This is a genomic window from Bacillus methanolicus PB1, assembly GCF_000262755.1.
Taxonomy (GTDB): domain Bacteria; phylum Bacillota; class Bacilli; order Bacillales; family Cytobacillaceae; genus Bacillus_Z; species Bacillus_Z methanolicus.
Genome location: NZ_AFEU01000003.1, coordinates 922,045 through 1,037,387, shown reverse-complemented (window position 1 = coordinate 1,037,387; position 115,343 = coordinate 922,045). Strand labels below are relative to the sequence as shown.

Annotated in this window: 113 protein-coding genes, 1 other RNA gene, 2 pseudogenes and 2 other annotated features (2 of these 118 only partly in view); of the genes and pseudogenes, 104 read left to right on the top strand and 12 right to left on the bottom strand. The window is 39.5% G+C overall.

Annotated features, from left to right (window positions below):
* The 3 genes in view from PB1_RS14845 to PB1_RS14835 are tightly spaced (at most 14 nt apart) and all read right to left on the bottom strand, a layout consistent with a single transcriptional unit that may run on beyond the window.
* Positions 1–1,230, bottom strand: partial view of a hypothetical protein gene (locus tag PB1_RS14845; RefSeq protein ID WP_004438360.1) — the 5' portion only. 645 nt of this gene lie to the left of the window's left edge; only the first 1,230 of its 1,875 coding nucleotides appear in the window; its start codon is at positions 1,228–1,230; its stop codon lies beyond the left edge, outside the window.
* Between the two features lie 14 nt (positions 1,231–1,244).
* The gene (locus PB1_RS14840; protein ID WP_004438357.1) at positions 1,245–1,841 is read right to left on the bottom strand and encodes a hypothetical protein; all 597 of its coding nucleotides are present in this window, start codon (positions 1,839–1,841) and stop codon (positions 1,245–1,247) included.
* Positions 1,825–2,337 (bottom strand): type IV pilus modification PilV family protein, encoded by a 513-nt coding sequence (locus PB1_RS14835; protein ID WP_004438354.1) that lies wholly within the window; start codon positions 2,335–2,337, stop codon positions 1,825–1,827. The genes PB1_RS14840 and PB1_RS14835 overlap by 17 nt, the downstream gene beginning before the upstream one ends.
* Before the next feature lie 162 nt (positions 2,338–2,499).
* On the opposite strand from PB1_RS14835, the gene PB1_RS14830 reads away from it, so the two are divergent.
* From PB1_RS14830 to pheA, 28 genes are all read left to right on the top strand, one after another.
* Positions 2,500–3,231 (top strand): YrzE family protein, encoded by a 732-nt coding sequence (locus PB1_RS14830; protein WP_004438350.1) that lies wholly within the window; start codon positions 2,500–2,502, stop codon positions 3,229–3,231.
* Entirely contained in the window at positions 3,228–4,598 is a 1,371-nt protein-coding gene (locus tag PB1_RS14825) for a VanW family protein (RefSeq protein ID WP_004438348.1), read from the top strand. Before PB1_RS14830 ends, PB1_RS14825 begins: the two co-directional genes overlap by 4 nt.
* A 22-nt stretch (positions 4,599–4,620) precedes the next feature.
* The gene (locus PB1_RS14820; protein ID WP_004438345.1) at positions 4,621–6,282 is read left to right on the top strand and encodes a GspE/PulE family protein; all 1,662 of its coding nucleotides are present in this window, start codon (positions 4,621–4,623) and stop codon (positions 6,280–6,282) included.
* Between the two features lie 12 nt (positions 6,283–6,294).
* The gene (locus PB1_RS14815) at positions 6,295–7,335 is read left to right on the top strand and encodes a type IV pilus twitching motility protein PilT (RefSeq protein ID WP_004438342.1); all 1,041 of its coding nucleotides are present in this window, start codon (positions 6,295–6,297) and stop codon (positions 7,333–7,335) included.
* Between the two features lies 1 nt (position 7,336).
* Entirely contained in the window at positions 7,337–8,542 is a 1,206-nt protein-coding gene (locus tag PB1_RS14810) for a type II secretion system F family protein (protein ID WP_004438339.1), read from the top strand.
* Positions 8,543–8,653: 111 nt separating this feature from the next.
* The gene (locus PB1_RS14805) at positions 8,654–9,064 is read left to right on the top strand and encodes a type II secretion system protein (RefSeq protein WP_004438337.1); all 411 of its coding nucleotides are present in this window, start codon (positions 8,654–8,656) and stop codon (positions 9,062–9,064) included.
* 2 nt (positions 9,065–9,066) lie between these two features.
* The gene (locus PB1_RS14800) at positions 9,067–9,819 is read left to right on the top strand and encodes a prepilin peptidase (RefSeq protein ID WP_004438334.1); all 753 of its coding nucleotides are present in this window, start codon (positions 9,067–9,069) and stop codon (positions 9,817–9,819) included.
* A 12-nt stretch (positions 9,820–9,831) separates the two neighbouring features.
* Positions 9,832–10,821 (top strand): type IV pilus biogenesis protein PilM, encoded by a 990-nt coding sequence (gene pilM / locus PB1_RS14795; protein ID WP_004438331.1) that lies wholly within the window; start codon positions 9,832–9,834, stop codon positions 10,819–10,821.
* Positions 10,822–10,823: 2 nt separating this feature from the next.
* A complete protein-coding gene (locus tag PB1_RS14790) occupies positions 10,824–11,498 on the top strand; it encodes a hypothetical protein (RefSeq protein WP_004438329.1) in 675 nt (224 codons plus the stop codon).
* Positions 11,495–12,280 (top strand): hypothetical protein, encoded by a 786-nt coding sequence (locus PB1_RS14785; protein ID WP_004438327.1) that lies wholly within the window; start codon positions 11,495–11,497, stop codon positions 12,278–12,280. Before PB1_RS14790 ends, PB1_RS14785 begins: the two co-directional genes overlap by 4 nt.
* An 87-nt stretch (positions 12,281–12,367) precedes the next feature.
* Positions 12,368–13,411 carry a hypothetical protein gene (locus tag PB1_RS14780; protein WP_004438324.1) on the top strand — a complete coding sequence of 348 codons (1,044 nt, stop codon included), beginning with the start codon at positions 12,368–12,370 and terminating at the stop codon, positions 13,409–13,411.
* Positions 13,412–13,683: 272 nt separating this feature from the next.
* On the top strand, positions 13,684–14,256 hold the full coding sequence (locus tag PB1_RS14775) for a Maf family protein (protein WP_004438322.1): 573 nt from the start codon (positions 13,684–13,686) through the stop codon (positions 14,254–14,256).
* Between the two features lie 81 nt (positions 14,257–14,337).
* On the top strand, positions 14,338–15,009 hold the full coding sequence (gene radC / locus PB1_RS14770; RefSeq protein WP_174269869.1) for a RadC family protein: 672 nt from the start codon (positions 14,338–14,340) through the stop codon (positions 15,007–15,009).
* A 156-nt stretch (positions 15,010–15,165) separates the two neighbouring features.
* Complete coding sequence (locus tag PB1_RS14765) at positions 15,166–16,188, top strand: rod shape-determining protein (protein ID WP_004438317.1); 1,023 nt, start codon at positions 15,166–15,168, stop codon at positions 16,186–16,188.
* Positions 16,189–16,212: 24 nt separating this feature from the next.
* Positions 16,213–17,097: a rod shape-determining protein MreC gene (gene mreC, locus PB1_RS14760; protein WP_004438315.1), complete on the top strand. Its 885-nt coding sequence runs from the start codon at positions 16,213–16,215 to the stop codon at positions 17,095–17,097.
* Positions 17,094–17,609: a rod shape-determining protein MreD gene (gene mreD, locus PB1_RS14755; protein WP_004438312.1), complete on the top strand. Its 516-nt coding sequence runs from the start codon at positions 17,094–17,096 to the stop codon at positions 17,607–17,609. The genes mreC and mreD overlap by 4 nt, the downstream gene beginning before the upstream one ends.
* Positions 17,610–18,043: 434 nt before the next feature.
* Positions 18,044–18,724, top strand: coding sequence for a septum site-determining protein MinC (gene minC, locus PB1_RS14750; RefSeq protein WP_004438309.1), 681 nt, complete (start codon positions 18,044–18,046; stop codon positions 18,722–18,724).
* Position 18,725: 1 nt separating this feature from the next.
* Positions 18,726–19,532 carry a septum site-determining protein MinD gene (minD, locus tag PB1_RS14745; protein WP_004438307.1) on the top strand — a complete coding sequence of 269 codons (807 nt, stop codon included), beginning with the start codon at positions 18,726–18,728 and terminating at the stop codon, positions 19,530–19,532.
* 215 nt (positions 19,533–19,747) lie between these two features.
* Positions 19,748–20,521: a M23 family metallopeptidase gene (locus tag PB1_RS14740; protein ID WP_004438303.1), complete on the top strand. Its 774-nt coding sequence runs from the start codon at positions 19,748–19,750 to the stop codon at positions 20,519–20,521.
* A complete protein-coding gene (locus tag PB1_RS14735; RefSeq protein WP_004438299.1) occupies positions 20,514–21,386 on the top strand; it encodes a M50 family metallopeptidase in 873 nt (290 codons plus the stop codon). The genes PB1_RS14740 and PB1_RS14735 overlap by 8 nt, the downstream gene beginning before the upstream one ends.
* A gap of 41 nt (positions 21,387–21,427) precedes the next feature.
* Positions 21,428–22,924 (top strand): Rne/Rng family ribonuclease, encoded by a 1,497-nt coding sequence (locus PB1_RS14730; protein ID WP_004438296.1) that lies wholly within the window; start codon positions 21,428–21,430, stop codon positions 22,922–22,924.
* Positions 22,925–23,032: 108 nt separating this feature from the next.
* Positions 23,033–23,111: a sequence feature (ribosomal protein L21 leader region), on the top strand.
* 13 nt (positions 23,112–23,124) lie between these two features.
* Positions 23,125–23,433, top strand: coding sequence for a 50S ribosomal protein L21 (rplU, locus tag PB1_RS14725; protein ID WP_004438294.1), 309 nt, complete (start codon positions 23,125–23,127; stop codon positions 23,431–23,433).
* Positions 23,434–23,445: 12 nt separating this feature from the next.
* The gene (locus tag PB1_RS14720; protein WP_004438292.1) at positions 23,446–23,775 is read left to right on the top strand and encodes a ribosomal-processing cysteine protease Prp; all 330 of its coding nucleotides are present in this window, start codon (positions 23,446–23,448) and stop codon (positions 23,773–23,775) included.
* A 13-nt stretch (positions 23,776–23,788) separates the two neighbouring features.
* Positions 23,789–24,079: a 50S ribosomal protein L27 gene (gene rpmA / locus PB1_RS14715; protein ID WP_004438290.1), complete on the top strand. Its 291-nt coding sequence runs from the start codon at positions 23,789–23,791 to the stop codon at positions 24,077–24,079.
* 259 nt (positions 24,080–24,338) lie between these two features.
* Positions 24,339–24,875, top strand: a complete 537-nt coding sequence (locus tag PB1_RS14710) for a sporulation initiation phosphotransferase B (RefSeq protein ID WP_004438288.1) — start codon at positions 24,339–24,341, stop codon at positions 24,873–24,875.
* A 59-nt stretch (positions 24,876–24,934) separates the two neighbouring features.
* On the top strand, positions 24,935–26,224 hold the full coding sequence (obgE, locus tag PB1_RS14705) for a GTPase ObgE (protein WP_004438286.1): 1,290 nt from the start codon (positions 24,935–24,937) through the stop codon (positions 26,222–26,224).
* 25 nt (positions 26,225–26,249) lie between these two features.
* Entirely contained in the window at positions 26,250–26,705 is a 456-nt protein-coding gene (locus tag PB1_RS14700) for an ACT domain-containing protein (RefSeq protein ID WP_004438284.1), read from the top strand.
* A gap of 182 nt (positions 26,706–26,887) precedes the next feature.
* Entirely contained in the window at positions 26,888–27,760 is an 873-nt protein-coding gene (gene pheA, locus PB1_RS14695; protein ID WP_004438283.1) for a prephenate dehydratase, read from the top strand.
* A gap of 45 nt (positions 27,761–27,805) precedes the next feature.
* Here pheA and PB1_RS14690 read toward each other — a convergent pair whose 3' ends face one another.
* A complete protein-coding gene (locus tag PB1_RS14690; protein WP_004438281.1) occupies positions 27,806–28,945 on the bottom strand; it encodes an IscS subfamily cysteine desulfurase in 1,140 nt (379 codons plus the stop codon).
* 108 nt (positions 28,946–29,053) lie between these two features.
* Here PB1_RS14690 and nadB point away from each other — a divergent pair, with 108 nt between their 5' ends.
* From nadB to PB1_RS14610, 16 genes are all read left to right on the top strand, one after another.
* Complete coding sequence (nadB, locus tag PB1_RS14685) at positions 29,054–30,643, top strand: L-aspartate oxidase (protein ID WP_004438278.1); 1,590 nt, start codon at positions 29,054–29,056, stop codon at positions 30,641–30,643.
* Positions 30,612–31,448, top strand: coding sequence for a carboxylating nicotinate-nucleotide diphosphorylase (gene nadC, locus PB1_RS14680; protein WP_004438275.1), 837 nt, complete (start codon positions 30,612–30,614; stop codon positions 31,446–31,448). Before nadB ends, nadC begins: the two co-directional genes overlap by 32 nt.
* Before the next feature lie 12 nt (positions 31,449–31,460).
* On the top strand, positions 31,461–32,567 hold the full coding sequence (gene nadA / locus PB1_RS14675) for a quinolinate synthase NadA (RefSeq protein ID WP_004438274.1): 1,107 nt from the start codon (positions 31,461–31,463) through the stop codon (positions 32,565–32,567).
* A 202-nt stretch (positions 32,568–32,769) separates the two neighbouring features.
* A complete protein-coding gene (gene safA, locus PB1_RS14670; RefSeq protein WP_004438273.1) occupies positions 32,770–34,539 on the top strand; it encodes a SafA/ExsA family spore coat assembly protein in 1,770 nt (589 codons plus the stop codon).
* On the top strand, positions 34,514–35,503 hold the full coding sequence (locus PB1_RS14665; RefSeq protein ID WP_034645418.1) for a phosphotransferase: 990 nt from the start codon (positions 34,514–34,516) through the stop codon (positions 35,501–35,503). The genes safA and PB1_RS14665 overlap by 26 nt, the downstream gene beginning before the upstream one ends.
* Positions 35,504–35,617: 114 nt before the next feature.
* Positions 35,618–36,385 carry a YhcN/YlaJ family sporulation lipoprotein gene (locus PB1_RS14660; RefSeq protein WP_004438271.1) on the top strand — a complete coding sequence of 256 codons (768 nt, stop codon included), beginning with the start codon at positions 35,618–35,620 and terminating at the stop codon, positions 36,383–36,385.
* Positions 36,386–36,538: 153 nt separating this feature from the next.
* Positions 36,539–37,267 (top strand): YebC/PmpR family DNA-binding transcriptional regulator, encoded by a 729-nt coding sequence (locus tag PB1_RS14655; protein WP_004438269.1) that lies wholly within the window; start codon positions 36,539–36,541, stop codon positions 37,265–37,267.
* 195 nt (positions 37,268–37,462) lie between these two features.
* Complete coding sequence (locus tag PB1_RS14650) at positions 37,463–38,023, top strand: intercompartmental signaling factor BofC (protein WP_004438265.1); 561 nt, start codon at positions 37,463–37,465, stop codon at positions 38,021–38,023.
* 200 nt (positions 38,024–38,223) lie between these two features.
* Complete coding sequence (gene ruvA / locus PB1_RS14645; protein WP_004438257.1) at positions 38,224–38,832, top strand: Holliday junction branch migration protein RuvA; 609 nt, start codon at positions 38,224–38,226, stop codon at positions 38,830–38,832.
* A 67-nt stretch (positions 38,833–38,899) separates the two neighbouring features.
* Positions 38,900–39,913, top strand: coding sequence for a Holliday junction branch migration DNA helicase RuvB (ruvB, locus tag PB1_RS14640; RefSeq protein WP_004438244.1), 1,014 nt, complete (start codon positions 38,900–38,902; stop codon positions 39,911–39,913).
* Complete coding sequence (locus tag PB1_RS14635; protein WP_004438240.1) at positions 39,897–40,103, top strand: DUF2905 domain-containing protein; 207 nt, start codon at positions 39,897–39,899, stop codon at positions 40,101–40,103. Before ruvB ends, PB1_RS14635 begins: the two co-directional genes overlap by 17 nt.
* A 39-nt stretch (positions 40,104–40,142) precedes the next feature.
* Complete coding sequence (gene queA, locus PB1_RS14630; protein ID WP_004438238.1) at positions 40,143–41,171, top strand: tRNA preQ1(34) S-adenosylmethionine ribosyltransferase-isomerase QueA; 1,029 nt, start codon at positions 40,143–40,145, stop codon at positions 41,169–41,171.
* A gap of 40 nt (positions 41,172–41,211) precedes the next feature.
* Complete coding sequence (gene tgt, locus PB1_RS14625) at positions 41,212–42,351, top strand: tRNA guanosine(34) transglycosylase Tgt (RefSeq protein ID WP_004438235.1); 1,140 nt, start codon at positions 41,212–41,214, stop codon at positions 42,349–42,351.
* A gap of 26 nt (positions 42,352–42,377) precedes the next feature.
* Positions 42,378–42,659, top strand: coding sequence for a preprotein translocase subunit YajC (gene yajC, locus PB1_RS14620; RefSeq protein WP_004438232.1), 282 nt, complete (start codon positions 42,378–42,380; stop codon positions 42,657–42,659).
* A 359-nt stretch (positions 42,660–43,018) separates the two neighbouring features.
* Entirely contained in the window at positions 43,019–44,260 is a 1,242-nt protein-coding gene (locus PB1_RS14615; protein ID WP_004438229.1) for an MFS transporter, read from the top strand.
* Positions 44,241–44,897 (top strand): TetR/AcrR family transcriptional regulator, encoded by a 657-nt coding sequence (locus tag PB1_RS14610; RefSeq protein WP_004438227.1) that lies wholly within the window; start codon positions 44,241–44,243, stop codon positions 44,895–44,897. Before PB1_RS14615 ends, PB1_RS14610 begins: the two co-directional genes overlap by 20 nt.
* A gap of 103 nt (positions 44,898–45,000) precedes the next feature.
* Here PB1_RS14610 and PB1_RS17205 read toward each other — a convergent pair whose 3' ends face one another.
* A complete protein-coding gene (locus PB1_RS17205; RefSeq protein WP_238533136.1) occupies positions 45,001–45,333 on the bottom strand; it encodes a TIGR04086 family membrane protein in 333 nt (110 codons plus the stop codon).
* 250 nt (positions 45,334–45,583) lie between these two features.
* Here PB1_RS17205 and PB1_RS14600 point away from each other — a divergent pair, with 250 nt between their 5' ends.
* Positions 45,584–46,231 (top strand): DUF421 domain-containing protein, encoded by a 648-nt coding sequence (locus tag PB1_RS14600; protein WP_004438225.1) that lies wholly within the window; start codon positions 45,584–45,586, stop codon positions 46,229–46,231.
* 73 nt (positions 46,232–46,304) lie between these two features.
* Here PB1_RS14600 and spoVB read toward each other — a convergent pair whose 3' ends face one another.
* Complete coding sequence (spoVB, locus tag PB1_RS14595; protein WP_004438224.1) at positions 46,305–47,867, bottom strand: stage V sporulation protein B; 1,563 nt, start codon at positions 47,865–47,867, stop codon at positions 46,305–46,307.
* A gap of 122 nt (positions 47,868–47,989) precedes the next feature.
* Between spoVB and PB1_RS18635 the strand changes: the two are divergent.
* From PB1_RS18635 to dtd, 7 genes and pseudogenes are all read left to right on the top strand, one after another.
* Positions 47,990–48,285, top strand: a pseudogene (locus PB1_RS18635) (post-transcriptional regulator).
* Positions 48,286–48,485: 200 nt separating this feature from the next.
* Positions 48,486–50,753, top strand: a complete 2,268-nt coding sequence (gene secDF / locus PB1_RS14585; protein WP_004438218.1) for a protein translocase subunit SecDF — start codon at positions 48,486–48,488, stop codon at positions 50,751–50,753.
* Between the two features lie 176 nt (positions 50,754–50,929).
* On the top strand, positions 50,930–51,826 hold the full coding sequence (locus PB1_RS14580; RefSeq protein WP_004438216.1) for a cation diffusion facilitator family transporter: 897 nt from the start codon (positions 50,930–50,932) through the stop codon (positions 51,824–51,826).
* 263 nt (positions 51,827–52,089) lie between these two features.
* The gene (gene recJ, locus PB1_RS14575) at positions 52,090–54,456 is read left to right on the top strand and encodes a single-stranded-DNA-specific exonuclease RecJ (protein ID WP_004438214.1); all 2,367 of its coding nucleotides are present in this window, start codon (positions 52,090–52,092) and stop codon (positions 54,454–54,456) included.
* Positions 54,447–54,959 carry an adenine phosphoribosyltransferase gene (locus PB1_RS14570; RefSeq protein ID WP_004438212.1) on the top strand — a complete coding sequence of 171 codons (513 nt, stop codon included), beginning with the start codon at positions 54,447–54,449 and terminating at the stop codon, positions 54,957–54,959. The genes recJ and PB1_RS14570 overlap by 10 nt, the downstream gene beginning before the upstream one ends.
* 246 nt (positions 54,960–55,205) lie before the next feature.
* Entirely contained in the window at positions 55,206–57,401 is a 2,196-nt protein-coding gene (locus PB1_RS14565; protein WP_004438210.1) for a RelA/SpoT family protein, read from the top strand.
* An 11-nt stretch (positions 57,402–57,412) separates the two neighbouring features.
* Complete coding sequence (gene dtd, locus PB1_RS14560) at positions 57,413–57,853, top strand: D-aminoacyl-tRNA deacylase (RefSeq protein ID WP_004438206.1); 441 nt, start codon at positions 57,413–57,415, stop codon at positions 57,851–57,853.
* Positions 57,854–57,992: 139 nt separating this feature from the next.
* On the opposite strand, the gene PB1_RS14555 is transcribed toward dtd, so the two are convergent.
* Positions 57,993–59,546, bottom strand: coding sequence for an N-acetylmuramoyl-L-alanine amidase family protein (locus PB1_RS14555; RefSeq protein ID WP_004438203.1), 1,554 nt, complete (start codon positions 59,544–59,546; stop codon positions 57,993–57,995).
* A gap of 168 nt (positions 59,547–59,714) precedes the next feature.
* Here PB1_RS14555 and PB1_RS17580 point away from each other — a divergent pair, with 168 nt between their 5' ends.
* From PB1_RS17580 to sigK, 31 genes are all read left to right on the top strand, one after another.
* A complete protein-coding gene (locus PB1_RS17580) occupies positions 59,715–59,918 on the top strand; it encodes a hypothetical protein (protein WP_155816441.1) in 204 nt (67 codons plus the stop codon).
* Between the two features lie 84 nt (positions 59,919–60,002).
* Positions 60,003–60,241, top strand: a binding site (T-box leader).
* A gap of 79 nt (positions 60,242–60,320) precedes the next feature.
* Positions 60,321–61,592 carry a histidine--tRNA ligase gene (gene hisS / locus PB1_RS14545; RefSeq protein ID WP_004438196.1) on the top strand — a complete coding sequence of 424 codons (1,272 nt, stop codon included), beginning with the start codon at positions 60,321–60,323 and terminating at the stop codon, positions 61,590–61,592.
* A 13-nt stretch (positions 61,593–61,605) separates the two neighbouring features.
* A complete protein-coding gene (aspS, locus tag PB1_RS14540) occupies positions 61,606–63,381 on the top strand; it encodes an aspartate--tRNA ligase (protein ID WP_004438184.1) in 1,776 nt (591 codons plus the stop codon).
* A gap of 63 nt (positions 63,382–63,444) precedes the next feature.
* Positions 63,445–63,633, top strand: a non-coding RNA gene (gene ssrS, locus PB1_RS17200) — 6S RNA.
* Positions 63,634–63,946: 313 nt separating this feature from the next.
* A complete protein-coding gene (locus tag PB1_RS14535) occupies positions 63,947–65,233 on the top strand; it encodes a replication-associated recombination protein A (RefSeq protein ID WP_004438177.1) in 1,287 nt (428 codons plus the stop codon).
* Between the two features lie 232 nt (positions 65,234–65,465).
* Positions 65,466–65,885, top strand: a complete 420-nt coding sequence (cymR, locus tag PB1_RS14525; RefSeq protein WP_004438171.1) for a cysteine metabolism transcriptional regulator CymR — start codon at positions 65,466–65,468, stop codon at positions 65,883–65,885.
* Positions 65,886–66,109: 224 nt separating this feature from the next.
* Entirely contained in the window at positions 66,110–67,255 is a 1,146-nt protein-coding gene (locus PB1_RS14520) for a cysteine desulfurase family protein (protein WP_004438159.1), read from the top strand.
* Positions 67,256–67,286: 31 nt separating this feature from the next.
* Positions 67,287–68,402, top strand: coding sequence for a tRNA 2-thiouridine(34) synthase MnmA (gene mnmA / locus PB1_RS14515; RefSeq protein WP_004438157.1), 1,116 nt, complete (start codon positions 67,287–67,289; stop codon positions 68,400–68,402).
* 111 nt (positions 68,403–68,513) lie between these two features.
* The gene (locus tag PB1_RS14510; RefSeq protein WP_004438155.1) at positions 68,514–69,179 is read left to right on the top strand and encodes a tetratricopeptide repeat protein; all 666 of its coding nucleotides are present in this window, start codon (positions 68,514–68,516) and stop codon (positions 69,177–69,179) included.
* 32 nt (positions 69,180–69,211) lie between these two features.
* Positions 69,212–71,626, top strand: coding sequence for an SF1B family DNA helicase RecD2 (gene recD2, locus PB1_RS14505; protein ID WP_004438154.1), 2,415 nt, complete (start codon positions 69,212–69,214; stop codon positions 71,624–71,626).
* 134 nt (positions 71,627–71,760) lie between these two features.
* A complete protein-coding gene (locus PB1_RS14500; RefSeq protein WP_004438152.1) occupies positions 71,761–72,234 on the top strand; it encodes a PRC-barrel domain-containing protein in 474 nt (157 codons plus the stop codon).
* 10 nt (positions 72,235–72,244) lie between these two features.
* Positions 72,245–72,436: a hypothetical protein gene (locus tag PB1_RS14495; RefSeq protein ID WP_004438149.1), complete on the top strand. Its 192-nt coding sequence runs from the start codon at positions 72,245–72,247 to the stop codon at positions 72,434–72,436.
* A 105-nt stretch (positions 72,437–72,541) separates the two neighbouring features.
* Positions 72,542–73,630: an AI-2E family transporter gene (locus PB1_RS14490; protein ID WP_004438147.1), complete on the top strand. Its 1,089-nt coding sequence runs from the start codon at positions 72,542–72,544 to the stop codon at positions 73,628–73,630.
* Positions 73,631–73,973: 343 nt separating this feature from the next.
* Positions 73,974–76,607, top strand: coding sequence for an alanine--tRNA ligase (gene alaS, locus PB1_RS14485; RefSeq protein ID WP_004438139.1), 2,634 nt, complete (start codon positions 73,974–73,976; stop codon positions 76,605–76,607).
* A gap of 92 nt (positions 76,608–76,699) precedes the next feature.
* Positions 76,700–76,966, top strand: a complete 267-nt coding sequence (locus PB1_RS14480) for an IreB family regulatory phosphoprotein (RefSeq protein ID WP_004438128.1) — start codon at positions 76,700–76,702, stop codon at positions 76,964–76,966.
* Between the two features lie 2 nt (positions 76,967–76,968).
* Positions 76,969–77,385, top strand: coding sequence for a Holliday junction resolvase RuvX (gene ruvX, locus PB1_RS14475; protein WP_004438127.1), 417 nt, complete (start codon positions 76,969–76,971; stop codon positions 77,383–77,385).
* Positions 77,386–77,397: 12 nt separating this feature from the next.
* Complete coding sequence (locus PB1_RS14470; RefSeq protein WP_004438126.1) at positions 77,398–77,688, top strand: DUF1292 domain-containing protein; 291 nt, start codon at positions 77,398–77,400, stop codon at positions 77,686–77,688.
* A 269-nt stretch (positions 77,689–77,957) separates the two neighbouring features.
* Entirely contained in the window at positions 77,958–79,091 is a 1,134-nt protein-coding gene (gene mltG / locus PB1_RS14465; protein ID WP_004438125.1) for an endolytic transglycosylase MltG, read from the top strand.
* 234 nt (positions 79,092–79,325) lie between these two features.
* The gene (locus PB1_RS14460) at positions 79,326–79,964 is read left to right on the top strand and encodes an O-methyltransferase (protein WP_004438124.1); all 639 of its coding nucleotides are present in this window, start codon (positions 79,326–79,328) and stop codon (positions 79,962–79,964) included.
* Positions 79,965–79,970: 6 nt separating this feature from the next.
* The gene (locus PB1_RS14455; RefSeq protein WP_004438123.1) at positions 79,971–80,900 is read left to right on the top strand and encodes a peptidase U32 family protein; all 930 of its coding nucleotides are present in this window, start codon (positions 79,971–79,973) and stop codon (positions 80,898–80,900) included.
* Between the two features lie 15 nt (positions 80,901–80,915).
* Positions 80,916–82,184, top strand: coding sequence for a peptidase U32 family protein (locus PB1_RS14450; RefSeq protein ID WP_004438122.1), 1,269 nt, complete (start codon positions 80,916–80,918; stop codon positions 82,182–82,184).
* 5 nt (positions 82,185–82,189) lie between these two features.
* Positions 82,190–82,825 carry a uridine kinase gene (gene udk / locus PB1_RS14445; protein ID WP_004438119.1) on the top strand — a complete coding sequence of 212 codons (636 nt, stop codon included), beginning with the start codon at positions 82,190–82,192 and terminating at the stop codon, positions 82,823–82,825.
* A 152-nt stretch (positions 82,826–82,977) separates the two neighbouring features.
* The gene (gene greA / locus PB1_RS14440) at positions 82,978–83,451 is read left to right on the top strand and encodes a transcription elongation factor GreA (RefSeq protein WP_274413123.1); all 474 of its coding nucleotides are present in this window, start codon (positions 82,978–82,980) and stop codon (positions 83,449–83,451) included.
* Between the two features lie 93 nt (positions 83,452–83,544).
* Positions 83,545–85,302, top strand: a complete 1,758-nt coding sequence (locus PB1_RS14435) for a peptidoglycan D,D-transpeptidase FtsI family protein (RefSeq protein WP_004438114.1) — start codon at positions 83,545–83,547, stop codon at positions 85,300–85,302.
* Between the two features lie 111 nt (positions 85,303–85,413).
* A complete protein-coding gene (locus PB1_RS14430) occupies positions 85,414–86,094 on the top strand; it encodes a DUF1510 family protein (RefSeq protein WP_004438111.1) in 681 nt (226 codons plus the stop codon).
* Between the two features lie 231 nt (positions 86,095–86,325).
* Positions 86,326–86,964 (top strand): class I SAM-dependent methyltransferase, encoded by a 639-nt coding sequence (locus PB1_RS14425; RefSeq protein WP_004438096.1) that lies wholly within the window; start codon positions 86,326–86,328, stop codon positions 86,962–86,964.
* 15 nt (positions 86,965–86,979) lie between these two features.
* Positions 86,980–87,684 carry a 5'-methylthioadenosine/S-adenosylhomocysteine nucleosidase gene (gene mtnN / locus PB1_RS14420; protein WP_004438094.1) on the top strand — a complete coding sequence of 235 codons (705 nt, stop codon included), beginning with the start codon at positions 86,980–86,982 and terminating at the stop codon, positions 87,682–87,684.
* Between the two features lie 15 nt (positions 87,685–87,699).
* Positions 87,700–88,623, top strand: coding sequence for a cysteine synthase A (cysK, locus tag PB1_RS14415; RefSeq protein WP_004438091.1), 924 nt, complete (start codon positions 87,700–87,702; stop codon positions 88,621–88,623).
* On the top strand, positions 88,624–89,760 hold the full coding sequence (locus tag PB1_RS14410) for a bifunctional cystathionine gamma-lyase/homocysteine desulfhydrase (protein WP_004438090.1): 1,137 nt from the start codon (positions 88,624–88,626) through the stop codon (positions 89,758–89,760).
* Positions 89,761–89,895: 135 nt separating this feature from the next.
* Positions 89,896–90,156, top strand: coding sequence for a YrhC family protein (locus PB1_RS14405; RefSeq protein ID WP_004438089.1), 261 nt, complete (start codon positions 89,896–89,898; stop codon positions 90,154–90,156).
* A 413-nt stretch (positions 90,157–90,569) separates the two neighbouring features.
* On the top strand, positions 90,570–91,289 hold the full coding sequence (sigK, locus tag PB1_RS14400; protein ID WP_004438088.1) for an RNA polymerase sporulation sigma factor SigK: 720 nt from the start codon (positions 90,570–90,572) through the stop codon (positions 91,287–91,289).
* A 48-nt stretch (positions 91,290–91,337) separates the two neighbouring features.
* On the opposite strand, the gene pssA is transcribed toward sigK, so the two are convergent.
* The gene (gene pssA, locus PB1_RS14395; protein ID WP_004438087.1) at positions 91,338–91,877 is read right to left on the bottom strand and encodes a CDP-diacylglycerol--serine O-phosphatidyltransferase; all 540 of its coding nucleotides are present in this window, start codon (positions 91,875–91,877) and stop codon (positions 91,338–91,340) included.
* Positions 91,878–92,001: 124 nt separating this feature from the next.
* On the opposite strand from pssA, the gene PB1_RS14390 reads away from it, so the two are divergent.
* A complete protein-coding gene (locus PB1_RS14390) occupies positions 92,002–92,793 on the top strand; it encodes a phosphatidylserine decarboxylase (RefSeq protein WP_004438086.1) in 792 nt (263 codons plus the stop codon).
* Positions 92,794–93,064: 271 nt separating this feature from the next.
* Here PB1_RS14390 and PB1_RS14385 read toward each other — a convergent pair whose 3' ends face one another.
* Positions 93,065–93,205 (bottom strand): sporulation histidine kinase inhibitor Sda, encoded by a 141-nt coding sequence (locus PB1_RS14385; RefSeq protein WP_004435887.1) that lies wholly within the window; start codon positions 93,203–93,205, stop codon positions 93,065–93,067.
* 433 nt (positions 93,206–93,638) lie between these two features.
* Here PB1_RS14385 and PB1_RS14380 point away from each other — a divergent pair, with 433 nt between their 5' ends.
* From PB1_RS14380 to PB1_RS14345, 8 genes are all read left to right on the top strand, one after another.
* Entirely contained in the window at positions 93,639–94,154 is a 516-nt protein-coding gene (locus PB1_RS14380; RefSeq protein WP_004438085.1) for a YqeG family HAD IIIA-type phosphatase, read from the top strand.
* Positions 94,155–94,157: 3 nt separating this feature from the next.
* Entirely contained in the window at positions 94,158–95,264 is a 1,107-nt protein-coding gene (gene yqeH, locus PB1_RS14375) for a ribosome biogenesis GTPase YqeH (RefSeq protein WP_004438084.1), read from the top strand.
* Positions 95,265–95,290: 26 nt separating this feature from the next.
* Positions 95,291–96,124: a shikimate dehydrogenase gene (gene aroE / locus PB1_RS14370; RefSeq protein WP_004438082.1), complete on the top strand. Its 834-nt coding sequence runs from the start codon at positions 95,291–95,293 to the stop codon at positions 96,122–96,124.
* A gap of 5 nt (positions 96,125–96,129) precedes the next feature.
* On the top strand, positions 96,130–96,420 hold the full coding sequence (yhbY, locus tag PB1_RS14365) for a ribosome assembly RNA-binding protein YhbY (protein WP_004438079.1): 291 nt from the start codon (positions 96,130–96,132) through the stop codon (positions 96,418–96,420).
* 102 nt (positions 96,421–96,522) lie between these two features.
* The gene (locus tag PB1_RS14360; protein WP_004438076.1) at positions 96,523–97,089 is read left to right on the top strand and encodes a nicotinate-nucleotide adenylyltransferase; all 567 of its coding nucleotides are present in this window, start codon (positions 96,523–96,525) and stop codon (positions 97,087–97,089) included.
* Complete coding sequence (yqeK, locus tag PB1_RS14355; RefSeq protein WP_004438075.1) at positions 97,079–97,645, top strand: bis(5'-nucleosyl)-tetraphosphatase (symmetrical) YqeK; 567 nt, start codon at positions 97,079–97,081, stop codon at positions 97,643–97,645. The genes PB1_RS14360 and yqeK overlap by 11 nt, the downstream gene beginning before the upstream one ends.
* Before the next feature lie 4 nt (positions 97,646–97,649).
* Positions 97,650–98,006 (top strand): ribosome silencing factor, encoded by a 357-nt coding sequence (gene rsfS, locus PB1_RS14350; protein ID WP_004438071.1) that lies wholly within the window; start codon positions 97,650–97,652, stop codon positions 98,004–98,006.
* Positions 98,003–98,752 carry a class I SAM-dependent DNA methyltransferase gene (locus PB1_RS14345; protein WP_004438068.1) on the top strand — a complete coding sequence of 250 codons (750 nt, stop codon included), beginning with the start codon at positions 98,003–98,005 and terminating at the stop codon, positions 98,750–98,752. The genes rsfS and PB1_RS14345 overlap by 4 nt, the downstream gene beginning before the upstream one ends.
* 189 nt (positions 98,753–98,941) lie before the next feature.
* Here PB1_RS14345 and comER read toward each other — a convergent pair whose 3' ends face one another.
* Positions 98,942–99,766, bottom strand: coding sequence for a late competence protein ComER (gene comER / locus PB1_RS14340; protein WP_004438066.1), 825 nt, complete (start codon positions 99,764–99,766; stop codon positions 98,942–98,944).
* Positions 99,767–99,853: 87 nt separating this feature from the next.
* Between comER and PB1_RS14335 the strand changes: the two genes are divergently transcribed.
* The 3 genes and pseudogenes from PB1_RS14335 to PB1_RS14325 all read left to right on the top strand — a co-directional run bounded on the left by PB1_RS14335 (position 99,854) and on the right by PB1_RS14325 (position 103,394).
* Positions 99,854–100,471, top strand: coding sequence for a helix-hairpin-helix domain-containing protein (locus PB1_RS14335; protein ID WP_004438063.1), 618 nt, complete (start codon positions 99,854–99,856; stop codon positions 100,469–100,471).
* Positions 100,472–100,617: 146 nt separating this feature from the next.
* Positions 100,618–101,076, top strand: a pseudogene (locus PB1_RS14330) (ComE operon protein 2); the annotation flags it as partial.
* A 5-nt stretch (positions 101,077–101,081) separates the two neighbouring features.
* Positions 101,082–103,394 carry a DNA internalization-related competence protein ComEC/Rec2 gene (locus PB1_RS14325; protein WP_004438058.1) on the top strand — a complete coding sequence of 771 codons (2,313 nt, stop codon included), beginning with the start codon at positions 101,082–101,084 and terminating at the stop codon, positions 103,392–103,394.
* Between the two features lie 260 nt (positions 103,395–103,654).
* Here PB1_RS14325 and PB1_RS17195 read toward each other — a convergent pair whose 3' ends face one another.
* Positions 103,655–103,789: a YqzM family protein gene (locus PB1_RS17195; protein WP_004438050.1), complete on the bottom strand. Its 135-nt coding sequence runs from the start codon at positions 103,787–103,789 to the stop codon at positions 103,655–103,657.
* 423 nt (positions 103,790–104,212) lie between these two features.
* Between PB1_RS17195 and holA the strand changes: the two genes are divergently transcribed.
* A complete protein-coding gene (holA, locus tag PB1_RS14315) occupies positions 104,213–105,238 on the top strand; it encodes a DNA polymerase III subunit delta (RefSeq protein WP_004438047.1) in 1,026 nt (341 codons plus the stop codon).
* A 46-nt stretch (positions 105,239–105,284) separates the two neighbouring features.
* On the opposite strand, the gene rpsT is transcribed toward holA, so the two are convergent.
* Positions 105,285–105,551: a 30S ribosomal protein S20 gene (rpsT, locus tag PB1_RS14310; protein ID WP_004438044.1), complete on the bottom strand. Its 267-nt coding sequence runs from the start codon at positions 105,549–105,551 to the stop codon at positions 105,285–105,287.
* 198 nt (positions 105,552–105,749) lie between these two features.
* On the opposite strand from rpsT, the gene gpr reads away from it, so the two are divergent.
* The 8 genes from gpr to dnaK all read left to right on the top strand — a co-directional run.
* Positions 105,750–106,874, top strand: a complete 1,125-nt coding sequence (gene gpr / locus PB1_RS14305; protein ID WP_004438041.1) for a GPR endopeptidase — start codon at positions 105,750–105,752, stop codon at positions 106,872–106,874.
* Between the two features lie 68 nt (positions 106,875–106,942).
* Positions 106,943–108,151 (top strand): stage II sporulation protein P, encoded by a 1,209-nt coding sequence (gene spoIIP, locus PB1_RS14300; RefSeq protein ID WP_004438037.1) that lies wholly within the window; start codon positions 106,943–106,945, stop codon positions 108,149–108,151.
* Positions 108,152–108,167: 16 nt separating this feature from the next.
* The gene (locus PB1_RS14295; protein ID WP_004438034.1) at positions 108,168–108,509 is read left to right on the top strand and encodes a YqxA family protein; all 342 of its coding nucleotides are present in this window, start codon (positions 108,168–108,170) and stop codon (positions 108,507–108,509) included.
* Between the two features lie 240 nt (positions 108,510–108,749).
* Entirely contained in the window at positions 108,750–110,585 is a 1,836-nt protein-coding gene (gene lepA, locus PB1_RS14290; protein WP_004438021.1) for a translation elongation factor 4, read from the top strand.
* 89 nt (positions 110,586–110,674) lie between these two features.
* Positions 110,675–111,814 (top strand): radical SAM family heme chaperone HemW, encoded by a 1,140-nt coding sequence (hemW, locus tag PB1_RS14285; protein WP_004438018.1) that lies wholly within the window; start codon positions 110,675–110,677, stop codon positions 111,812–111,814.
* Positions 111,815–111,900: 86 nt separating this feature from the next.
* Entirely contained in the window at positions 111,901–112,932 is a 1,032-nt protein-coding gene (gene hrcA / locus PB1_RS14280) for a heat-inducible transcriptional repressor HrcA (protein ID WP_004438017.1), read from the top strand.
* A 153-nt stretch (positions 112,933–113,085) separates the two neighbouring features.
* Positions 113,086–113,706, top strand: coding sequence for a nucleotide exchange factor GrpE (gene grpE, locus PB1_RS14275; protein ID WP_004438014.1), 621 nt, complete (start codon positions 113,086–113,088; stop codon positions 113,704–113,706).
* A gap of 35 nt (positions 113,707–113,741) precedes the next feature.
* Positions 113,742–115,343: the 5' portion of a molecular chaperone DnaK gene (gene dnaK, locus PB1_RS14270; RefSeq protein ID WP_004438012.1), read on the top strand. Its footprint extends 231 nt past the window's final position; only the first 1,602 of its 1,833 coding nucleotides appear in the window; it begins with the start codon at positions 113,742–113,744; its stop codon lies off the right edge, out of view.

The window sequence follows — 115,343 nt, the reverse complement described above, 5'->3', positions numbered from 1 at the left end:
CCTGTCATTTTTGTTGTCTGCGTTAGATTCAATGTTAATCGAATCAGCACATAAAATATTTTTCTGAAATTCTATTTTCCCGTCATGGTTGATGATGTGAAGCTTCCCTGAGACATATACATTTTCCAGAAGATTGATATCATTATAACTTAGCAAATATAAGTCTCCATTTACCCACACTTTTTTATCGATAAAAATGGGATTCTTTTTACTGTTGATAACGAGATCACCGTCAACCTTTATGTCCTTCGAGCTAGATTCTTCTTGGCTTTTGCTTTTTATTTCATTCTTCAACTGTTCTGAAAAACCAGTACCATCTCCAATTCTTTCAGTGGATAGTTCGCTATCTTCTAAAATTTTGTTCGTTTGAACATTCATCGTCTTATCAAAATCAATGTTTACAAATTGACTGTCATGCTTTAGATCCGGAACTTCGCCTTTATAAAAGTTTTCTTCTTTCATGAGCGGAAAAAGGTTGGATGTATTACTAAAAATGTCTCCATTGATCGAACTCATCGGTGTAGATTGTTCGGACCAATCACCGTCCCTTTCTTGGTATTTCGCATTTTCATTAATCGCCATTTGGTTTGCGTAAATATTTCCATAAATATTTGCTGATCCATTTAAGAATAAACCTTTATTTTTCTCCTCGGAATAAGAGCCTGCTGCATATTTTAAAAAGCTTGACAATGGGGAAAGGATGAACCTTTTTCTAAGAATCCGCGTAATTTTTCCTTCATATTCAAGCGGATTTTTTGTAACAAGCACAATTTCAAAAGCTCTTGTAATATCATTATTTGTATCTATTTCATAATGAATGGAGTTATGATCAACTTGCTCCAAACAACTGTTGGATGAATCAACGTACTTAGTAGGAGTGGAGTTGCTTATGTCGACAATCGTCAAACACTCAACCATCTCCTCGCCACTATATTGTTGTACTTTTTCATTAAATAAATTCCTTAATTGTGTCTCGTAATCGCTTATATTTGGCTTAAAGCTGTCATCTTCCCAATCCAAACTAATTGACCCCATTGAGGTTGCCAAATCAGCCGTCAACTTTTCGATTATTTTTACAGCATCATATGTTATATGGATATCACTTTCTCTCGTTTCAACTCTCTTTGCCCCGCCGATGGAAGAAGCGATAATGGCCAGGCCGAGGGTCGTAAAAACAAGGGAAACTAACAAAACCGTTATTAAACTGTTTCCGCGTTCATTTTTCAGCATGCTGTTTCCCCCTTTTAGAATCCGAATTCGCTCTCTAATTCTAGCGGTTTTTCCAATCTTTCATGTTGCAAAAAAAAGTCAAGGTAAATGATGCCGCTTTCACATTCATTCGTTTCGTTATCTTTATATTTATAGCAAGCAAACGAAATCTTGGAGTCTTTAAAGTCAGCAATTCCTTCTAAGGGTGTTCCGTCGATCGTGATTTGTGTTTTTTCTTGATTATTTTCATCTGTTAAAGCGATACGCAAAGTACGCTCTTCATCATATTTTTTTTCTTGATTAATATCGTAAAAGTGTCCGCTCTGGCCTTTTTCGATACCTTTGACATCTTGGATATCGGTATACGTTCCATCAATAAGTACGATACAATTTTTACTTTCATTTTCACCGCATCCCTTCACATAATCAAATGGGAAGGAATAAAAGGTATTCATCACCATCGTTGCGGCATAATCTGCTTCGTCCCGCAGCTGCCCCTCAATTTGAATTTTATTGTACAACTTGATTCCGGATGTAAAAACGCCATATATAACAGGGAGAACAATCATCGTGATCGCAAAGGTCGCGAGTAGCTCATATAAAGTAACCCCTTTTTCATCGAATATCTTCACTCTTCATTACCCCTTCAATTTCGATCTTGTTCTCCTTGTCATTAATGACCCATTGCACTTCAACTGTAATAGGCAGAAAAAAATCACGATTGTCTTTGTCTAAATCTGCACGAACTTTTACATCATATTTTATATCGTTCACAGTAATTGGCGAACACGATGAACCGGGAGCTTCTCCATTCCAAAATTTTTCGTAAGGATCATTCGGATCATCTTTATCCTCTGGATTATCGCAAATCATTAACGTTAGTTCTTCCTTCGGATCCTCTTCAAATTTTTGTCGGATTTCAATAAAACTCTCATTTTCGATATACATCATCGCATTTCTTGCCACATTGATGGCCGCTGTTTTCTTTTGATTCATATTCGTATAAGAATAAGCTTGTGTGAAAAATTTCATACAACCTATCATAATAATTCCTAATATCGTAAGGGATACCAAAATTTCGATTAATGTTAATCCTTTTGAATTATGAAGGAATTTTTTTAGATTCATTTTGCTCCCTTCTTTCAAAAAATCTTATAATATTATACAATACTTGTAGCCTTTAAACTTTGTCTTAAATGGTCGAAATAAGGAAAAACGCCAAAAAAACGTTGAAAATTTGCAAAAACTGCTCTATTAATTCTTTTATCCTATTATGGGAGGAGTGAAAGAATGATATCCTTTCTATTTCTCACGCTTTCACTCATTTTTTTAGTTCCTATACTTTATTTTATACCCACCGGCTTAACGAAAAAAGGAAAATTAATAGTCTTGACCGTTTCTTTTTTACTAGCTTCTTTCGGTTTGGTTGCGAATAGGTCTCTCGGTTTATGGAAAACAGGACTTATCCTTTTTATTCTAACCATTTGCATAACTTATATCTTAATTAAAAGAATGGAGTCTGCTCTATTTGAAGACGTTGAAAAGATCGCAGAGGGAGCTGATCAGCTGTTAGAACCTGTAAATGCGCATCAATCTCATTCTTATCCAGTACATATCCCGACTGAAAATGATGATTTGGATGTTTCGCAAACCGTTGAAATGGATGAAATCGAATTAAGTGATTCTCTTCAAAATGAAGTTTCCGAAAGCTTCGATGAGGACAATGTCACTTTAGCTCGAAATTCGGAATTACTCGAAGAAACAGTCCCTTCATTGGCTGAAGATATGGAGAATCTTTATTTGGACGATTCATTATTAACAGATCTTGTTCAAGAAGAGGCTGAAATTTCCGAGAAAACAGATAATGAATCAGAAGCGAGCAAGGAAATTGAAAATGAAGCGGATTACATGGCTGAACTGGAAAAGATCATCATGGAATCTGAAATTGTACATGAAGAACCAAGGGAGGATGATTTTCTTTCTCAATCAAACAAACTTGGTAAAGGAGGAGGCCCATCGTGAGGAAACCTCAGGCAGCAAAGCTCTTTCTCGTCCTAATTTTTTGTACTGCTTTTCTATTCAGTTTTTCTCATTTTGGAGCGGCGGCGTTCGATAAATTCGTATCAAATAAAGATGTTTATGAAAAAAATACGAGAATAAGCGAAATTGATATTTCAGGATTATCAAAAGCTGAAGCTTTGAATCTCGTTATGGAAAAACAAAAAGAATGGTCTGAAAACACAACTGTAACGTTTCATTATAAAGAAACGGCTACAAAAATGGATTTGGATTATTTTCTTTTTGACCTTAAGAAGTCGATCGATACGGTCGAAAACGGAAAGGCCAATCAGCTTGTTGTAAAAGTGGATGAAGAACGATTGCTGGCTTTTATAGAAGAATTCACGTTGCAAGAGATTCATACCGATACATTTGATTTCGATCGGTTCATACAGGATCTCGTTATTTTTGCCTCTATGCTTGAAGCAGGAGAGCATTCTATTAATATAGATGAATATTTATTGGCAGGTGAAGAAAAAGAGGTCATTTCTGAAACGACGATCAAAGCAGACGGAAATTTGGAGTATTTGCAGAAATGGACCGAGCAGTTCCCATCCATTGAGATCGTTCCACAGTCACAATTTTCTATTTTAAAAACGATCAAGGAAAGCAATGCGGAATCTTTTCCTTCTGAGGCATTAAGTATGATAGCCACTGCGATTTACAAAACGGTGCTTCCGACAAATTTCGCCATTACTGAACGCCATATAGGCAGAGAATTGCCGTCATATATAGATGCAGGGTATGAAGCAAAAATCAATCGAAATAAAAATATGGACCTAGTGTTTACGAACCCGAATAGCGAAAAGTATCTATTAGAATTTAAAATGATTAATGATCTTTTCTATGTATCTTTAAAAGGAACAACATTTGCCTATCAATACAAAGTTAAAACAGAAGACAAACAAACTTTTAAACCTAAGACAATTATTCAATACAGTGCACAGCTGCCTTTCGGCAAAATAATCACAATTGATAAAAGAAAAGAAGGTATCTTGGTGAAAGTTTTTCGGGAAACTGCGGATAAAAATGGGAATCGTTTAAAAAAAGAGCTGCTATCAGAAGATTTTTATCCGCCGGTTCCGATCGTAATCAGAAGAAGTTTAATTGAAAAAGATTCTTCGATAAATGAAAAAGAAAACAATTTCGCTGATGAAAAGAGTGGACAATCAACGGAGACTCCTGCCGCGTCCAATCCTGAAACTGCAGATAAGAAAAAGGAACCTTCTATTCCTGAAAATGGAAGCCGTGAAGAACCTTCTAATCAAACCGATCATGAAACAAAACAGGAAAGCGATTTATGGGGAAAACCGAACGAAATGGTCAAATAAGGAAATAAAGCAGGGATTGATAATGAAACAAACACGTAAAAGGCTTGGAGATCTTTTAGTTGATGCCGGCTTAATAACAGAGGAGCAGCTGCAAACGGCTTTAAAGGAAAAGAGTAAAGATCAAAAACTGGGGGATGCTTTGCTCCAACTGGGCTATATTACCGAACAGCAGTTGATTGAAGTTTTAGAGTTTCAGCTTGGAATTCCTCATGTGAGTTTATATCGTTATCCTTTTGACCCGAAACTTTTTCACATTGTTCCGAAGGATGTTGCAAAAAGAAATCTCATATTTCCTCTAAAGAAAGACGGAGATAAGCTGTATATTGCCATGGCAGACCCGATGGATTTTTACACGATAGATGACTTAAGGCTTTCAACCGGTTTTCAAATCGAACCGGCAATTGCCACGAAAGATGATATTCTTCGAGCGATTAACAAGTACTATGACATAAATGAGGGTTTCGAGGAGCTGTTGACGGATGCATCGGCGGGGCAGGAAGCGGAAGAAGAAAAAATAGCCGATCAAGATTCACCCGTTGTTCGTCTCGTTAATCAAATTTTATCGACCGCCGCAGAGATGAAAGCGAGCGATATCCACATTGACCCGCAGGAGACAAAGGTTGCCATTCGCTACAGAATTGATGGTGTGCTACGAACGGAGCGCGTTCTGCCAAAACATATGCAAAGCGTTTTGACAGCAAGAATTAAGATAATGGCGAAATTGGATATTACGGAGCAACGCATTCCCCAGGACGGGCGAATGAAGATCAATTTGGATTTTCATCCTGTTGATCTCCGGGTGTCGACGCTGCCCACCGTTTATGGCGAGAAAATCGTCATACGCTTGCTAGACCTTGGCAGCGCATTGAATGACATTCATAAACTCGGGTTTAATAAAGTGAACCTGGCCAGGTTTATAGGAATGATTGAAAAACCGAATGGAATTGTACTGATTACAGGGCCTACTGGTTCAGGAAAATCATCCACCCTTTACGCAGCCTTGAACCGATTAAACAGTGAAGAAGTAAATATTATCACTATTGAAGATCCGGTCGAATACCAGCTCGAAGGCATTAACCAAATCCAGGTAAATCCGAATGTTGGCATGACGTTTGCACAAGGGCTCCGGGCCATCTTGCGGCAGGATCCGAATGTCATTATGGTCGGGGAAATCCGCGATAAAGAAACGGTTGAAGTCGCCATTCGGGCGTCTTTAACAGGGCATCTCGTGCTTAGCACCCTTCACACAAATGATTCTTTAGGAACGATTACAAGGCTGTTGGATATGGGAGTTGAACCGTTCCTGGTTGCTTCATCCATAAGCGGCATCATAGCCCAGCGCCTCGTTCGGAAAGTGTGCCGTGATTGCGCTGAAACGCAGCTTCCGACTAAACGAGAGATTGAAATTTTCGGAAGACGCGGATTGAAGATTGAGAAAGTGGTGCGCGGCAGAGGGTGCGCATCTTGCAATATGACAGGCTATAAAGGAAGGATCGCCATTCATGAAGTACTTGTTGTTGATGATGACATGAGAAAAGTCATTATGAATGGAGAAGCTTTTTCGAAATTAAGAGAACTGGCGATAAAAAACAAAACGATCTTTTTAATCGATGACGGTCTCTTAAAAGTGAAGCAGGGCATCACGACGACAGAAGAAATTTTGCGTGTCGCCATCCCTGAATAGGAGGTGCAAGCCATGAAAAACAAAATGGATCATTTGCTTCGTGCCGGTTTTGAATTAAAAGCGTCCGATATTCATCTTACCGTCGGGGTTCCACCTGTCTTTCGAATTCATGGCGAATTGAAGCGATTTGGAAAGGACCCGCTTACCCCTGCCGATACCGAGGGAATGGCAAAAGCAATCATTCCGGAAAATTTGTGGGTGCAATTTAAGGAAAAAGGAGAGCTTGATTTTTCATACGGGATTCCTGGAGTTTCCCGTTTCCGTATCAATACGTATTTTCAAAGATCGTGCATTTCCATGGCCATTCGGATTGTTCCGACAAAAATTCCGTCACTACTGGAGCTGGATCTGCCGCCTGTCCTTTCTACCATCGCTGAAAAACCTCAAGGCCTCGTTCTCGTCACAGGGCCGACAGGGAGCGGCAAATCGACAACACTTGCCGCGATGATCAACTATATGAATCAAACCATGCGGAAGCATATCATTACTCTTGAAGATCCGATTGAATATTTGCATAAACATGGAACATGCATCATTGACCAGCGGGAAGTCGGGTTTGATACAAACAATTTTGCAAACGGATTAAGAGCAGCGCTAAGGCAGGATCCCGATGTCATTATGGTTGGAGAAATGCGAGATCTTGAAACGATTCACACTGCCATCACTGCAGCGGAAACAGGCCATCTCGTCTTCGGTACGCTTCATACATCAAGTGCACCGGCGACGATTAACAGAATTATCGACGTATTTCCTCCTTCCCAGCAAGCACAAATCAGAATACAACTTGCATCCGTTCTTGTGGCGATCATTTCGCAACGCTTGTTTCCAAAAGTCGATAAAAAAGGGAGAGTAGCAGCAACGGAAATATTAATTAACAATTCAGCAGTTTCAAACTTAATCAGAAATGAGAAGGTCCACCAAATCGTTAACATCATGCAAACATCGAGAGTCCAAGGAATGCATACGCTTGAAGCGAGCATAAAAGAGCTTATCGAGTCGGGCCGTGTGTCAGCGGATGCAACGATTCCTTATATACAGGAAAAGGTGAATTAACATGCCTCGTTTCAAATACAGCGGACGCGACCTAAAAGGGAAAAGAACCGGAATTGTCACTGCAGTTTCAAAAAGAGAAGCGATGCTGCAGCTAAAACAAAAAGGCATTCGCGTTCTTGAAATGAATGAAATTCCCGAAACGCTGTGGACGAAGGAGATTACGATCGGAAAACCGGTCAAGCTGCAAGATTTTGTCATTTATTTGCGGCAGTTTTCAACGCTGTTAAGGGCAGGAGTTTCTGTAGTTGAAGCGACAGCTATATTAGCGCAGCAGACAGAAAGCAAAGCGTTAAAGAAAGCGCTCATTGCGATTGAACAAGACTTGCGGGAAGGAAAGCCGTTGTCTGAGGCAGCTGGGAAGCATAAAAAGATTTTTTCGAGCATGTTTGTCAATATGGTAAAAGCGGGAGAAGCCGGAGGAAATATGGATGACACGCTTGAGCGATTAGCCGTTCATTTTGAGAAACAACATTTTACGAAACAAAAAATCGTTTCAGCGCTTGCATATCCGATTGCCGTCGGCCTGTTTTCCATAGCCATTGTTACTTTCTTGTTAGTAAAGGTTGTACCGACGTTCATTGATATGTTTAAAGATTTTGGCGGTGAACTTCCGGCAATTACGCAATTTGTGCTGAATTCCAGCAAATTTTTGCAAAAGTTTTGGTGGCTGTTTATTTTATTTTTTGCAGCCTGTTTGAGCGTAGTCGGCGTAATTAGAAATAATAGAAATACAAAGTATTATTTAGATTATTTTTTGCTCCGAATTCCGGTTTTCGGGAAGATGCTCCAAAAAGCCGCCCTGGCAAGAATGACAAGAACGCTCAGTTCGCTTTTTGCAAGTTCAGTGCCGATTCTTCAGGCACTTACTATTGTTGAAAGCATCGTCGAAAATGAAGTGATTGCAAGTGTGCTCCGCAGATCCCGTGATTCTCTTGAACAAGGAAAATCACTGACGGAACCAATGCGAAAACATTGGGCATTTCCTCCATTAGTATCGCAAATGATCGCGATCGGAGAAGAATCGGGATCACTTGATTCAATGCTAGCAAAAGTAGCTGACTTTTATGAACGGGAAGTAGAAAATTCCACCGACCGGATAAAGTCCCTGATCGAACCGATCATGATCGTCGTTCTTGCCGGCATAGTCGGCACCATTGTAACTTCGATAATGGTTCCAATGTTCAAGATTTTCCAACAAGTTCGCTGATATTTTTTACAAATTTTTAAAAAATTCACCTTTAAATACCTTTTAATTCTAGTATAATAAGGTCGAAAGAATCATTTTTAGTCCAAAATTACTATGGAAAGGGAGAGAGTTATGCTGCAAAAATTAAGAAAAAGACTTAAAAATCAGAAGGGGTTAACGTTGATTGAACTTTTGGCAGTAATCGTTATTTTAGGGATTATTTCTGCGATTGCCGTACCGAGTATTGGGGGATTGATTAATAAGAGCAAAAGTGATGCCACTGTAGCAGAGGGTATTCAAATCATTAACGCAGCAAAGCTATATGTTACAACCAATCCAAATGTAACTTCCATTTCTGCTAATGATCTTTCACAATATTTAGATAATGTGAAAGACAATGATTTTAGCGTAACTGTGGGAAAAAGCGGAAACAAACATACCTACACCTTAGTTGATCATGGTGCAGCGAGTATTGTACCAGATGCAGGAAATGATAATACAGTAACTGAAGCAGAACTTCAAACTTATACAAATGCCAATTAGATATGAATATTCTTTATATTATTACTTTCTTTTATGGGATTATCTTAGGCTCCTTCTTCAACGTCGTCGGCCTGCGGGTGCCATTAAAGCAATCCATTGTCAAGCCGCGCTCACATTGTCCGAGCTGCGGACATACGTTAGGGCCGCTTGAACTTATACCGGTTGTATCTTTTGTCATACAAGGGGGAAAATGCAGACGCTGCAAGGCGTCCATTTCTCCCTTATATCCATTCGTAGAACTGATGACGGGAGTGCTTTTTGTTTTCGCTCCGTTTGTCATCGGATGGAATGCCGAGCTCTTCATCGCTTGGACGCTCATCTCTCTTTTTGTTATCGTATTTGTGTCAGATTATAAATATATGATTATCCCAGACAAAGTCCTGCTTGTATTTGCAGTGATTTTTTTATTAGAGCGGATTTTTCTGCCGCTTTCCCCATGGTGGGATTCGATTGCGGGTGCAGCTGCCGGCTTTGGCCTGCTGCTATTTATAGCAGTCATCAGCAACGGCGGAATAGGCGGAGGAGACATTAAACTGTTTGCTGTCATCGGCTTAGCGCTTGGAACAAAGCTCGTCCTTCTTTCCTTCTTCTTCGCAACAGTGTTTGGTGCCGTTTTTGGCCTGGCGGGGCGCATAACGGGAAAGCTTGAAAAAGGAAACCCAATTCCTTTTGGGCCATTTATCGGTTTGGGGACTCTATGTGCATATTTCTGTGGCGAAACAATCGTTTACTGGTATTTAAAATCTTTCTTTTAGGGAGTTTTCATCATGGGAATGCATTTTCGGTTCGGGAATAAACGGACGATAAATTTAACAATGAAAGATTATGTGATTCGGTTTGCGGAGCTAAAACAAGCCTATCCGCCAGTTATTTCCCGCTGGGGCGAACGTTTTTTGCCGCCTGGTTTAATAAAAGATGGCAAAATAAAAGATTTCGAAATGATAGAGTCCATACTCGAAGAATGCGTAGAAGATTGGAAAATAGCAAAAAGGCCGATTCGTTTCCTCGTACCGGACCAATTTGTGGTTATCCGAAAGATTTCGATTCCTGCAGATATTCAAGATGATGAAATAAAAGGGTACTTATATATGGAACTAGGAACGAGCATTCATTTGCCATTTGATGAACCTGTATTTGATTACTTTCCGATCAGCAGTTCGGATCATGAGAAAAAAGAAATTCTTTTGTTTGCTGCCCCTGAAGAAATGGTAACGGAATATGCAAGTTTGTTTGAACAAGTAAAATTAAAACCTGCAGCAGCGGATATCTCATGTTTAGCCTTATACAGACTGTATTTTGAACAAGAAAAATACAGCGAGAATGAAAACTTAATGATGATGCATATTGATTTATTAACCGTTAATATAAGCATTTTTGAGGGCCATCTTCCGGTATTTATGAGGCATCTTCCACTGGAATTTGATGTCTCAAAATGGGATCATACAACTTCCACTGATCAAGAGAACAGCTATTCCGGCGATAGTCAGGAAGTGTTGAATCCGCTCGAAAACATTTATAAAGAAGCAGAAAGAGTCATGAATTTTTACCGTTATTCTCTTAATCAAGGAAACCGGCAAATTACAAAAATACTGATTGATGGGGACCATCCGTGGATAGAGGAAATCTATAAAGAAATCAAAGTACGTTTTGAAATTCCGACTGTCACAATTGAGAGCCGGACAATTGAGGCTGCACCGGAAGATCGAGCAGTTTCTCCTTTTCACTTGAATATCGGGTTAGGATTAAAAGAGGTGTAGACATGCTAGTTGAAATCAACCTCCTTCCCAAAAAAGAACCGAGAAACCTATCTTTATTATTTGCCATAGTAACGTTCTCAGGAATGATCCTTATTGGTGCAGCCTTTTTAATTTGGCAAATGAACGAAAAGAAAGAGGAACTTGCAAATGTAGAAAATCAAGTTCAATTAACGAATGAAATTTTGGAAGCCAAAAGAACGAAGCTCGCTGATTTCCAGTCGGCGAGCTCTGTACAAGAACTCGAAAAAGCCATAAAATGGGCAGAAAAACAGCCATATAACCTCGTTTATGTTTTACAAAAGCTTACGAAAATATTGCCAGAAAGAGGATTTTTAACTGAATTCAACCTTGAAAAGGACAGCATCATTAACCTAATCATACAATTTGATACGAAAAGTGAAGCGGCTTATTATTTGAACTCGCTTTTGAATTATAAATGGATCGATGAGGCGGTAATCACCAAGGAAAAAGCCGGCGACTGGGAAATTATCAATAACAAAACTCCTCTATCAGACGATCAACTAACAGATTTGGCCAAAAAAAATTTTTTTCCGCGGTATTACGCTGAATATGAAATCAGGTTAAATATCGCTGAACTGAAACAAGCGTATAAATCAGAAATGGAAAAATCAAAGGAAGGAAATAAAGGCGAAGAGGAAGGGGGAGACTCCCCTTGAACCTTCACATTACGAAAAAGCAAATATTGCTCGTAATCCTTGCTTTGTTTCTATTTATCAGTCTTTTTACAGGAAGTTACTATCTGCTATTGGTGCCGTTAAAACAAAAGATTGATCGAAAAGAAGCGGAACTGAAAATGATAAACCAGGAAACGGCGATCATTGAAAGCAAGTTAAACCAATCAAAAGACGAAAAAGTTTTAAGCACGATGGAGCTTCAAAAGAAAGTACCGGTTAAAAGGCTTTTGGATCAATTGCTGCTTGATATTGAGAAAGCGGAAATCGTTTCGGACACATATATTAGCGAAATGAAATTAAACGGTACAGAAGAAGACGAATCGATTGAAAGCACCGAGAATGATTCTGTAGAGGCTATAGAAAAAATTGCTGAAACAAATAAGAAAGAAACGGATGATGAAGCGTCCTCAAGCGAAGATGAAACTTTACCCAACGGAGTAAAGAAAACTTCGATAACCATAATTGGCGAAGCCGATACGTATTTCGAATTGGAAAAGTTCATTGATTCCCTTCAATCTTTGCAGCGAATAGTCAAAGTTGAGAGCTTAAGCTTTACTGCACCGGAAGAGATTTATAAGGTTGACCAGGAACGAAAACCGATCGAATTTGAAATCACGATCGCAGCTTATTATTATCCTAAACTCGAAGATTTGCAAAAAGAACTGCCACCTATCGATACGCCTGGAATTTCAAACAAGAAAAATCCATTCAGCGGATTTTCTGATATCCAGTCTAGCAAAAAATTTGACGAAAGCATTCGATAACAAGACGACAAAAGTCTTGTTATTTTTTTTTGCCGATATGTTAGGATGTTAAAAACTAGAATTGATGACAGGAAGGGAGGATGGAAAGTGGACAAGCGTGAAAAAGGACAGACGATTACGATCAAAATTAACGGTAAAGACCGTCCGTTTAAAGAAGCCCATTCAGAAGACGCTGATACAAAAAAAAAGACCGAATATAACAAGCGTTTGGATAAGGATGAATACGTAACAAGATATGAAACGGCAGCTGCTGAGGAATCTTTAGAGGAGAGTTTCGATTGGATTCTTCCTGAATTGACTGATGAACCGAAAGTGGCAGAAAAAAAAATTGCAGATGAGACAATAAAGAATAAGAACAAAGGATGGAGCGGAGCTGCAAATCGAAAAACATCGCAAGGAATTTTCACCTCTATCTTTTTTTCTGTGTTTCTTGCCATTTTATTAGGAGTCAGCTTTGGTCTTATTTTATTAAAGTCCGTTATCACTGATAATTCGGCAGAAGAAATTGAAGAACCTATTCCTGCAGCAGATGAAGTAAAGCCTGCAGCAGGAACTGCTTCGGCAAATGTGCCGCCTATTTCTGCTTTTATTGTCCAGGAAGGCGTTTATTCAACGAGTGAAGCAGCAGAAAAAGCGAAATCTGCTGTTGAACAAAAAGGAGCTCCGGCCCATATCGTGAATATGAACGAACAATTTTTTGTATATTTGAGTGTGGCAGACAGTATGGAAAATGCAAAGGAAATCGGGAGTGGATTGAAAAGCAACGGGATAAACGTTTTTGCAAAGCCGCTTGATTTTGGCGGAAAACAACTGAGTGGTCTACAAGAAACAGAGAGAAAGCTTCTTGAGTCAGCTCCCGCTCTCTATGAAATACTTGCAAGAGCCGCTTCAGAAGCGTCCTTGACCAATTCTATCTCCCGGGAAACTGCTGAAAGCCTCAATAAGCAGGGAGAAGTGATTTTTCAAATAGAAGAGGCCGCCCTCAAAAATAATAATTTAAAAAAACTTAGAGATCGTCTCGTTAATGCAATTGAGAGAGCAAATGCCATTCAAAAATCTACTGAACTAGAAAAGGTAAAAGAACTGCAAAATGAACTCCTTTCTTTTCTAGCTGCCTATCAAAGCTTATAAAAAACTTCAAACATTTTCCTCTCAGCTGTAATTCCGAAAAAAGATAATTTCTGCATATTTTCTGGGAAATAAGACAAAATATTAACGTCTGTTTGAATATTATTCGACAGACTTTTTTTGTGGAATCTCTTTTCGTTTTTAGGGTTGGGAGTTAAAAAACATGTTCGTTTTTTATGAAAATATCTTTTATAAATTGTTTGATAAGGAAAAGTTTGATACGATTATCTTGTATCTCCCGAATTGATGCGATTGTAAAGGTAAGGTGATTTTTTGTGCAGCGCCTCATTTTAGCCTCATCTTCTCCACGGCGAAAAGAACTTCTTGAAAATCTTCACTTAACTTTTGAAATCTCCAAAAGCGAAGTCGATGAAACCTTTGATCCCGGAATGAAACCGGAAGAGATTGTCATGGAATTGGCGTTTCGAAAGGCAAGCTTTGTTGCGGAAAAAAATCCTTCTTCATTTATTATTGGCTCCGATACGATTGTTGTTGTCGATGGAAAGGTGCTTGGAAAACCGCACACAAAGGAAGAAGCTTTCGGAATGCTGAAGCTATTGTCTGGCAGAACTCATTCTGTTTTTACAGGGGTGGCAATCGTCTCTCCTGAAAAAAACGCAACATTTTTTGAGAAAACAGATGTCACATTTTGGGAGCTGACCGATGAGGAAATCAAAGCTTATATCAGCACGGGGGAGCCGTTTGATAAGGCAGGAGCCTATGGAATTCAAGGCTTTGGAAGCATTCTCGTAAAACAAATCAGCGGAGATTATTTCAGTGTAGTCGGCCTGCCGGTGTCAAAAACGGTTCGAGAACTTCGGAAGGCAGGATATTCGTTGCCTTATTGAAAAACATTGCTGCAAAAATCAGCGCCTCAAAAGGTCCCTTTGACACATTAAGGGGGAATGAATTTGGATACACAATCTTTAATGATTCGGGATTTTCCAGAGGACGAACGGCCGAGGGAGCGCTTCATCCAAAGTGGACCGGAAAGTTTATCTAATCATGAAATATTGGCGATTTTATTAAGGACCGGTACGAAAGAGGAATCGGTGTTACAGTTAGCAAACCGGCTGCTAACTCATTTTGAGGGGTTAAGGCTCCTTAAAGATGCAACGCTGGAAGAAATCACGGCAATTAAAGGAATTGGAAAAGCGAAAGCGATTCAAGTTTTGGCAGCTGTTGAATTAGGACGGAGAATTGCAAATCTTAGTTATGATGATCGTTATGTGATCCGTTCGCCGGAAGACGGGGCAAAATATTTAATGAATGATTTGAGGTTTTTGTCACAAGAGCATTTCGTTTGCCTGTATTTAAACACAAAAAATCAGGTGCTTCATAGACAAACTATTTTTATTGGAAGTTTGAACGCATCCATTGTCCATCCGCGGGAAGTATTTAAAGAGGCGTTCCGCAGATCTGCGGCATCGATCATTTGCGCTCATAATCATCCTTCGGGAGACCCTACACCAAGCAGAGAGGATATTGAGGTCACAAAACGGCTTGCCGAGTGCGGGAAAATTATTGGAATTGACCTTCTCGATCATTTAGTGATCGGAGAAAATAAATATGTGAGTTTAAAAGAAAAAGGTTATTTATGACACTATGATTTTATTTGACGTTGCGATATAATATTATTTATGATTTTTGCTGGCTGCGGGCTGGCAAATCAACCATTATAACCAACAATTAAGAAAAACTTCATTATAAATCGCCAAATTTTATTTTGCAAAAGTATCAGAAAGGGAGATACAATTATGTTTGGAATTGGGACAAGAGATCTTGGAATTGATTTAGGCACAGCGAATACCCTTGTGTATATAAAAGGGAAAGGAATTGTTGTCAGAGAACCTTCCGTTGTTGCAATACAAACGGACACAAAGCAAATTGTTGCCGTCGGAAATGATGCGAAAAACATGATCGGAAGGACGCCGGGGAATGTCGTGGCTCTCCGGCCGATGAAGGACGGCGTAATTGCTGACTTTGAGACCACTGCGACGATGATGAAATATTATATTAAACAAGCACTGAAAAACAAGGGCTGGTTTGCGGGAAAACCATATGTCATGATTTGTGTTCCATCCGGAATTACTGCTGTTGAAGAACGTGCCGTTATCGATGCAACCCGCCAGGCCGGGGCGCGTGATGCTTTTACAATTGAAGAACCATTTGCGGCGGCAATTGGCGCCAATCTTCCTGTCTGGGAACCTACCGGAAGCATGGTTGTTGATATCGGCGGCGGAACGACAGAAGTGGCGATCATTTCTTTAGGAGGAATTGTTACAAGCCAATCTATCCGCGTTGCCGGTGATGAGATGGATGAAGCGATCATTAACTATATCCGTAAAAATTACAACCTAATGATTGGTGAGCGTACTGCAGAAACAATTAAAGTAGAAATCGGATCTGCCGGCGATCCGGTTGGCATTGAAAACATGGAAATCCGCGGCCGTGACTTGTTGACAGGGCTTCCAAAAACGATTGAAATTACTGCTGAAGAAATTGCAAATGCTTTGCATGATACGGTTTATGCAATTGTTGATGCTGTAAAAGTAACGCTGGAAAAAACACCGCCGGAATTAGCAGCGGATATTATGGACCGGGGAATTGTGCTGACAGGCGGAGGGGCTTTACTCAGCAATTTGGACAAGGTTATCAGCGAGGAAACGAAAATGCCTGTCTTAATTGCAGAAAATCCGCTCGATTGTGTGGCAATTGGAACAGGAAAGGCACTTGACCATATCGATTTATTTAAGAACAAAGCGAAGGAATCTCGCTAATGCAGAAAAACAGAGGTGTAAATCATGCCACAGTTCTTCCTGAATAAAAGACTGATTGTCTTACTTGTCAGCATCATTATTCTAGTGGCATTGATTGGGTTTTCTTTAAGGGATCGGAAACAACTCACCTGGCCGGAACAGCTAATCAAAGATACAACCGGCTGGGTTCAATCCCTTGTTTCAAGGCCAGCACAATCTATTGCCGGTTTTATTGAAAACTTGCAGGACTTGCAAAATACATATAATGAAAACAAAGAGTTAAAAGCACGTCTTGATGATTTGGCCCGTCTGGAGGCAGAAGTACATGAATTAAAGAAAGAAAATGAAGAGTTGAAGGATATACTTGATAAAAAAGACTCTTTACGGGATTATGATCCTGCCCAGGCAACTGTAATTGCAAGGAACCCTGATCGCTGGCATGAACTGTTAATTATTAATAAAGGTGAAACAGATGGAATTGAAGCCGATATGGCTGTTATAACTTCCCAGGGGCTGATCGGAAAAGTAAAAAGTGTAAGTAAGTTCACATCGACTGTTCAGCTGCTAAGTGCAATGGATCCTAAAAACCGCGTTTCAGCGGTTGTCCAGGGCGAAAAAAATTTTTACGGCTTTATTGTAGGGTATGACGAGAAGAAAAAATTATTATTGCTTAAAGAAATCCCTTATGATGCGAAAATTAAGAAAGGCCAAAATGTGATTACTTCCGGTTTGGGCGTCGTTTTTCCGAAATTGCTGCAAATCGGAAAAGTAGTGGATGTCGTTCCCGACCAATACGGCTTAACACAAACGGCCTATGTGAAACCGTCAGCTAATCTTTACGATATTAGCCATGTGATGGTTGTAAAAAGAAAGATGACGAAGCCGGATGTAAGTGATATTGATGATAATGAAGAGGAGGAGGAACTGTGAATCGCTTCCTTCTTCCTGTTATGTTGGCAGCATTTTTTGTAATTGAAAGTGTTTTTGTGCATCTATTGCCTGATGGAACTTTTACAAGTGACCGTATTTTAGTTCCACGTTTTTTAATCATTGCAATTTTTTTCTTAACGGTTTACGGAAATAAACAATACGGAATCATTTACGGATTTGTATTCGGGCTTTTATTTGATGTGTTTTATACGGAAATTCTGGGAATTTATTTGTTCCTTTTTCCGCTGATGGCTTACGCAGTGTCGAAAATAATGAAGGTTCTTCAAACGAATATTGTGATTGTAACAATTGTATCGATTATTGGAGTGGCCTTGCTTGAACTGGGAGTGTACGAGATGAATTTTTTAATTCATCGAACCGATATGAACTTTCCTCATTTTGTTTCATTAAGGTTTCTTCCTACTATTATTTTAAATCTCGCATTTTCGATTATTGCTGCATACCCTTTGAAAAGACAATTTGAAAAATTCGCGGAGCATCTGACAGAATGAGACGATCGGTTTTCGCAAGGTGCTTCAAAGGGCCTTCTTTTCTTATATGGAAAAGAGGAAAAAAGCAGTTTCTGTCGAATTCTTTTTTGTGGAAAAGGAGCGGAGCTGCGCTAACAAAAATAGAAATAACAAGCTGTTAGAGCAAGATACATGTTTAGCTTTGTAAATATTTTAAAGCCTGGCTTCGCTCACACCGCCTTATTATGTTGGGGTTATTTTTCAAAATGAATCCAATTTCGATGTTGTGGTTAGGAGTTTAAACTCATGTTAGTTTTTTGTGGAAAAAGGGTGGAGCTCCGCTAAAATGGCCTTTTTGGTTATTTCAGAAATCATGATTTTTGTTTTGTACAGAAGCGGACTCCGCATATCTTTTCTATGCTTGTCGGGCTAAGCGAGGCGATTTTTGTTTTCTATTTTGAGGTGAACATCCTGCTATGAAAAAATTACAAAATGTAATGATTAAAGGGACTAAGTCCGGTTTGACCCTCTACTTGGATGATACCTGTTCTTATGAAGATTTAAAGAAGGAACTGAATGAGAAGCTTTCTGTTGCATACCGAGTTAATGAGGACCGCCAGCTTATCTCGGTTAAAGTAAAAGTTGGGAATAGATATCTAACGGAAGAACAAAAAGCAGAAATAAAAGAGCTTATTCGCCATAAAAAAAATCTTGTTGTCGAAGAAATTGAAACAAATGTAATGACGATTGAAGAAGCTGAACGCTTAAAATCAGAAAGTGAAATTGTGACTATCGCAAAGATTATTCGCTCTGGACAAGTCCTCGATGTTCCTGGGGATCTTCTTTTGATTGGAGATGTGAACCCTGGCGGAACCGTAATGGCAGGAGGGAATATTTTTATCATGGGGGCCTTAAAAGGAATTGCCCATGCAGGCTATTTAGGGAACAAGCAGGCAATCATTGCGGCTTTCGTTATGAAACCTTCCCAGCTTCGAATAGGTGATTGCATCAACCGTGCACCCGATCAGTATCCGGAAGGGGAAACCCGGGAAATGGAATGTGCATACATAGATGAAAACAATCAAATTGTCGTTGATAGAATACAAGCATTAATGCATCTCAGACCAGAGTTAACAAGATTGGAAGGGGGACGCTAATATGGGAGAAGCAATAGTAGTGACATCGGGAAAAGGCGGAGTCGGAAAGACAACAACTACAGCAAACTTAGGGACGGCTTTGGCTCTTCAAGGGAAACGTGTATGTCTTATAGATACAGATATTGGCCTTCGCAACTTAGATGTGGTTATGGGGCTTGAAAACCGGATTATTTATGATCTTGTTGATGTTGTAGAGGGAAGATGCAAGATTCATCAGGCTCTTGTAAAAGATAAGCGTTTTGAAGATTTGCTATTTCTGCTCCCAGCTGCACAAACTAGTGATAAATCAGCCGTTGCTCCCGAACAGATGAAGAATTTAGTAATGGAACTGAAACAAGACTATGACTATATTATTATCGACTGCCCTGCCGGAATTGAACAAGGCTATAAAAATGCCGTAGCAGGTGCAGACAGAGCTATTGTTGTTACTACTCCTGAAGTGTCAGCCGTAAGGGATGCAGACCGAATTATCGGATTATTAGAAAAAGAAAAAAATATTGAACCGCCGAAATTAATTATTAACCGTATTCGTACACACATGATGAAAAATGGAGATATGCTGGATGTGGATGAAATTACAGCTCATCTGTCCATCGATTTAATCGGAATTGTTGCTGATGATGATGAAGTAATTAAAGCTTCCAATCATGGGGAGCCGATTGCCCTCAATCCAAACAGCAAAGCTTCTATTGCATATCGAAACATTGCCCGCCGGATTTTAGGTGAATCTGTTCCGCTGCAACAGTTAGAAGAAGAAAGCAAAAGCGTCTTCTCGAAGATCAAAAAATTTTTTGGTGTTCGTTCATAATCATTAAGGAAGAGGCTGACTCATAAGTGTCTGACCCCCTCCGAAAAAGACAATATATAGAATCGCTTTATTAGTGTTTGTCTATATGTTGTCTTGGAGGGGGCTGGCTCTTTGTTAATGAGTCAGCCTCTTTTCTTTTTCCCTTTTAACAGTCATTTTCTTAATGAACAACTCATACACTTGTACAAATTTTAAAAGTGATTGGTGGGGAGAGAATGGGATCTAGAGCTGACGATATTCGGAGAAGAATTGCAAAAAGAAAGAAAGAGAAGGAACGGGCAGCCCGGGATTTTCAAAACCGTTTTTTCTTGGCTGAAGATGAAGAAAAATACGGGTTTGAAAAGCTTTCCACTTTTGAGGGCGGACCGGGAGAAGGAGAACATCCTCTTTTTCGAAAAGAGATCGTCATGTTGAAAATTTTGTTATCGGCTTGTTTAGTTCTGATTATTGCAATTATTTTTCGCAATCCATCTGATATGTTAGAACCGGCACGCAATTTTGTGAAAAATTCTATGGAAGAAGATTTTCAATTTGCTGCTGTATCGGACTGGTATGAAAAACAATTTGGAAAACCACTTGCGCTGCTTCCTTTTACAGATGATAGGGAGAAAAGCCAATCGGAATCAAGCCAGGATTATGCACTCCCAGCTTCCGGGAAAATACTTGAAGATTTTAATGCGAACGGACAAAGGATTATGGTTGAAACCGGTAAGGGTGCGGTTGTAGAAGCAATGAATGAAGGATATGTTCGTTTTGCCGGTGAAAAAGAAGGATTTGGCAAAACAGTGATAATTAAGCATGGCGATGAAAGCGAGTCATGGTATGGCAACTTGGAAAACATCAATGTGATCTTATATCAGTACATTGAAAAAGGCATGCCAGTCGGAACGGTTTCTGAAGGGAAAGATGAGACAAAAGGGGCATTTTATTTTGCAATTAAAAAAGGGGATGATTTTATTGACCCTATTCAGGTGATCCGCTTTGAATAAAATCATTTCCATACTTTCACATATTCACATTCATCCGCTCTTGTGGGTTGTTATTGCAATTGCGGTTTTGACAGCGCGTTTTATTGAACTGTGCCTGTTCCTGTTGATTATTTTTATTCATGAAATGGGACATGCGGCAGCAGCTTCGTTGTTTTCATGGAGGATCAAGAAAATTTCTTTGCTGCCTTTTGGCGGTGTAGCAGAAGTTGAAGAACACGGAAATCGTCCATTAATGGAGGAAGCAGCCATAATTCTTGGAGGTCCTCTTCAACATGTTTGGATGATGGGCTTGGCTTTTCTTTTTTATGAACTTTCCTTGCTGCCGGATTATTGGTATGGTTTATTTATTCAATTTAATTTTATGATTTTGATTTTTAACTTTCTGCCGATTTGGCCGCTGGATGGAGGAAAACTCTTGTTTTTATTTTTTTCATTAAAACATTCGTTTCCGGATGCACACAAATTTACTTTACTCATTTCAATCGGCTCCATCGTTCTTTTGACTATTATTACTTTATTAACGGCCCCTTTGAATTTGAATGTTTGGATCGTTATCGCATTCTTGGCATATTCCGTTTATAATGAATGGAAGCAAATGCGGTTTGTCTTTATCCGATTTTTACTTGAAAGATATTACGGTAAGAATAGTGATATCCGCTCTTTAAAGCCCATTACCGTCACGGAAGATGAATTGGTCATCAAGATTTTGGAACGGTTTCACCGGGGATGCAAGCACCCGATTATTATTGAAAAGAACGGGAAGGAAAAGGGTACTCTTGACGAAAATGAACTGCTTCATGCCTATTTTTCTGAAAAAATGACCTCTGCGAAAGTCGGAGATTTGCTATACACTTATAAATGGTAGAATAAGATTCATGATCTGGATTAAAGCGAGGAAACATTTTGATGAAAATAATTGTCAACAGTCTAACGAGGGAGAAGCGGTTTGCTCTTCTTAACGGACAAACAATTGAAAAATTTTTTATCGAGCAGCCTAAAAGCCATTCAATTGTTGGAAATTTGTATCTTGGAGTTGTTTCAAAAATACTCCCTGGAATGAACGCGGCATTTGTAGATATTGGCGAAGAGAAGTCAGGGTATTTACATAGAGATAAATTGCCGGCGTTTGTAAAATCGGATGGACCGAAAGAGGTGCGGAACAGCCGATCTATTTCATCTTTAGTTCACCAAGGTGAAAAAATTCTCGTTCAGGTAGAGAAAGATGCTACCGGAACGAAAGGGCCCAGGCTTACCGGTATTATCGAGCTTAAAGGGGAACATATTATATATTTGCCAAATGGCCGGTATGTAGCAGTGTCAAAAAAAATTGCTGATGAGCGAAACAGGGAACGATGGAGAAGGTTCGGAAAACTACTTAAAACTGAATACGAAGGGCTGATTTTTAGAACCAGTTCAGAAAATCAATCAGAAGCAGCGCTTGCGAGTGAACTTGAGGAGCTTAGAAATATGTATAAGGAGCTTGAAAGGACTGCCTCCTCGAGGAAAAATCCTGGGCTGCTCTTTGAAAAAGATTTGTTTTATGAACAATTGATTTCGGAAATAAAAACGTATGGCAGAGGAGAAGTTATTGTTGATGATATTCGTCTAAAAAACAAAATCGAACGATATGTCAAAGCTGAAAAAATTAATATGAATGTAACATTATATAAAGGCAAGGAAAATATTTTCAGTGCCTGGGAAATCGAACACCAGATCGAAAAAGCATTAAAGCGCATTGTCTGGCTTGAAAATGGGGCCTACCTTATTTTTGATGAAGCGGAGGCACTTACGGTCATTGATGTAAATACCGGGAAATATTCAGGCAAAAATGACTTGCATGATACGGTTGTTTCCGTGAATTTAGCGGCTGCAGAAGAAGCTGCGCGCCAAATAAGGATTAGGGACATTGGTGGAATTATTTTAATTGATTTTATAGATATGCAGAAAGAGGAAGACCGTGAGCGGGTCCTTCAGAAAATACAATCCGAGTTAACAAAAGATGACAGAAGAACAAAAGTGATTGGATTTACTCCGCTAGGAATTTTGCAGCTGACAAGGAAGAAAACGAAGGTGGCCATTTCCGAGGCTTTGACCGTAAAATGCGCTGTTTGTGAAGGAACTGGCAGGGTATTAAGCCCTGAAACGATTGCTTTCCGGCTTGAACGGGAACTTTGGGAATACCGGCATTCTGATTATGACGGTGTGTTAATTGAAACAACTAGAGAGGTAGCTAATATTTTTACCGGGGAAAATTATATTCACCAAATCCGGCTTGAAGAACTGCTTGGATTGAAAATAAAATTTGAGATTAAAGACGATTCTCCGAAACCTTTTTATCATATCAGACGCTTTGAGAGGCTGACTCATAGAGGGCTTTCACCCTCCAACAATGACAATATATAGAATGGCTTTATTTGAGTTTGAAAAAGATGTTGTATTTGAAGGGTCTGACCTTCCTATTGACACTCTGCAAAAATCGTGATAGTATTTTCATGTTATGTTTGTAGCGCACCCGTGCTACAACCGCACAGAGCAGGTATTAAGATTTTGTTGCTGCAAAACACCTGTGATGGCGAGTCTTAGTCCATAAGGAGGTGCAATTCATGTATGCTATAATCGAAACTGGCGGTAAGCAGGTTAAAGTAGAAGAAGGCCAAACGATCTATATCGAAAAGCTTAACGCTCAAGAAGGCGACACAGTTACTTTTGACAAGGTCCTTTTCGTAGGCGGCGATAATGTAAAAGTAGGAAGCCCATTAGTAGAAGGCGCTACTGTTACAGGGAAAGTTGAAAAGCAAGGACGTCAAAAGAAAATCATTGTCTTCAAGTACAAGGCGAAGAAAAACCAGCGCAAAAAGCAAGGTCATCGTCAGCCTTACACAAAAGTTGTGATTGAAAAAATCAACGCATAAGGTTGTTTACCGATGATTAAGATTACGATTAATCGTACAGAATCCGGACAAATTAAATCATTTATAATGAGTGGACATGCCGGATTTGCCGGGTATGGCAATGATATTGTTTGTGCAGGTGCTTCTGCTGTATCTTTCGGCGCTGTTAATTCAGTGATTGCGTTAACAGGCATTGAACCTGTCATCGAACAAAGAGATTCCGGTTTTCTCCGATGTGAATTTCCATTGGATATCCCAAAAGAAGCACAAGAGAAAGTACAACTCCTTCTTGAAGGAATGGTCGTTTCATTGCAAACGATTGAAAGAGATTACGGAGAGCACATAAAAATTACCTACAAATAGGGAGGTGAAACAAATGCTAAGATTAGATCTTCAGTTTTTCGCTTCTAAAAAGGGAGTAGGTTCTACAAAGAACGGCCGCGATTCAATCGCGAAGCGCCTTGGTGCCAAACGTGCGGACGGTCAATTTGTAACCGGCGGTTCGATCCTATACCGTCAACGCGGTACGAAAATCTACCCGGGTGTGAACGTAGGCCGCGGCGGCGACGACACTCTTTACGCGAAAGTTGACGGAGTCGTTAAATTTGAGCGTTATGGCCGTGACCGCAAGAAAGTGAGTGTATATCCGGTTGCAAAAGAGGCTTAAACCAATAAAAGACAGGGCTGACTCATAAGGGTCTGATTCCCTCCAACAATAGCAATATATAGAAGGTTTTATCAGTGATAGTCTATATATTGTATTGGAGGGGTCTGACCCTTTGCTTTTGAGTCAGCCCCTTTCTTTTATCTTTCGGAGAGAACAATTTTCACATTTCTGTGTAATTTTGCTTACGCGTTCACACTTTTTTGATATACTATCAGCAAGCAGTCTTCTGTCGTTTAATTACTGTGTAGGAGTTTTTTTTATGAAAAAAGACTGGAATACTATCGAGGCGCTTCGGCATGTGCGGCATGATTGGTTAAATAAACTTCAATTAATAAAAGGAAACCTGGAGTTGAACAAAATTGACAGGGCCCTCGAAATCATTAATGAAATTGTCATTGAAGCACAGCATGAGGCAAAGCTGTCCAATCTTAAAATAACTGAATTTGCATCGCTCCTTCTTACATATAATTGGGAAAATCATGCCTTTCAACTTGAATATGAAGTGATGGATAATATGGAAATACCTGCAGGGAATGATCTATTTATTACGGAATGGACAAAATCGTTTTTTTCGTGTTTAAACGACTCAATTGAAACATTCCATAACAATTATCTTTCAGTTTCTATTGAAGCTTGTGAGAAAGGCACTTGTTTCTTTTTTGATTTTAGCGGGATAATAGCAGATAAAGAAAAAATTTCAGCATTTTTGGCTAAAAAATACCCATTTTTAAAAGTTGAGGTTCAGGAATTCTCTGACGAGGAACTTGCACTTGCTGTTTTTTTGCCTAATACATAGGGAATATAGTAATGAACGATTCTCATCTAAGGATAAGTCAACTTTATGGAGGAACAAAAATGTTTGTCGATCAAGTAAAAATATATGTAAAAGGCGGGGACGGCGGCAATGGAATGGTCGCTTTCCGCAGGGAAAAATATGTTCCAAAGGGAGGACCTGCAGGCGGAGACGGCGGGAAAGGAGCAGACGTCGTTTTTGAAGTTGATGAAGGTCTGAGGACGCTAATTGATTTCCGGTATCAGAGGCACTTTAAGGCTCCGCGCGGGGAGCACGGCATGTCTAAGAACCAGCATGGAAAAAATGCGAAGGATACGATTGTGAAGGTGCCGCCCGGAACAGTTGTTAAAGATGCAAAAACAGGGGAAGTCATTGCTGATTTAACAGAACATGGCCAAAAGGCAGTCATTGCCAAAGGGGGAAGAGGCGGACGCGGGAACACACGGTTTGCCACTCCGGCAAATCCTGCTCCTGAAATTTCCGAGAATGGTGAACCGGGACAAGAAAGGGAAGTAATTTTAGAATTAAAGCTCTTGGCAGATGTCGGTCTTGTCGGTTTTCCAAGTGTCGGTAAATCGACTCTCCTTTCCGTCGTTTCATCAGCAAAGCCCAAGATTGCAGAATACCATTTTACAACCATTGTACCGAACTTGGGTGTGGTTGAAACAGAGGATGGCAGAAGTTTTGTAATGGCGGATCTGCCGGGCTTAATTGAAGGGGCGCATTCAGGAGTTGGTCTCGGCCATCAATTTTTAAGGCATATTGAAAGAACAAGAGTAATTGTCCATGTACTTGATATGGCTGCGATGGAAGGGCGCGACCCATATGAAGACTATGTAACGATTAACAAGGAATTAAAGGAATATAATCTAAGATTGACGGAAAGGCCGCAAATTATTGTCGCTAATAAAATGGATATGCCCAATGCAGAGGAAAACCTTGAAGAATTCAAGAAAAAGTTAAAGGAACGTTATCCTATTTTCCCAATTTCTGCAATTGCCAAGCGGGGGTTGCAGGATCTATTGTTTGCGATTGCCGATAAACTTGAAGAAACTCCGGAATTTCCTCTTATGGAAAAAACAGAAAAGACCGGTGTGCACAGGGTAATGTATAAGCATGAAATAGAACAGGAAGTATTCAAGATTACCCGTGATCCGGACGGAAGCTTTGTTCTATCCGGCGAAAAGATTGAACGCCTTTTTAAGATGACTGATTTCTCAAGAGATGAATCTGTTCGCCGCTTTGCTCGCCAGCTCCGCAGCATGGGTGTAGATGATGCTCTGCGTGAAAGGGGAGCAAAAGACGGCGATACAGTTAAGCTGTTCGATTATGAGTTCGAGTTTATTGAATAGCTTTTATGATTAACGGGGTGGAGAAATGAGACATGATAAATTTAATAAAAAATTTTATTTAGTCCGTGAAGATGTTCTTCCAGAAGCGATGAAAAAGACCCTTGAAGCAAAGGAAATGATTGAAAGGGGAAAAGCCGAGTCTGTCTGGGAAGCCGTTAAGCGTGTTGATCTAAGCCGAAGTGCTTTTTATAAGTACAGAGATACGGTCTTTCCTTTCCATACAGTTGTTAAAGAGAAGTTGATCTCACTGTTTTTTCACCTCGAAGACCGCTCCGGGACGCTCTCGCAGCTGTTAAGTGTCGTCGCTTCGGCTGGATGCAACGTTCTTACGATCCATCAAACCATTCCATTACAGGGAAGAGCAAACGTAACTTTATCGCTGAATATAACGGAAATGGGAATTGAAATTGATGAGCTTTTAACACGTCTCCGCAGGCTTGAATTTGTAGATAAAGTTGAAGTGCTGGGTTCAGGTGCGTAGAACTGCCGCCTTATTCCCGGCTGTTTTTTGTTTTATTTGATCTCATTCATTCGATGAAAAAAATTTGAATTTTTACTTTATTAAAGTGATAAAGTGATGTATTGTTTAAAGATAAGGCGCTGCTTTAAAGCGTTAACGCGATGAGGGCCAGACCCTCAATTTAGTCTTGGGAGGAGATTTTGTTGAGAGTTGGTTTTTTGGGGCCGAGGGCAACATTCACGGAAATGGCTGTCAGGGAAATATTTCCGGGTGCAGAATCAATTCCATTTCAAACGATTCCGGAATGTATGGACGCAGTTGAAGAGGGGAAAACTGATATGTGCCTTGTCCCGCTTGAAAATGCCCTGGAAGGGTCCGTTAATATCACACTTGATTATTTAATACATGAAGTAGAGCTGCCCATTATTGGAGAAACAACTTTGCCGATTCGTCAGCATTTTATGGTACATAAGGAAAATCAGCACAGATGGAAAGAAATTGAATTGATATACAGCCACGCACATGCCATTGCCCAGTGCCATCGATTCTTGCATCAGCAATTTAGGGGAGTCCGCTGTGAAACGACAACTTCTACAGCTGCAGCTGCGAAATATGTCAAAGACCATCCCGAAATAAAGGCTGCCGCGATTGGAAATGCACTGTCGGCAAAAGAATATGGATTGATTATTGTAAAAGAAGATATTCACGATTTCGGGCACAACCATACACGTTTTGTGATTTTATCAAAAAGTAACAAAGATAAACCTGACATAAAACGTGTTCCCGACAGTTTTAAAACATCGATAATGGTCACTCTGCCAACAGACCAGGCAGGAACTTTGCATCAAGTTTTATCTGCATTCGCATGGAGAAAGCTGAATTTGTCAAAAATCGAATCCCGCCCGATGAAAACAGGGCTCGGTAATTATTTCTTTATTATTGATATTGAAATGAAAATGGATGATGTATTAATTCCTGGTGCGATTGCAGAACTCAAAGCTCTCGGCTGCAAAGTAAAAGTGCTGGGTAGCTACCCTTCTTTTCAACTGAAAAAAGCAGCAAAAGGATCCAGTTAGAGGATCCTTTTGATTTATACTTAGATAAAATTAAAAAGTCAGCTTTTAAACGCCTGCTTGACGGGCAATTTGGACAATGGTTAGGCCTAAAGACTCGACATCTTTCTCGGCTGTTTCTCTTCCAACTGAAATACGGATAAATTCCTTCGCTTCTTTATTATTGATTCCGAGTGCTTGCATGGTTTTCGAAGGAGACTGCAAGCCTATTTGGCATGCCGTTCCTGTTGATATAGCAAATCCCCGCCGGTTGCACTCAAGCATTACCCATTGGCCTTCTAACCCATGTAATCTCAACCCAATAATTGATGGAAGCTGCATATTCGGATCCTTCGCTTCATAAATAGTAATTCGGTCGCTAATCTCTTTTACGGAATGTTTAAATATATCTCTTAGTTTTAAAAATTTTTTCGTATATTCAGTTTGATTCGCATAAGATTTCTCGGCTGCAGCAACCATAGCCGCTATTCCAGGTACATTTACTGTTCCGGGCCTGAAACCCCTTTCATGTACAGCCGCCGGAAAAAAAGTTTTCCAAGATAAAAACGGATTGACATAAACGGCTCCAACCCCTTTTGGACCGTAAAACTTATGGCTCGATATAGAAAAGCTGTCCGCCCATTTTATTAATTTGTCTAAATTAATTTTTCCAAACGTTTGGACACAGTCACTGTGAAATAAAATTTCGTTTTGTTTACAAAGTAAGCCAATTTCCTCAATCGGCTGAATAGTTCCGATTTCCGGATTTGCATGTTGAATGGTGATAAGGAATGTATCCTCCCGTATCGCAGCCTGTAATTTTTCAAGGTCAATAATCCCATCACTGTTAAATGGAAGGTAGGAAATCTCATAGCCATCTTTTTCGAGATGCATTAATGAGCTATGAATTGAAGAATGCTCGGCTAGGCATGCTATAATATGCCGGCCTTTTTTTCTTGTTGCTGATGAAAGTGCATGGATGGCAAGGAAATTACTTTCCGATCCTCCGCTTGTAAAATAAATTCCTTCTTTTTCAACTTTTAGAAGTTGAGCTAACTTTATACGGCACTGATCGAGCAATGCAGCAGCATTGCTGCCAATATCATGGAGACTTTGTGTATTTCCAAAAAAATTTTGCGAAGCTTTTAAAAAAATTTGTGCAGCTTCTTCATCAAGCGGACAAGTAGCGGCGTAATCAAAATATTTCATGATTTTTCCCAACTTTCAAACTTTTTATTGTAAAAAATACTTGTCAATATATTAAATCTATGTAAATATAAGTGTCAAGACACCTGTAAAAAGGAAGGTGAAAACTAGATGAGTTTTTCAGATGTAATCATTATCGGAAGTGGCGTGGCAGCATTACAGCTGGCAAGGAACCTTCGATCTGAAATAAATGTTAGAATTATCACAAAGTCGCATGTAAGAAATGGAAATTCTTATCTTGCGCAAGGCGGTGTTGCGGCTGCTCTAGGTGAGAAAGACAGCCCATATCAACATTATGTTGATACCATAAAGGCAGGAAGGTATCATAACGATCAAGAAGCCGTTTTCAAGATGACTTCGGAAGCACCGAAATTAATTCAAAATCTTTATGCTTCGGGCTGTTCATTTGATAAAAACGAACGTGCTGAATTGCTTCTCGGCATGGAGGGAGCACACAGCGAAAAAAGAATTGTCCACGGGGGCGGTGATGCAACCGGGAGCAGAATTATAGATTTTTTGTTAAGCCAATTGAAAAAGAATGTGTCCATTACAGAAAATGTGTTTGTATATGACTTGCTAATAGATAAGCAGTCAAAACGGTGCATTGGAGTAAAAGGAAAAGACAAGCATGGAAACATTGAATATTTTTATGCCGATCGTGTAGTTATTGCTACCGGAGGATGCGGCCAACTGTACAGCTTTACATCAAATGCCGAAACAGTGACTGGAGACGGACTGGCGCTCGCCTATCGAGCCGGAGCAGAACTTGTTGATATGGAATTTGTTCAATTCCATCCTACGCTTTTGTTTAAAGATGGAAAAACGAGAGGTCTTATATCCGAAGCTGTCCGCGGAGAAGGCGCAAGGCTTGTAACAAAAGACGGCATCCCGTTTATGGATGATGTTCATCCATTAAAAGATCTTGCACCGCGCCATGTTGTTTCCCAAACCATTTATGATTATTTAAAAAAAGGGGAACAAATCTTTCTCGATATTCGAATGATCAGCCATTTTAGATCGCGGTTCCCTACGATAACATCCTTGTGTGAACGAAACGGAGTTTCTATTGAGGACGGTTTATTACCTGTAGCTCCAGGGAGTCATTTCTTAATGGGAGGGATAAAGTCAGATCTTTACGGGCGTACAAGTGTTAATGGCCTTTACGCAATCGGAGAGGCGGCATGCACTGGAATACATGGAGCCAATCGATTGGCAAGCAATTCTTTGCTTGAAGGGCTTGTATATGGAGAACGGCTTGCCCGACTTTTAAATAGCGACAAGTCTGCAAAAATAAACTCGCAACTTATTCCAAGAGAGTTTAAGTCGAATTTTGCACCGGGCTTGAATTTGCCTCAAATTCAAGAAATGCAAACCAGAATGATGGATAATGCAGGAATTGTAAGAACGAAAGAGACATTGTCCGAACAGAAGCGCTGGCTTGAATCTTTTGATGTTCACAATTGGTCTTATGCCAATTTAGACAAATTGCCGCCTGAAGAAATTATGAAAGTATTTATGCTAATTACATCCTGGCTGATTACCGATTCAGCATTAAAAAGGACTGAAAGCCGCGGCGGACACTTCCGCAGTGATTATCCATATGAGGATGATCTTACCTGGAAAGGCATACAAATCATTCAACGAAGAATATGGGAAGAGGACGAAAAAGATGAACCAATTAAAACTGCGGTTGCAACTTGAACAATTTTTCATTGAAGACATTGGTGACAGAGATGTAACGAGTGATCTTATTTTTGGAAACCGCCGAAACGGAGAGATTGTGTTCTTGGCAAAAGAAAACGGAATTTTTTGCGGGGAAGAGATAATCCGGACAGGTTTTTCTTTACTGGATCCCGCTTCCAAAGTGGTAATGTTCTCTAGTGACGGAGCTCTTATTGAGTCCGGACAGAGACTGGCAACCGTTTCGGGAAATATTTCCGCCCTTTTGAAAGGCGAGCGGGTTGTGTTAAATCTTATTCAAAGAATGAGCGGAATTGCAACGAAAACGAGAGAAGCCGTTACTATATTAAATAGCGACCATACAAAAATCTGCGATACTCGCAAAACAACTCCCGGTTTGCGGATGTTTGAAAAATATGCAGTCACATGCGGAGGCGGCTACAATCACCGTTTTGGCTTATATGATGCTGTCATGATTAAAGACAATCATATTGATTTTGCAGGTTCAATCACAAATGCAGTAGCATCTGTGAAAGAAAATCTCGGGCATATGGTGAAAATTGAAGTTGAGACAGAAACGAAAGAGCAAGTTATTGAAGCCGTTCAAGCAGGTGTTGATGTAATTATGTTTGATAATCGTCATCCGGATGAAATCAAGGAATGGAAAAAATTTGTGCCGGAACATATAGTAACGGAAGCATCTGGAGGAATAACGTTAGAAAACCTGGCTGTTTATCGCGACACTGGGGTCGATTATATTTCTCTCGGTTTTTTGACTCATACGATAAAATCGCTTGATATAAGTGTAAAAGTAAACGTTTTCTAAGGGGGATTAATGGTGAATATTTTAGATTTGGTTAAAACACAGGGGAATATGATTCCGGACCGATACCTAAACATGACTGTTTCGGAACTTGAAGAACGGGCGAAAGCAATTAAAAATAAATTGGGAAACAAATTGTTTATTCCCGGTCATCATTATCAAAAAGATGAAGTTATACAATTTGCAGATGCGACAGGAGATTCATTACAACTTGCACAAATTTCAGCTGAAAACAAAGACGCTGAATTCATCGTATTTTGCGGTGTTCATTTCATGGCTGAAACAGCGGATATTTTAACAGCAAAAAATCAAAAAGTATACTTGCCTGATATGCGGGCTGGGTGTTCCATGGCCGATATGGCAGACGTTTATCAGACGGAAAGAGCTTGGGCCAAATTAACCGAATTTTTCGGAGATACGATTCTCCCTTTAACTTACGTCAATTCTACCGCAGCTATTAAAGCATTTGTCGGGGAAAACGGAGGAGCAACAGTTACATCATCGAACGCTGAAAGAATGGTGAAGTGGGCATTCCAGCAAAAAGATAGAATTCTCTTTTTGCCGGATCAGCATTTGGGAAGAAATACAGCTTACAATTTAGGTATAAAATTAACTGAAATGGCAGTGTGGAATCCTATTACGGATTCCCTCGAATACGATGGGGAGTTAGAAAAAATTAAAGTAATTCTTTGGAAGGGACATTGTTCCGTTCATGAAAACTTTACCGTTCAAAATATTAAACAAGTCAGAGAACAGTATCCGGACATGAAGATTATCGTCCATCCAGAATGCCGCAGAGAAGTAGTTGAATTATCGGATGACGCCGGTTCCACGAATTATATTATAAAGACGATTGAACAGGCGGAAAAAGGTTCAGCCTGGGCAATCGGCACGGAACATAATCTTGTTAACCGGTTAATTCAGCAGCATCCTGACAAGCATATCATTTCTTTAAATCCATATATGTGCGCATGTTTGACAATGAATCGAATCGATCTGCCCCATCTCGTCTGGTGCTTAGAATCGATCGAAAAAGGTGAACAACACAACATTATCGAAGTTGAAGATACAGTTGCTTCCAAAGCAAAACTTGCTCTTGAACGGATGCTTGAGCTGTCCTAAGAAAAAGCGTTGACTCATAAGGGTCCGATTCCTCCATTGGAGGGGTCTGACCCTTTTATTGATATTTTAAGCTTTCATATAAAGTTTCACGGCCAAAAATCATATTTTGTTTCATAAGTGCATAAGTTTTTGTGTAGATTGTTAGCAATTTGCCCATTTTGACATACAATGTATGGACTTATGCCATAGGAGGGAAATCAGAGTGAAAATCCATATCGTTCAGAAAGGGGACACTCTTTGGAAAATCGCCAAGAAATACGGCGTAAATTTTGAAGAGCTGAAAAAGTTGAATTCACAGCTAAGCAACCCTGATATGATTATGCCCGGGATGAAAATAAAAATTCCAACAGGAGGCGGAACAATTAAAAAAGAAGCTCCGACGGCTGGAGGGAAAAAGGAAGCATATATCAAAATGGGTCCAAAGAAGGAAATGCCAATCACTGAGCATCCGTTTGCAAAAGAGAAGCCGAAGCCTTTGCCAGTTGAGGAAGCGCCCCAGGTAATGCCTGAAAAAGCACTAAAACCAGCTGCACCTAAAAAAGAATTACCAAAAGCCGAAAAGCCGAAACCTGTTTCACCGATACAGGAAAAGCCGAAACCAGAAAAGCAAATACCAGTTTCACCGATACAGGAAAAGCCGAAACCAGAAAAGCAAATGCCAGTTTCACCGATACAGGAAAAACCGAAACCAGAAAAGCAAATGCCAGTTTCACCGATACAGGAAATGCCAAAACCAGAAAAGCAAATACCCATTTCGCCAATACAAGAACTTCCAAAACTAGAAAAACCGAAAACACCTTATTCTCCAAAAATGCCTCAACCAGTTATCCCAGAAATGGACATTCAAAACTACTATATGCAAAATATGGCCGATATGTCTGTACCACAAATTCCACCTAAACTTGATAATTATTTTCCAGGGATGATAAAAGACGACACGGGTCCTTTAATAAAGGAAGAAGAGTTTCCTCTTTCTATGCCAACACAACAAGGAGGTTTTCAGCAGCCAATGTATCCATATCCCCCAAATTTTAATCCAGTTTTACCTGCATTGCCTGGAACAGGATATAATTATCCGGGAGGTTATCAGCCGCAAGAAGTGCCTTTCCCTTATGTGCAAGGGGCGTCAACTATGCCGATGAACCAAATGCCTTTTTATACATCACAAGCTGCCCAAATGCCTGATCAATATGGAGTGATGCCTGAATTTGAGAGCATGGATTTTGATGAATCATCTCCATTCATGCCTGAGATATCTTCTGAACAGGGAACTATGGACAGTCAGATGCCATTAATGCCTGAAGTTCAAGGAACGATGGAATATCCGGATATGGGAGCCCAAATGCCTCATCAAATGCCGGCACAGATGCCGGCACAGATGCCGGCTTATCATATGCCGTTTGGGCCATGTCCGCCTTTTGGCACCGCTGTTTCACCAGTAATGCCTGGTCCTGGATTTGGACATTGCCCTCCTCATGGACCGGTCCCATATTGTTATCCGCCAATGCCGCATGTTCTGGGAACAATGGATTACCAAATGCCAATGCCGCAAGTTCATGGAGCAATGGATTACCAAATGCCAATGCCGCAAGTTCATGGAGCAATGGATTACCAAATGCCAATGCCTCAAATTCATGGAGCAATGGATTATCAAATGCCGCTAATGCCACAGGTTCAGGAAGCAATGGAGTCTCCTGAAATGGATGCGCAAATGCCGCATCAAGCACCTGTTCAGGGGGTGAAAGGCACTTCTGATGACTGCGGCTGCGGAGGACCTGGATCACAGGGAGCTCCGTTTGGCTCTGTGTACGGACCTGCACCAGGAACAACACCAATCTATTCGCCGCATTATGCCCAGCCATATGTGTTTGCCCAGCCGCCATATATGAATTATGGTTACCCTGGCCAGATAGGCAGCGGTCCTTACGGCTTGCCGAGAACGGAAGATGAAAGCAGTGAATATGAAGGGTGAGGCAGGAGGAGACGATGTTTTTAAAAATCGTCTCCTCGCCTATTTGAAAAAACAAATCCCCTCTAAGATTAAAGAGTTCAGGCCTATCCGCAAAAATGTTTATTATGTAAAGACAAATGAAACAGAATTTATTTTAAAAGGCTATTCCAAGCTTAAGCGTTTGAAACTTCAGGAAGCTTTTACTGATTCTTTAAAAAAAGAAGGATTTTTAAATACCTACTCTTTTTATTCTTTTACGAAAGAAAAAACACTATTTTTTGAACAAAATTATTACGGATGCTTACAATATATTGAACCTCATCCAGAAGCTTTTTCTTTTCGAAGTCATAAAAACAGAAGTGATGGATTAAATCTGCTTCGTGATTACCACCGTGTAACATCGACGCTTATAAAACGTTATGAATCACTTCTCCCATCATTTGATCTTCTGGAAAAATGGAAAGAAAGAATGGCTTTATTTTCCGAGAATCTTTCGGTTGTTAAATATTTTGTTGCTGACAACATCTTGCATGAAATATTGGATTGGGCTAATTTTTCCTTATATCATCTTGAAAAAGAATATGATTATTTTTACTCATCCCCTCACGTAATTCTTCACGGTGATGTTGCCCATCATAATTTTATCCGAACAAAAAAAAATAAGCTGTATTTAATTGATTTTGATTTAATCAGTAAAGGCCCTGTAAGCACGGATATTTTGCAATATGCAAACAGAATTTTACCCTTTTTAAACTGGTCAATAAAGGAATTGATGGTTTATTCAGAAATGAAAAACTATGTAAAGGAAAAAGCGTTTCTTTATGCCTTGATGTTTCCGACAGACATTTTTCGCGAATGGAACCGATTAGTAAGAGAAAAGAGTTTAAACAATCATACTAAAGTTAGACAGGTCTATATTATGACAGTTGATCAGTTTTATATGCGACAGCATTTTATGAAACAACTTGAAAAAATGGCAAAATAAAGAGAAATTTGCGATTTAATTGGACTTAACTGTCAGAATGAAAAGCCTCAAACGCTCACACTATAAAATTGAGCATATTTATTGCTCACGATGTTAGCGAAGGGGGTTTTTCGCTTGAACAAAAAAATTTACATCGTTTCCTTTGCAGCCCTTTTAACAACAGGGTTAACAGGCTGCGGAAATGATGATGAAGCTGCTGTACAAAACAGGTATTCAAATCGTGGACAGGCAATGGGGTATTACTCAAATGAAAATCATGAACAGGGAAATGGCAACGTCAATATTTTAAACGACAATGATGGACCGATAACTGAGATGATGGATCATACCTTTGGTGCAGAGGGCCGGGAAGCCCGCAGGGAAAGAAATAAAATGCTTCAGGTAAAAGACGAAAATGGAAATCCGCAAAATCCTTCTGCCCCGCTGGCAAATTATGACCGTAATTTCTTCCAGCGAGACAATCGATTCAGCCGCAGTGATGCGAATTATCATGGGCATTTAGATGATAACACCCGTCAACCGAGCAGCTCTTACTATACTGCTTATGAAGGAGAGCTGGCCGATAAGATCGGTGATGTTACGGCATCTGTTCGTAACGTAGAAGATGTCCGTTCCGTTGCATATGGCAGCGATGTTCTAATTGCAGTCGATTTAACAGATTACAGCAAGGAAGAAGAAACAAAGCGAAACATTCGCGAGGCTGTGCAGCCTTATTTAAAAGGAAGATCCTGTACTGTAGTAACTGATGAAGGAACTTTCAGCCGTATTCGGAACATTGATAATGATCTTCGAGACGGCGGCCCGCGTGAATATATAGATATGGATATGAAAAACATGATGCGATCGTTGAAAAATCGTTTTCAAGATCGCAACAATGATTAAATGAGAAGAGCAGAGCTTTCTGGCTTTGCTCTTTTTTAAATGGAAAATTTTATGGCCTTTGTTTCTATAGAAATAGAAATGTGCAGCGTCTGTTATTCTTTTTGGAATTATGATATATTATATAAGGATTTTGTAGATGAGAGGGGATTTAGAATGGCAGGACATTCTAAGTGGAAAAACATTCAACGTCGGAAAAATTCGCAAGATGCAAAGCGCGGAAAGATTTTTATGAAGTATGCGAAAGATATATATGTTGCAGCTAAAAATGGCGGAGGCGATCCTGCTACTAATCCGAGTTTGCGCTTAGTTATTGATAAAGCGAAGGCTGTTAATATGCCGAATGAAAATATACAGCGTGCCATCAACAAAGCAATCGGAGTCGGAAGCTCGGCAAAATATGAGGAAATCATTTATGAGGGCTACGGTCCTGGCGGAGTGGCTGTAATGGTTCAATGTTTAACGGATAATAAGAACAGAACGGCATCAAATATTAGGCTTGCTTTTTCAAAAAATGGCGGAAACTTAGGGGAAAGCGGCAGCGTTTCATATATGTTCGATCGAAAAGGGTATTTGGTTATCGACCGTGAAGAGTTAGAAATCGATGAAGATGAAATGCTCCTGCAAGCAATTGAAGCCGGGGCTGAAGAAATGGAAACAAGCGAAGAAGCTTTCGAAATTTTTTCCGACCCTGAGCATTTCATGGAAGTGAAAGAAAATTTAGAAAAATTAGGCTTTACATTCGAGGAAGCTGAAATCACGATGATTCCCCAAACCTATACACAATTAAATGAAGAGATGGCAGCGAAAATGGAAAAATTGCTCGACATGCTCGAAAATGATGAAGATGTTCAGGACATCTTTCATAATTATGAAGAAGCTTAACAAATAAAAGCAGTGCACCACCCGGTGTACTGCTTTTAATATTTAATCTTATAGAAGGTCAGGCCCTCAATGCATTAACGCTTTAACGTGTTGCGGGCCAGGCCCCAGGAATAAACTTGAATAAAATGGTGAGACTATGGGTGTATAATTTGAAAAGCGGATGGGAATTCCGTATCTAAAACGAGGTGATCATTTATGAGAACCAAATGGGCAATGATCGTGTTCACTTTATTAGCGGTATTTGTTTCTGGTCTTTATATCCCGGAATATGGAGCACCTGTGGACGGATTAGCATCTGCTCAAGAAACAGAAAGAACTGATAATGGCATTATCGGCCCCGGCCCAGTCAAAATTACGGTCATTTTAGAAAGAAAATATTTAGACGGGGAAATAAGTGAAGAGAAAGTAATCGAAACGATCTGGTCAATGGAAGATTTTTTGTCAAAATACAAGGAATGGAAGCTGCTGGATATGACGGAAAATCAAGTTGTATTCCGGCAGAAAATTGATGATATTTCGCCGTTGTTAAAAGCAAACGGATATTTCGGCATAACAGATGATGGAATTTTATCAATATATAATGGAAAACCCGGTCGCTCAAAAATTATACAATCATTTTTTCATATTGATTTAGGGAAATTAGAGAGCGCAAAATGGGAGCAGCTTAAGAAAGGGATACCCATAAAAACTAAAGACAGGTATGAAGAAGTACTTGAATCTTTTAAAAACTACTCCAAAGAAGGAAATCAATCATAAAAAAAGAGGCTGACGATCAATGTCAGCCTCTTTCTTGCGATTTTGCTCTTATTGTTTTTTAATTCAACTTCATTTGAATCTTCTAAAAAAAAATCGATTTCTATTATATAGAAAAAATTAAAATGAGCAACTAAAATTTTTCGTATCAGTAAAAATTGTATGATACAATGAGGTACAGCAAAACAGGGGAGAGAAGGTCATTGTTTGAATTTATTAAAGGAACTGTTGAATTCGTTGGACCTGAGTATATTGTTATTGAAAATAACGGCATAGGCTATCAAATTGCTACTCCAAATCCATTTCTATATTCAAAAGAAAGCGGAAAAGAGGTTCGTGTCTTTACTTATCATTATGTCAGACAGGATATAATGGCTTTATACGGTTTCCGGTCAAGGGAAGAAAAAATACTTTTTACGAAACTTCTTAACGTTTCCGGAATAGGTCCGAAGGGAGCCCTTGCGATTCTTGCTTCAGGAGAGCCGGAACAGGTTGTCCAGGCAATTGAAAATGAAAATGAAGCTTTTCTAGTAAAATTCCCTGGGGTTGGTAAAAAGACTGCAAGACAAATGATCCTGGATTTAAAAGGGAAGCTGCATGATTTTGTGCCTGATTCCATTACAAATTTATTTGCATCTGATGATAAACAGCGGCCGCTAGGCTACTCTGCAGAATTTGAGGAAGCGGTGCTCGCTTTAAAAGCACTTGGGTATTCGGAAAAAGAAATTAATAAAATTTCTCCGGAATTAAAAAAGGAAAAGCTTTCAACAGATCAATACTTAAAAAAAGCTTTGCAAAAGCTCTTGAAATAAGTTTTTTAGCACGGATCATTTCAGCCGGATAAAACCAGTATGAAGTGAATTCAAAAGGGTGATACGGATGGAAGAAAGGATTATTTCTAGTGAAGCTGATGTTCATGATATGTCTTTTGAACTCAGTTTGCGGCCGCAAACGTTAAAACAGTATATTGGACAAGATAAAGTAAAAGCAAATCTTGAAGTTTTTATTGAAGCAGCCAAGCTTCGCCAGGAAACATTGGATCATGTACTCCTCTACGGCCCGCCGGGACTTGGAAAAACAACATTGGCAGCGATTATTGCCAACGAAATGGGAGTCAATTTAAGGACAACAGCAGGACCTGCGATCGAAAGGCCCGGCGATTTGGCAGCCATTTTAACCTCTCTTAATCCGGGCGATGTTCTTTTTATTGATGAAATTCACAGGCTGCCGAGATCAATCGAAGAAGTATTATATCCGGCAATGGAAGATTTTTGCCTTGATATTGTCATTGGAAAGGGGCCAAGCGCACGTTCCGTCCGCCTTGATCTTCCGCCGTTTACACTAGTCGGTGCTACTACGAGAGCAGGTTCTTTGTCGGCGCCTTTAAGAGACCGGTTTGGAGTTCTAAGCAGATTGGAATACTATACTGAAGAGCAATTAATAAATATTGTTACACGAACCGCAAGTTTGCTAGATACGAAAATTGATCATGAAGCTGCGAGAGAGATCGCCAAAAGATCAAGGGGAACACCAAGAATTTCAAACAGATTGTTAAGACGCGTAAGGGATTTTGCCCAAGTAATAGGGAACGGCTCCATTTATGCGGAGCTTGCCGAAAAAGCACTAGAATTAATGCAGGTAGACCGTCTTGGTCTTGACTACATCGATCATAAACTACTAAAAGGAATTATTGAAAAATTCAGGGGTGGACCGGTCGGCCTTGAAACGATTGCAGCAACAATCGGCGAAGAACCGCATACAATTGAGGATGTTTACGAACCTTATTTATTGCAGATTGGTTTTCTTCAAAGAACGCCGAGGGGAAGAATGGTTACTGAATTAGTTTATCGCCATTTTAATATGGAGGTGCCTACAAGTGACAGGTTTGCCTAAAATGCTTATGATGATCGGTGCGATCATTTTTATTGGCGGATTTTTAATGCAATTTATTTCCATTGGAAAACTTCCGGGAGATATTGTTATAAAAAAAGGGAATACAACCTTTTACTTTCCAATTGCAACGTCAATCTTATTAAGTGTAATACTATCTGCCATTTTTTACTTTATTGGACGTTTTCGGTAAATGCATATAAATTTTTCTGAAAGACACAAGGTGAAAACAATGAAAGTAGAATTATTTGACTTTGATCTGCCTGAGGAATTAATCGCACAGACGCCATTAAAAAATCGAACAGATAGCAGACTAATGGTATTAAATAAAGAAACAGGCGAGGTCAAACATAATTTTTTCAAAAATATTAAGGAATACTTGAAGGCAGGAGACTGTCTCGTATTAAATGATACACGAGTCCTTCCTGCAAGACTGTTTGGCGTGAAAACAGATACAGGTGCGAAAGTGGAAGTTCTGCTTTTGAAACAGCTTGATGGAGACCGCTGGGAAACGCTTGTCAAACCGGCTAAGCGCGTAAAAGATGGAACGCGCATCGAATTTGGCAATGGCGTTCTTTCGGCCGTTTGTGTCGGAATGACAGAGCATGGTGGTAGAATCTTTGATTTTCATTATGACGGGATTTTTTATGAAGTGCTCGAAAAGCTTGGAGAAATGCCGCTTCCGCCTTATATTAAAGAACAGCTTGAGGATAAGGACCGCTACCAAACGGTTTATGCCCGGGAAAAAGGATCGGCTGCTGCACCGACGGCAGGGCTCCATTTTACGGAAAAGCTGTTGGAAGAACTAAGGGAGATGGGTGTGCATATTGCTTTTATTACACTCCATGTAGGCCTCGGCACCTTTCGGCCGGTCAATGTTGAGAATGTCGATGAACATGAAATGCATTCAGAGTTCTATCAAATGTCTGAAGGAACAGCCGCTTTATTAAACGAAGTCCGGAAACAGGGCGGCAGAATTATCACAGTCGGAACAACCTCAACGAGAACGTTGGAAACGATTGCTTCGGCCCGCAATGGCAAATTTGCGGCTGAAAGCGGCTGGACAAATATTTTCATCTATCCCGGCTATGAGTTTAAAGCGATTGACGGTATGATCACTAATTTTCATTTGCCTAAATCAACCCTTATCATGCTTGTCTCAGCTCTCGCAGGCAGAGAGAATGTTCTTCGTGCCTATAACCTTGCCGTTCAGGCAAGGTACCGCTTTTTTAGCTTTGGAGACGCAATGTTAATACTATAATTGTAGGTTTTTAAGCTGTAAATTGGAAGGAGAACGGATTTTGACTGCAATAAGATTTGAACTGATCAAAACAGATAAACAAACGGGAGCACGGTTAGGGCGCGTCCATACGCCGCACGGCTCTTTCGATACACCCGCATTTATGCCGGTAGGAACGCTTGCTACGGTTAAAACGATGTCGCCTGAAGAACTGAAAGAAATGGGAGCGGGCATTATTTTAAGCAACACGTATCATCTATGGCTACGCCCCGGGCACGAAATTGTGAAAGAAGCCGGCGGATTGCACAAATTTATGAATTGGGATCGTGCAATTTTGACGGATTCCGGCGGGTTTCAAGTGTTCAGTTTAAGCGAGTTTCGAAAAATAGAAGAAGAAGGAGTTCACTTCCGCAACCATTTAAATGGAGATAAATTGTTTTTATCTCCTGAAAAAGCAACGGAAATTCAAAATGCTCTCGGTTCCGATATTATGATGGCATTTGATGAATGTCCTTCTTATCCGGCGAGCTTTGAGTATATGAAAGAGTCGGTTGAGCGGACTTCCCGCTGGGCGGAACGGTGCTTGAAGGCCCACAAACGTCCGAATGATCAAGGATTGTTCGGAATCGTTCAAGGAGGAGAATACGAGGAGTTAAGAAGGCTAAGTGCTCAAGATTTAGTTTCACTTGATTTTCCGGGTTATGCGATCGGAGGATTGTCGGTCGGGGAGCCGAAGGATGTGATGAACCGAGTTCTTGAATTTACGACTCCGCTTTTGCCTGCTAATAAACCGAGATATTTGATGGGTGTCGGTTCACCGGATTCACTGATTGACGGAGCGATTCGCGGAATAGATATGTTTGACTGTGTACTCCCGACCAGAATCGCCCGAAACGGCACATTAATGACAAGTGAAGGCCGTCTAGTAGTGAAGAACGCCAAGTATGCCCGTGATTTTGGACCGTTAGATCCAAATTGCGGCTGCTATACTTGCCGAAATTATACACGTGCGTATATTCGCCATTTGATCAAAAGTGATGAGACATTCGGTATCCGTCTTACAACTTACCATAATTTATATTTTCTGCTAAAATTAATGGAGCAAGTTAGACAAGCCATTCGTGAAGATCGGCTTGGAGACTTCAGAGAAGAGTTTTTTGAAAAATACGGTTTCAACAAACCGAATGCTAAAAACTTTTAGAATACTGGCTTGAAAGGAGAATAAAGATGGAAGCAATCGGTTCTTTAATCCCATTTTTGTTAATGTTCGTGATTTTCTACTTTTTACTCATCCGCCCGCAGCAAAAACGCCAAAAAGCGGTTCAGCAAATGCAAAACGATTTGAAAAAAGGTGATAAAATCGTGACAATTGGCGGCCTTCATGGAATTATCGATGCGCTTGACGAAGATACAATCGTTATCAAATGCGGAGATGGAAGCCGTCTGACATATGACCGTGCTGCAGTTCGTGAAGTAACACAGCCGGCCGGCGAAGGATCAGGAAAATAAAAGATGCAGCAGATCGAATTATTATCTAAAATCTAAAAAGTTTTAACAAATAAAGAGGCTGTCTCATAAGGTCTGACCCCATGTGCATTTATCAATATATAGCACATTTATGCAACAATATGTCCTATATATTGTGTTATGGGGTCTGACCCTTAGGGTTTTGAGACAGCCTCTTTTGTTGTTTGGACTTGAATGATCAATGGGTTACATCCAATGTAAATTGGTGGCTGAACATATGAAAAGAGAAAAAAAATACAGATAGTAAAACATGAATTCTTAACAAAAAACGGTTGAAAACGACACTAATGTCTTTTATAATAATGACAACGACGTCGTTATTTTTTAAAGAGGTGATATTCATGAATCAAAAAAAGCAAATATGGAAAAACAGTTCTTTCCTTTTTCTAATTACAGCTCAATTTGCTTCTGCACTTGGTGAAGGTATTGTAATATTAGCTTTACTTGCCTTATTCGGTTTTGAAAAAGATGCGACACCATTGGAAATGGCTATGGTCGTATTGGCAACAAGTGTTCCTACTGTAGTATTTGGCCCGATTTCCGGTTTGTTTGCCGATCGATTAGAAAGAAAGCATTTAATGATGTTGTCAGATATTGCACGTGCAGTCATTATGTTTACTATCGTATTTACTACTGCCACGTGGCAAATATATCTTCTGCTTGTACTAAAAGGTACCTTTGAAGCTATTTTTACTCCAGCAAAAAATGGAAAATTACGTGAAATTGTATCTGTTGAACAAATGGATCAAGCAGTTGGAATCAGCACCGTGATTGATTATGGCTGCCGAATTATTGGCCCGGCTGTGGGAGGAGTACTTGTTGCAGTATTTGGAACTATGTCTGCATTTTATATTAATGCAGGAGGATTTTTACTTTCTGCCTTGTTTTTATTAGGAGTACCAAAGCGGCAAGAAAAGTATCGCGAAGAAATTAAATCAGACAGTATTCCTATGCTGGTTCAGATGAAAGAAGGTTTTTCATTTATTAAGAGAACCTCCTTTTTGATGTATGGAACTTTTGTATTTAGTTTAGCGATGTTTGTCATAACTTTAGCTGATGCACAGCTCATTACATTGTTTCGCCTCATTCCAGGCGGAACGACGGAGTTATTTGGTGTAATTATGGGAGCAACTGGACTGGGGACTCTTGCTGTAGCAGGATGGCTAAGCAGCCGAAGCGGTGTTCCTGCGATCCCGGCCATGTCCATCGGTTCTATGGGCATAGGAATCGCATTTGGTTTGTTGGCCTGCTTTACACAAATTAACTTAGGATTGATATGGATTTGGTGTCCATTACTTGCCTTGTTGGGTGGAGGCATGGCTGGCGCAGTGATCGTACCATTTCAAGCAACTGCCCAGAAGAAAACACCGGAGAATTTAACCAGTCGGGTATTTGGTGTGATCAATAGTGTAAGTACATTTGCTACCATTGTCGGTCCTTTGAGTGGAGGCATTTTAGCTACTTTCTTTGGAATAATCCCCGTCTTTATCGTTTCTGGCGGTTTACTGCTTGTTGTTGGTTTGTTATTGTTAAGCAATAGAAAAATGGAAATGGAGGAGTCAGATGTCACCGAAAGTTTCTGAAGAACACCGTGAATATCGTCGTCGCAAAATTTTAGAAGCAGCTATTCGTGTCTTTAAAAGAAAAGGATTTGAAAAGACAACTATGCAAGATATCGTTGATGAATCAGGAATGAGCCGGGGAGGGGTCTATTTATACTTTTCCAATCGCGAAGATTTGTTTAAAGAATTAATCAATTTTTTTGATAAGCAACAAAAAGAATTAATCAATTTTTTTGATAAGCAACAAGTAGAAGAGATTGATCTTTTGTATCAAAATGTTTCATCAACTTGGGAAGGAGTTCTTCGGTTTTTGGAGGCTCAAGAACAAGAAATTAAGGAAGTAGATGAAAGCTTGACTCCGGTAATTCTTGAGTATTACATGATTGATTTGCGTGAAAAGACTAAAGATGCTTTTTTATCCAATCGCTATCAAAAAGCGGTGGAAATACTTGAGCTTTTGTTTCAAAAAGGAGTCGACGAAGAGGAATTTAAGCCGGTTATTCCTATTTCTCAAGTCGCCCGTTTTGTAGTGGCCTTTTTAGATGGATTAATTATGGAAGCAATTTATTTAGGTACAGAAGAAGTAAAAATACAGCAACAAATGAATACATTACGTCAAACGCTTAAAAAATTGTTAGGAGTAGAACAGACCGAATGATTATGTTCTCTATTGTACTATTAAAAAGAGGATATATGTTCTTATATTGAACATAATATCCTCTAACCATTTTAGTATAGTTATGTTTATCGCCTGCTTCTTTTTAGGAATTTCTTGATTTTGACGACAAATTTACCCCAAGAATTCCCCCCATCATCGCCACAAGCACATAACAGACATGATAAATGAGCTGTTTCCATGTAAACAGACTGTCAAAGCCAAGAAATTGGAACAAGAAAACGATTATTGAATATAAAAGACCCGTTAAGCCTCCAAGCAGCCACCCTTTTTGCTTTCCTTTCCCCCCTGAAATAAAACCGCCGATAAACAGTGAAATAAAGGAAATGATTGTCACGATCATTTCGATTCCGGATTCTTGGGCAGAAGTGAACCGCAAAATAAGTGAAAAGATAAAGCTGCTTATTATTGCGAACAAGAATATTCCTATAAGCCCGTACAAAACAGCTGTACCGAAATTTTTTGTCTCTATTTTTCACCCTCTCCTTTTTCATGCCGAATGGCAAAATGCCAAGCCGCTATATGTAAACAGCTTGTTTCTAGTACATGCATATTCAAGAAAAACAAAATTAGAATAAAAACTCTTTCTTATTTGGCAAAACATGCACATTATATTTTATGACTTTACAGCAAAAATAAATTTGAATGTCTTGAAGGGAGAGACTGATATGGAAGAATACATTCTTATCATCTTTCGAACTTTATTCCTTTATGGATTGATTTTAGTTATATTTCGGCTGATGGGAAAAAGGGAAATTGGTGAATTGAGCATATTAGATCTCGTAGTAAATATAATGGTTGCGGAGCTGGCTGTCGTGGCGATTGAAAATACGGAAGATCCTCTTATTCATACTGTTTTGCCGATGGGGTTGTTAATGATCGTCCAATTTGTTCTGGCGCTGCTCTCATTAAAAAGCAAAAAATTTCGGGATATCGTTGATGGCAGGCCGACAGTTATTATTAACAGAGGTAAAATAGACGAAGAAGCAATGAGAAAACAGCGGTATAACTTTGATGATTTGATGCTCCAATTAAGAGAGAAACAGATTAAAAATATTGCCGATGTCGAATTTGCTATATTAGAGCCGTCAGGAAACCTTTCAGTGTTTGAAAGAAAAGATGATAATAAAGTGAATATTACGATGCCGCTAATTATTGACGGGGCCATCCAAGAAGAAAACCTTAGAAAAATTAATAAAACGAATTTATGGCTTCGGCAGGAATTGCGTAATATGGGATATAAGGATATAAAAGAGATCTCATTTTGCAGCTTTCAGGACGGACAGTTTTTTATTGATCTTAAAGATCGGCAATAAAATTATCTCGATTATTTTTTGCAAAAACACCCAAGAAAGCACGCAGAACGATTCAAGCGTGCGTGCTTTCTGTTTATCTGAATGAAAGTTTCGAAAGGGGTTTTCCTATCCATGGGATTCGTTTTATTTCATCGCTTTTTAATAATCCAAACAACAAAAGAAGAATAAAGTAAATTACTGTCATTCCGGTTGCTGATGCCATTATTTTTGCAAAAAGCGGCGATTCGGGCAAACTGTTTTTCATCAGCCAAAAGCCGCTCCAGCCCGTAACTCCCATGACAATAAATATTTTAACATAGTCGCGAATAAAAAATGTAAATGAAATCGTTTTTAAAACGGTTGCAAAGTGAAGCATTGTGACAAGGACGAATCCGACAACGATTCCTAAAGCGGCACCGTAAATCCCGAATCCCGGCTGGCTTGCAAGAAGAAAAATGATTCCAATTTTAACTGCATTACCTATTAAGCTGTTAATCAAAGCCGCTCTTGCAAGGTCGAGGGCTTGCAGCACTGCTTGCAAAGGCCCTTGGTAGTAGTAGAACAGAAAGAAAGGAGCCAACAGTTTAATAAACGGAGCACCGGTTGTTGAACCGTACATAATTTGCATGAGTTCTTCCGCTAAAACGTAAAGAACGACAACTGCAAGTCCGCCAGTTACTAAAGAAAATCTAAGCGATTGTTGAAGGCGATATTCAATTAAGCCCATATTATTTTGCGAATTTGCTTCACTGATTGCCGGTACAAGCGAGGTTGACAGGGAATATGTAATAAAAGACGGCAAAACGAGAAGCGGTAATGCATATCCGGTCAATGCCCCATACTGTTTTGTAGCATCCACTGCCGCTACACCGGCAAGCGCAAGGCTATGTGTGACAACGATAGGTTCAAGAAACCAGGAAATATTACCGATCAGCCGGCTTCCGGTTGTCGGAAGTGCAACATTCATCAGTTCGTAAAACACAGGCTTTCCAGATTGAACGTACGAAAAAAACTTTTTCCTGAGCGGAAATCTTTTTTTTATCTTAAAGGTTGTCATTAAAAAAGTGAGAGAAACGAATTCGCCGATAACAGATGCAAACATGGCTGCCGCCGCTGCATACTCAATCCCATACGGAAGAAATGTTTTTGTTAACACGGCAATAAGCGTAATCCGAACAATTTGCTCAAGGATTTGAGAAACGGCAGCCGGTTTCATATTTTGCCTTCCCTGGAAATAACCGCGGATTACGGATGAAACGGCAACGATCGGAACAATCGGTGCAATAGCCAGCAAAGGATAGTGGGTGCGCGGATCAGTAAAAAGAGTTTCTGATAAATACGGAGCAAGGATGATAAGTGACGGAGTGAAAATAACTGATAAAGAAATAGTTGTCGTGAGTGAGACAACGAGAATCTTTTTTACTTTTTGAAAATCACCTTTTGCTTCTGCCTCCGCAACATTTTTTGAAATGGCCACAGGAAGCCCGAGTTGCGTAATGGCTATGACGAGCATGAGAGTAGGAAACGCCATCATATAAAGTCCGACTCCTTCTTCGCCGATAAAACGGGCAATTACAATCCGGTTGATAAAGCCTAAAACTCTTGTCACCAGACCCGCTATTAATAAAATAATGGTTCCCTTAAGAAACTTAGACATCCTTTTCCCTGCCTTCTCAAAATACGTGTAATCATATACAATTAAATATATGCAAATTAGTGGACAAAGCATGACAAGGATAGGGCAACTTTAGAAAAAGAATCGTGAGGAGGCTGCTGAAAATGGATGTCGGCCATGAATATGATCGTTTTCGCACCTTAGTAAAACCTGCATTGGAAAGCAAATTGAATGAATTTCGAATGCTCGGTTATGAAAAAATTACTGAACAGGAATTATGGGACTTTTTGATAAAAAAGAAATGGAAAAAAATAAAAAAGAACCCCATCTCTATCAAATTGTCCAGGAAATCTTGTCTGTTCAGGTGAACGAATTTATGAACTTTGCCACTGTAGAAGCTTTTATGATGGCTGATTTTGATTTGGGTAATGAAGAAGCAAGAAAAGAACTGCTGAAATAAAATTATTGATTTTTTTAGGATTTCTAATTCAATGAGATAAATTGACAGCATTTCTATTCTGTTTCATAATAAAAACGTTAACTTTGGTAAAAACTTAACAAATAATTTTTTAGCTTTATAACTGAAATGTTTGCCTCCGCCATTGGTGAAGGTTTATACGATTCTTTTAGCGGCTTTTAATTAAGGGGGATTTATACATAATGGTAAAAAAGGGTCGCATCGTTGCTTTTCTTATCTTTATTGTTGTATTCGGTACGGTAATGGGAGCAACGACAAAAAACATATTGGATAATATTAAACTCGGTCTTGATCTTCAAGGTGGATTTGAAATTTTATATGAAGTCAGTCCGGCTGAAAAAGGCCAAAAAATTAATGAAAAAGTTCTTGCAAGCACCGCTGAAGCGTTAGATAAACGTGTAAATGTGCTTGGTGTCAGCGAGCCGAATATTCAAATTGAGGGAAAAAACCGAATTCGCGTTCAGCTTGCCGGGGTAAAAGACCAAAATAAAGCCCGTGAAATTCTGGCGACAGAAGCGAACCTTTCATTCCGTGATGTAAATGATAAAAAGTTGATGGACGGTACTGACCTCGCCGAGGGCGGAGCAAAGCAAACTTTTGATGAGCAGGGAAGACCGAGCGTTTCTTTGAAATTGAAAAGCGCCGAGAAGTTTAAGGAAGTAACAGAAAAAATAGTAAACATGGGTGCGGGGAATAATCTTCTTGTAATCTGGCTTGATTTTGAGGAAGGAAAAGATTCTTTCAAAGCGGAAGCGGTGAAAGAAGATCCTAAATTTTTATCGGCGCCTCGTGTAGACCAGGTATTTAACCAGGATACCGTACAAATTGTCGGGGATTTTACGATTGAAGAAGCGAAAACGCTGGCATCACTGTTAAATGCAGGTGCATTGCCTGTTAAGCTTGATGAAATTTATTCTACATCTGTCGGTGCGAAGTTCGGGGAACAAGCAATGGAAAAAACAGTAATTGCCGGTATTATTGGGGTTTTGGCAGTTTACTTGTTTATGATTTTCTATTATCGCTTTCCCGGATTTATTGCCGCAATTACATTAACCGTATTTACTTACTTAACTCTTTTAGTATTTGACTGGCTGAACGTTGTTTTAACCTTGCCTGGTATCGCTGCTTTAATCCTTGGCGTTGGGATGGCTGTTGATGCCAATATTATTACTTATGAACGCATAAGAGAAGAAATAAAGGTTGGAAGGTCGATTAAATCAGCGTTTAAAGCAGGAAACGAAAATTCTTTATCAACTGTTACCGACGCGAACCTTACAACACTTTTAGCCGGAGTGGTCTTATTCTTCTATGGGACAAGCTCTGTAAAAGGATTTGCGACTAGTTTAATTATCAGTATTTTAATAAGTTTTATTACAAATGTATACTTGTCAAGATGGCTCCTTGGTTTATGGGTTAACAGCGGGATTCTCAAGAACAAACCCGGATGGTTCGGCGTCAAAAAGAGTGAGATTAAAGATATTTCGGAGAATTTTGATACCCTTGACTTGCCGACAAAGTTTGACAGATTCGACTTTGTCAAATACCGAAGAAAATTCTTTGGCGTTTCGGGATTTCTTTTAGCAGCAGGGATTATTATCCTATCTGTACTTGGATTGAATCTCGCTATAGATTTTACAAGCGGTACCCGGGTGGAAATTCTTTCAAAAGAACCATTAACGACTGAAAGAGTTTCCGCAGAGCTAGAAAAATTAAATCTTAAATCTGACGATATTGTAATATCAGGAGAAGATAAAAATATTGGTGTGGCACGATTTAAAGGAGTTTTATCCAAAGAAGAAATTGCAGATTTAAAGACGCATTTTGATCAATCATTAGATGCAGATACAACTGTCAGCACTGTTACTCCGACGGTCGGAAAGGAACTTGCCAAAAATGCTCTCGTTGCATTAATGATTTCTTTATTAGGGCTTATCGTTTTTGTAACGTTCCGATTTGAGCTGACGATGGCAGTTTCTGCAGTTATTGCATTATTATATGCTGCATTCTTTGTAATTCCGTTTTTTAGCGTTACGCGTTTGGAAGTAGATATTACATTTATTGCAGCCCTTTTAACGATTGTTGGTTACTCGATCAATGATACGATCGTAACATTTGACCGGATGCGCGAGAATATGCAAAAAAGGAAGCGCCTAAAATCGTATGAAGACATTATGAATGTCGTTAATACAAGTATCAGGCAAACCCTTGGCCGTTCTATTAATACTGTATTAATGGTCATTCTTACAGTTGTTTCCCTTTGGATATTCGGAAGTGAATCGATCCGTCCGTTTTCGATTGCATTAGTCGTTGGTCTTGCAGTCGGAACTTATTCATCGATATTCATTGCCGCACAAATATGGGTTGAATGGAAACATAAAGAACTGAAGAAAAAAGGTGTCATTATAACTTATAAGGAAAAAAGAAAATTTTCAGATGAACCTCAAGTTTAAACTGCGGGATTTACCGCGGTTTGTTTTTTTGTTTTCTTTAAAAATGGATCTTTCTGATCGATGCAAATGATCCGGCTTCTGACAAAGCTTTTGCGATTTTTTATGTAAGTTATGAACTTCTGACCGCTTTTCAGGACAAAATAGGAACAAGATCAAGATGGGAAGGAAGTTTGCCATTGAATAATCATGAACGATTTAAAAAAGCTGAGTTTGCGGCGATAGTTGGAATTGCAGGAAACATTATATTGGCTGCTTTAAAATATGTGATAGGGATTTATGCCAACAGTAAAGCTCTCATTGCGGATGCGGTGCATTCAGCTTCTGACATAGCCGGTTCGTTAGCTGTGTATATCGGATTACGGGCTGCAAGAAGGCCGCCAGATGAAGATCACCCATATGGTCATGGGAAAGCGGAATCTATTGCAGCAATTATCGTAGCAATATTTCTCCTTCTAGTTGGAATTGAAATAGGCAAAAGTTCCGTAGAAGCTTTTTTTGACCCGATTGGACCGCCAAAATTGATTGCTGTGGCGGCTGTGATTATTTCCATCTTCATAAAAGAGTCGATGTTTCGATATAAATACAATTTAGGAAAAAAGTTAAATAGTGATGCACTGATAGTCAACGCATATGAGCACCGGTCAGATGTTTATTCTTCTAGTGCTGCTCTTGTCGGCATAGGGGCCGCGATCATTGGAGGAAAATTAGGGATAGGTTGGCTTGTATACGCAGATCCTTTAGTAGGAGTCATTGTATCAATGATGGTTCTTAAAATGGCTTGGGATCTTGGAAAAGAATCGATTCATAACACACTTGATCATGTATTGCACGACGAGGATACCGAGGAACTTCGCAAAATAGTTGAAAACATACCCGAAGTGAAAAAAATTGACACTTTACTTGCGAGAGAACATGGTCATTACATTATTATTGATTTAAAAATATCAGTTGACCCGCAAATGACAGTTGAAGAAGGTCATCGGGTCGGCAAGAGAGTAAAGAAAAAGCTTCTTGAAGTTGCCAATGTCCACAATGTATTGGTTCATATTAATCCATACAATGCAGATGAGTGACGAAGAAATCGAGCCAACGTAAATAGAGAGTTTTTAGCTGACAGAAGATGGATTTACTCAGTTTGAAACATGAGAGAGGTTGGTTATGAGCCGTTGTTTCTGATATATGAGCCCTCATTCCGAAATATGACCCGTTGATTATATTTTAAAGACTTTATTCCAATTAAAAAAGTATATCGATTCACCCTGATAGAGTTGCTTTCAGCTTTTCATTGAATCTGTTTACCCCCTTTTGTATAATAGAAAAGCTAAGGGGTGAACGTATGTTAAAGTCAAAAACAAGGTGGATTGTCCGACAATCTGACCGGCAGAAATCCGAAATGTTAATACAAGAATTAAACATTACTCCCCTGGTAGCATCGTTGCTTGTTAATCGCGGAATTGATACCGTGGAAAGTGCACGGTATTTTCTATTTCCAAAACGTCAGTCTTTTCATGATCCTTATTTATTAAAGGACATGGATAAAGCTGTTGAAAGGATTCGACTTGCAATCGAAAGGCAGGAACCGATATTAATATATGGCGACTATGATGCTGATGGAGTCAGCAGCACCTCTGTTATGATGATGGCATTAAGAGATTTGGGAGCAAATGTTGAATATTACATACCAAACCGCTTTACTGAAGGATATGGTCCAAATGAAGCGGCTTTCAGACTGGCAGCAAATAATGGATTCAAGCTCATAATAACGGTTGACACAGGCATTTCGGCCATTCACGAAGCAAACGTTGCCCGTGAACTTGGGATCGATTTGATCATTACCGATCATCACGAACCGGGACCCGTTCTTCCAAAAGCTTTGGCGATTATTCATCCGAAACGGGAAGACAGTACATATCCATTTCGAGAATTGGCGGGTGTAGGAGTAGCTTTTAAGCTAGCGCACGCACTTAAAGGAAATGTGCCGGAAAACCTTCTTGATATTGCAGCAATTGGGACGATTGCAGACCTTGTTTCTCTTAAAGGAGAAAACCGCCTGATTGCCCAAAAAGGAATTCAACAACTGAAAATCACGAAGAACATCGGACTACAAACGCTAATAAGATTAAGCGGCATCGAACCGGAATCGATTGATGAAGAAACGATCGGCTTTGTCATTGCTCCGCGGCTTAATGCCTCCGGAAGGCTTGAGAGTGCAGAATCGGCAGTCGAATTGTTATTAACAGAAGATCAGCATAAAGCAGAAATGCTTGCAGAAAAAATCGACCTGTTAAATAAAGAACGGCAAGAGCTTGTTAATGCGATGACAGAAGAAGCAGTAATAGAAGTTGAAAGCTTTTATCCGCCTGAAGAATATCAAGTTCTTGTTATTGGAAAAGAAGGCTGGAATTCCGGAGTGATTGGAATTGTTGCTTCGAGACTGGTGGAGAAGTTTTACAGACCCGTGATTGTTTTTAGTTTTGATTCTGAAAAAGGGTTGGCTAAAGGATCAGCAAGAAGTATAGAAGGTTTTGATTTGTTCAAAAACCTTTCTGCATGCAGAGATATTTTGCCGCATTTTGGTGGCCATCCAATGGCGGCAGGGATGACTTTGTATCTGGAAGAAGTGGATGAGCTTCGCTTCAGGCTTAATGCTTTGGCAAAAGAACAGTTGACAGAAGAAGATTTTATCCCGAAAACCAATTTGGATGGTAAAATTGAATTAAGCGATATTAGTTTAACCGCGATCGAACAACTGCAAATGCTTGCTCCTTACGGTGCGGATAATCCAAAGCCGAAAGTTCTGATAGAAAATGTGAATATTGCAGCCATTCGAAAAATCGGCTCTGATCAAAGCCATCTGAAAATAACTCTTGAAAATGATGGGGCATTGCTTGATGGCGTCGGTTTTGGGATGGGACATTTATATGAGCATATTTCTCCTTTTTCCAAATTATCGGTAATTGGAGAATTGGCTATAAATGAGTGGAACAATATCCGCAAACCGCAAGTTTTACTTCAAGATTTAGCTGTTGAATCGTGGCAGCTGTTTGATTTTCGCGGTCTTAAGCGCTTTGATAAAATTGCAGAGTTTGTTCCGCAGGAAAATCGAAAATGGATCGTTTTTAATGAAGAGAACGTTTCGAAATTTAAAGGGATGCCAGTTGATGAAATCCATCTAATAACTTCATATGAAGAAGCAATAAAAATGGACGTTGACGGTTTAAATCTCGTCTTGGCTGATCTGCCGCTGTCTAGGAAAATATTGGAATATCTTTTAGCCAGCAAAAAGCCTGCCCGAATATATGCCCAATTCTATAAAGAAGACAGTGACTTTTTCAGCACCATGCCCACGAGGGACCATTTCAAGTGGTTTTATGCTTTTTTAGCAAAAAAAGGACCATTTGATCTTAAACGCCATGGGGATGATCTTGCCAAATACAGAGGCTGGACGAAAGAAACAATTGAATTTATGTCACAGGTGTTTTTTGAATTGAATTTTGTTACAATAAACAATGGTTTTATAACACTAGAAAAAAATATTAACAAACGCGATCTATCAGATTCAAAAACGTATCAGAAAAAGCTGGCGCAATATTCTCTGGAAAATGATTTGTTATATTCTTCGTTTCAGCAGTTAAAAAGCTGGTTCGACAAGGTCTTCCAGGAACCGATGAAAAATGAGGAGGCAATAAAAGAATGGATTTAAAACAATACGTTACGATCGTTCCCGATTGGCCTAAACCGGGCATTCAATTTAAAGATATTACTACATTAATGGATAATGGTGATGCATACAAATATGCAACAGACCAGATTGTTGAATATGCGCGAAAAAAGAATATAGATATCGTCGTAGGTCCTGAAGCAAGAGGCTTTATTATCGGCTGCCCTGTCGCTTATTCATTGGGAGTCGGTTTTGCACCTGTCCGAAAGGATGGAAAACTTCCGCGTGAAACAATTAAGGTCAAATATGGTCTTGAATACGGAGAAGACGTATTGACAATTCATAAAGATGCAATCAAACCAGGCCAGCGAGTCTTAATAACGGATGATTTGCTTGCAACAGGCGGCACAATTGAAGCAACTGTTAAATTAGTTGAAAAGCTCGGGGGAATTGTGGCCGGAATAGCTTTTTTAATTGAGCTTACTTACTTGGAAGGACGCAGAAAGCTTGAAGGCTATGATATTTTAACGTTAATGCAGTATTAATAATGGAAGAGAGCACTCGATTCGCAGTGCTCTTTTTGCATATAGCTAGCTGTTTGAAAATTTGAGCGAAATGACAGTTTTCGACATATTTTTATTTTTGACACAAAAAATAGTATTCTTCCCTTTACATCTCCCGATTTTTTTTCGATAATAGTAAACAATCACAAGATAAGCGGAATGATGATTGCAACAATATATTAAAACTAGAAATTTTAAAAATACATGAAAGAAAACAAAGGTGATTCCATGGCGAATGATCAAGTGTTAACCGCCGAACAAGTCATCGACTGCACTCGAAAATATTTAAATGAAGAGCATGTGAACCTTGTAATAAAGGCTTACGAGTTTGCCAAAGCTGCTCATTCAGATCAATATAGGAAATCCGGAGAACCTTACATTATCCATCCGATCCAGGTGGCGGGGATACTTGCTGACTTGGAGATGGATCCAATTACGGTTGCCGCCGGCTTTCTTCACGATGTTGTCGAAGATACAGATGTAACGTTAGAGGAAATGAGAGAAGCTTTTAATGATGAAGTGGCCATGCTTGTCGATGGTGTAACAAAGCTCGGAAAAATTAAATATAAATCGCACGAAGAGCAGCAAGCTGAAAACCACCGAAAAATGTTTGTAGCGATGGCTCAAGATATTCGCGTCATATTAATCAAACTTGCCGACCGACTTCATAATATGAGGACACTTAAGCATTTGCCACTTGAAAAGCAAAGACGCATTTCTAATGAAACGCTGGAAATTTTTGCCCCGCTTGCACATCGTCTTGGAATTTCAAAGATAAAATGGGAACTCGAAGATACGGCATTAAGATATTTAAATCCTCAGCAATATTATCGAATTGTCAATTTGATGAAGAAAAAGCGAGCAGAGCGGGAGCAATATCTTGATGAAGTTATAGAAGAAGTCCGAAACAGGCTTAATGAAGTTTCCATTAAGGCGGAAATTTCCGGACGGCCAAAGCATATTTACAGTATATATCGAAAGATGGCACTTCAGAATAAACAGTTTAATGAAATTTACGATCTTCTTGCTGTCAGAATTGTCGTAAACAGCATAAAAGACTGTTATGCTGTTCTAGGCATCATTCATACGTGCTGGAAGCCAATGCCGGGGCGATTTAAAGATTATATTGCAATGCCGAAACCGAATATGTACCAATCACTTCATACGACAGTGATTGGTCCAAAAGGGGACCCTTTGGAAGTGCAAATCCGCACTTTTGAAATGCACCGTATAGCAGAATACGGAATTGCTGCTCACTGGGCATATAAAGAGGGGAAATCGGTAAAAGAGAATTCTTCCTTTGAAGATAAGCTTACATGGTTCCGTGAAATTCTCGAATTTCAAAATGATACTGCGAACGCAGAAGAATTTATGGAATCATTAAAAATTGATTTGTTTTCAGATATGGTCTTTGTGTTCACACCGAAGGGTGATGTCATTGAACTGCCTGCCGGTTCCGTACCGATTGATTTTGCCTACAGAATCCACTCCGAAATTGGAAATAAGACAATCGGCGCCAAAGTGAACGGAAAAATGGTTACACTTGATTATAAATTGAAAACGGGAGATATTGTTGAAATTTTAACATCGAAACATTCCTATGGACCGAGCCAGGACTGGCTGAAACTCGCCCAAACATCACAGGCAAAAAATAAGATACGCCAGTTCTTTAAAAAGCAGCGGAAAGAAGAAAATGTTGAAAAGGGAAGGGAAATGGTTGAGAAGGAAATCCGAAACATGGATTTCGATATTAAAGAAATTATGACCGCCGAAAATATAAAGCGAGTTACGGAAAAATTTAATTTTGCAAATGAAGAGGATATGTATGCTGCAGTAGGGTACAACGGTATTACTGCTCTTCAAGTTGCGAACCGATTAACGGAAAAATGGCGGAAGAAACGCGACCTTGAACAAGTAGCAACTATTTCTCATGCGGTTAATGAACTAAAATCCTTTCCATCTGTAAAAAAACGGGAATCTGGTGTTCACGTATCAGGTATTGACAATTTATTGATCCGCCTTTCGCGCTGCTGTAATCCGGTTCCCGGAGATGAAATTGTCGGCTTTATAACGAAGGGAAGAGGAGTATCTGTCCACCGGTCTGATTGTCCGAATATTAATACGGGAGATGCAAAGGAGAGACTTATTCCGGTAGAATGGGAAACAGGACTCAATGATCGGAAAGAATATAATGTGGATATCGAAATAAGCGGATATGACCGGAGAGGGCTGTTAAACGAGGTTCTTCAGGCTGTGAATGAAACAAAAACAAACATTTCCGCTGTTTCCGGAAAATCCGATCGTAATAAAGTTGCGACGATTATTATATCCATTGCCATTCATAATGTCAGCCACCTTCAAAAGGTAGTTGATCGAATTAAACAAATTCCTGATATTTATGCAGTTAGAAGGATTATGAACTAAGGAGAGCAATTATGAGGGTTGTCGTGCAGAGAAGCAAAGAGGCAAAAGTGACAGTAGACGGTAGCATCGTTGGAGAAATAAGCAAAGGGTTCGTTCTCCTAGTCGGAGTCACCCACGATGATAAGGAAGAGGATGCCAAATTCCTTGCCGACAAAATTGCTAATCTTCGAGTATTCGAGGATGAAAACGGAAAGATGAATTTATCGCTATTGGATGTTGGCGGTGAAATCCTGTCTGTGTCTCAATTCACGTTGTATGGTGATTGCCGGAAAGGAAGGCGGCCCAACTTCATGGAAGCGGCAAAACCTGAGCATGCCTTAAATATCTATGAAGCATTTAACACGTTTCTCAAGGAAAAAGGATTGAAGGTCGAGAAGGGAAAATTCGGCGCGATGATGGATGTTCAGTTAATAAATGACGGACCTGTAACATTGATTGTTGAAAGCAATTAAGATGTTTTATTTGAAAACAGAGAAATAGCAAATCGTTTCTTTGTTTTTTCTTTATAAAATTAGGCGTTTAAAATATAAATTTGTAATAAGAGGATGACCTGAAGGTAACAGCTGTTTACCTTTCCGGTCATCCTCTTTTTTATTGCTTAAAATATCTTGCAAGACCTTGAAAAATACCCGATGATACTGATTCCTGGTATTGTCCAGAGGTAACGAATATTTCTTCTGCAGGGTTGCTTAAATAGCCGAGCTCAAGCAGAATTGCATTTTTGTTCGTTTCCCTGAGTACATGGTAATCGCCGAAACGTACACCTCGATCTTTCATTTTTGTCTGGCTGATTGTTGCTGAATGGACCGATTCCGCCAAAGGTTTTTGGAATAAGTGATAATAATAGCTTGTGATTCCGCGTACGCTGCGGTCCTTAATGCTGTCATAGTGAATGCTGATAAATGCATCTGCATTATGATAATTGGCGGTGCTGACCCTGGAGCTTAATGGGATATATGTATCATCGTTTCTTGTCAGAATGACATTTGCTCCGGATGCCTTTATTCTCTTATATAATAACTTTGCGGTTCTCAGTGTGACTTGTTTTTCCAATGTTCCTCTTATTCCCGTCGTTCCATTATCCCTCCCTCCATGCCCCGGATCCAGGACGATCGTTTTATTTTTCAAATACATTTCGGCACCCGGCTTCTCCACTTGCGGCGCGTTGCCTTTTACACTTACGATCCAGCCTGCAACAAATGCGGTTGCCCCATTTTGAAGGAGGATTTCATACCAATCATTATGCAAACTGACAATCTGAAATGTTTCTCCTTGGTTTGCCCGGTAAATGATTTCAGAATCGATACTTGGGCCTTTTCGAAGATTTGTTCCGTTATGGATAATCGTTAAGGTGCTGTTCTTTACGATTATTCCATCAGGCCTATTGCTGCCTGATTCAGTTTTTTTGAGAAACCAGTTGGCAACCCAGCCGAATTTCCCGGGCTTCCATTCGATTTTAGCCCAGTTATTTTTTTCTTCATAGATTTGAAACGATTCGCCTTTTGAAACAGAACCGATGATTTTTCCATTCAGGTTTCCTTTGTCACGGACAGTCAAGGTTGTGGCTGTAACAGTCCCGGTAACACCGGCATGATTAGAAGAAACTTGCGGTGTTGATTTTTTCTTGCTGCCTTTTTTCTCAACGAGTACATATTCGTTGCTGACCCATGCTGATTTCCCTGAAAAGCTGATTTCTGTCCAATCTCCTCTTTGTGAAAGAACAGTTACTTCTTCTCCTTTTTGGAACTTTCCGATAATACTTCCATGTAAAGAAGGAGAGCTTCGGACGTTTAATGAGTTTACCGTAATCTTTCCAGTATTGTTTTTCGATGCCGCGGGCTTGTCCGTTATAGCATTATTTGATGTTTGAACGCTTATATACTCCTTGGCAACCCAGCCTACACCAAAAGAAGTCTGGACTTTTGCCCAGTTTTCATTTGTTTCAAGTATGGTTATGACTTGGCCTTTATCTAGTGATCCTATGACTTGAAAGTCTGTTCCCGGTCCTTTCCGCACCCTTAATCCGTCCGTTGACACCGTTCCCTTGTTTTCTTGTTTGGTCTTAGCGGGAACAGGTGCAAGTCCGATTCCGCCGAAAAGAAGAATTAAGCAAATAAGAAAAAAAACTGCTCTTTTTTTGAGCAAATAGCTCCCTCCATTCTTCTGTTATTTATTGTTATTTTAGCGGACACCCGACGAAAAATCATTCCCTAATTGTTAATATCGGCCTATCATCCTATCGTTTTAAAACGAATGATCAAGAATATGGAAAAAAGTGAGATATTTTTCGCGGAAACATGGGAACAATAGGCAGTGAAAAATGAACGAAGGGTGATCACGATGAAATTCAGTGAAAAAGCAATGTCTGCAAGTTCAGGAGAAAATCAAATTTTTGGTGTTGATTTTCATGATTTTATTCAAAAAGAGCAAAATGAAAACATGTTTGAATTCGCTACTGAATTCGGTTTGTCAATCAGGGATGTCAGAAAGCTGAAAAAAAGACTGGAGCGTTCGTAAGGGAATCCATGTACTCTAATTAATTCACTCTTGACAAGCGATAAGATTCTCCGTATGATAATGTAATTAAAAAAACTAGTTTAAGAAATACCGATGATGGAGAAGAGTAATTAAGACCCACATGAAAAGAGAGGAAATGTCAAGGCTGAAAACATTTCTGCATGATGACTTAATGAAAGAACACTCTGTAGGTTTCTCTCTGAAAAAGGTTTTGCCCTCTATTAGGAGAAGAACGTACGCAGGCGTTAACTGCTGAAAGTGGAAGTGACTTTTGCGCTTCAATTAGGGTGGCACCACGGGAAAAACAAACTCTCGTCCCTTGTTTTTTATGAAACAAGGGAGCGGGGGTTTTTTATTTTTCACTTATACATATCATCAAAATAAATGAACAGGAGGATGGTCATGTCGATCCGTATACCAAGAGGAACACAGGATATTTTGCCCGGCCAGGTAGAAAAATGGCAGTATATTGAAATGAAAGCAAGAGAATTATGCCGCAGGTTTCAATATCAAGAAATAAGAACCCCTATTTTTGAGCATACTGAATTGTTTCTTAGAGGTGTTGGGGATACAACAGATATTGTTCAAAAAGAAATGTACACATTTGAGGACAGAGGAAAAAGAAGCTTAACATTGCGTCCGGAAGGAACAGCTCCAGTCGTAAGGTCCTTTATAGAAAATAAAATGTACGGAAATGCCAGCCAGCCTGTAAAGCTATATTATATGGGGCCGATGTTTCGCTACGAACGGCCGCAGGCAGGCCGGTACCGCCAATTCGTGCAATTTGGGGTTGAAGCGATGGGAAGTGCTGACCCGGCAATTGATGCTGAGGTCATTTCCTTAGCCGTTTCTCTTTACAAAGAACTTGGTTTAAAGAAATTAAAGGTGGTTATTAACAGCCTCGGCGACAAAGAAAGCCGCAGCGCTCACCGAGATGCGTTAATTAACCATTTTCAGCCGCGAATCGGTGAATTTTGTTCTGATTGCCAAAACAGGCTGGAAAAAAACCCGATGAGGATACTTGACTGCAAACAAGACCGAGACCATGAATTAATGAAAACGGCACCGTCGATTCTCGATTACTTAAATGATGAATCCCGGGCCTACTTTGAAAAAGTACAAGCATATTTAACCGGCCTTAATATTGAATTTGAAGTCGATTCCAATCTTGTGCGCGGCCTTGATTATTATAACCACACTGCTTTTGAAATTATGAGCGGCGCAGAAGGGTTTGGAGCGATTACAACTTTATGCGGCGGAGGAAGATACAATGGTCTTGCCGAAGAACTAGGTGGACCGGAAACTCCGGGTATCGGATTTGCATTAAGTATTGAACGGCTTATTTCGGCACTGGATGCTGAAGGAGTCACACTTCCGTTAAATGAAAAACTTGATTGTTATCTTGTTTCATTAGGCGATGATGCGAAAGATTATACGGTGAAGCTGCTGTACAAGTTAAGAAATGAAGGCTATTCCGCTGAAAGAGACTATCTTGACCGGAAGGTAAAAGCACAGTTTAAGGCTGCCGACCGCTTAAATGCTAAATTTGTCGCCGTATTAGGCGATGAAGAATTAAAAGAAAATAAGATTAGTTTAAAAAACATGGAATCAGGTGAACAAGTGGAGCTGGAACTTGCTTCATTCGTTGAAAAATTTAAAGAGATTTATCAATAGAGGAGGAACGAAAATGTTTGGGAGGACATATTTTTGCGGAGAAGTAACAGAGGAAGCAATCGGTAAAAAAGTAACATTAAAAGGATGGGTTCAAAAACGCCGTGATCTAGGGGGAGTAATCTTTGTCGATCTTCGCGACCGGACAGGAATTGTTCAAGTCGTATTTAATCCGGATATATCAAAGGAAGCGTTAGAGGCGGCTGAAAAAATCCGGTCCGAATATGTGCTGGATGTAGTAGGAACGGTTGTGGCCCGTGAAGAGGGCACGATCAATGAAAATCTAAAAACTGGGAAAGTGGAAATTCAAGCTGAGAAAGTAACAATTTTGAATGAAGCAAAGAATCCTCCGTTTGTCATTGCCGATTATGCAGATGTCTCAGAAGAAGTTCGCTTAAAATACCGTTATTTGGACTTGAGACGCCCTATTATGTTTGAAACATTAAAAATGCGCCATCAAGTTACAAAAGCGATTCGTGATTTTCTTGACAGCGAAGGATTTTTAGATATTGAAACGCCGATTTTAACAAAAAGCACCCCGGAAGGAGCGCGCGATTATCTTGTGCCGAGCCGTGTTCATCCAGGTGAATTCTTTGCCCTTCCCCAATCTCCGCAAATTTTTAAACAGTTATTGATGGTTGGCGGCATCGAAAGATATTATCAAATAGCCCGCTGCTTCAGGGATGAAGACTTACGGGCAGACCGGCAGCCGGAATTTACGCAGGTCGATATCGAAACCAGCTTCATGAGTCAGGAAGACATTATGTCTTTAATGGAAAAAATGATGAAAAAGGTCATGAAAGATGTAAAAGGGATGGACATTGAGACGCCTTTTCCGCGAATGACCTATCATGATGCAATGAGCCGATTCGGAACAGATAAGCCTGATACACGGTTTGGGCTTGAATTAATCGACTTAACTGAGATCGTCAAAGATTCAAGCTTTAAAGTTTTTGCAAATGCTGCAGAGAATGGCGGCCAAGTAAAAGCGATTAACGTAAAGGGAGCCAGCGGCAAATATTCAAGGAAAGATATTGATGCATTAACAGAGTTTGTTTCCCGTTACGGAGCGAAAGGATTGGCCTGGCTAAAGGCAGAAAAAGAAGGTCTGAAAGGCCCTATTGCAAAATTCCTTTCTGAAGAGGAACAAAACGCGATTCATGCAGCCATGGAAGTTGAAAAAGGTGACCTACTATTATTTGTTGCAGATAAAAAATCAGTTGTAACAGATTCCCTCGGAGCACTTCGCTCAAAGCTTGGAAAAGACTTGGATCTGATTGACAAGAACAAATTTCATTTCCTATGGATTACTGACTGGCCTTTATTGGAATATGATGAAGAGGAAAGCCGTTATTATGCAGCCCACCATCCGTTTACGATGCCATTCAGGGAAGATATTGAACTTCTTGACCAAAATCCGGATGCTGTCCGGGCTCAAGCATACGATCTCGTATTAAACGGGTATGAACTTGGAGGAGGTTCATTAAGAATTTTTGAACGAACCGTCCAGGAAAAAATGTTTAACGTTCTAGGATTTAGTGAATCAGAAGCAAGAGAACAATTTGGTTTCCTGCTGGAAGCATTTGAATACGGTACACCGCCTCATGGGGGTATAGCCCTTGGTCTTGACCGGCTTGTGATGCTGTTGGCAGGGAGAACAAATCTCCGGGATACAATTGCGTTTCCAAAGACTGCAAGTGCCAGTTGCTTGTTAACAGAAGCTCCTGGAGAAGTAAGTTCGGCCCAACTGGACGAATTGCATTTGTCACTTAATGTCAAAAAAAGCGAGTAATTTCCTATTTTTGTTTTCTTGAATTAAATCGGCTAAATATGATAATATACAATCAACAGATAAAGAGTCCTGATGTGTTCGTTGGTAATCCTGAAGTTTTGACCGAACAACCAAACTTCGGGAGCCTGGGGTTTCCGGGCTGCGTAAATGCCTCCTTGAAGAGGACTTACAGAAGCCCGGAACAAGGCACCCACCTGCGGAGAGCGGGTTCAAAACGAAGGCATCAAAAACGACGGCACGATTGGGACTCTGTCAAACATAGTGATATTCATCTCCACGCAAAGAGCGTGGAGTTTTTTAATGCTTCCTATTTTTATGAACTTAAAATTGTGTTCAGCTTTATTTTGTGAAAAAATCGTTGGATGTGATCATGAACGAGAGGCAAAGGACGGAATGTTAAAAAAGATTGACTCATAAGGGTCTGTCTTCCTCCAACATATAGAAGGGTTTTATTAATGTTTGTCTATACATTGTATTAGAGGGGTCTGACCCTGACTTTTATTTAATTTGCTTCATCATTTTTTAAGTATATAATTTTTTTAGGACATTGTTGGAGGTTAGGAAATTGAATGGAGAACCGCTTGCGTATCGAATGAGACCAACAAACATTGATGAAATTGTTGGTCAGAAAGATATTATCGGAAAACATACAAGTTTATATAAAATGATTAATAACGGCTATGTGCCGTCAATGTTATTATATGGTGAACCGGGTATCGGCAAAACTTCCATTGCTTACGCTATAGCAGGAACGGCGAAAATTCCTTTTATTGCCTTGAATGCAACAACCGCAGGCAAAAAAGATGTGGAAGCAGTTGTGGAGGAGACGCGTCTAACGGGAAAAGTCATTTTGTTTTTAGATGAAATCCACCGTTTTAACAAAGCTCAACAAGACTATTTATTGCCGCATGTGGAGCGCGGAGATATTATCTTAATTGGAGCGACAACCGAAAATCCTTTTCACGATGTCAATCCGGCTATACGAAGCCGTTGCGGACAAATTAAGCAATTAACACGTTTAACAATAGAAGATCTTCAAGAACTGCTTAAACGTGCGTTACATGACGAGAAAAAGGGGTTAGGAAAATTTTCCATTCAAATTACTGATGAACAAATACAAAAAATTGCTTTCGGATCAAATGGAGATGCCAGAAAATCATTAACATTACTAGAATCGATTGTATATGCTTCTAGAAAAGACAATGATACCTATATTGTAGAAGATGAAACGATTAACGATATGATTGGCAATGTAGGTGTATATGGTGATAAAAAAGGTTCTAATTTCTATAATCTTCTTTCCAGTCTTCAAAAGAGCATTAGGGGAAGCGATGTAGATGCCGCCCTATATTACTTGGCACACTTACTTGAAACAGGCGATTTAACAGCAGTAAATCGAAGATTGTTAGTCATTGCTTATGAAGATATAGGCTTAGCGAATACATCTGTTGGCAATAATGTAGTGGCAGCCGTCACTGCCAGTGAGCGTTTAGGCTTACCGGAAGCCCGTATTCCCTTGTCTGTTGCAGTGGTGGAAATGTGCCTGTCATCGAAATCAAATTCAGCGTACAAGGCCTTAGACAAAGCGATAGACGATATTAAAAAAGGTAAAGTGGGCGAAATCCCTAAACACCTTCGAGATAGTCATTATGCCGGTTCTAAAGAGTTGGGGCATGTAGGCTATAAGTATCCACATGATTATCCGATCGGCACGTTTGGCGGCTGGGTTCAGCAGGATTACCTCCCTGGCAATTTGAAGGGAACAAAATATTATCAACCGATCGAAGCCGGCGAAGAAAAACGGCTTGCTGCTATTTATAAAAAACTTGAAGAATTTAAGAATAAGAAATAATGTCAAAACAAGGATTTTTCGTTTTAGAAAAAATGAAAAAATGCAAGAATGATAACAATTGTGCTATAATGGCAAAAGCCTATCTTCATACTAAGAATTTAGATAAAAAGTATGTTTATATAAATGATATCCGGATGCCAGCAGTTTACAGGCTTATGGCTAAATTTTTTAAAAAATAAGAAATAAAGATATTCAGGAAAACAGGAGAAGAAACGAATCGAGGTGCAGAGGCATGAAAATTTCCACAAAAGGCAGATATGGATTAACGATTATGATCGAGTTGGCAAAACGACATGGAGAAGGGCCGATTTCTCTCAAATCCATTGCCCAAACAAACGACTTATCTGAACACTACTTGGAGCAATTGATAGCGCCGCTCAGAAATGCCGGTTTAGTTAGAAGTATCCGAGGGGCATATGGCGGATATGTTTTGGGGAAGGACCCTTCTACAATTACAGCAGGAGATATTATCCGTGTGTTGGAAGGCCCGATCAGTCCCGTTGAAGGGATTGAAGACGAAGAGCCGGCTAAGAGGGAATTATGGATACGCATCAGGGATGCAGTAAAAGAAGTTCTTGATAATACAACATTAGAAGATTTATCAAATTATACAGGCGATGGCGAAACGGATTCTTATATGTTTTATATTTAATTAATAAGCGTGTATGAGTTTTAAACTCCCAACCCTAACATGGAAATAGCTTTCATTAAAAAACAGAACCAACATAATAAGGCGGTGTGAGCGAAGCAAAGCTCTAAATATTTACAAAGCTAAACAAGTATCTTGCTAAAGAAAAGTTGGTATTTCTATCTTTGTTAGCGTAGCTCCGCCCCTTTTCCACAAAAAAAGACGTACAGGAAGAGAAGGTGGCACTTTTGGAACGAATTTACTTGGATCATGCGGCAACTTCTCCGATGCATCCAAAAGTTATTGAAGCTGTAGTAAATGTCATGAATTCCAATTTCGGCAACCCATCCAGCATTCATTCTTTTGGACGGGAAGCGCGGCTTTTGGTAGATGAGGCGAGAGATATACTTGCGAAAAGCATTGGTGCCAAGCGGAATGAAATCATTTTTACAAGCGGAGGAACTGAAGCTGATAACTTAGCGTTAATAGGTATTGCTGAAGCTTATAAAAGTAATGGAAAACATATTATTTCAACCGAGATTGAACATCATGCTGTACTAAATACATGCAAAGAGCTTGAAAACCGCGGGTATGAAGTTACATATTTGCCTGTTGATGAGACAGGAAAAGTTTCGGTTGATGATCTTAAAAAAAATTTGCGGGATGACACCATTCTTGTATCCGTCATGTTTGGAAACAACGAAGTAGGAACTTTGCAGCCTATTAAAGAAATTGGGAAAGTATTAGCAGAACATCATGCCGTCTTTCATACAGATGCTGTACAAGCATACGGGCTGGAAAAAATAAATGTAAATGAAGCCGGGATCGATTTATTGTCCGTTTCCGCTCATAAGATTAACGGGCCTAAAGGAATCGGATTTCTTTACATCCGCGATGGCATTAAGCTTTTGCCGCGCATTTTCGGCGGGGAGCAGGAAAGAAAACGCCGCGCCGGGACTGAAAATGTTGCTTCAATTGTCGGTTTTAAAGAAGCAGTCATTATTAGCCAGCAAGAGATGCATGCAAGGCGGGAAAAATATCGTGAATGGAAAAATGTTCTCATAAAAAAACTTCAAGTGGAAGAAATTGATTTCAGAATTAACGGTTCACTTGAAAATGCAATGCCGCATGTTATAAACATAAGCTTTCCCGGAACAAATGTGGAAGCAATGCTTGTAAATATGGATTTGTCGGGAATTGCAGTATCAAGCGGTTCAGCATGTACAGCTGGTTCTGTTGATCCATCACATGTGCTCGTAGCAATGTTCGGAAAAGATTCCGCGAGGATAAGGAATTCGATCAGGTTCAGTTTTGGACTTAACAATACTACTGAACAAATTGAAAAAGCGGCACTCGAAACAGCAAAAATTGTAAAAAGAATGACAAACAAATAAGATAGATGTTTGGCACAGCGAGGTGAAAACAGTGGGAAAAGCGCCAAAGGATACAAGAGTTGTGATCGGAATGTCAGGCGGGGTGGATTCATCGGTTGCTGCATTATTATTAAAGGAGCAAGGGTATGATGTCATCGGAATCTTTATGAAAAACTGGGATGATACAGATGAAAATGGCGTATGTACTGCAACCGAGGATTACGAGGATGTCATCCGCGTCTGCAACCAAATCGGAATCCCTTACTATGCCGTAAATTTTGAAAAGCAATATTGGGATAAAGTATTTACTTATTTCTTAGATGAATACAAAGCAGGCAGAACTCCAAACCCTGATGTCATGTGCAATAAAGAAATTAAATTCAAAGCTTTTCTTGATCATGCCCTTATTTTAGGTGCCGATTATTTGGCAACCGGGCATTATGCAAGAGTAGAATACCGGGACGGAGAACATAAAATGCTCAGGGGTCTTGATGAAAATAAGGACCAAACGTATTTCTTAAATCAGCTGACTTCTGATACACTTGAAAAAGTGATGTTCCCGATCGGCAATTTAGAAAAATCAAAAGTAAGAGAAATTGCCAAAGAAGCGGGACTTGCAACTGCTTCAAAGAAAGACAGTACGGGAATATGCTTTATCGGTGAAAGAAACTTTAAAGAATTCTTAAGCAGCTATCTTCCTGCTCAGCCAGGGAATATGGAAACAATTGATGGAGAAGTGAAAGGAAAACATGACGGTTTAATGTATTACACAATAGGCCAAAGACATGGACTTGGAATTGGCGGCTCAGGCGAACCATGGTTTGTCATCGGCAAAGACTTAGAACGAAATGTTTTATATGTTGGCCAAGGGTTCGATAATGAACACCTTTATTCGGATTCGATCAATGCCACAAATGTAAGCTGGGTGTCTAAACATGCTAAGCCGGAGGAGTTTGAATGCACAGCTAAATTCCGTTATCGACAGCCTGACAACAAAGTAACTGTTCAGCTCATGGATGGCAACAAAGCAAGAGTGGTTTTCCATGAACCAGTTAGAGCAGTCACACCGGGACAAGCCGTTGTATTCTATAATGGTGAAGAATGTCTTGGCGGAGGTACGATAGACCAAATATTTAAAAATGGCGAATTGCTTACTTATGTAGGTTGATGCAATAAAATGGGGCTGACTATAGTCAGCCTCTTGTTTTTGAGAACCTGATTCTTAAAAAGCCCCGAAGAAATATGCTATACTTTCAAATAGAATGGAGCGTGGACAATCATGGATAAGAACGCAATCGGAATTCAGTATATGAAAGAAGGCAAGTGGGAAGAAGCTGCCAAAGTTTTTTCAGAAGCAATTGAAGAAAATCCAGAAGATCCGATTCTCTACATAAATTTTGGAAATGTGCTTTCTGCTGTTGGCGAAACGGACAGAGCTTTGAATTTTTTTCAAAAGGCGATCGAGCTGGATGAGAATGCCGCAACAGCCTATTACAGCATCGGCAATTTATACTATGAAACGCAGCAGTTTGAAGAAGCAAAAAACATGTTTGAAAAAGCAATGAAAAAAGGCCTCGATTCTAGCGACAACTTCTTTATGCTTGGAATGGCGCTTGTTCAGCTGGAACAGACAAAACTGGCACTGCCGTATTTGCAGCGAAGCGTTGAATTAAATGAAATGGATGCTGAAGCAAGGTTCCAGTATGGACTCTGTCTCGCTCGGCAAGACTTAATTGATGAAGCGATTGTGCAATTTGAGCGTTGTGTTGCCATTGACCCGGATCATGCAGATGCATTTTACAATCTTGGAGTTGGGTACGGTTACAACGAAAACGCAGAAAAAGCACTCGCTATGTTTGAAAAAGCTCTTGCTATTCAACCTGATCATATACTCGCGGGTTATGGAAAAAAATTGATTGAAAAAGGAAATTCCAATCTCCATTAATTGTAATTTTGTTTGAAGAAGGATGGGAAACGATGGCGGAAAAACAAAACACACTCGACTTGTTTGCTGACGGCCAAAAATACATAAAAGGCAAACTTATTGTTACAATCTTTCATAATGATCAAAATTTATACACTGTATTGCGTGTACGAGTGGAAGAAACAAATGAGAATTATGAAGATAAAGAAGCTGTTATTACCGGCTATTTTCCCCGCCTTCATGAACAAGAAATTTATACATTTTTTGGGCAAATGAAGGAGCATCCGAAATTTGGACTTCAGTTCCAGGCAAATCATTTCAGGAAAGAAATGCCTCATTCCAAGCAAGGTGTCATTAATTATTTGTCAAGTGAACTTTTTAAAGGCATCGGCAAAAAGACTGCTGAAAGTATTGTTGCCACTCTTGGAGAAAATGCAATTTCAAGGATTTTAAATGAGCCATCACTGCTTGATTCAGTACCAAAGCTTCCTCCGGATAAAGCAAAAATGCTGTATGATACGCTCATGGAGCATCAAGGGCTGGAACAAATTATGATTGCTTTAAATCATTATGGCTTCGGTCCGCAGCTGTCAATGAGAATTTATCAAGTTTATAAGGAACAAACCATTGACATTATTCAATCTAATCCTTTCAAGCTTGTGGAAGATATCGAAGGCGTCGGTTTTGGCCGTGCAGATGAGCTCGGGCTTAAGCTCGGCATAACAGGAAACCATCCGGACAGGATAAGAGCAGCTTGTTTATATACGCTGGAAACTGAGAGCCTGCAAGCAGGACATGTCTTCCTAAACGCAGAGGATTTATTGGAAAGCATCAAAAAGCTGCTTGAAGAAAACCAGCCTGAAGAAATTGACTATACCGATATTTCCAATGAAATTATTAAGCTTCAAGAAGAAGGGAAAATCATTGGTGAAGAAAAGCGGATCTATTTGCCTTCCCTTTATTTTGCGGAAAAAGGTCTTGTAACAAATATAAAGCGGATCTTATCGCAAACGGAGTACGAAAACCAGTTTCCTGAATCAGAGTTCTTAATAGCTCTAGGAAAATTGGAAGAAAGACTCGGTGTACAGTATGCCCCGACACAAAAAGAAGCGATCCAAACTGCGCTTATGTCGCCGATGATGATATTAACGGGCGGGCCGGGAACCGGGAAAACTACTGTTATAAAAGGAATTGTCGAACTTTATGCCGAACTGCACGGCTGTTCATTGAACCTTGAGGATTATCGAAAAGATGAGCCATATCCGTTTTTGCTGGCTGCCCCAACCGGACGGGCTGCCAAAAGGATGAGTGAATCGACGGGATTGCCTGCACTGACCGTTCACCGCTTGCTTGGCTGGAATGGCACGGAGGGTTTTGATCGTAATGAAGATTATCCTCTTGAAGGAAAATTGCTTATTGTTGATGAAACTTCAATGGTTGATGTGTGGCTTGCCAATCAATTATTTAAGGCATTGCCTGAACAAATTCAGGTAATCCTTGTCGGTGATGAAGACCAATTGCCATCGGTGGGACCGGGGCAAGTATTAAAAGACTTGCTGCAATCGGAAAGAATTCCTACGGTGCGTTTGACAGATATATATCGCCAGGCTGAAGGCTCATCCATCATTGAACTTGCCCACGAAATGAAAAATGGCAGGCTGCCTGAAGGAATATCAGAACAAAAGCCTGACCGTTCGTTTATAAAGTGCAATACTGCACAAATTGCCCAAGTTGTCGAGAAGGTCGCCTTAAATGCGAAGAAAAAAGGCTATTCAGCAAAGGATATTCAAGTACTCGCCCCGATGTATAGGGGACCTGCAGGAATTGATCGGTTGAATGTATTATTGCAGGAGATTTTCAACCCGAATCCTGACGGGTCGCGAAAAGAAATCACTTTCGGGGATGTGAAGTACCGGATTGGCGATAAAGTTCTTCAGCTCGTAAACCAGCCGGAAAGCAATGTTTTTAACGGAGACATCGGAGAAGTTGTATCGATTTTCTACGCCAAAGAAAATACGGAAAAACAAGATATGGTTGTGGTTTCTTTTGAAGGGACAGAAGTTTCGTATACCCGCCAGGACCTTAATCAAATAACCCATGCCTACTGCTGTTCTGTTCATAAAGCGCAAGGAAGCGAATTTCAAATCGTGATCTTTCCTGTCGTAAGAAGCTATTACCGGATGCTGCGCAGAAATCTAATTTATACAGCAATTACAAGAAGCAAACAGTTTCTTATCTTATGCGGTGAAGAAGATGCTTTGAGAATGGGTGTAGAAAGAACGGATGATCAAATCCGCAATACATCACTATGCGAAAAGATCCGAGAGCAAATTCCTGCAATTGTGCGGACAGAAAAGAAGGAAAATACCGAACCTCCTGTTTCGTTTGAAGAGATATTGATGAATGAGGATCCGATGATCGGAATGGAAAATATTACCCCATACGATTTTATGGTGGATGAAGGATAAAGTTGTACAGGCGCATTGAAGTGCACCTGTTTTTTTGTTATTGAGTTTCCCTTTTCTTTTTGGAAAACGTTTCACCTTATGAAATCGCCGTAATAGCGGAAAATAAAAATGTTCGGAAAGGTGGGATGATATCTTTGCGGACATTTTCATTATTAAAAGGGCTCCCGGTTTATGAACTAAAAAGCGGTGAAAAAATTGGCGATATTTATGATTTAAATATTTCGAGCAGCGGGATAGTAAAGGGCATATTAATTAAAAATGGCGATTTTTTCCGAAAATCATATATGATCCGGATTGAAAATATCACTGACTTCGGCTTGGATGGGGTAATGGTTCAAGATAAAAAGGTATTGGAACCAATAAATTCGCCTGATTATACACTTGAACATAAGCAAAGTTTGACAGGCAAAATGATTATGTCGAATAAAGGCGATAAGCTTGGATTATTGGAAGATGTATATTTTTTGGAAGAAATGGGCACAATCGTAGGGTATGAATTGACAGATGGGTTCTTTTCAGATATTACGGAAGGGAAGCGTGTTGTCAAAACCGCTGACCCTCCGGCGATCGGAAAGGATGCCATCATTGTTAATGTAAAAACTACGTGAGGTGTCTAATGTGTTTAAGTGTCCGAATTGCCAGAGCAAGGATATTGGAAAAATAGGTATTAACCAATATTATTGCTGGAACTGCTTTATTGAGATGACCATTTCTAAAGACATCATTAATACACATCAAGTTGAGGAAGATGGCTCATTAAGCTCCCTGGATGATTTGTTCGATGAAGAAGACCGCCGTTTAAGTCTTTAATTTAAACATCGATTAACCCTTGCCGAACTTTTTTGGCAGGGGTTTTTTATGTACTAAGAATAAATCTTCTTCGTTCAACAACAATATGATTAGGAGGGGATTTGATTGGATATAAAAATGAAATGGTTTTACCGGTTAGGATTTCTCCTTCTTTTGTTTATTGTAATCTTTGTATTCATAAGACTTCAAGAAGTGTGGATTCCAGTTATTAAAATCGTGTTATCTGTATTAACCCCTTTTATTATTGCATCTTTTATTACGTATTTGCTTCACCCTGTAGTTGAAAAGCTTCACGAAACAGGGCTTCACAGGGGAGTTGCCATTGTCATTATTTATATTTTATTTTTTGGGGGTGCAGGATTTACACTTTACAAAGCTATTCCCGCAATTATTCTACAATTAAAAGATTTAACAGAACATGCCCCAGAAGTTGCTGAACAATATAGAACATGGATTGAAAAAATACATAGCAAGACGCATGCATGGCCAAATGGATTTCAAGAAAGAATTGACAGCAGCATTTTAGCTGTTGAAAAAACATTGGATCAAATTCTTTCGAAAACAGTAAACAGTCTCGTCAAAATTGTCAATTCTCTTTTAATGATCGCAATCATTCCTTTTATCACTTTTTATATGCTAAAAGATTATGATGTCATGAAAAAAGCAGTATGGTATTTAACGCCGAGAAAATGGAGGCAGCAAGGGATTTTATTTTTAAGGGATGTAGATAAATCACTGGGCGGTTACATACGCGGCCAAATGCTCGTATGTGCGATCATTGGCTCATGTGCTGCATTATTATTTTGGTTTGCCGGGATTAAGTATCCGCTTCTTCTTGGAATAATAGTCGGATTAACAAATGTTATCCCATATTTCGGCCCTATAATCGGCGCTGTTCCGGCTGTTATTATCGCTGTTACCATGTCTGTAAAGATGGCGGTAATTGCCATTATTATCGTTTTTTCGCTGCAGTTTTTAGAAGGGAATATTCTATCACCGCTGATCGTCGGTAAAAGTCTTCATATGCATCCATTAATGATTATCTTTGCACTGCTATCCGGAGGTGAAATAGGGGGAATATTAGGATTGATTCTTGCGGTTCCCGTGTTAGCAGTCTTAAAAGTAGCCTTATTGCATGCAAAAGACCACATGATAAGAGCAAATCGTGAAATGGAAACAAAGCCGAATCAATGAGTAAGATTGACAAACGCAAATCCGCTCTATATAATTCGGCTATAGGTATAGATGAAAACATGAAGAAGGATCAAGTATGTTGCAGTCCATCTGAATGCATTTGCATGGAAGAGAGGAATTCCCCAGGGCTGAAAGGAATTCCAGATGAAGGGCAGCAGAAAGCTAATCCGGAGTGCAGCTAACCCCTGCCGTTTAACCGCGTTAAGGTGATTTGAGAGATGGATGCATATTTTGCATCCATAATCAGGGTGGTACCGCGAGTTCAGCTCTCGTCCCTGTCAGGGGATGAGAGCTTTTTATGTTGTGAAGATGACGAACATTTTAGAAAAGGAGCTGATTTTTAATGAAAAAATTAACCGGTTCTGAAATCCGCAGGATGTTTCTCGAATTTTTCAAAGAGAAAGGACATGCTGTCGAACCGAGTGCATCACTCGTTCCACATGATGATCCTTCTCTTCTTTGGATTAACAGCGGTGTTGCAACATTGAAAAAATACTTTGATGGTAGGGTTATTCCTGATAATCCCCGAATTACGAATGCTCAAAAATCCATCAGAACGAATGATATTGAAAACGTAGGAAAAACTGCCCGCCACCATACGTTTTTTGAAATGCTTGGCAACTTTTCGATCGGTGATTATTTTAAAGAAGAAGCAATTGAGTGGGCTTGGGAGTTTTTAACAGACAAAAAATGGATCGGGTTCGATCCGGATCGATTATCCGTGACAGTTCACCCTGAGGATGATGAAGCATTTGAAATTTGGAATAAAAAAATAGGTATTCCGGAAGACAGAATTATTCGCCTTGAAGGAAATTTCTGGGATATTGGAGAAGGACCAAGCGGACCTAATACAGAAATCTTTTATGACAGAGGCCCTGAGTACGGGGATGATCCAAATGATCCCGAATTATTTCCCGGAGGTGAAAATGACCGTTATTTAGAAGTATGGAACCTTGTTTTTTCTGAATTTAACCATAATCCTGACGGTACATACACTCCGCTTCCGAAAAAAAATATTGATACCGGAATGGGTCTTGAGCGGATGGCATCAGTTGTTCAAAATGTCCCTACGAACTTTGACACTGATTTATTTATGCCGATAATTAAAGCAACTGAAAAAATTTCCGATGAAATTTACGGTCGAGATAAAGAAAAAGACGTGGCATTCAAAGTGATTGCCGACCACATCCGGACAGTTACATTTGCAGTTGGCGACGGTGCACTGCCTTCTAATGAAGGAAGAGGCTATGTTATAAGAAGATTGCTTCGCCGGGCAGTCCGCTATGCAAAGCAAATTAATATTAACCGTCCGTTTATGTATGAACTTGTTCCGGCAGTTGGGGAAATCATGAATGATTATTACCCGGAAGTCCAAGAAAAAGCGGAATTTATCCAAAAGGTAATAAAAATTGAGGAAGAACGATTCCATGAGACGCTGCATGAGGGCTTAGCGATTTTGGCAAATGTGATCAAGAAAGAGAAAGAAAAAGGAAGCAGAATCATTTCAGGCGAAGACGTGTTCCGATTATATGATACGTATGGTTTTCCTGTTGAACTTACAGAAGAATATGCCGAAGAAGAAGGCATGGGGATCGATCATGACGGTTTTGAAAAAGAAATGGAAAATCAGCGTGAGCGTGCCCGTTCTGCCCGCCAAGATGTAGGATCCATGCAGGTGCAGGGAGGAGTATTAGGCGACATTAAGGAAGAAAGCAAGTTTATCGGCTATGATCAGCTCGAAGCAGAAGCCGACGTTCTTGTGATCGTGAAAGACGGCCAGCTTGTTGATGAAGCAACAGCAGGCGACGAAGTTCAAATTATATTGGATGCCACTCCTTTTTATGCGGAAAGCGGAGGACAAATTGCGGATGAAGGAACAATTGTTTCCGATGGTCTTCTTGTTCAGGTAAATGATGTCCAAAAGGCACCTAACGGACAGCATCTGCACCGAGCAGTCATAAAGGAAGGAACCATTAAGAAAGGCCAGCATGTAAAAGCTGCCATAAACACACGCAGCCGCGGCAAGATTATTAAAAATCACACCGCGACTCATTTGCTTCACCAAGCATTAAAAGATGTTCTTGGAGACCATGTCAATCAGGCAGGATCTTTCGTCGGACCGGACAGGCTTCGTTTTGACTTTTCGCATTTTGGACAAATTCAGCCTGATGAATTAGAGAAAATCGAAACGATTGTCAACGAAAAAATTTGGAGAAATATCGACGTTGAAATTGACTATAAACCAATTGATGAAGCAAAAGCAATGGGAGCTATGGCACTTTTCGGGGAAAAATACGGAGATATTGTCCGTGTTGTTCAAGTTGGAGATTACAGCCTGGAACTATGCGGCGGGTGTCATGTTCCGAATACTTCTGTGATCGGTTTATTTAAAATTGTTTCAGAAAGCGGCATTGGAGCCGGTACACGGCGGATTGAAGCAGTAACAGGCGAGGCTGCATACCAATTGTTAAACGAGCAAATCGGTATTTTAAAAGATGCTGCAACTAAATTAAAAACAAGTCCTCGTGATGTTTCTGCGAGAATTGACTCATTACTGGCGGAAATGAAACAGCTCCAGCGTGAAAACGAATCTCTTTCTGCAAAATTGGGAAATATTGAAGCAAGAAGCCTTGCTTCAAGTGTGAAAGAAGTAAATGGCGTAAAGTTTATTGCTGCAAAAGTTCAGGCAGCTGATATGAACAATTTACGTAATATGGCAGATGATCTAAAGCAAAAACTCGGTTCTTTAATCGTAGTTCTTGCGAGTGTTCACGATGAAAAAGTCAATATTATTGCCGGGATAACAAAGGATTTAATCGAAAAAGGGTACCATGCAGGCAAATTAGTAAAAGAAGTTGCGACCCGCTGCGGAGGTGGAGGCGGAGGCCGTCCGGATATGGCTCAAGCGGGAGGAAAAGATCCGAATAAGGTTGACGGTGCTCTTCAATTTGTTGAAGAATGGATAAAATCCGTTTGATATCGGGTTAAACTAGTGTAAAATAAAGGTAACAGTTAACAGTGTGGCTTTTTTGCCATTTTCTCTGGTAACCAAGAAGAGAGGTGCATTAGATGAGCTCCTTTGATAAAACGATGAGGTTTGATTTTCCTGAAGAGCCTTTTGAACATGATGTAAATGAAGTGCTTTTACAAGTGTATGAAGCCCTTCAGGAAAAGGGATACAACCCGATCAATCAAATTGTCGGTTACCTGCTTTCAGGGGACCCGGCATACATTCCAAGACACAGAGATGCGCGAAATATTATTCGCAAGCTTGAACGCGACGAAATCATCGAAGTATTGGTAAAATCGTACTTAAAACAGCATAAAGAGGGATAATCATGCGCATAATGGGTCTTGATGTCGGCTCGAAAACAGTCGGCATTGCATTAAGTGATGAACTGGGATGGACAGCACAGGGGCTTGAAACGATCAAAATTAATGAAGAAGAAAATGAGTATGGTTTTGATGAGGTTGGCAAAATAATAAAAGAAAACGATGTTGGAAAAATCGTAGTCGGAATGCCAAAAAATATGAATGGAACGATAGGCCCGCGGGGAGAGGCAAGCCAATTTTACGCGAGTGAATTAGAAAAAAGGTTTGGCATCCCGGTCATTTTATGGGATGAACGCCTAACGACAATGGCTGCGGAACGAGTTTTACTTGAAGCTGATGTCAGCCGAGAGAAACGCAAAAAAGTCATTGATAAAATGGCGGCATCCATGATATTGCAAGGATATTTGGACAGTATACGTTAAGAGGTGAAAAAGATGGATCATGGTGAAAACAACATTACAGTAATTGATGAAGAAGGCAATGAGCAGCTTTGTGAAGTATTATTTACATTTGATTCAGAAGAATTCGGGAAATCATATGTGCTTTACTACCCGGTAGGCTCAGATGGGGAAGACGACGATGAAATCGAAATTCATGCTTCTGCCTTCATCCCAGGTGAAGATAGTGAAGAAGGCGAATTGATGCCGATTGAAACAGAAGAAGAATGGGATATGATTGAAGAAGTGCTGAATACATTCCTTGACGAACAGGAAGAAGGAGAATAGATGCGAAAAACCGGTCCTTTGAGAAGGAGGCCGGTTTTTTTTTTACCTCTTTGACAAAACTGTCTTGGATGTGGTCAAATATAGCTGTCGAACTTTCTCACAAACAAAGAAATTTTGTAATTTTTTTAGCGAATCAATTAAGAAATTATAGTATAATGGTTCAAATGTATGTAGATTGGAAGCGGTTGTAATGCTTAAACTAGATTGATTAAGGATTGAAGGGGTTACATTACATAGCAACCCTTGATAAATGGAGGGGAGCAGGAAGGATGTCAACGGAAAAAAAAGAGACGAAAAATGAAATCATTCGCCAAAAACTGTTGGAACTGCAATCTGAAGCGAGAACCGTCCGCAAAATCGTACTTATCATTGCAATTGTATTATTTCTTGCTGTATGTATAGCAGCTTTAGGCGGTTATATTTATATTAAATCTGCATTAAAACCGGTTGATCCTGACAGTAAAACGGAAAAAAATATCGAAATTCCGATCGGCTCTTCAGTAAGCGGTATCGCACAAGTATTGGAGGATGACGGAATTATTAAAGATGCCCGAGTGTTTAAGTATTATGTAAAATTTAAAAATGAGTCGGGATTCATGGCCGGGGATTATAAATTGAAACCTTCCATGAGCATTCCGGAAATTATTGAGAGATTAAAAACCGGAAAGGCGATGCAGGAAGTTATATTTAAGATTACGATACCTGAAGGAAAACAATTAAAACAAATCGCAGGCATTATTGCTGAAAAAACAAACAAGAATGAAGAAGAAGTTTTTAATAAACTGAATGATAAGAGCTTCGTAAAAACATTGATGGCAAAGTACCCCGATATTTTAACAGACGAAATTATGAATAAAAATGTCAAATATCCTCTCGAAGGATACTTGTTCCCGGCAACTTATCCTTTTTATAAAGAACATCCGACTATTGAAGAAATTGTAAGTGTTATGCTGGATAAAACGAAATCTGTTTTAAAAGAATATACGGGACAAATGGAAAAAAAACAATATTCAGTCCATCAATTATTAACGATGGCTTCCCTAATTGAAGAAGAAGCAACGGAAAAAGCAGACCGTGACCGAATTGCAAGTGTATTCTATAACCGGATTAAAACAGGCATGCCGCTTCAGACAGATCCGACCGTTCTGTACGCGAAAGGGAAGCATCAAGAACGGGTTCTTTATGAGGATTTGGAAGTCGATTCTCCCTATAACACATATAAACATAAAGGGCTTCCGCCCGGACCGATCGCCAATGCCGGGACGATGTCAATCGAAGCCGCCCTTAATCCGGAAAAAACAGACTTTTTGTATTTTCTAGCGACAGCTGACGGAGACGTAATTTTTACAAAAACGCTGGATGAACATAATAAAGCGAAGGCTGAACATATTACCAATAATTAATTCGCCGGGGAAGCGAGAAAAATTCGCATTCCCCCGGCGTTTATGTTAAAATGGTTCAAGTATATAAATATACACTGTAATAGCGTTACCCACGGATCTTAAGGATTTCGGCTTTTTGGCTGGTTAAAGAGCTTTTGTTTTGAGCTTAATCCTTCTGTGAGCGCTATTTTTTCATGTCTAAAAAGAACGAACTAAGGCAACAAAGCTTTTAAGCAGGATAGAGGTGAAGGCAGCTTGGAAGGGGACAAGTTGCATGGTTATATAGAGCAATTGCTTCCGGAACGGCCTCCGATTTTGGCGGAGATGGAGCAATTTGCGAAAAAGAATAATGTGCCGATCATGGAGTCTCTCGGGATCGAAGCTATGCTGCAGCTTCTTAGGATCGAAGGGCCAAAATCGATTCTTGAAGTGGGAACAGCTATCGGGTATTCGGCATTAAGAATGGCTTTTGCGCTGCCAGAGACGAAGATTGTGTCAATTGAAAGGGACGCCGAGAGATTTGCCCTTGCTGAAAAATATATAAAAAAGGCCGGAAAAGATTCACAAATTACCCTTATTAAAGGGGATGCACTTGAGGCGAGGGACGAAATAAAAGCTCTAAGACCGTACGATGCCATATTTATCGATGCTGCGAAAGGACAATATCAGCGCTTTTTTGACATCTATTCTCCTTTTCTCAGTGAAAAGGGGCTAATCATAACCGATAATGTCCTGTTTAAAGGGCTTGTATGCGAAACGGAAATTGAAAATAAACGCATACGCAGTCTTGTCAAAAAAATTGACCAATTTAACCGCTGGCTGATGGGCCATCCGGATTTTCATACCGTCATTCTTCCGGTTGGTGACGGGATTGCAATAAGTAAGAAGAGGTGAAAAACATTGAAAAAGCCAGAATTATTAGTGACGCCCACGAGCGTGGAAGATATTATTCCTCTTGCTGAAGCAGGTGCAGATGCTTTTGTGGTCGGAGAACAGCGTTACGGCTTGCGTCTTGCCGGCGAGTTTTCAAGAAACGATGTGGCAAAAGCGATTCAACTTGCTCATTCAAAGGATAAAAAAGTTTATGTCGCCATGAATGCGATCTTTCATAATGATAAAGTGAAAGAGCTAAATGACTATGTTCAATTTTTAAAGGAAATTAGTGCAGATGCCATCATTTTTGGAGATCCGGCTGTATTAATGGCTGTACGTGAAACAGCCCCTGACATGAAGCTGCATTGGAATACGGAAACAACTGCAACGAACTGGTATACGTGCAATTATTGGGGAAGAAAAGGCGCGAAACGGGCTGTATTGGCTCGGGAAATTAACATGGATGCGATTATCGAAATAAAAGAACATGCTGAAGTTGAGATCGAAGTTCAAGTCCATGGCATGACGGCGATGTTTCAATCAAAGCGCTCTCTAATAGGGAATTATTTTGAATACCAGGGCAAAGTGATGGAAATCGAAAATCGCAAACAGGAAAAGAATATGTTTTTGTATGATAAGGAAAGGGATAACAAATATCCAATATTTGAAGATGAAAACGGCACTCATATTATGAGTCCGAATGACATTTGCATAATAGATGAACTGCAGGACTTGATTGAAGCAGGTATTGATTCTTTTAAAATAGACGGGATATTAAAAACTCCAGACTATATTATTAAAGTCACGAAATTATACAGAAAAGCAATCGACCTTTGTGCTGAAGACGTTGATCAATATGAAGAAGTGAAAGATGACCTGTTGGCCCAAATTGAAGAAATTCAACCCGCTAACCGTCCTCTTGACACTGGATTTTTCTTTAAAGAAACCGTTTATTAAAGGGAGGAATGCGTTATGACAGCTGTGAAAGACCGAATTTCACAAATTGTCAACGGAAAACGCGTGATTGTGAAAAAACCTGAGCTGCTCGCACCGGCCGGAAATTTAGAAAAATTGAAAATTGCTGTCCGTTATGGCGCCGATGCTGTGTTTATCGGCGGACAGGAATACGGTTTGCGCTCAAATGCCGATAATTTTACATTTGAAGAAATGAAAGAAGGCGTTGAATTTGCAAAAAAATATGGGGCAAAAATTTATGTAACTACCAATATTTATGCCCATAATGAAAATATCGACGGCCTTGAAGAATATTTTACAGGGTTAAAGGAAGCCGGAATCCACGGAATTATCGTTGCCGATCCGCTCATTATTGAAACATGCCGCCGGATTGCCCCGGAAATTGAAGTGCATTTGAGTACTCAGCAATCCTTGTCAAACTGGAAAGCGGTGCAGTTTTGGAAGGAAGAAGGGCTTGAACGTGTTGTACTTGCCCGTGAAACAAGTGCGGAAGAAATTCGAGAAATAAAAGATAAAGTGGATATTGAAATTGAAACATTTGTTCATGGGGCAATGTGCATTGCTTATTCCGGACGCTGTACACTGAGCAATCATATGACAGCGCGGGATTCTAACCGTGGGGGCTGCTGTCAGTCATGCCGCTGGGATTATGATCTTTATAAGCTGGAAGGCGAAAATGAAGTTCCTTTGTTTAACAATGAAGATGCACCATTTGCAATGAGCCCGAAAGATTTGAAATTGATCGAATCAATCCCTAAAATGATAGAAATGGGCATTGACAGCTTAAAAATTGAAGGCCGAATGAAATCGATTCATTATGTGGCAACAGTAACCAGTGTTTACAGAAAAGTGATCGATGCTTATTGCGCTGACCCGGATAATTTTGTCATCCGAAAAGAATGGCTTGAAGAACTCGATAAATGCGCAAACCGTGATACAGCACCTGCCTTTTTTGAAGGAATTCCTGGGTATAAAGAACAAATGTTCGGAAATCATGGCAAAAAGACAAAGTTTGACTTTGTTGGACTTGTATTGGATTATAATTCTGAGACACAAATGGTTACTTTGCAGCAGCGCAATCATTTTAAACCGGGACAAGAGGTGGAATTTTTCGGATCGGAAATTGAAAACTTTACACAAGTAATTGATAAAATTTGGGATGAAGACGGTAATGAGCTTGATGCAGCCCGCCATCCGCTTCAAATAGTAAAGTTTAAAGTAAATAAGCCTGTTTACCCGTACAACATGATGCGAAAGGAGATTTAATATTCTTGAACCGCAAACCTGTTGTGATTGGTGTTGCCGGAGGTTCCGGTTCCGGAAAAACGAGTGTGACAAAATCCATTTATGAACACTTCAAAGGGCACTCAATCTTAATTATTGAGCAAGATTATTATTATAAAGATCAAAGCCATTTGCCGTTTGAAGAACGGCTAAAAACAAATTACGACCATCCGCTCGCTTTTGATAATGATCTGTTAATTGAGCATCTAAAAAAGCTTATTAAATTTGAGCCAATCGAAAAACCTGTCTATGATTATTCGATTCATACACGTTCTGATAAAGTCATCCGCGTTGAACCGAAAGAAGTGATCATTCTAGAGGGTATTTTAGTGCTCGAAGACGAACGACTCCGCAATTTAATGGATATTAAGCTTTTTGTTGACACAGATGCGGACCTTAGAATTATCAGAAGGCTCACAAGGGATATTAAAGAGCGGGGGCGGACATTGGATTCCGTAATCGAACAATATGTCAATGTAGTCCGGCCAATGCATAATCAATTTATTGAGCCGACAAAGCGATATGCTGATATTATCATTCCGGAAGGCGGCCATAATTTTGTGGCGATCGATTTAATGGTCACAAAAATTCAAACAATTCTTGAACAAAAATCATTTTTATGAAACAATAGCAATAATATTATTAAACACATTAGTTACTGCGCGCGCCCTAATCAGGACGCGCTCCTGTGTATTGTGTTAAGGCAAATACATCTACATAAAATGATTGCACAATCTAATGGGGGATTGTGTGAATACTAGAAGGAGTGAGTGGTTTGACAGAGAAGGTATTCCCGATGACGAAAGCTGGAAAAGAAAAACTGGAACAGGAACTTGAGCATTTAAAAACGGTTAAACGCAAAGAAGTTGTTGAACGCATCAAGATTGCCCGCAGTTTCGGTGATCTTTCCGAGAACTCAGAGTATGATTCAGCGAAAGAAGAGCAGGCGTTTGTTGAAGGCCGTATTACAATTTTGGAAAATATGATCCGAAATGCAAAAATTATTGAAGAAGATGAAATGGAGAGCGATACAGTAACATTAGGACGTTCTGTTACCTTTGTTGAACTTCCGGATGGCGATGAAGAAACATATACAATCGTGGGTAGCGCAGAAGCTGATCCGTTTGAAGGCAAGATTTCAAATGATTCGCCGATTGCAAAAAGCTTGCTTGGCCGCAAAGTCGGCGAAGAAGTAACTGTTCAAACACCTGGTGGAGAAATGAACGTAAGGATTGTTTCGATAAAATAGTTATATTGGAAACGCCTGCTATTTGAAAGAGTTTTCCATTTAGCAGGTTTGAAAATAAGGTGCCTCGTCAACACTTTTGACGAGGTGTTTTTTATGTGGAGAAAGCGGGCGAAAATCTGGATTATTATATGTTTGATTGCCATTGGCCTTTTAATGGGAAGGCTTATGCAACTTCAACTGTTTCAGACTGAAAGCTTCTCAAAACGAAAGATAAACTTATTGGAGGCGAGTGTTGAGCAAAGGTCGCAGGAAATGGTTATTGACAACGGAAGGGGGAATTTTGTCGATCGAAACGGAGAGCCGATCAACTATGAAAAAATTCCTGTCCTAGTCTTGTTCCCTTTTTTGAAAAAAATGAACTGGAACGCAGAGGAAGTGGCCCGTATTCTTCATGTGTCTAAAAATATGCTTTTACAGGCAGTGGAATCAGCTAAAGATCCTTTTATCTTTGGCGATCCGGACCCTGTGAAGCTTTCACTCGACCAAATGGAGGAAATTAATGCTTTAAAAATCCCGGGTGTATTTGCAGTCGAGAGAAAAAATGAATTCAAGAACACACTTGCAGAACAATTACTCGGGCTGACAGGAGAAAATCCATCTGAATTGCAAAAAAGATACCCGGATAAAGACTTGTCGCCAAGGACACTTATAGGCATTTCAGGGTTGGAAGAAAGCTTTGATGAATTTTTGCTGCCTGAAGGAAAATCAAAGCTTGTATTTCATGTTGATGGAGAGGGTGCTCCGCTCTTTGGCATAAATGTAAAGTATGTCGAACCGGCCAATCCTTTTTACCCGGTAAATATAAAAACAACAGTTGATAAGGAATTGCAGTCCATTGCTGAAAAACTTGTCGATCAACACGGGATAAAAAAAGGCGGACTTGTTTTACTGGATATTGAAACAAACAGTGTCCTTGCAATGGTATCTCGTCCCAGCATTAACAAAAATAATCCATATGATCAAAATGGAATCACAAACAGAATGCTGAAACAAGAGATTATCGGATCTGTTTTCAAAACAGCAGTTGCTGCAGCTGCAATTGATTATAACCTTGATAACCCTTCAAGAATGTTTGACTGCAACAAGAAAATAAACGGTAATCCTGATGAAAAACACCAGTACGGAATGCTCAATTTTACGGAAAGCTTTGCGAGAAGCTGCAATAATACATTCGGGACGATTGCTAAAGAATTAAAAAACATTGATCCTAATATTTTGGAAGATTATGCAGGACGGCTTTCCTTAACCGGAAAGACCGGCTGGGAAGGAGATATTTATCACTTTGAAAATTTTAGACAACTGAAAGATGAAGATTCCGGGAGGGTCTTTTTGGAAGAAGAAGAAAAAAAGGATGATAATTTTGTTGCTCTTTCAGGGATCGGGCAGCATGAAGTCCGTGCCACCCCGCTCGCTGTAGCAAACATGATGGCAACGATTGCAAGAGGTGGAAAAAAAGAAATGGTTAGAGTGGTAACAGAAATTGAATATAAAAATGGGACGACGATGCTTCAGTTTCCAAAAAAAATTATGAAAGGAGAAACAATCGCTCCTTATACAGCGATGAAGCTTCAGAAATTATTGCGGGAAGTTATTGCTAATAAGAATGGAACCGGAAGATGGTTTCAAAACCTTCCTTATGAGGTGGCCGGTAAATCAGGAACGGCTGAAACAGCCATCTATGAAAATGGAAAACAGCTTCACAATAAATGGTTTGCAGGGTATTTTCCATATAAAAACCCAAAATATGCACTTGTAACTGTCAATCTGGGAGTGTATGAAGATACAGGAGGGGTAAATCCTCTGTTTGCCGATATGGTAAAAGCGATTTATGACTATGATCATGGTTATTAAATCTTAATCCTTTTGACCCTGTTCTCTCTTTTACGTTTATGTTAAATTTCTTCATGTTTCCTTAAAGACATGATAGAATGTTGACAACCTTATAAAAGGGAGGGAACACTTTTGAAAGGCGGATATGAAAATGATTTCGCATCCCGGTCAAGAATTCGGGAAAAGAGGCGCAAAACAAATCTCATTTTAAATAGTTTAATTGGAATCGTACTCCTTCTTATTGTTATCGTTTCCTTTAATATTTTTTTCGGAGGAAACGATGAAAAAACAGCAGGGAATCATGAGAAGAGAACCGAAACAAATCAAGTTAAAAATGAAGGGAACCGTTCTGAAAGTGAAGAAAACGATGGGGAAGAAGAATTCGAAGAAGAAAGCCAGGAAGAGTCAAATTATGAAAAAGAATCAGAGGATCCTTCAGATGAAGAAGCCGACGATGATTCTTCAACTCAAGAGAGTGAACCTTTTGTAACGGAAGGGGGCAGCAGCCCGGATGTCAAGGCGACAATCGTAAACCCTGACTGGAAGCCGATTGGCACCTCGCAAACCGGTGAACATCCGGCTGCTGTTTATGATGAAAGCTCAGTTGACTGGCAAGAAATGCTCCAAGCCATATCTTATGCTACCGGAATTGATCAAAGCAATATGACCGTATGGTTTTTAGGCAATAACGGACCTAATAAATCAGTCGGTACAATATCTTCAAAAAGCGATAAACGAAAGTACAAGGTGTATATTGAGTGGGTAGACGGCCAAGGGTGGAAGCCTATTAAGGTGGAAGAATTGCATGGATAAGGATCAAGCAAACGAAAAATTGCAAAGAGGATGGGAGAAACCCCATTCTCTTTTTCTATGCCCGGCTTCACAAGGAACGCTTCGGCACCAATGCATTACGCAAAAAAAGCTTTTTTCCAGCAGGTTGCAGTTGCTAAATAAGGGTTGAGTATGATACATTGAGAACAAGTTACATTTTAAATCATAGTATACTCATAGGAATTATAAGTAATCATCTGGAGCGTGGAACAAATGGGGAAAGAATTTATTGAGCTGTTTGAACATTGGGCTGATTCTTACGATTCAAGCGTGACTGGCCATGATGAAGAATATAAAGAAGTTTTTTTACATTATGAAAAAATTCTTGGAGAAGTAGCAAAGCGGGCTTTTGGCCATGTACTTGAATTTGGCGCGGGCACAGGAAACCTTACCCTGAAGCTTATTGAGAAAGGCTTAACAGTTACCGCAATTGAGCCTTCTCCTTCAATGAGAAATATTGCGAAAGGAAAACTCGGAAATAAGGCGGAAATCATGGACGGTGATTTTCTATGTTACCCGAAAGACTGTTCTGTTGATACTATTGTCAGCACTTATGCATTTCACCACTTAACAGATGAGGAAAAGCGCCAGGCGATTGCCGGCTATGGAAACCAGCTTGATGAGGGTGGTAAAATAATATTTGCCGATACAATGTATGAATCGGAAGATGCTTATAAAGAAGCGATTTCGGATGCATTATCAAAAGGTTTTCATAATCTTGCTGAAGATTTGCAAAGAGAATACTATACAACCATTCCAAAATTAAGAAACATGCTTGAGGAAAACGGATTCTCAGCCAATTTTGATCAATGCAACGGTTTTGTCTGGATTATGGAGGCCGAAAAACTTTAAAAGAGAGGTCAAATAATGAAAATAGCAATAATTGGAGCCATGGAAGAAGAAGTAGCTTTATTGCGTGAAAAGATGGAAGACCGGAGCGTTGAAACAATTGCCGGATGCGAGTTTACTTCCGGGATATTGGATGGAGCGAACGTTGTTTTATTGCGCTCCGGTATTGGAAAGGTGAATGCGGCAATGTCCACTTCCATTCTTTTGGAAAGATTTAAATCTGACTATGTTATTAATACAGGATCTGCCGGGGGATTAAATCCGGTGCTGAATGTCGGTGATATTGTGATTTCAACAGAGGTGCGCCATCATGATGTAGATGTAACCGCCTTCGGCTATGAATACGGCCAGGTCCCTCAATTGCCTGCTGCATTTGAAGCAAATCGTGAATTAGTACAGATTGCCGAGACTGCTGCCAAGGAAATCAAAAATATTCAAGTTGTAAAAGGATTAATTGCAACCGGAGATTCTTTTATGAATGACCCCGAACGGGTCGAAGTAATTCGGAATAAATTTACCGGTCTTCAAGCAGTTGAAATGGAAGCGGCGGCAATTGCCCAGGTAGCTTACCAGTTCGGCTGCCCTTTTGTTGTGATTCGTTCCTTATCTGATATTGCCGGGAAAGAATCAAATGTATCATTTGAACAATATCTGGAAAAAGCTGCAGTTAATTCAGCTACACTCGTGATGAAAATCGTTACCTCCTTAAAAAAGAAAAATTAATCCGGAGGGAGAAAAATGAAGGTTTATAAAAGTGTACATGAATTGATCGGAAATACCCCGATTGTGGAGCTTACCCGCTTTCAGGTTCCTGAAGGAGTCAGGCTGTTTGCAAAATTAGAATTTTTAAATCCTGGGGGAAGTATAAAAGACCGTCTTGGACTAGCGCTTCTTAAAGATGCATTCGAAAACGGGAAATTAAAAGAAGGAGGTACATTAATTGAGCCGACAGCCGGAAATACCGGCATCGGACTCGCTCTTGCGGCAATAAATAGAGGCATCAACGTTATTTTTTGTGTGCCGGAAAAATTCAGCCTTGAAAAACAAGAGCTTATGAAAGCGTTGGGAGCAAAAATTGTTCATACTCCGACAAATGAGGGTATGAAAGGCGCAATTGAAAAAGCTGAAGAGCTCCTTAAAGAAATTCCCGGCTCATATTGCCCCCAGCAATTCGTCAACCCTGCCAATCCGAAAACATATTATCATACTCTAGGCCCGGAAATATGGGAGCAAATGGATGGCCAAATAGACGTATTTGTTGCAGGAGCGGGAACCGGCGGGACATTTATGGGGACCGCACGTTACTTAAAAGAAAAAAATTGTGAGATTAAAACCGTGATTGTTGAACCTGAAGGCTCAATTTTAAATGGCGGTGAACCAGGCCCCCATAAAACAGAAGGGATTGGCATGGAGTTTTTGCCGGAATATATGGATATATCTTATTTTGATGCAATTCATACTGTTTCCGATGAAGATGCTTTTCAACTTGTGAAAGAATTGGCTGCAAAAGAAGGCCTTCTTGTCGGAAGTTCATCTGGAGCTGCAATGAAAGCGGGACTGGATGAAGCAAAAACAGCCAAGCGAGGCATGAATATTGTCGTTGTCTTCCCTGATGGAAGCGAACGTTATTTAAGTAAGAAGATTTATCAAGGAGGGATATAAGTGCGCAAGAAGACAAAACTGATTCATGGCGGAATTTCAGGCGATCCGTTAACGGGTGCTGTTTCAGTGCCTGTTTATCAAGTGAGCACATACAAACAGGAAGGGATTGGAAACCACAAAGGCTTTGAATACTCCCGGACAGGAAATCCAACTCGCCATGCACTCGAAGAGCTTATTAAAGATTTAGAAGACGGTAAAGCAGGTTTTGCGTTTGGTTCCGGTATGGCAGCCATTACTGCAGTGATGATGTTGTTTAACAGCGGAGATCACGTACTTTTAACCGATGATGTATACGGCGGTACATACCGGGTCATGTCAAAAGTTCTAAACCGTTTCGGAATTGACAGTACATTTGTCGACACGAGCAATCTAGAAAATATTGAAAAAGAAATCAAACCGAATACGAGGGCCATTTATATTGAAACACCGACGAATCCTTTGCTGAAAATTACTGATATCGCTTCCGCGTCTGAATTAGCAAAAAAACATAATTTGCTGACGATTGTTGATAATACATTTTCAACACCATACTGGCAGCAGCCGCTCAAACTTGGAGCGGATATCGTTCTTCACAGTGCAACAAAATACCTCGGCGGCCACAGCGACGTTGTTGCAGGACTTGTTGTTGTAAACAGCGACAAATTGGCAGAAGACTTACACTTTATTCAAAACTCTACTGGAGGAGTGTTAGGGCCGCAAGATTCATGGCTGTTAATGAGAGGAATCAAAACGCTCGGAGTCCGGATGGAAGAGCACGAAGCATCTACCAGAAGAATTGTTCAATTCCTTCAGGAGCATCCGGCTGTAAAAAAAGTATATTATCCAGGTCTTGAATCACATCCAAACCATGAGATAGCCAAGAAACAAAGCGGAGGCTTCGGCGGAATGGTATCCTTCGATGCCGGCAGTGAGGAAAAAGCTGATGCGCTTCTTCGGAATATTAACTATTTTACATTGGCTGAAAGTCTTGGAGCAGTAGAAAGTTTAATTTCTGTACCTGCGAAGATGACACATGCCTCCATCCCTCCGGAGCGGCGTGCGGAACTTGGGATTACGGACGGTTTAGTTCGTATATCAGTCGGCCTTGAAGATGTGTATGATTTGATTGAGGATTTAGATCAAGCATTAAATAAATAACTGAGAACGGGCCTCTTTTCGAAAGGGTCCGTTTTTCAATTGTTTCCATTCGTTCAATTTTTTACATCATCTATAAAACTTCTAATTATGTTAATGTAGAATGAGAGACTTTCTTAAAGCGCAGGTGATGTAAAAATGAATCAAAACGCTAAGAAGTTATATGAAAAAATGGTTGATTATAAACGTTTTGCAGTTGTTCTGTTAGCAGTCGGCGCTTTTTTTTATTTAGGAGCAGTGATACCATCCGCGACAAAAGTGATGGCGGATTTATATATTAAGATGGCAGCTACAACCGGATTCCTGGCAGGTTCGGTCTTGTTCTTTATTTTGTCAAAACAATGTCAAACAAGGCTGATGGAATTGGAAGAAGGCCGGGAATATATTATGAAAAAGTAAAACGTCCTGTAACTTTTAGGGCGTTTTTTCTATATCTTATTGGAGCGTATAAATGAATTGACAATAGTAACAAAATGTTCACATCCCTTCAGGATTAATCGCTTGGAAATATGGTAAATTCGAATTAGAACTCGAACATTTCAAGAGGGGTGCAGAATATGTTCATGATCGTTATGGCATTTTTGATCACTGGAACAATTGGCTGCATAATTGTTTCAGAAGTTAGTGCTGAAGTATAGAGTATAAAAGGTTAATTGAATGATAAAAGAAAGCATCAACTATAATAGGTTGGTGCTTTCTTTTATCATTCAATCTATATATATAATTAATTTCGTTCGGACAGACACGACCAACCTTTGTTTTACATAGGAATTAGTTATAGGCGAAAATCCTATAAAGCGGGGGTGGGATAAATGTCCGGAATTTTAACGGCACTTGGTTACTTAGTAAAGGAAATTGTCTTCCTTGTCTCGTATGTAAAAAACAATGCCTTTCCTCAACCGCTGTCAGCTGCTGAAGAACGTAAATACTTGCGGTTGATGGCTGAAGGTGATACACTTGCCCGCAATATGTTGATTGAACACAATTTGCGGCTCGTCGCTCATATTGTGAAAAAATTTGAAAATACCGGTGAAGATGCAGAAGATCTTATTTCAATAGGTACAATCGGTTTAATTAAAGCCATTGAGAGCTACTCGGAAGGAAAAGGGACAAAGCTTGCCACATATGCTGCAAGATGTATCGAGAACGAAATATTAATGCATCTTCGCGCATTAAAAAAGACAAAAAAGGACGTTTCATTACATGACCCGATTGGACAGGATAAAGAGGGAAATGAAATTTCACTGATTGATGTCCTGAAATCAGAATCTGAAGATGTAATAGATACAATTCAATTGAATATGGAACTTGAAAAAGTAAAAGAATATATTGATGTTTTAGATGAACGGGAAAAAGAAGTAATTGTCGGCCGCTTCGGATTAGATCTTCAAAAAGAAAAAACTCAGCGGGAGATAGCGAAAGAGCTCGGGATTTCGAGGAGCTATGTTTCAAGGATTGAGAAGCGGGCGTTAATGAAAATGTTTCATGAGTTTTATCGTGCGGAAAAAGAAAAACGAAAAAACAGCAATTAGAAAGCAAAGAGGCTGACTCAAATCAAGAGTCAGCCTCTTTTAACGGGTCTAAACCTTTCTGAGTTTAAACGGACTAACCATTAACAAGGAAAGGAAAATCATAAGAAATAAGTATGTTTGCGGCGGAAGATACGGGATGGCAAGGAAGCTTACCGTTGCCAGGCATCCGGCTGCCGTTATTGGAAGACCTGTAAAAAATCCGTTGTTTTCACTTATGTTAAAGCGTGCTAATCGAAATGCGCCACAGCATATATAAAAAACAGCAAAGAACGTTCCCGGAGCTCCATATTCAAATAAAATTCCTTTATATAATAATAGTGCAGGGGCAACTCCAAATGATATAATATCACTCATAGAATCTAATTGCTTGCCAAGCTCAGATTCAATATTGAACTTTCTGGCTACCATTCCATCAAATCGGTCAGCTAGAGCAGCAATAAAAATAAGCAATAAGCTTAAATTTAAGTTGCCGTTTATTCCTGAAATAATCGCAAAACCGCCTAAAGCCAAATTCATTAACGTTAAAACGTTGGCTGTTTGTGCTTTTATTTTTTTGATTGTCTGATCAAGAACATCAGATAAAAACATTCTTTTCACCCCTTGATATAGGAAAGAAGCTAACCTTGTAATTCTATTATATAATAATATTTTATTTTAAGCTTTTTATGACTGTACGTAAAGAGTCTTTAAACACAAGATGGAGGTAATCTTGTTGATTTCAAGAATTTATCGTTTGTTTATTGAGCTTACAAACCGAAGATGGACATCAAATTTTCTAAAAAAATTTGCAGGCTCAAAGGCAAGCCGCTTTATCATTCCATCGTTTGCAAGAGTTTATCAAATTGATTTGCAAGAAAATGAAAAAGCGTTGAAAGAATATCAGACACTGCATGATTTCTTCATCCGTAAATTAAAAAAAGGGAGCCGGCACATTGATCCGGATGATTTGTCAATTGTAAGCCCGGTTGATGCTGTAATTGAAGATGCCGGCAATATTTCCCCAGAAAAAATGATTGAAGTAAAGGGAAAGATCTACTCTATTTCTGAGATGCTGGGGAATAATGGCTCATTAAGCAAATACGTCGGTGGTACTTATATGATTTTTTATTTAAGCCCGAGTCATTATCATCGCATTCACAGTCCGGTAACAGGGAAAATAACGAATCAATGGACACTCGGAAACAAATCTTATCCTGTAAATGCACTTGGGTTAAAATATGGGAAGGCTCCTTTATCGAAAAATTTCCGTAAAGTTACGGAAATTGAGCATGATGCAGGAATGATGGCACTGGTTAAAGTTGGAGCAATGTTTGTAAATTCGATTGAAGCCATTCACAATAAGGATTATTTAACAAAAGGAGAAGAAATGGCTTATTTCTCATTTGGCTCCACGGTCGTTTTATTGTTTGAAAAAGCCTCTGTCGAAATATTGCCATCGATCAAACCGCCATTTCATATTAAAGTTGGGGAAAAGATCGGATATTTAAAGAAAGCTTGTAAATGAAATGGGGCAAGATAAGATTATTTGCACTGTCGTTTTCTGTGGAAAAGGGGCGGAGCTACGCTAACAAAAATAGAAATGCCAACTTATCTTTAGCAAGATACATGTTTAGCTTTGTAAATATTTAGAGCTTTGCTTCGCTCACACCGCCTTATTGTGTTGGTTTTGTTTTATAATGAAAGCTATTCCCATGTTTAAGGTTGGGAGTTTAAAACTCATTCATGTTTTTTGTATCGGTTGGCGAGCAAAAGAAAAAGCCCGCAACTGGGCTTGTTTATGATGACACTTTAATTTTGTGTGACAATGAACGCCGTTTGATTTCTTTTTCAATGAGGCGAATAAAATCCTGGCTAAGGTTTAATTCAAGTGCTTTGTAGTATGATTCAATCAGTAATTCGTCCGACAGTCTGTGCATGTCAGCCATTCACCTCCAATTTAAAATAGCAGGTTCTAAAAGAATTTGAAACACATATATTGGTAAGCTATCTGTTTTATCCTTACTCTATCAAATTAAGACATCTAGAACAACCGTTCTCTTATCCACAGTATGTAGTGGATAACTTGTGATTAAATTGTTTATAAATTGGAAAAAAGTATACAATTCAATGTGTAAAATGTGCATAAAGTTATCCACAATTGTTGAAATAAATACAAGTTTGTCGAAAAATATTTATTATCTAGTTCCATGTACCTGTTTTTTGAGGGTTGTTGACGAAAAAATCCCTATAAAATTTGTTTTTAACAAACAAACGGGAAATTGGCACATTCATTTTGAAACTGCCGATTAAATTGGTTATGATGATAACGGTATGATTGAAGCATGATTAAAAGTAATGAGGTGCAGTGTTTTGTTAAAGCATTTTTTGCCTGATCAGCATGTAAAAAGTATTTTTGAAATTACACCAGAGAGTTTAAAAGAAAAAGGGGTAAAGGGAATTATTACAGACCTTGACAACACTCTTGTTGAATGGGACCGCCCCTTTGCAACTCCTATGCTGATTGAATGGTTTGAGCATATAAGAAAAAATGAAATTTTAGTGACGATTGTTTCGAATAATAATGAGAAACGGGTAAAATCGTTTGCTGATCCATTAAATATCCCGTTTATTTATAAGGCGCGAAAACCGATGGGCAGGGCCTTCGAAAAAGCGTTGGCGCAAATGGGGCTGAGGAAGGAAGAAACCGTCGTCATTGGAGATCAATTACTTACTGATGTATTAGGAGGCAACCGGAACGGTTTCCATACAATTTTAGTAGTTCCGATAGCATCTACTGACGGTTTTTTAACACGATTTAACAGAAAGGTTGAAAGAGGAATTCTCAGCTGGCTCAGAAAAAAAGGCATGATAACATGGGAGGATTAATTAGTGAGTGACGATAAGTATTTATGCATCGGCTGCGGGGTAAAGATACAAACGGAAGATCCGCAAGAATTAGGGTATTCACCGAAATCAGCATTAGAAAAAGACCAGGTAATTTGTCAGCGCTGCTTCCGCTTAAAACATTATAATGAGATTCAGGATGTCAATCTGACTGATGATGATTTTCTTAAAATATTAAATAAGATTGGAAAAAGCGATTCATTAATTGTGAAAATTGTAGACATTTTTGATTTTAATGGAAGCTGGCTTCCCGGTTTGCACCGTTTTGCAGGCGGCAATAAAATCTTGCTCGTTGGCAATAAAGTAGATTTGCTTCCGAAATCTGTAAAACACAATAAATTGATTCATTGGATGAAACAAGAAGCTAGGGAGCTCGGTTTAAAACCTGAAGAAGTTTTTCTTGTCAGTGCAGCTAAAGGACATTTCATAAAGAAAACGGCTGCTGCAATCGATGATTACAGGCAAGGGAAAGACGTATATGTTGTCGGCTGCACAAACGTCGGAAAATCAACTTTTATTAATCGGATTATTAAAGAAGTCAGCGGCGAAGGAGACATTATTACAACTTCCCATTTTCCGGGGACAACACTTGATATCATTAAAATACCATTAGATGATGATAAATTTTTAATGGACACGCCCGGAATTATTAATCATCACCAAATGGCTCATTTTGTAGATAAACGTGATTTAAAAACCATTACCCCAAAGAAAGAGATTAAGCCAAAAGTTTATCAATTAAACGAAGGCCAAACATTGTTCTTCGGCGGTTTGGCTCGTTTTGATTATCTCACAGGAGGCAGGCGGTCATTTACATGCTATCTTTCGAACGATCTTTTGATTCATCGTACCAAATTGGAGAACGCTTCTGAATTGTACAACAACCATGTAGGTGAAATGCTTTCTCCGCCTCGGAAAGAACAATTAGATTCGTTTCCAAAACTTGTACGCCATGAATTTATGATTAAGGAAGGAAAAACAGATATTGTCTTTTCGGGACTTGGTTGGGTAACCGTCAACGAACCGGGAGCGAATGTAGCGGCTTATGTTCCAAAAGGTGTACATGTTGTGCTAAGAAAATCGCTTATTTAATCAAAATTTGAATGGGAGGAAAGGCTGTGAAGAAATTATATGGGGTTATAGGAGATCCGATTTCCCATTCGATGTCTCCTGTGATGCACAATGATTTATTTAAGGTTTATGGAATTGATGCCCATTATCACCCTTTCCATGTTAAAAGAGGTGATCTTGAAGCAGCTGTTCAAGGTTTAAAAGCGATTAACTGTTCAGGATTTAATGTAACAGTTCCTCATAAAACGGAAATCATGAATTTTTTGGATGACATTGATCCTCTTGCAGAAGCCATCGGGGCTGTGAATACGGTTGTTAATAAAGGTGGCAGGCTGATTGGATTCAATACAGACGGACGGGGTTTTTTAGAAGGGCTTAAACGAAATTTTGCCGTTTTGGACAGTACGAGAGTCCTTATCATTGGTGCCGGCGGAGCCGCAAAAGCAATTTATTATACGATGGCACATGCAGGTGTAAAGCATATTGATTTTTGTAATCGAACAGCCGAAAAAGCAGCACAGCTTATAGAGGCATGTCCATTTTCTGTTCAATCGAACATATATCCGAGGGAAAAAGCCGAAAATAGGTTAAGCAATTATAACCTCATCATCCAAACTACGTCGGTAGGGATGTCACCGAACATAAATGCTTCTCCATTGTCCCTTGAAAATCTGGGTATTGGGGCTTTTGTAAGTGATATTATCTATAATCCGCTTGAAACGGTCATTTTGCGAGATGCCAAGCGAAGAGGAGCAGGGACGCAAAACGGCTTGGATATGTTCGTTTTTCAAGGAGCGTTTGCTTTTGAAAAATGGACAGGCATTTTTCCCGATATAGAAAGAATGAAACAAATTGTATTGAAACATCTGGGAGGAAAATGAAAATAATGTTAACTGGAAAACAAAAGAGATTTTTACGTTCTGAAGCACACCATCTGAATCCTATATTTCAAGTAGGAAAAGGCGGAGTAAATGAAAATATGATCAAACAAGTTTCCAATGCCCTTGAAGCAAGGGAATTAATGAAAATCAGTGTCCTGCAAAATTGCGAGGATGATAAGAAAACGGTTGCGAATCAGCTTTCAGAGGGAACAGGCGCAGACATTGTACAAATCATTGGAAATACGATTATTCTTTACAAGGAATCAAAAGAAAATAAGCAAATTCAATTGCCATAAAGTGAAACTTCCTTGAGTGGTGTTCTCATAATTCTCATGAACTTGAATGATGATATTATACAGCCCGTTAAATCGGGATAAAGCGAAAGAGGAGGAGCTCCTTTGAAAAAGATCGGAATTCTGGGAGGAACATTCGACCCGCCTCATTATGGACATCTTCTGATTGCAAATGAAGTACTGGAATCGTTGCAGCTTCATGAAGTTTGGTTCATGCCAAATCAAGAACCCCCTCATAAGAAGAAATCATCGATTGGAAATGACGACCGCATAAACATGCTTGAATTGGCAATCGAGGGCAACCCGCATTTTAGAATAGAGCCAATTGAATTAGAACGAATCGGCCCGTCATATACGTATGACACAATGAAGCAGTTAACGGAAATCTATCCTGATTACACTTTTTATTTTATTATCGGAGCAGATATGATTGAATATTTGCCAAAATGGCATAAAATAAACGAACTTTTGCACCTTGTGGAATTTGTCGGCGTAAAAAGACCCGCATACAGTGATGCAACCCATTTCCGTATTCAAAAAGTGGATGTTCCGGAAATAGAAATTTCATCAAGCTTGATCAGGAAACGGAGAAAAGAAGGCAGATCTATCCGATATTATTTGCCTGAATCAGTTAGAAAATATATAGAGGAGAATAAGCTATATGAATCTTGATAATGCTTTAAAGCTAGTTAAGGAACAGTTGACAGAACACCGATATCAGCATACTCTAGGCGTAGTGGAAACAGCGCTGGCTCTTGCTGAACAATATGGGGCAGATAAAAAAAAGGCAGAGCTTGCAGCTGCATTTCATGATTATGCTAAATTCCGTCCAAAAGATGAAATGAAGGAAATTATTATCAATCAAGGCATGCCGCAAGATCTCTTGGATTATAATACCGAACTTTGGCACGCACCCGTAGGCGCCTTTTTAGTTGAAAAAGAAGCGGGCGTAAACGATGATGAAATACTTGATGCGATTCGTTACCATACATCAGGAAGGCCTAAAATGACCTTGCTTGATAAAATCATTTATCTTGCAGATTATATTGAACCCGGAAGAAATTTTCCGGGGGTAGAGGAAGTAAGGATTCTTGCGAAAGAAAATTTGGATAAAGCGTTAATCCGGTCGATTCAAAATACAATCATATTCTTAATAAAAAAAAATCAGCCAATTTATCCTGACACATTTCTAACATACAATAGTCTTGTAACTGTTAAGGAGGATTGAATGAATGAATGAACGCCAAATATTATTGACCGCAGTAAAAGCGGCAGATGATAAAAAAGCAGAAGATATTATTGTTTTAAATATGAAAGGAATTTCAATCGTCGCTGATTATTTTATTATTTGCCACGGGAATTCGGATAAACAGGTTCAGGCGATCGCAAGTGAAATGAAGGAAAAAGTAGAGGAAGCAGGTTATATTGTCAAAAGAATGGAAGGGTTCGATGAAGCTAAATGGGTCCTCGTTGACATTGGTGAAATAGTCGCTCATATTTTTCATCGTGATGAACGAAGTTATTACAATTTGGAACGCCTATGGGGAGATGCTCCGATAGAGAATATTCAAAGCGAGCTAAGTCAATGAGCTACGGAAGGTTTGCATACTTATATGACAAGTTAATGAAGGATGCTCCGTACGACAAATGGGTGGAGATTGTCCTTGCCAAATTAAAAAAGTATAATGTTGAAGGAAAAGAACTGCTGGATCTTGCTTGTGGAACAGGTGAACTTTCTGTTCGCCTTTCCAAGGCAGGATTTCGTGTAACAGGAGTTGATTTGTCCTCAGATATGCTGACGGTAGCACGGGCAAAAGCAGATGAAAACGGACAGTCAATTCGCTTTTTCCAGCAAAGTATGGCTGAACTGGATGGGCTTGGCCAATTTGATGCTGTTTGTATTTTTTGTGATTCTTTAAATTATTTGGAAACTGAAGAAGATGTCAGGAAAGCTTTCAAAAATGTTGCACAGCATCTAAAAAAAGACGGGGTATTGCTTTTTGACGTTCATTCCATCTATAAGATAATGCAAGTATTTATGAATGAAACATTTGCCGTAGTTCAAGAAGATATCTCCTACATATGGCAATGCTATAAAGGTAACTATCCTAACAGCATTGAACATGATCTTGTTTTCTTTGTATTAGATGAAGAAACCGGTCAATATGACCGCTTTGAAGAACTTCATGTCCAGAGAACGTTTTCTGTTAATTATTATGAAAATTGGCTGAAAGAAGCAGGGTTTGAGATGTTGGAAATCTTTTCTGATTTTCATGATTGCCGGCATGACGACAAAGCAGAAAGAATCTTTTTTATAGCAAGAAAGAATGAATAAAAAAGAGGCTGTCTCATAAGGGTCTGACCCTTAGGCTTTTTATACGGTGTCTTATCTAGAAGACTCATTTATCGTGGTGGCTGATATGCCATGGAGTTTGAGACAGCCTTTTCGCTTTTCAACAGCTCCGTTTTAAATTTTTTGTATTAACTTGTAATTTAGGAAGGATTTTTGCCTTTTATGCCGAAATTATTGATTGGGGTATTGCCGGTTTATTTTTTCCAAATCCTCCTCAAATTTTATATGTGTCGCTTGGAACAAGTGTTCAAAAACTTCCCCCAGTTCATTCTCTAAAACCTTAATTCCTTCACCAGTAATACCGCCTTTTACACACACTTTCTCTTGTAATGTTTGCAAAGAATAATGTCTTTTCTTTAATAATTCTCCTAAACCGATCAGCATTTCGCTAGCGAGTTTTACTGCTGTTTCTTCCGGGATTTCGGTTTCCTTTACAGCTGCTGAAATAAATCTGCGGGTAAGGTAGCTGAAAAATGCTGGCCCGCAGCTTACGATGTCTGAAGCGACCCTTGTTATTTCATTCTCAATTTCCACCGGTTTTGAAAAAGTTGAAAATAAATGATATAGTTGTTTTTTCCATTTTTCATCACAATGTTTTCCGAAGGTTAACAAAACAACTCCTGCCAAGGCTCTGTTTGTAATGCTCGGTATTGCCCTTACAACAGAGCAAGGCACAACCCTCTCCAATTGTTCTGTACTGATTGGGCTGGTGATCGAAATCACACATTTGTCAGGAGTTAGAACCGGCAAAATATCCTCGAGCACCCCGTAGACATCATGTGGTTTCACACATATAAAAATTGCATCTGATTGTTTTGCAACCTCCAATGCACTGTTTTTTACAATAATTTCTTCATATGCTGCTTTAATTTCGATCGCCTTGGACAAAGTTCTATTTGTGATAATTAGTGAGGAAGGAGAAACGGCTTTTCCGTCAAGCATTGTTTCTGCCAAAATTCTCCCCATATTTCCAGTTCCGATGATCCCAATTTTCATTGTTCCATCCCTCCATCTCGAGCGGACTCTCATATAACAATATGAAAAAAATTTAAAAATATGACTTTATGAAAGGATTGATTACAAGTGAAAGAATGGCTAAAACAATATAAGATGTATGTAATCTTAGGGGCAGCTGCTTTTCTTTTCGGTGTGTTTTATTGGATGGCCCCTTTAGAAAACAGCAAGATTCCGCAGGAAGACGAAGCGGAATGGTCCATGGCAGATTTAGAGGAGCCTCAAAAGGAAGAAGCCGCAGATACAACTCAAAAAATCATTATGGCAGATATTAAAGGTGCCGTTAAAACTCCAGGGGTATATAAGGCTGAAGAGGGAGAACGAGTTATTGATTTAATTGACAAGGCAGGAGGATTAACGAGTGATGCGGATGCTTCAAAAGTAAATTTTTCAATACGCGTCGCTGATGAAATGGTGATCTATATACCAAAAAAAGGTGAAGAAGCGGAAGGCTATTCGGGAAACTCAACCTTCACAGCCGGCGGAGAGAGCACTCTCGTTAATATCAATAGTGCAGATTCCAGTGAACTTGAAACATTGCCGGGAATCGGACCTTCAAAATCTGCCGCAATTATTGAATACCGGGAAAAAAACGGTCCGTTTAAAACAATCGAAGAAATAAAAAATATAAGAGGTTTTGGTGAAAAGACTTTTGAAAAACTAAAAGACTTGATTACAGTCAATTAGTTACGCTCTGTTTATTTCCAGTGCTTGCCGTGGTTAATCGGGGTGCTTGCACTTATTTTTCAAAATTGACGCATTTTCCTTATTCAGATTAAACTGATGGAGTACATGTCCATAAATAACTTTTGCTTTTAGGGGAGGATTACTAGATGGAACGTATTTCCTGGAACCAATATTTCATGGCTCAGAGCCATTTGCTTGCATTAAGAAGCACATGCACCCGTCTTGCGGTTGGTGCAACAATTGTAAGAGATAAAAGAATTATCGCGGGAGGCTACAATGGATCGATTGCCGGAGGGGAACATTGTATTGACGAAGGCTGCTATGTCATTGACAACCACTGTGTGAGAACCATTCATGCGGAAATGAATGCATTGCTTCAATGTGCAAAGTTTGGAGTTCCTACTGCGGGAGCGGAAATATATGTTACACATTTTCCATGTCTTCAATGCTGCAAGGCTATTATTCAGTCAGGGATTAAAACCGTGTATTATGCAAAGGATTATAAAAACCATCCGTACGCAATTGAGCTTTTTGAAAAAGCAAAGGTAGACGTAATACAAGTGGATAATTTAGATATCTCGATTGATTTTCATAAGCAGGAAAAAGAAACATGAACGGAGAAGTTATTTATTTTGCCATTGCTTCAATTCTCGGGGTACTTTGTGGATTGGAAAATAAAAGTTTATTTATTAGCATGTTTGCAGTTTATGTTTTATTTCTTTTTATAGGAAAATCTTTTTCAAAATCTAGAATTTCTGCGATTTTTGCGGTTTTTTTCATATTCTTTCTTTCTGCAAAAGGGACTTCCATGTACATGAAAACTGCTTTTTCAGGTGATGAAACAAATTTTCGCATCTATTTCAACAAGGAATTAAATGTAGATGGCGACTTGATGAGGACATATGCGGCTGATCAAAATACCGGTGAAGAGTTCGCTGTAAGGTATAAAGTGCTGTCAAAAGCTGAGAAAGAAGCCTTGCCCGGTTTTCTCCTTGGTAAACAATGTATGGCAGCCGGACGGCTTGAGAAACCTCCCCTGCCGCGAAATAAACATGCATTTGACTACCGAAACTATTTAAATCGGGAAGGAATCCACTGGGTTTTAAAGATAGACAACATACATTTTCAAACGTGCAAACCTCAATCTTCATTTCTTATTTCCCTCCGAATTCTCCGGCAAAAAGGAATTTCGTACATTCAACATTTCTTTCCAAACAATGCAGCACAAGTTTCTGCTGCGTTAATTTTTGGCGAGAGAAATTTATATGAACCGGAAATACTTGAAACATATGAAAAAATTGGCATAGTGCACCTATTGGCCATTTCAGGTCTTCAGGTCAGCCTATTGTCAGGAATAATTTTCCTTATCGGATTGCGTGTCGCCATTACAAAGGAAAGGATGCAAAATGCCCTGCTCATTATTTTGCCAGTGTATGGTATCGTAACGGGTGCTTCTCCTTCTGTCATTCGTGCCGTCATCATGACGATGCTGGTGCTAATCAGCTTTAAATTAACATTCAATTACAGGCTCTCACCGCTTGATGCAGTAAGCCTTGCCTTAATGGGCTATATCTTCATAGCTCCATTTATCATTTACGATGTCGGGTTTCAACTTTCATTTACAGTCAGCTATTGCTTAATTGTTTCTGCATCTTCTATATTGCCGCGCATTAAAAACTATATTTTGGCACTTCTTGCAACCACATTTATTTCCCAGCTTTCTTCAATCCCGATCGTTTTATTTCATTTTTATGAAATCTCGATTATATCATTGCTTGCAAATCTCCTTTTTATACCTTTATATTCCTTTGTTTTCACCCCGGCTTCTTTGCTGGCACTAATACTCCATTTCATTTCTCCGAAACTGGCAGCACCCCTTTTAAATTATTTCAATATTTTGGTCATCTATTCAAACGACATTGCAGACAAACTGTCAAAATTCCCCTATGCAACTGTAACATTAGGCAGGCCGAATTTGATTGTTCTTATGATATATATGCTAACAGTATTATTATTTTTCTATCTCTGGGAAAAAAGGGGGTTTTTTTTAAGAAATATTTGGATTCTTGTTTTTCCATTAATTATCAATGGGGCGATTAACTATTTTTCACCTATTGGAGAGGTTACTTTTATTGATGTCGGGCAAGGAGACAGTATTTTTATTAGGCTGCCTCGAGGTCAAGGAACATTCTTAATTGACACAGGAGGAACTGTCCGGTTTGAAAAAGAGAAATGGCAGGAAAGAAAAAAAGCATTTGAAGTTGGAAAAGATGTCGTTGTTCCTTTTTTAAAAAGCAAAGGAATCACAACGATTGATAAATTGATTCTTACTCATGGTGACCAAGACCATATCGGGGGTGCACCTGCATTACTAGAAGAGATGAATGTAAAAGAAATCTTGCTTCCTTTAACTGCTGAAAAATCGGAACTGGAAAGGAAAATCATTAGAATAGCAGAAGAAAAAAACATTCCGGTTACGTTTGCAAAAGGGAAAGATAGATGGAAAAGCGGAAACAGTTTATTTCAGATTCTCCTTCCTGTTGAAGATCAAGCGTTAGACAGAAATAATGGTTCAATTGTTTTACTAGCGAAAATAGGCGGGTTGAAATGGCTGTTTACAGGTGATCTTGAAAAAGAAGGAGAAGAAGTATTGATAAACAACTACAAACATGTTGTGATTGACGTTTTAAAAGTTGGTCATCATGGCAGCAAATCGTCAACTTCGGAACAACTGTTGAAGCATTTTACACCTGAAGCAGCGGTAATTTCTGCAGGCGCAAACAATAGGTTTGGCCACCCTCACAAAGAAGTCATAAATCGATTAGAGGAGCACAAAATAAAAATTTTTCGAACAGATCAACAAGGCGCCGTAACGTATTCATTTCGGGGTAATCGTGGAACCTTTTCAGTTGTTTCTCCATAGTATGTATTATTAATTGAACCATTTTACCCCTTGCACATTTCCATTCTTGGTAGACAAAAATTCGAATTCAAATGTGAAAAGAAATGAAAAAATGAAAAGGGGCTGACTCATTTGCAATGGGTCAGACCCCTCCTATACAACATATAGACAAACACTAAAATAACATTCTATATATTGTCATTATCGGAGGGAGTCAGACTATTATGAGCCAGCCCTCGGCGATGAACCACTCATGTGAATTTCATGTTATGTAGCCGTTATTATGAACCGATTACTTTGATGACAGTTGCGATAATAAACATGGTTGTAAAAAATCCGAAAGAGACAATGAATCCTACGGCTGAGTCAACGGCATCATTTCGTTTGCTTTGTACGTTCTTTTCAAATTCGTTCACAGTCTACCCCTCCTATTTTCCTTTTTAGTATAAGCGATATGAAAAAAAAAATCCAGCGTTCCCCGATTGCTTTTCCTTTAATGACAAGAGTTGTCACAAATAGTTTACATTCAAAAGGCAAAAATAATTAGTACTTAAGGTGTACCGCCGTCATATGAGTATCCTAGGCCTCATATAGCGGCGTTCAATATAGATCGGGAATTGGCAAAACGAGAGAATGCCAATTCCCTTTGCAATTGTGGAGAAAATGCCGGCTATCCCGCCGTTTTCGTTGTTATTTCTACAAGAAACACTCGGCAACGTTATGCATATGAAGGTTAGCGGGAGCTTTTCGCAGGAGCATTCCGCATTGCTTCTTGCCAAATCGGCCTTGCTTCTTTACGATAAATGTTAGTGAAAATGAATGGAACGGAGCGAAGGACATTGGTGTTAAAAGTATGGAAGCAAATTAAAAAAAAGCAGATTTCACCATTATATTTATTATATGGCCCGGAATCATTTCTTATTAATGAAACGAAGCAGCTTTTATTGTCCCATGTTCTTGAAAATGAAGAAAAGGATTTTAGTTTTTCATCCTATGATCTTGAGGAAACATCGATTGAAAAAGCTATTGAAGATGCTGAAACGTTCCCGTTTATGGGGGAAAAAAGGCTGATCATTCTTAATAACCCGGTTTTTTTAACATCAGAAAAAACAAAAGAAAAGGTTGAGCATAACCTTTCAAAGCTCGAGGCTTATTTGCAGGAACCCGCTCCTTATTCAGTAGTCGTCTTTTCTGCCCCGTATGAAAAGCTGGATGAACGGAAAAAAATCGTCAAAGAGCTGAAAAGAAAAGCAGTAATCCTTGAAGCTAAAAAACTCAATGAGCAGGAATTAAAATATTGGATAAGGGAAAGAGCTGCCATTAACGGAGTTGAAATTGATGACGATGCCGTTGACGTCATTCTTTCACTTGCCGGGACGAATTTGCTCATGCTTAAAAGTGAAATAGACAAGCTTGCTTTATATGTAGAAGATGAGAAAAGAATCGATGTTTCGATCGTCGAAAAGCTTGTAGCAAGGTCATTAGAACAAAATATCTTCACACTCGTGGATAAAGTAGTCCATCGCAAGATAGACGAGGCGTTCAGGATTTATTATGATCTTTTAAAACAAAATGAGGAGCCGGTCAAAATTTTATCGATTATTTCGGGACAGTTCCGTCTGATTTATCAAGTAAAAGAGCTGGCAAGGCGAGGCTACGGGCAGCAGCAAATCGCCAGTTTTCTTAAAATTCACCCTTTCCGTGTTAAATTGGCGGCCGGACAAGCAAAGCTTTTTACAGACAACGAGCTAAGCTTTTTTATTGAGCAGCTGGCAAATGCCGATTACAAGATGAAAACGGGAGATATGGATAAACAATTGCTAATTGAACTCATTCTGTTCCGCTTACATGACCATGCTAAATGAAAATAGAAGGGGCTGACTCAATTGAGTCAGCCCCTTAAATGCCATCTTAAGCATTTAATGAGTTCAATTTTTTCATCAAACGAGACTTTTTGCGGGCAGCTGCTTTTTTATGGATAAGACCCTTGGCAGCTGCTTTGTCCAGCCTTTTCGCAGCATCTACTAAAAATTCTTTTGCAGATGTTGCATCGTTATTTACGATTGCAGCTTCAACTTTCTTCACGGCAGTACGCATAGAAGATTTGATTGCATTGTTGTGGGCATTTCTGGCTTCACTTATTTTTACACGCTTAATGGCAGATTTTATGTTTGGCATTCCGTTCACCTCCTAAAAAAGCATCGAGACTATATTAACTCGACTTTCACATTCAACAGCAAATGTTTAGAACAAAAGATATTCTATCAAACGCCTTTAAATAATGCAATACCTCTTAATATAGTCGTGCTAAATGAATGTTTTTGAAAAAGAACGGAAAAGATAGGAATTAGTTTAATCGCGAAAGTGGTGATCATTATGAAAGAATCGCTTGATTTAAGTAAATATTCAGTCCGTACAGACCTTGCAATAGAAGCACGGGAAAAGGCTTTAATAGAACGAAACGCGAGTTTGAATCAACAGGAAGATCTTTCCCAAATAAATGGTGTCATGATTAAGGAAAAAGAGGATGAAGGTATAAAACTCTCACTTGTACAAATTACGGAAGAAGGGGAAAAAACAGTTGGCAAAAAGCCGGGCAGGTACTTGACGATAGAAGTTGTTGGGATTAGGCAGAAAGATACCGAACTGCAAAAAAAAGTATCAGATGTTTTTTCCCGAGAGTTTGCTCATTTTTTAAAAGATACCGGTATCCCTGAGGATGCATCTTGTCTTGTTGTCGGACTTGGCAACTGGAATGTTACGCCTGATGCTCTCGGACCGCTAGTATGTGAAAACTTGCTTGTTACAAGGCACCTTTTTGAACTTCAGCCGGAAAATATTGAGAAAGGCTACCGATCGGTAAGTGCGTTATCACCGGGAGTAATGGGATTAACGGGAATTGAAACGAGCGACATTATTTTTGGAGTAGTGGAAAAGACAAAGCCTGATTTTGTCATTGCCATTGATGCTCTTGCTTCGATGTCTATTGAAAGGGTCAATTCAACGATCCAAATTTCAGATACAGGGATCCATCCGGGTTCAGGTGTAGGAAATAAACGGAAAGAATTAAGCAAGGAAACATTAGGGGTGCCGGTTATTGCTGTTGGAGTTCCTACAGTTGTTGATGCGGTATCAATTACAAGTGATACAATTGACTTTATATTAAAGCATTTTGGGCGGGAATTAAAAGAAGGAAACAGACCGTCCCGATCACTTGCCCCGGCAGGTTTTGCGTTTTTGGAAAAGAGAAAATTGACGGAAGAGGATTTGCCTGAGGAACAGCAGAGAAAGACTTTTCTAGGTATCGTTGGAACTCTTCCGGATGAAGAAAAACGCAAGCTTATTCACGAGGTTTTATCGCCGCTTGGCCACAATCTAATGGTTACGCCTAAAGAAGTAGATGTATTTATTGAGGATATGGCAAATTTATTGGCTACCGGATTAAATTCCGCTCTTCATAAGAATGTGAATGAAGAAAACAGAGGTTTTTATACGAGATAAGAAAGATGCATGTTCTATCTTTTCTAGCAAAGTCATATGTTTTACTAGACTTGCCGGGAGGTGGAACAATGAAACAGATCAAACAGGCAGGGATTGTGGTCTCAGTGAAAGGGACAACCCTGCTGAAAGCAGCAGCATCCATTCTATTATTTATGTTTATGTCTTTTTCCATTAGCGGTGTTTTGACATCGCTAAAACCTGAGTACCGAATATCTTCATCATCCGTAAATAATGCGGCAACAAATATAACAGGAGAATTCCTTTTTCGGTTGCTCGGTTGGGAAAACCATTATTTTCTGCAAGGACTGCCCGAAAACGCAAGCTCAACAAAACTTTCAAGTGCACTTTTCAAACTGTCAACAAATATTAGCCTCGATGATCCAAGAAGTCTGCTTGGAAGGGAGCTTCCGGGCTTTTCTATTTTTGACAGTAAAATTCTTGTGGCCGGTGAAGGGACGAACTATACAAATATGCCAATCGAATCCTCTCCGCCTATTGAAGTTTTAAAAGCCGAAAGGGAAGCCGCATTACAAAATACAGAAGGTTTAGATGAATCAACAAGCAACGGGAAAGCGGCCACACCTCCGATTAATACAGGAAATCGAAAAGTTGTCTATATTTATTTCTCTCATAATCGAGAATCCTTTCTCCCGTATTTAAAGGGAGTAACGGATGCGGATATGGCTTACCATTCAAAAATTAATATAACGAAAGTTGGTGAAAAACTGCAGGCAGAATTAGAATCTAAAGGCATAGGAGCGAAAGTAGAAAAAACGGATATTCAAGGGAATTTAAATAAAAAGGGCTGGTCATATGCCCAGTCTTATCAGGAGTCAAGACAAGTTGTCCAGGCTGCCCTTGCGAGGAACCGCGATCTAAATTATTTAATTGATATTCACAGGGATTCTCGGAGAAAAAAGTACACGACAATTGATATTAATGGGAAATCTTATGCAAAAATTGCATTTGTAATCGGTGCGGAGAATCCGAACTATGATAAAAATCTTAAACTTGCAAACGAGCTCCACAAATTGCTTGATGAAAAATATGGAAAAGGGCTGAGCCGGGGAATCATTGAATTAAAAGGAGCACGGACGAACGGGAAATTCAATCAAGATTTGTCCGAAAATGCAATCTTAATTGAATTCGGCGGGATAGATAATACGTTTGAGGAATTGAACCGTTCGGCAGAAGCTCTGGCAGATGTATTTAGTGAATACTATTGGCAAGCTGAGCGAGTAAATAAACCTGCCAGTGAACCAGCTGAAAAGAAATAATAAAAGGTGATCGGTTATGAAATTATTTATGCTAAAGTCTTTTCTTATTGCAAGCGCCATGTTTCTGTGCGTTCTTTTTGGGATGCAGCAGGCCAATGAAGGGATTCATAAGATGAAAGGCTACGATGATCGGGGTTTTAACAACGCATTCACGGTTAAACCAAGGGAAAACGGAGAGCTTGAAGCTTCCATTTTAGGAAATGATATTACAAGCCATGATCTGGAAAAGAAAAAAGAACAGCTTGAAGAAATGAAAGCTTATAATTTCTTTTCATCGATTGGAAAACAAATTGCTGAATGGTTTACAAACGTTGTCAATAATATAATTAAATTCATAACCGAAAAAGCGAATGAATAACGGAATCAACCTGGTTCCGTTTTTTTGTTTAGACCGTTATTTTCTTTTCGATAATTCTGGTCTGTTTTTCCAAAATTGCCGATATTTTTTTAAAAATTATTGCTTGTTTTTCAATATTGTATTTCATCATTGCCTAATTTCTATTTGAGCTGCCGAGACTTGACTTTTGATTGAATCTTCATAGCGGTGCTGATATAATCAAAAAAGTGTATATGTGCGAGAATAGTAGGAGTGAACGATATGAACAGAGAAGAAAGGCTGAAAAGACAATCCAAAATCCGTAATTTTTCCATCATCGCTCATATCGACCATGGGAAATCTACTTTAGCTGACCGCATCCTTGAGAAAACAAATGCATTAACTGAACGTGAAATGAGAGATCAGCTATTGGATTCAATGGATCTTGAAAGAGAAAGAGGAATTACGATAAAATTAAACTCCGTTCAGCTGAAATATAAAGCAAAAGATGGAGAAGTCTATACATTTCACTTAATTGATACACCGGGACACGTCGATTTTACTTATGAAGTTTCCCGGAGTTTAGCAGCTTGTGAAGGAGCCATTCTCGTTGTCGACGCTGCACAAGGGATTGAAGCCCAGACGCTGGCAAATGTTTATTTGGCCCTAGATAATGATCTGGAGATTCTGCCGGTCATCAATAAAATTGATCTTCCAAGCGCAGACCCGGAAAGTGTCCGAAATGAAATTGAAGAAGTTATCGGTCTTGATGCTTCTGAAGCGGTCTTGGCAAGTGCAAAAGCCGGAATCGGGATTGAAGAGATTTTAGAACAAATCGTTGAAAAGATTCCTCCCCCTGAGGGAGACCCTGATGCACCTTTAAAAGCCCTAATTTTTGACTCGCTGTATGACGCCTACCGCGGAGTTATTACTTATATCCGCGTCGTTGATGGTACGGTGAAAATCGGCGATAAGATAAAAATGATGGCTACCGGAAAAGAATTTGAGGTGACAGAGGTAGGCGTCTTTACGCCGAAAGCTGTTCCCGTCGATGAATTATCTGTCGGGGATGTCGGGTATTTAACCGCTTCTATCAAAAATGTAAGCGATACACGGGTCGGGGATACGATTACAAATGCGAAAAATGGCGCCACCGAGCCATTGCCGGGCTATCGCAAATTAAACCCGATGGTATATTGCGGCATGTATCCTATTGACAGTGCCAAATTTAATGACTTGCGTGATGCACTTGAAAAGCTGCAATTAAATGACTCTGCCCTTCAGTTCGAGCCTGAGACTTCCCAGGCTTTAGGATTTGGATTCCGCTGCGGATTCCTTGGCCTTCTTCATATGGAAATCATTCAGGAGCGGATTGAACGGGAATTTAATATTGATTTAATCACAACTGCACCCAGCGTAATTTACCACGTTATCTTAACAGACGGCTCCGAAGTCAAAGTGGATAATCCATCAAATATGCCGGATCCGCAAAAAATTGACCATATCGAAGAGCCTTATGTAAAAGCTGTGATGATGGCTCCAAATGATTACGTGGGAGCGATCATGGAGCTCTGCCAGCAAAAACGCGGAAATTTTGTTGATATGCAATACTTGGATGAATCTCGTGTAAGTATTGTGTACGAAATTCCGTTAGCTGAAATTGTGTACGATTTCTTTGATCAGTTAAAATCAAGTACAAAAGGCTATGCATCCTTTGATTATGAGTTAATCGGATATAAACTGTCCAAGCTTGTAAAAATGGATATTTTATTGAACGGGGAAAGGGTCGATGCATTAAGCTTTATCGTTCACCGGGATTTTGCTTATGAGCGCGGAAAAGTCATCGTTGAAAAATTAAAAGACCTAATCCCGCGCCAGCAATTTGAAGTTCCGGTCCAGGCTGCAATCGGCAACAAAATTATTGCTCGTTCAACAATTAAGGCATTGCGCAAAAACGTTTTAGCCAAACTTTATGGCGGGGATGTTACCCGAAAACGCAAGCTTCTTGAAAAACAAAAAGAAGGGAAAAAGCGGATGAAGCAAGTAGGCTCTGTTGAAGTTCCGCAAGAAGCGTTTATGGCAGTACTAAAAATGGATGACAACAATTCAAAAAAATAAGAATTATTGAAACGGGTTAGAGTTGGCTTTAAAAAAGCAGTTCTAGCCTTTTTTCATATGAAAATTTTTAAAACAAGGTTGTGTTGATTTTGATTAATGCCGCTTATATTCACATTCCATTTTGTGAGCACATATGTTATTACTGCGATTTTAATAAATTTTTTTTAGAAGGGCAGCCGGTGAATGAATATCTCGATGCGCTCGGAAAAGAAATGGCGCTAACGCTTGAACAGTTCCCAAATGAACGCTTGAATTCGATATATGTTGGCGGAGGGACACCAACTGCCTTAAACGAACTGCAATTAGGAAAGCTATGTGAATTGATTCAGGAACATCTTTCATACGATCTCAATACGGAGTTTACGTTTGAAGCGAATCCGGGAGACCTTTCAAAAGAAAAATTGCAAATATTGAAAGAAGCCGGGGCGAATCGGTTAAGCTTTGGCGTCCAAACTTTCAATGATAAACTGTTGAAAAAAATCGGCAGGGCTCACTGTGCAAAGGATGTCTTTCATTCTGTCGAGCTGGCAAAACAGATAGGATTTGAAAATATTAATGTTGATTTAATTTACAGTTTGCCTGAACAAACAATCAATGATTTCAAAGAAACGCTTAAGATTGCTTTCTCATTAGATATCGTTCATTATTCCGGCTATTCTTTAATAATCGAGCCGAAAACGGTTTTTTACAATCTAATGAACAAAGGAAGATTGCCCTTGCCAGGTGAAGATATAGAAGCGGCCATGTATGAAATTCTTATGGATGAGATGGATAAACATGGATTTAAACAATATGAAATAAGCAACTTTGCAAAACCCGGGTTTGAGAGCAGGCATAATCTTACTTACTGGAATAATGAGCATTATTACGGGTTTGGTGCAGGGGCGCACATGTATATTAACGGCAAGCGGGTTTCCAATTTCGGTCCTTTAAAAAAATATATGGAAAGAATCCAAGAAGGAAAATTGCCGATTATGGAATGTCATACATTGACGGAAACAGAGAAAATTGAAGAAGAAATGTTTCTTGGTTTAAGAAAAACAACCGGAGTTTCGATTCAGCAATTTGTTAAAAAATATGGATCCGATCCTCTCGATATATTCAAGGAAGAAATAAATGAACTCGAAGCGAAAGGCCTCATCAAGGTGACAGACGATAAAATACTCTTAACGAGAAATGGAAGGCTTCTTGGGAATGAGGTATTTCAGTCCTTTATCGGCGTAATCTAATCGTTGACATCATCCCCTTTCATTTGATAATTTAATAGTTAGAATTAGCACTCGTTTAATAAGAGTGCTAACAGAGGTGATGTCAGTTGTTAACAGATCGGCAACTATTAATTCTTCAAGTGATTGTTGATGATTTTATTCGATCTGCGCAACCGGTCGGCTCTAGAAGTTTATCGAAAAAAGAAGAGATTTCTTTAAGTTCGGCTACGATCCGCAATGAAATGGCAGATCTTGAAGAGCTGGGTTATATTGAAAAAACCCACACCTCATCGGGAAGAATCCCGTCTGAAAAGGGCTACCGGTACTATGTTGACCATTTACTTTCACCGCAAAAATTGCGGCAAGAAGAAGTGAAAAAGATTAAATCAATTTTTGCTGAGAGAATTTACGAGCTTGAATTAATTGTCCAAAAATCAGCACAAATTTTATCAGATTTAACCAATTATACTTCCATCGTTTTAGGTCCGGCAGTAAGAGATAATAAACTAAAAAGAATTCAAATTGTCCCTTTAAATATGACTGCTGCAATTGCAATTATTGTGACTGATACCGGTCACGTTGAAGACCGAATGTTTCACTTGCCCCCATCAATTGACTCAAGTGAACTGGAAAAGCTGGTCAATATTTTGAACGAAAGGTTAATCGGTGTTCCGATTGTCGATTTAAACGAAAAAATTTACAAGGAAGTGGCTTCCTATTTGCGGCAGCACATTAAGAGCTACGATCTTTTGCTTCATACAATTGCCGACATACTTAAGATACCGGCAAATGAAAAGCTGTTTTTTGGCGGAAAAACAAACATGTTGAGACAACCTGAGTTTCATGATATTGATAAAATCCGTGATCTCTTGGCAATAATTGAAGAGGAAGAGAGAATATATGAACTGATCCCCAAAAATCCTATGGGTATAAGCGTGAAAATCGGCAGGGAAAATAAGTATTCTGCAATGGAAAATTGCAGCCTCATTTCCGCTACGTATACCGTGGGGGAAGAAAAGCTTGGAACAATCGCGATTCTTGGACCGACAAGAATGGAATATTCGCGGGTAATCAGCCTGCTCGATTTAATCAGCAAAGACTTGTCAACTGCCCTGACAAGACTGTATCAAAGTAACTAACGCTGGAAATATTGAGTAAGGGTGCTGTGATACGGACGCACCCTTGCCTTTCCATGTGTTTTTATATAAGTGAACCGATCAGGTGGGAATTCTTAGTTCAAATCGCTCTTTCTCACCTGATTCCATACTTATATTTTTAAGGAGGTGAGCAATGTGACAGAAGAAAAAAACATTGCCGAAGAGAAAACGAAACAAACAACTGACCATCTTAATCAAGCTGAAGAAAACATGACAGAAGAAACAACTGAACCTGTTTTTGCAGAAAACGAAGCTGAAGAGGAAGCATTGAAAGAAAGCAAAGAAAATGAACTTGAAGCAGCAAATGCAAAAATAGCAGAATTGGAAGCAAAATTAGAAGAATCAAGTAATCGTTATTTGCGCCTTCAAGCTGATTTTGAGAATTTCCGCCGCCGTTCAAGAATGGATCTTGAGGCGAGTGAAAAATATAGAGCACAAAGCTTAGTAACCGATCTTCTGCCTGTAATCGATAATTTTGAAAGAGGATTAAAGCTCGAAATAGATAATGAACAAGCGAAATCATTGTTGCAAGGTATGGAGATGGTGTACCGAAGCTTGCTTGATGCCCTTAAAAAAGAAGGTGTCGAGCCGATTGAAGCTGTGGGAAAAGAATTTGATCCAAACTTGCATCATGCAGTCATGCAGGTAGAAGACGAAAATTATGATGCCAATATTGTAGTAGAAGAATTTCAAAAGGGCTACATGTTAAAAGACCGAGTCATTCGCCCTTCAATGGTAAAAGTTAATCAATTATAAGCGCGTACTACATAGTAAATCGGGAGGTTAAGAACATGAGCAAAATTATCGGTATTGACTTAGGTACGACAAACTCATGTGTTGCCGTTTTAGAAGGCGGCGAACCAAAAGTAATTCCAAACCCGGAAGGAAACCGTACGACTCCTTCTGTTGTAGCATTTAAAAACGGCGAGCGCTTGGTAGGGGAAGTAGCAAAACGCCAGGCGATTACAAACCCAAATACGGTTATTTCCATTAAGCGACATATGGGTACCGATTATAAAGTGGAAATTGAAGGAAAGAAATATACTCCACAAGAAATATCAGCTATTATCCTTCAATACTTAAAATCTTATGCCGAAGACTACCTTGGCGAAAAGGTAACGAAAGCAGTTATTACTGTTCCTGCATACTTTAATGATGCAGAGCGCCAGGCAACGAAAGATGCGGGTAAGATTGCCGGACTTGAAGTAGAGCGAATAATAAACGAACCGACTGCAGCTTCATTAGCTTATGGTCTTGATAAAATGGAAGAGGATCAAACCATTCTTGTTTATGACCTTGGCGGCGGAACATTCGACGTGTCGATTCTTGAATTGGGCGACGGCGTATTCGAAGTAAAAGCGACTGCAGGTGACAATCGCCTGGGCGGCGACGACTTTGACCAAGTGATCATTGATTATCTTGTTGACGAGTTTAAGAAAGAAAATGGGATTGACCTTTCAAAAGACAAAATGGCATTGCAACGCTTGAAAGATGCTGCTGAAAAAGCGAAAAAAGACTTGTCTGGCGTGACAACAACGCAAATTTCACTGCCGTTTATTACTGCAGGAGAATCTGGACCGCTTCATTTGGAAGTTACATTGACAAGAGCTAAATTTGAAGAGCTTTCAGCCCACCTTGTTGAAAGAACAATGGGGCCTACCCGTCAGGCATTAAAAGATGCTGGACTTACTCCGGCTGACATCGACAAAGTCATTCTTGTCGGCGGTTCTACACGTATACCTGCTGTACAAGAAGCCATCAAAAAGGAAATCGGAAAAGAACCTCATAAAGGTGTTAACCCTGATGAAGTAGTAGCAATGGGAGCTGCAGTTCAAGGCGGCGTCATTTCCGGTGATGTAAAAGACGTTGTATTGCTTGACGTAACGCCGCTTTCCCTTGGAATTGAAACAATGGGAGGCGTATTTACAAAACTGATTGAACGAAATACGACTATTCCGACATCGAAATCACAAATTTTCTCAACTGCGGCTGACAACCAAACAGCTGTTGATATTCACGTGCTTCAAGGTGAACGTCCAATGGCTGCCGACAACAAAACATTGGGCCGTTTCCAATTAACAGACATTCCTCCGGCACCTCGAGGGATTCCGCAAATTGAGGTAACTTTTGACATTGATAAGAACGGTATTGTAAATGTCCGTGCCAAAGACCTCGGCACAAATAAAGAACAGGCGATTACAATTAAATCTTCTACCGGCTTATCTGAAGAGGAAATTCAGCGGATGATTAAAGAAGCCGAGGAGAATGCTGAAGCAGACAGAAAACGCAAAGAAGAAGCGGAACTTCGGAATGAAGCTGATCAGTTAGTATTTACAACTGAAAAAACGTTAAAAGATCTTGAGGGAAAAGTGGATGAAGAAGAAGTTAAAAAA

Bases quoted from the DNA above. Each gene is read 5' to 3' on its own strand.
- PB1_RS14835 (WP_004438354.1), bottom strand. From the start codon at position 2,337: ATGAATCTAAAAAAATTCCTTCATAATTCAAAAGGATTAACATTAATC.
- PB1_RS14830 (WP_004438350.1), top strand. From the start codon at position 2,500: ATGATATCCTTTCTATTTCTCACGCTTTCACTCATTTTTTTAGTTCCT.
- PB1_RS14820 (WP_004438345.1), top strand. From the start codon at position 4,621: ATGAAACAAACACGTAAAAGGCTTGGAGATCTTTTAGTTGATGCCGGC.
- PB1_RS14815 (WP_004438342.1), top strand. From the start codon at position 6,295: ATGAAAAACAAAATGGATCATTTGCTTCGTGCCGGTTTTGAATTAAAA.
- PB1_RS14810 (WP_004438339.1), top strand. From the start codon at position 7,337: ATGCCTCGTTTCAAATACAGCGGACGCGACCTAAAAGGGAAAAGAACC.
- PB1_RS14805 (WP_004438337.1), top strand. From the start codon at position 8,654: ATGCTGCAAAAATTAAGAAAAAGACTTAAAAATCAGAAGGGGTTAACG.
- PB1_RS14800 (WP_004438334.1), top strand. From the start codon at position 9,067: ATGAATATTCTTTATATTATTACTTTCTTTTATGGGATTATCTTAGGC.
- pilM (WP_004438331.1), top strand. From the start codon at position 9,832: ATGGGAATGCATTTTCGGTTCGGGAATAAACGGACGATAAATTTAACA.
- PB1_RS14790 (WP_004438329.1), top strand. From the start codon at position 10,824: ATGCTAGTTGAAATCAACCTCCTTCCCAAAAAAGAACCGAGAAACCTA.
- radC (WP_174269869.1), top strand. From the start codon at position 14,338: ATGATTCGGGATTTTCCAGAGGACGAACGGCCGAGGGAGCGCTTCATC.
- PB1_RS14765 (WP_004438317.1), top strand. From the start codon at position 15,166: ATGTTTGGAATTGGGACAAGAGATCTTGGAATTGATTTAGGCACAGCG.
- mreC (WP_004438315.1), top strand. From the start codon at position 16,213: ATGCCACAGTTCTTCCTGAATAAAAGACTGATTGTCTTACTTGTCAGC.
- minC (WP_004438309.1), top strand. From the start codon at position 18,044: ATGAAAAAATTACAAAATGTAATGATTAAAGGGACTAAGTCCGGTTTG.
- minD (WP_004438307.1), top strand. From the start codon at position 18,726: ATGGGAGAAGCAATAGTAGTGACATCGGGAAAAGGCGGAGTCGGAAAG.
- PB1_RS14740 (WP_004438303.1), top strand. From the start codon at position 19,748: ATGGGATCTAGAGCTGACGATATTCGGAGAAGAATTGCAAAAAGAAAG.
- PB1_RS14730 (WP_004438296.1), top strand. From the start codon at position 21,428: ATGAAAATAATTGTCAACAGTCTAACGAGGGAGAAGCGGTTTGCTCTT.
- rplU (WP_004438294.1), top strand. From the start codon at position 23,125: ATGTATGCTATAATCGAAACTGGCGGTAAGCAGGTTAAAGTAGAAGAA.
- PB1_RS14720 (WP_004438292.1), top strand. From the start codon at position 23,446: ATGATTAAGATTACGATTAATCGTACAGAATCCGGACAAATTAAATCA.
- rpmA (WP_004438290.1), top strand. From the start codon at position 23,789: ATGCTAAGATTAGATCTTCAGTTTTTCGCTTCTAAAAAGGGAGTAGGT.
- PB1_RS14710 (WP_004438288.1), top strand. From the start codon at position 24,339: ATGAAAAAAGACTGGAATACTATCGAGGCGCTTCGGCATGTGCGGCAT.
- obgE (WP_004438286.1), top strand. From the start codon at position 24,935: ATGTTTGTCGATCAAGTAAAAATATATGTAAAAGGCGGGGACGGCGGC.
- PB1_RS14700 (WP_004438284.1), top strand. From the start codon at position 26,250: ATGAGACATGATAAATTTAATAAAAAATTTTATTTAGTCCGTGAAGAT.
- PB1_RS14690 (WP_004438281.1), bottom strand. From the start codon at position 28,945: ATGAAATATTTTGATTACGCCGCTACTTGTCCGCTTGATGAAGAAGCT.
- nadB (WP_004438278.1), top strand. From the start codon at position 29,054: ATGAGTTTTTCAGATGTAATCATTATCGGAAGTGGCGTGGCAGCATTA.
- nadC (WP_004438275.1), top strand. From the start codon at position 30,612: ATGAACCAATTAAAACTGCGGTTGCAACTTGAACAATTTTTCATTGAA.
- PB1_RS14665 (WP_034645418.1), top strand. From the start codon at position 34,514: ATGAAAGCAGTGAATATGAAGGGTGAGGCAGGAGGAGACGATGTTTTT.
- PB1_RS14655 (WP_004438269.1), top strand. From the start codon at position 36,539: ATGGCAGGACATTCTAAGTGGAAAAACATTCAACGTCGGAAAAATTCG.
- PB1_RS14650 (WP_004438265.1), top strand. From the start codon at position 37,463: ATGAGAACCAAATGGGCAATGATCGTGTTCACTTTATTAGCGGTATTT.
- ruvB (WP_004438244.1), top strand. From the start codon at position 38,900: ATGGAAGAAAGGATTATTTCTAGTGAAGCTGATGTTCATGATATGTCT.
- queA (WP_004438238.1), top strand. From the start codon at position 40,143: ATGAAAGTAGAATTATTTGACTTTGATCTGCCTGAGGAATTAATCGCA.
- yajC (WP_004438232.1), top strand. From the start codon at position 42,378: ATGGAAGCAATCGGTTCTTTAATCCCATTTTTGTTAATGTTCGTGATT.
- PB1_RS14615 (WP_004438229.1), top strand. From the start codon at position 43,019: ATGAATCAAAAAAAGCAAATATGGAAAAACAGTTCTTTCCTTTTTCTA.
- PB1_RS14610 (WP_004438227.1), top strand. From the start codon at position 44,241: ATGTCACCGAAAGTTTCTGAAGAACACCGTGAATATCGTCGTCGCAAA.
- PB1_RS14600 (WP_004438225.1), top strand. From the start codon at position 45,584: ATGGAAGAATACATTCTTATCATCTTTCGAACTTTATTCCTTTATGGA.
- spoVB (WP_004438224.1), bottom strand. From the start codon at position 47,867: ATGTCTAAGTTTCTTAAGGGAACCATTATTTTATTAATAGCGGGTCTG.
- secDF (WP_004438218.1), top strand. From the start codon at position 48,486: ATGGTAAAAAAGGGTCGCATCGTTGCTTTTCTTATCTTTATTGTTGTA.
- recJ (WP_004438214.1), top strand. From the start codon at position 52,090: ATGTTAAAGTCAAAAACAAGGTGGATTGTCCGACAATCTGACCGGCAG.
- PB1_RS14570 (WP_004438212.1), top strand. From the start codon at position 54,447: ATGGATTTAAAACAATACGTTACGATCGTTCCCGATTGGCCTAAACCG.
- PB1_RS14565 (WP_004438210.1), top strand. From the start codon at position 55,206: ATGGCGAATGATCAAGTGTTAACCGCCGAACAAGTCATCGACTGCACT.
- dtd (WP_004438206.1), top strand. From the start codon at position 57,413: ATGAGGGTTGTCGTGCAGAGAAGCAAAGAGGCAAAAGTGACAGTAGAC.
- hisS (WP_004438196.1), top strand. From the start codon at position 60,321: ATGTCGATCCGTATACCAAGAGGAACACAGGATATTTTGCCCGGCCAG.
- aspS (WP_004438184.1), top strand. From the start codon at position 61,606: ATGTTTGGGAGGACATATTTTTGCGGAGAAGTAACAGAGGAAGCAATC.
- cymR (WP_004438171.1), top strand. From the start codon at position 65,466: ATGAAAATTTCCACAAAAGGCAGATATGGATTAACGATTATGATCGAG.
- PB1_RS14510 (WP_004438155.1), top strand. From the start codon at position 68,514: ATGGATAAGAACGCAATCGGAATTCAGTATATGAAAGAAGGCAAGTGG.
- recD2 (WP_004438154.1), top strand. From the start codon at position 69,212: ATGGCGGAAAAACAAAACACACTCGACTTGTTTGCTGACGGCCAAAAA.
- alaS (WP_004438139.1), top strand. From the start codon at position 73,974: ATGAAAAAATTAACCGGTTCTGAAATCCGCAGGATGTTTCTCGAATTT.
- PB1_RS14480 (WP_004438128.1), top strand. From the start codon at position 76,700: ATGAGCTCCTTTGATAAAACGATGAGGTTTGATTTTCCTGAAGAGCCT.
- ruvX (WP_004438127.1), top strand. From the start codon at position 76,969: ATGCGCATAATGGGTCTTGATGTCGGCTCGAAAACAGTCGGCATTGCA.
- PB1_RS14470 (WP_004438126.1), top strand. From the start codon at position 77,398: ATGGATCATGGTGAAAACAACATTACAGTAATTGATGAAGAAGGCAAT.
- mltG (WP_004438125.1), top strand. From the start codon at position 77,958: ATGTCAACGGAAAAAAAAGAGACGAAAAATGAAATCATTCGCCAAAAA.
- PB1_RS14450 (WP_004438122.1), top strand. From the start codon at position 80,916: ATGACAGCTGTGAAAGACCGAATTTCACAAATTGTCAACGGAAAACGC.
- PB1_RS14435 (WP_004438114.1), top strand. From the start codon at position 83,545: ATGTGGAGAAAGCGGGCGAAAATCTGGATTATTATATGTTTGATTGCC.
- PB1_RS14425 (WP_004438096.1), top strand. From the start codon at position 86,326: ATGGGGAAAGAATTTATTGAGCTGTTTGAACATTGGGCTGATTCTTAC.
- mtnN (WP_004438094.1), top strand. From the start codon at position 86,980: ATGAAAATAGCAATAATTGGAGCCATGGAAGAAGAAGTAGCTTTATTG.
- cysK (WP_004438091.1), top strand. From the start codon at position 87,700: ATGAAGGTTTATAAAAGTGTACATGAATTGATCGGAAATACCCCGATT.
- PB1_RS14405 (WP_004438089.1), top strand. From the start codon at position 89,896: ATGAATCAAAACGCTAAGAAGTTATATGAAAAAATGGTTGATTATAAA.
- sigK (WP_004438088.1), top strand. From the start codon at position 90,570: ATGTCCGGAATTTTAACGGCACTTGGTTACTTAGTAAAGGAAATTGTC.
- pssA (WP_004438087.1), bottom strand. From the start codon at position 91,877: ATGTTTTTATCTGATGTTCTTGATCAGACAATCAAAAAAATAAAAGCA.
- PB1_RS14385 (WP_004435887.1), bottom strand. From the start codon at position 93,205: ATGCACAGACTGTCGGACGAATTACTGATTGAATCATACTACAAAGCA.
- yhbY (WP_004438079.1), top strand. From the start codon at position 96,130: ATGTTAACTGGAAAACAAAAGAGATTTTTACGTTCTGAAGCACACCAT.
- yqeK (WP_004438075.1), top strand. From the start codon at position 97,079: ATGAATCTTGATAATGCTTTAAAGCTAGTTAAGGAACAGTTGACAGAA.
- rsfS (WP_004438071.1), top strand. From the start codon at position 97,650: ATGAATGAACGCCAAATATTATTGACCGCAGTAAAAGCGGCAGATGAT.
- PB1_RS14345 (WP_004438068.1), top strand. From the start codon at position 98,003: ATGAGCTACGGAAGGTTTGCATACTTATATGACAAGTTAATGAAGGAT.
- comER (WP_004438066.1), bottom strand. From the start codon at position 99,766: ATGAAAATTGGGATCATCGGAACTGGAAATATGGGGAGAATTTTGGCA.
- PB1_RS14325 (WP_004438058.1), top strand. From the start codon at position 101,082: ATGAACGGAGAAGTTATTTATTTTGCCATTGCTTCAATTCTCGGGGTA.
- rpsT (WP_004438044.1), bottom strand. From the start codon at position 105,551: ATGCCAAACATAAAATCTGCCATTAAGCGTGTAAAAATAAGTGAAGCC.
- gpr (WP_004438041.1), top strand. From the start codon at position 105,750: ATGAAAGAATCGCTTGATTTAAGTAAATATTCAGTCCGTACAGACCTT.
- spoIIP (WP_004438037.1), top strand. From the start codon at position 106,943: ATGAAACAGATCAAACAGGCAGGGATTGTGGTCTCAGTGAAAGGGACA.
- PB1_RS14295 (WP_004438034.1), top strand. From the start codon at position 108,168: ATGAAATTATTTATGCTAAAGTCTTTTCTTATTGCAAGCGCCATGTTT.
- lepA (WP_004438021.1), top strand. From the start codon at position 108,750: ATGAACAGAGAAGAAAGGCTGAAAAGACAATCCAAAATCCGTAATTTT.